This is a genomic window from Parerythrobacter jejuensis (genome assembly GCF_039536765.1).
Classification (GTDB): domain Bacteria; phylum Pseudomonadota; class Alphaproteobacteria; order Sphingomonadales; family Sphingomonadaceae; genus Parerythrobacter; species Parerythrobacter jejuensis.
Window position 1 is genome coordinate 965,340 of sequence record NZ_BAAAZF010000001.1, and the last position, 110,230, is coordinate 1,075,569.

At 61.0% G+C, this 110,230-nt stretch carries 119 protein-coding genes, 1 tRNA gene and 1 other RNA gene (2 of these 121 only partly in view); 63 read left to right on the forward strand and 58 right to left on the reverse strand.

The window, feature by feature from the left end; all coding sequences use genetic code 11:
- On the forward strand, positions 1 to 84 hold the 3' portion of the coding sequence (locus ABD653_RS04700) for an FMN-dependent NADH-azoreductase (protein WP_160780097.1). The gene continues 510 nt to the left of window position 1, outside the view; the window shows 84 of its 594 coding nt (coding positions 511-594); its start codon lies beyond the left edge, outside the window; it ends in the stop codon at positions 82 to 84.
- A 38-nt stretch (positions 85 to 122) separates the two neighbouring features.
- Entirely contained in the window at positions 123 to 509 is a 387-nt protein-coding gene (locus ABD653_RS04705) for a DoxX family protein (RefSeq protein WP_344705287.1), read from the forward strand.
- Positions 510 to 580: 71 nt separating this feature from the next.
- Here the strand turns inward: ABD653_RS04705 and ABD653_RS04710 are convergent, their stop codons facing one another.
- The 3 genes from ABD653_RS04710 to ABD653_RS04720 all read right to left on the reverse strand — a co-directional run bounded on the left by ABD653_RS04710 (position 581) and on the right by ABD653_RS04720 (position 4,430).
- Positions 581 to 988 (reverse strand): hypothetical protein, encoded by a 408-nt coding sequence (locus ABD653_RS04710; RefSeq protein WP_160780098.1) that lies wholly within the window; start codon positions 986 to 988, stop codon positions 581 to 583.
- Positions 989 to 1,069: 81 nt separating this feature from the next.
- Positions 1,070 to 3,127: an NAD(+) synthase gene (locus ABD653_RS04715; protein ID WP_160780495.1), complete on the reverse strand. Its 2,058-nt coding sequence runs from the start codon at positions 3,125 to 3,127 to the stop codon at positions 1,070 to 1,072.
- A 280-nt stretch (positions 3,128 to 3,407) separates the two neighbouring features.
- The gene (locus ABD653_RS04720) at positions 3,408 to 4,430 is read right to left on the reverse strand and encodes a DNA topoisomerase IB (RefSeq protein ID WP_160780099.1); all 1,023 of its coding nucleotides are present in this window, start codon (positions 4,428 to 4,430) and stop codon (positions 3,408 to 3,410) included.
- 174 nt (positions 4,431 to 4,604) lie between these two features.
- Between ABD653_RS04720 and yghU the strand changes: the two genes are divergently transcribed.
- The 3 genes from yghU to ABD653_RS04735 all read left to right on the forward strand — a co-directional run bounded on the left by yghU (position 4,605) and on the right by ABD653_RS04735 (position 7,028).
- Complete coding sequence (gene yghU, locus ABD653_RS04725; RefSeq protein ID WP_160780100.1) at positions 4,605 to 5,453, forward strand: glutathione-dependent disulfide-bond oxidoreductase; 849 nt, start codon at positions 4,605 to 4,607, stop codon at positions 5,451 to 5,453.
- A 69-nt stretch (positions 5,454 to 5,522) separates the two neighbouring features.
- The gene (locus ABD653_RS04730; protein ID WP_160780101.1) at positions 5,523 to 6,905 is read left to right on the forward strand and encodes an MFS transporter; all 1,383 of its coding nucleotides are present in this window, start codon (positions 5,523 to 5,525) and stop codon (positions 6,903 to 6,905) included.
- Positions 6,906 to 6,953: 48 nt separating this feature from the next.
- Positions 6,954 to 7,028, forward strand: a tRNA-Gln gene (locus tag ABD653_RS04735).
- 12 nt (positions 7,029 to 7,040) lie between these two features.
- Here ABD653_RS04735 and ABD653_RS04740 read toward each other — a convergent pair.
- The 7 genes from ABD653_RS04740 to ABD653_RS04770 form a co-directional block, all read right to left on the reverse strand.
- Positions 7,041 to 7,796, reverse strand: a complete 756-nt coding sequence (locus tag ABD653_RS04740) for a retropepsin-like aspartic protease family protein (protein ID WP_234032210.1) — start codon at positions 7,794 to 7,796, stop codon at positions 7,041 to 7,043.
- 10 nt (positions 7,797 to 7,806) lie between these two features.
- The gene (locus ABD653_RS04745; protein ID WP_160780102.1) at positions 7,807 to 8,739 is read right to left on the reverse strand and encodes an NAD(P)/FAD-dependent oxidoreductase; all 933 of its coding nucleotides are present in this window, start codon (positions 8,737 to 8,739) and stop codon (positions 7,807 to 7,809) included.
- A gap of 4 nt (positions 8,740 to 8,743) precedes the next feature.
- Complete coding sequence (locus ABD653_RS04750) at positions 8,744 to 9,682, reverse strand: DUF5996 family protein (RefSeq protein ID WP_160780103.1); 939 nt, start codon at positions 9,680 to 9,682, stop codon at positions 8,744 to 8,746.
- On the reverse strand, positions 9,679 to 10,665 hold the full coding sequence (egtD, locus tag ABD653_RS04755; RefSeq protein ID WP_160780104.1) for an L-histidine N(alpha)-methyltransferase: 987 nt from the start codon (positions 10,663 to 10,665) through the stop codon (positions 9,679 to 9,681). The genes ABD653_RS04750 and egtD overlap by 4 nt, the downstream gene beginning before the upstream one ends.
- Positions 10,665 to 11,921, reverse strand: a complete 1,257-nt coding sequence (gene egtB, locus ABD653_RS04760; protein WP_160780105.1) for an ergothioneine biosynthesis protein EgtB — start codon at positions 11,919 to 11,921, stop codon at positions 10,665 to 10,667. Before egtB ends, egtD begins: the two co-directional genes overlap by 1 nt.
- A gap of 120 nt (positions 11,922 to 12,041) precedes the next feature.
- On the reverse strand, positions 12,042 to 13,418 hold the full coding sequence (locus ABD653_RS04765) for a class II 3-deoxy-7-phosphoheptulonate synthase (protein WP_160780106.1): 1,377 nt from the start codon (positions 13,416 to 13,418) through the stop codon (positions 12,042 to 12,044).
- Between the two features lie 93 nt (positions 13,419 to 13,511).
- Positions 13,512 to 16,448, reverse strand: a complete 2,937-nt coding sequence (locus ABD653_RS04770; RefSeq protein WP_160780497.1) for a M16 family metallopeptidase — start codon at positions 16,446 to 16,448, stop codon at positions 13,512 to 13,514.
- Positions 16,449 to 16,528: 80 nt separating this feature from the next.
- Between ABD653_RS04770 and ABD653_RS04775 the strand changes: the two genes are divergently transcribed.
- From ABD653_RS04775 to ABD653_RS04830, 12 genes are all read left to right on the forward strand, one after another.
- A complete protein-coding gene (locus ABD653_RS04775; protein WP_160780107.1) occupies positions 16,529 to 17,107 on the forward strand; it encodes a NifU family protein in 579 nt (192 codons plus the stop codon).
- 26 nt (positions 17,108 to 17,133) lie between these two features.
- Positions 17,134 to 17,742, forward strand: coding sequence for a malonic semialdehyde reductase (locus ABD653_RS04780; protein ID WP_160780108.1), 609 nt, complete (start codon positions 17,134 to 17,136; stop codon positions 17,740 to 17,742).
- Positions 17,743 to 17,859: 117 nt separating this feature from the next.
- On the forward strand, positions 17,860 to 18,486 hold the full coding sequence (tsaB, locus tag ABD653_RS04785; protein WP_160780109.1) for a tRNA (adenosine(37)-N6)-threonylcarbamoyltransferase complex dimerization subunit type 1 TsaB: 627 nt from the start codon (positions 17,860 to 17,862) through the stop codon (positions 18,484 to 18,486).
- Complete coding sequence (locus tag ABD653_RS04790; RefSeq protein WP_160780110.1) at positions 18,483 to 18,938, forward strand: GNAT family N-acetyltransferase; 456 nt, start codon at positions 18,483 to 18,485, stop codon at positions 18,936 to 18,938. The genes tsaB and ABD653_RS04790 overlap by 4 nt, the downstream gene beginning before the upstream one ends.
- A gap of 148 nt (positions 18,939 to 19,086) precedes the next feature.
- Entirely contained in the window at positions 19,087 to 19,527 is a 441-nt protein-coding gene (locus tag ABD653_RS04795) for a Ros/MucR family transcriptional regulator (protein ID WP_160780498.1), read from the forward strand.
- Between the two features lie 120 nt (positions 19,528 to 19,647).
- On the forward strand, positions 19,648 to 20,070 hold the full coding sequence (locus ABD653_RS04800; RefSeq protein WP_160780499.1) for a Fur family transcriptional regulator: 423 nt from the start codon (positions 19,648 to 19,650) through the stop codon (positions 20,068 to 20,070).
- On the forward strand, positions 20,066 to 20,935 hold the full coding sequence (locus ABD653_RS04805) for a lysophospholipid acyltransferase family protein (RefSeq protein WP_325065429.1): 870 nt from the start codon (positions 20,066 to 20,068) through the stop codon (positions 20,933 to 20,935). The genes ABD653_RS04800 and ABD653_RS04805 overlap by 5 nt, the downstream gene beginning before the upstream one ends.
- A 64-nt stretch (positions 20,936 to 20,999) precedes the next feature.
- Positions 21,000 to 22,340, forward strand: coding sequence for a tRNA (N6-isopentenyl adenosine(37)-C2)-methylthiotransferase MiaB (gene miaB, locus ABD653_RS04810; RefSeq protein WP_160780111.1), 1,341 nt, complete (start codon positions 21,000 to 21,002; stop codon positions 22,338 to 22,340).
- Positions 22,341 to 22,435: 95 nt separating this feature from the next.
- Complete coding sequence (locus tag ABD653_RS04815) at positions 22,436 to 23,479, forward strand: PhoH family protein (protein WP_160780112.1); 1,044 nt, start codon at positions 22,436 to 22,438, stop codon at positions 23,477 to 23,479.
- Positions 23,480 to 23,516: 37 nt separating this feature from the next.
- Positions 23,517 to 24,005, forward strand: a complete 489-nt coding sequence (gene ybeY / locus ABD653_RS04820; RefSeq protein ID WP_160780113.1) for an rRNA maturation RNase YbeY — start codon at positions 23,517 to 23,519, stop codon at positions 24,003 to 24,005.
- Positions 24,006 to 24,023: 18 nt separating this feature from the next.
- Positions 24,024 to 24,956 (forward strand): hemolysin family protein, encoded by a 933-nt coding sequence (locus ABD653_RS04825; RefSeq protein ID WP_160780114.1) that lies wholly within the window; start codon positions 24,024 to 24,026, stop codon positions 24,954 to 24,956.
- A 64-nt stretch (positions 24,957 to 25,020) separates the two neighbouring features.
- Positions 25,021 to 25,905: a LysR substrate-binding domain-containing protein gene (locus ABD653_RS04830; protein WP_160780115.1), complete on the forward strand. Its 885-nt coding sequence runs from the start codon at positions 25,021 to 25,023 to the stop codon at positions 25,903 to 25,905.
- Here the strand turns inward: ABD653_RS04830 and ABD653_RS04835 are convergent.
- From ABD653_RS04835 to ABD653_RS04845, 3 genes are read right to left on the reverse strand one after another with little or no spacing between them, the layout of a single operon-like run.
- A complete protein-coding gene (locus ABD653_RS04835; protein ID WP_344705288.1) occupies positions 25,902 to 26,360 on the reverse strand; it encodes a hypothetical protein in 459 nt (152 codons plus the stop codon). The genes ABD653_RS04830 and ABD653_RS04835 overlap by 4 nt on opposite strands.
- On the reverse strand, positions 26,347 to 27,291 hold the full coding sequence (locus ABD653_RS04840; protein WP_160780117.1) for an alpha/beta hydrolase family protein: 945 nt from the start codon (positions 27,289 to 27,291) through the stop codon (positions 26,347 to 26,349). The genes ABD653_RS04835 and ABD653_RS04840 overlap by 14 nt, the downstream gene beginning before the upstream one ends.
- Before the next feature lie 22 nt (positions 27,292 to 27,313).
- A complete protein-coding gene (locus ABD653_RS04845) occupies positions 27,314 to 27,775 on the reverse strand; it encodes a peptidylprolyl isomerase (RefSeq protein ID WP_160780118.1) in 462 nt (153 codons plus the stop codon).
- 100 nt (positions 27,776 to 27,875) lie between these two features.
- Here ABD653_RS04845 and mgtE point away from each other — a divergent pair, with 100 nt between their 5' ends.
- Both mgtE and ABD653_RS04855 read left to right on the forward strand, forming a co-directional pair.
- Entirely contained in the window at positions 27,876 to 29,321 is a 1,446-nt protein-coding gene (gene mgtE / locus ABD653_RS04850; protein ID WP_160780119.1) for a magnesium transporter, read from the forward strand.
- A 43-nt stretch (positions 29,322 to 29,364) separates the two neighbouring features.
- Positions 29,365 to 29,757, forward strand: a complete 393-nt coding sequence (locus ABD653_RS04855; RefSeq protein WP_160780120.1) for a DUF1489 family protein — start codon at positions 29,365 to 29,367, stop codon at positions 29,755 to 29,757.
- Here the strand turns inward: ABD653_RS04855 and ABD653_RS04860 are convergent.
- From ABD653_RS04860 to ABD653_RS04875, 4 genes are read right to left on the reverse strand one after another with little or no spacing between them, the layout of a single operon-like run.
- Positions 29,754 to 30,563, reverse strand: a complete 810-nt coding sequence (locus ABD653_RS04860; RefSeq protein WP_160780121.1) for an SDR family NAD(P)-dependent oxidoreductase — start codon at positions 30,561 to 30,563, stop codon at positions 29,754 to 29,756. The genes ABD653_RS04855 and ABD653_RS04860 overlap by 4 nt on opposite strands.
- On the reverse strand, positions 30,560 to 31,246 hold the full coding sequence (locus ABD653_RS04865) for a DsbA family oxidoreductase (protein ID WP_160780122.1): 687 nt from the start codon (positions 31,244 to 31,246) through the stop codon (positions 30,560 to 30,562). Before ABD653_RS04865 ends, ABD653_RS04860 begins: the two co-directional genes overlap by 4 nt.
- Positions 31,243 to 32,127, reverse strand: a complete 885-nt coding sequence (gene nudC / locus ABD653_RS04870; RefSeq protein WP_160780123.1) for an NAD(+) diphosphatase — start codon at positions 32,125 to 32,127, stop codon at positions 31,243 to 31,245. The genes ABD653_RS04865 and nudC overlap by 4 nt, the downstream gene beginning before the upstream one ends.
- An 8-nt stretch (positions 32,128 to 32,135) precedes the next feature.
- Positions 32,136 to 33,446 carry a serine hydrolase domain-containing protein gene (locus tag ABD653_RS04875; protein ID WP_160780124.1) on the reverse strand — a complete coding sequence of 437 codons (1,311 nt, stop codon included), beginning with the start codon at positions 33,444 to 33,446 and terminating at the stop codon, positions 32,136 to 32,138.
- A 118-nt stretch (positions 33,447 to 33,564) separates the two neighbouring features.
- Between ABD653_RS04875 and ABD653_RS04880 the strand changes: the two genes are divergently transcribed.
- Positions 33,565 to 33,789, forward strand: a complete 225-nt coding sequence (locus tag ABD653_RS04880; RefSeq protein ID WP_160780125.1) for a hypothetical protein — start codon at positions 33,565 to 33,567, stop codon at positions 33,787 to 33,789.
- On the opposite strand, the gene mutY is transcribed toward ABD653_RS04880, so the two are convergent.
- Positions 33,786 to 34,814, reverse strand: coding sequence for an A/G-specific adenine glycosylase (gene mutY / locus ABD653_RS04885; protein WP_160780126.1), 1,029 nt, complete (start codon positions 34,812 to 34,814; stop codon positions 33,786 to 33,788). The two genes, ABD653_RS04880 and mutY, sit on opposite strands and share 4 nt — an antisense overlap.
- A 29-nt stretch (positions 34,815 to 34,843) precedes the next feature.
- Between mutY and ABD653_RS04890 the strand changes: the two genes are divergently transcribed.
- The 4 genes from ABD653_RS04890 (at position 34,844) to ABD653_RS04905 (ending at position 40,400) form a co-directional block, all read left to right on the forward strand.
- Positions 34,844 to 35,425, forward strand: a complete 582-nt coding sequence (locus tag ABD653_RS04890) for a DUF721 domain-containing protein (RefSeq protein ID WP_160780127.1) — start codon at positions 34,844 to 34,846, stop codon at positions 35,423 to 35,425.
- Complete coding sequence (locus ABD653_RS04895) at positions 35,422 to 36,099, forward strand: DsbA family protein (protein ID WP_160780128.1); 678 nt, start codon at positions 35,422 to 35,424, stop codon at positions 36,097 to 36,099. The genes ABD653_RS04890 and ABD653_RS04895 overlap by 4 nt, the downstream gene beginning before the upstream one ends.
- Positions 36,100 to 36,212: 113 nt before the next feature.
- A complete protein-coding gene (locus tag ABD653_RS04900; protein WP_160780129.1) occupies positions 36,213 to 36,968 on the forward strand; it encodes a thioredoxin domain-containing protein in 756 nt (251 codons plus the stop codon).
- A 9-nt stretch (positions 36,969 to 36,977) separates the two neighbouring features.
- Positions 36,978 to 40,400, forward strand: a complete 3,423-nt coding sequence (locus tag ABD653_RS04905) for an AAA family ATPase (protein ID WP_160780130.1) — start codon at positions 36,978 to 36,980, stop codon at positions 40,398 to 40,400.
- A 10-nt stretch (positions 40,401 to 40,410) separates the two neighbouring features.
- Here the strand turns inward: ABD653_RS04905 and ABD653_RS04910 are convergent, their stop codons facing one another.
- The 5 genes from ABD653_RS04910 to rpmF form a co-directional block, all read right to left on the reverse strand.
- Positions 40,411 to 40,863: a MerR family transcriptional regulator gene (locus tag ABD653_RS04910; RefSeq protein WP_160780131.1), complete on the reverse strand. Its 453-nt coding sequence runs from the start codon at positions 40,861 to 40,863 to the stop codon at positions 40,411 to 40,413.
- Position 40,864: 1 nt separating this feature from the next.
- On the reverse strand, positions 40,865 to 41,167 hold the full coding sequence (locus tag ABD653_RS04915; RefSeq protein WP_160780132.1) for an integration host factor subunit alpha: 303 nt from the start codon (positions 41,165 to 41,167) through the stop codon (positions 40,865 to 40,867).
- 138 nt (positions 41,168 to 41,305) lie between these two features.
- Positions 41,306 to 42,271, reverse strand: a complete 966-nt coding sequence (locus ABD653_RS04920; RefSeq protein ID WP_160780133.1) for a beta-ketoacyl-ACP synthase III — start codon at positions 42,269 to 42,271, stop codon at positions 41,306 to 41,308.
- Positions 42,268 to 43,347, reverse strand: a complete 1,080-nt coding sequence (gene plsX, locus ABD653_RS04925; RefSeq protein ID WP_160780134.1) for a phosphate acyltransferase PlsX — start codon at positions 43,345 to 43,347, stop codon at positions 42,268 to 42,270. Before plsX ends, ABD653_RS04920 begins: the two co-directional genes overlap by 4 nt.
- A 22-nt stretch (positions 43,348 to 43,369) precedes the next feature.
- On the reverse strand, positions 43,370 to 43,549 hold the full coding sequence (gene rpmF / locus ABD653_RS04930; protein ID WP_011414648.1) for a 50S ribosomal protein L32: 180 nt from the start codon (positions 43,547 to 43,549) through the stop codon (positions 43,370 to 43,372).
- Positions 43,550 to 43,747: 198 nt separating this feature from the next.
- Between rpmF and ABD653_RS04935 the strand changes: the two genes are divergently transcribed.
- Positions 43,748 to 44,140, forward strand: a complete 393-nt coding sequence (locus tag ABD653_RS04935) for an MAPEG family protein (protein ID WP_160780135.1) — start codon at positions 43,748 to 43,750, stop codon at positions 44,138 to 44,140.
- A gap of 6 nt (positions 44,141 to 44,146) precedes the next feature.
- Here ABD653_RS04935 and ABD653_RS04940 read toward each other — a convergent pair whose 3' ends face one another.
- Both ABD653_RS04940 and ABD653_RS04945 read right to left on the reverse strand, forming a co-directional pair.
- Positions 44,147 to 44,788 carry an MBL fold metallo-hydrolase gene (locus tag ABD653_RS04940; RefSeq protein ID WP_160780501.1) on the reverse strand — a complete coding sequence of 214 codons (642 nt, stop codon included), beginning with the start codon at positions 44,786 to 44,788 and terminating at the stop codon, positions 44,147 to 44,149.
- 76 nt (positions 44,789 to 44,864) lie between these two features.
- Entirely contained in the window at positions 44,865 to 45,560 is a 696-nt protein-coding gene (locus ABD653_RS04945) for a S24 family peptidase (RefSeq protein WP_160780136.1), read from the reverse strand.
- Positions 45,561 to 45,659: 99 nt separating this feature from the next.
- Here ABD653_RS04945 and ABD653_RS04950 point away from each other — a divergent pair, with 99 nt between their 5' ends.
- Together ABD653_RS04950 and ABD653_RS04955 are read left to right on the forward strand one after the other, a co-directional pair.
- Positions 45,660 to 45,848, forward strand: coding sequence for a hypothetical protein (locus tag ABD653_RS04950; protein ID WP_160780137.1), 189 nt, complete (start codon positions 45,660 to 45,662; stop codon positions 45,846 to 45,848).
- Entirely contained in the window at positions 45,838 to 46,194 is a 357-nt protein-coding gene (locus tag ABD653_RS04955) for a hypothetical protein (protein ID WP_160780138.1), read from the forward strand. The genes ABD653_RS04950 and ABD653_RS04955 overlap by 11 nt, the downstream gene beginning before the upstream one ends.
- Positions 46,195 to 46,209: 15 nt before the next feature.
- Here ABD653_RS04955 and ABD653_RS04960 read toward each other — a convergent pair whose 3' ends face one another.
- Complete coding sequence (locus tag ABD653_RS04960) at positions 46,210 to 47,148, reverse strand: D-2-hydroxyacid dehydrogenase (protein WP_160780139.1); 939 nt, start codon at positions 47,146 to 47,148, stop codon at positions 46,210 to 46,212.
- A gap of 66 nt (positions 47,149 to 47,214) precedes the next feature.
- Here ABD653_RS04960 and ABD653_RS04965 point away from each other — a divergent pair, with 66 nt between their 5' ends.
- Positions 47,215 to 47,826: a 2OG-Fe(II) oxygenase gene (locus ABD653_RS04965; RefSeq protein WP_160780140.1), complete on the forward strand. Its 612-nt coding sequence runs from the start codon at positions 47,215 to 47,217 to the stop codon at positions 47,824 to 47,826.
- On the opposite strand, the gene ABD653_RS04970 is transcribed toward ABD653_RS04965, so the two are convergent.
- From ABD653_RS04970 to ABD653_RS04980, 3 genes are all read right to left on the reverse strand, one after another.
- Complete coding sequence (locus ABD653_RS04970) at positions 47,823 to 48,257, reverse strand: RES family NAD+ phosphorylase (RefSeq protein WP_160780141.1); 435 nt, start codon at positions 48,255 to 48,257, stop codon at positions 47,823 to 47,825. The two genes, ABD653_RS04965 and ABD653_RS04970, sit on opposite strands and share 4 nt — an antisense overlap.
- Positions 48,254 to 49,708, reverse strand: coding sequence for a cysteine--tRNA ligase (gene cysS / locus ABD653_RS04975; protein ID WP_160780142.1), 1,455 nt, complete (start codon positions 49,706 to 49,708; stop codon positions 48,254 to 48,256). The genes ABD653_RS04970 and cysS overlap by 4 nt, the downstream gene beginning before the upstream one ends.
- 107 nt (positions 49,709 to 49,815) lie before the next feature.
- Positions 49,816 to 50,475 carry a nitroreductase gene (locus ABD653_RS04980; protein WP_160780143.1) on the reverse strand — a complete coding sequence of 220 codons (660 nt, stop codon included), beginning with the start codon at positions 50,473 to 50,475 and terminating at the stop codon, positions 49,816 to 49,818.
- A 94-nt stretch (positions 50,476 to 50,569) separates the two neighbouring features.
- On the opposite strand from ABD653_RS04980, the gene ABD653_RS04985 reads away from it, so the two are divergent.
- Positions 50,570 to 51,100 (forward strand): hypothetical protein, encoded by a 531-nt coding sequence (locus ABD653_RS04985; protein WP_160780144.1) that lies wholly within the window; start codon positions 50,570 to 50,572, stop codon positions 51,098 to 51,100.
- Between the two features lie 6 nt (positions 51,101 to 51,106).
- On the opposite strand, the gene cobT is transcribed toward ABD653_RS04985, so the two are convergent.
- The 3 genes from cobT to ABD653_RS05000 all read right to left on the reverse strand — a co-directional run bounded on the left by cobT (position 51,107) and on the right by ABD653_RS05000 (position 54,381).
- Positions 51,107 to 52,930 (reverse strand): cobaltochelatase subunit CobT, encoded by a 1,824-nt coding sequence (gene cobT, locus ABD653_RS04990; RefSeq protein WP_160780145.1) that lies wholly within the window; start codon positions 52,928 to 52,930, stop codon positions 51,107 to 51,109.
- A 12-nt stretch (positions 52,931 to 52,942) separates the two neighbouring features.
- Positions 52,943 to 53,596, reverse strand: coding sequence for a fructose-6-phosphate aldolase (gene fsa / locus ABD653_RS04995; protein ID WP_160780146.1), 654 nt, complete (start codon positions 53,594 to 53,596; stop codon positions 52,943 to 52,945).
- A gap of 101 nt (positions 53,597 to 53,697) precedes the next feature.
- On the reverse strand, positions 53,698 to 54,381 hold the full coding sequence (locus ABD653_RS05000) for a DUF4197 domain-containing protein (RefSeq protein WP_199801144.1): 684 nt from the start codon (positions 54,379 to 54,381) through the stop codon (positions 53,698 to 53,700).
- 55 nt (positions 54,382 to 54,436) lie between these two features.
- On the opposite strand from ABD653_RS05000, the gene ABD653_RS05005 reads away from it, so the two are divergent.
- The 4 genes from ABD653_RS05005 (at position 54,437) to ABD653_RS05020 (ending at position 60,539) form a co-directional block, all read left to right on the forward strand.
- Positions 54,437 to 56,602 carry a primosomal protein N' gene (locus tag ABD653_RS05005; RefSeq protein ID WP_160780148.1) on the forward strand — a complete coding sequence of 722 codons (2,166 nt, stop codon included), beginning with the start codon at positions 54,437 to 54,439 and terminating at the stop codon, positions 56,600 to 56,602.
- Between the two features lie 66 nt (positions 56,603 to 56,668).
- Positions 56,669 to 58,273: a tetratricopeptide repeat protein gene (locus ABD653_RS05010; RefSeq protein ID WP_160780149.1), complete on the forward strand. Its 1,605-nt coding sequence runs from the start codon at positions 56,669 to 56,671 to the stop codon at positions 58,271 to 58,273.
- Positions 58,274 to 58,307: 34 nt separating this feature from the next.
- Entirely contained in the window at positions 58,308 to 58,940 is a 633-nt protein-coding gene (locus ABD653_RS05015) for a glutathione S-transferase family protein (protein WP_160780150.1), read from the forward strand.
- 36 nt (positions 58,941 to 58,976) lie between these two features.
- Positions 58,977 to 60,539, forward strand: a complete 1,563-nt coding sequence (locus ABD653_RS05020; protein ID WP_160780151.1) for a cryptochrome/photolyase family protein — start codon at positions 58,977 to 58,979, stop codon at positions 60,537 to 60,539.
- On the opposite strand, the gene ABD653_RS05025 is transcribed toward ABD653_RS05020, so the two are convergent.
- The 7 genes from ABD653_RS05025 to ABD653_RS05055 all read right to left on the reverse strand — a co-directional run bounded on the left by ABD653_RS05025 (position 60,540) and on the right by ABD653_RS05055 (position 65,751).
- Complete coding sequence (locus tag ABD653_RS05025) at positions 60,540 to 60,911, reverse strand: nuclear transport factor 2 family protein (RefSeq protein WP_160780502.1); 372 nt, start codon at positions 60,909 to 60,911, stop codon at positions 60,540 to 60,542. It lies immediately after the preceding gene.
- A 20-nt stretch (positions 60,912 to 60,931) separates the two neighbouring features.
- On the reverse strand, positions 60,932 to 61,327 hold the full coding sequence (locus ABD653_RS05030) for a RidA family protein (RefSeq protein ID WP_160780152.1): 396 nt from the start codon (positions 61,325 to 61,327) through the stop codon (positions 60,932 to 60,934).
- Positions 61,328 to 61,357: 30 nt separating this feature from the next.
- Positions 61,358 to 62,779, reverse strand: a complete 1,422-nt coding sequence (locus ABD653_RS05035) for a S41 family peptidase (RefSeq protein WP_160780153.1) — start codon at positions 62,777 to 62,779, stop codon at positions 61,358 to 61,360.
- A gap of 41 nt (positions 62,780 to 62,820) precedes the next feature.
- Positions 62,821 to 63,567: an isocitrate lyase/PEP mutase family protein gene (locus ABD653_RS05040; RefSeq protein ID WP_160780154.1), complete on the reverse strand. Its 747-nt coding sequence runs from the start codon at positions 63,565 to 63,567 to the stop codon at positions 62,821 to 62,823.
- A 4-nt stretch (positions 63,568 to 63,571) separates the two neighbouring features.
- On the reverse strand, positions 63,572 to 64,609 hold the full coding sequence (locus tag ABD653_RS05045) for a bifunctional transcriptional activator/DNA repair enzyme AdaA (RefSeq protein WP_160780155.1): 1,038 nt from the start codon (positions 64,607 to 64,609) through the stop codon (positions 63,572 to 63,574).
- A complete protein-coding gene (locus ABD653_RS05050) occupies positions 64,606 to 65,007 on the reverse strand; it encodes an SRPBCC family protein (protein ID WP_160780156.1) in 402 nt (133 codons plus the stop codon). The genes ABD653_RS05045 and ABD653_RS05050 overlap by 4 nt, the downstream gene beginning before the upstream one ends.
- A gap of 69 nt (positions 65,008 to 65,076) precedes the next feature.
- Entirely contained in the window at positions 65,077 to 65,751 is a 675-nt protein-coding gene (locus ABD653_RS05055) for an SH3 domain-containing protein (protein ID WP_160780157.1), read from the reverse strand.
- A gap of 132 nt (positions 65,752 to 65,883) precedes the next feature.
- Between ABD653_RS05055 and ABD653_RS05060 the strand changes: the two genes are divergently transcribed.
- The gene (locus ABD653_RS05060) at positions 65,884 to 67,374 is read left to right on the forward strand and encodes a S1 family peptidase (protein ID WP_344705289.1); all 1,491 of its coding nucleotides are present in this window, start codon (positions 65,884 to 65,886) and stop codon (positions 67,372 to 67,374) included.
- Between the two features lie 119 nt (positions 67,375 to 67,493).
- Here ABD653_RS05060 and ABD653_RS05065 read toward each other — a convergent pair whose 3' ends face one another.
- Entirely contained in the window at positions 67,494 to 68,321 is an 828-nt protein-coding gene (locus tag ABD653_RS05065; RefSeq protein WP_234032211.1) for a TauD/TfdA dioxygenase family protein, read from the reverse strand.
- 221 nt (positions 68,322 to 68,542) lie between these two features.
- Here ABD653_RS05065 and ABD653_RS05070 point away from each other — a divergent pair, with 221 nt between their 5' ends.
- The 6 genes from ABD653_RS05070 to ABD653_RS05095 are packed head-to-tail and all read left to right on the forward strand — an operon-like array spanning position 68,543 to position 73,502.
- The gene (locus tag ABD653_RS05070; RefSeq protein ID WP_160780159.1) at positions 68,543 to 69,097 is read left to right on the forward strand and encodes a F0F1 ATP synthase subunit delta; all 555 of its coding nucleotides are present in this window, start codon (positions 68,543 to 68,545) and stop codon (positions 69,095 to 69,097) included.
- Positions 69,098 to 69,100: 3 nt separating this feature from the next.
- The gene (gene atpA, locus ABD653_RS05075; RefSeq protein WP_160780160.1) at positions 69,101 to 70,630 is read left to right on the forward strand and encodes a F0F1 ATP synthase subunit alpha; all 1,530 of its coding nucleotides are present in this window, start codon (positions 69,101 to 69,103) and stop codon (positions 70,628 to 70,630) included.
- 26 nt (positions 70,631 to 70,656) lie between these two features.
- Positions 70,657 to 71,526, forward strand: a complete 870-nt coding sequence (locus tag ABD653_RS05080; RefSeq protein ID WP_160780161.1) for a F0F1 ATP synthase subunit gamma — start codon at positions 70,657 to 70,659, stop codon at positions 71,524 to 71,526.
- Positions 71,523 to 71,741, forward strand: coding sequence for a hypothetical protein (locus tag ABD653_RS05085; protein WP_160780162.1), 219 nt, complete (start codon positions 71,523 to 71,525; stop codon positions 71,739 to 71,741). Before ABD653_RS05080 ends, ABD653_RS05085 begins: the two co-directional genes overlap by 4 nt.
- Before the next feature lie 40 nt (positions 71,742 to 71,781).
- Positions 71,782 to 73,239 carry a F0F1 ATP synthase subunit beta gene (gene atpD, locus ABD653_RS05090; RefSeq protein ID WP_160780163.1) on the forward strand — a complete coding sequence of 486 codons (1,458 nt, stop codon included), beginning with the start codon at positions 71,782 to 71,784 and terminating at the stop codon, positions 73,237 to 73,239.
- Between the two features lie 5 nt (positions 73,240 to 73,244).
- Entirely contained in the window at positions 73,245 to 73,502 is a 258-nt protein-coding gene (locus ABD653_RS05095) for an ATP synthase F1 subunit epsilon (RefSeq protein WP_160780164.1), read from the forward strand.
- Positions 73,503 to 73,572: 70 nt separating this feature from the next.
- Here the strand turns inward: ABD653_RS05095 and ABD653_RS05100 are convergent, their stop codons facing one another.
- On the reverse strand, positions 73,573 to 74,061 hold the full coding sequence (locus ABD653_RS05100; protein WP_160780165.1) for an RrF2 family transcriptional regulator: 489 nt from the start codon (positions 74,059 to 74,061) through the stop codon (positions 73,573 to 73,575).
- 61 nt (positions 74,062 to 74,122) lie between these two features.
- Between ABD653_RS05100 and ABD653_RS05105 the strand changes: the two genes are divergently transcribed.
- Positions 74,123 to 74,740, forward strand: coding sequence for a hypothetical protein (locus tag ABD653_RS05105; protein WP_160780166.1), 618 nt, complete (start codon positions 74,123 to 74,125; stop codon positions 74,738 to 74,740).
- 75 nt (positions 74,741 to 74,815) lie between these two features.
- Entirely contained in the window at positions 74,816 to 76,978 is a 2,163-nt protein-coding gene (locus ABD653_RS05110) for a prolyl oligopeptidase family serine peptidase (protein ID WP_234032212.1), read from the forward strand.
- Positions 76,979 to 77,032: 54 nt separating this feature from the next.
- On the opposite strand, the gene ABD653_RS05115 is transcribed toward ABD653_RS05110, so the two are convergent.
- Together ABD653_RS05115 and ABD653_RS05120 are read right to left on the reverse strand one after the other, a co-directional pair.
- On the reverse strand, positions 77,033 to 77,665 hold the full coding sequence (locus ABD653_RS05115; protein ID WP_160780167.1) for an SOUL family heme-binding protein: 633 nt from the start codon (positions 77,663 to 77,665) through the stop codon (positions 77,033 to 77,035).
- Positions 77,666 to 77,733: 68 nt separating this feature from the next.
- The gene (locus ABD653_RS05120; RefSeq protein WP_325065412.1) at positions 77,734 to 77,931 is read right to left on the reverse strand and encodes a hypothetical protein; all 198 of its coding nucleotides are present in this window, start codon (positions 77,929 to 77,931) and stop codon (positions 77,734 to 77,736) included.
- Between the two features lie 127 nt (positions 77,932 to 78,058).
- Here ABD653_RS05120 and ABD653_RS05125 point away from each other — a divergent pair, with 127 nt between their 5' ends.
- The gene (locus ABD653_RS05125; protein WP_160780169.1) at positions 78,059 to 78,778 is read left to right on the forward strand and encodes a glutathione S-transferase family protein; all 720 of its coding nucleotides are present in this window, start codon (positions 78,059 to 78,061) and stop codon (positions 78,776 to 78,778) included.
- 24 nt (positions 78,779 to 78,802) lie between these two features.
- On the opposite strand, the gene ABD653_RS05130 is transcribed toward ABD653_RS05125, so the two are convergent.
- Complete coding sequence (locus tag ABD653_RS05130; protein WP_160780170.1) at positions 78,803 to 79,315, reverse strand: hypothetical protein; 513 nt, start codon at positions 79,313 to 79,315, stop codon at positions 78,803 to 78,805.
- A complete protein-coding gene (gene glmU, locus ABD653_RS05135; protein WP_160780171.1) occupies positions 79,312 to 80,676 on the reverse strand; it encodes a bifunctional UDP-N-acetylglucosamine diphosphorylase/glucosamine-1-phosphate N-acetyltransferase GlmU in 1,365 nt (454 codons plus the stop codon). Before glmU ends, ABD653_RS05130 begins: the two co-directional genes overlap by 4 nt.
- A gap of 61 nt (positions 80,677 to 80,737) precedes the next feature.
- Here glmU and ABD653_RS05140 point away from each other — a divergent pair, with 61 nt between their 5' ends.
- From ABD653_RS05140 to ABD653_RS05150, 3 genes are all read left to right on the forward strand, one after another.
- Positions 80,738 to 81,418 carry an HAD hydrolase-like protein gene (locus ABD653_RS05140; RefSeq protein WP_160780172.1) on the forward strand — a complete coding sequence of 227 codons (681 nt, stop codon included), beginning with the start codon at positions 80,738 to 80,740 and terminating at the stop codon, positions 81,416 to 81,418.
- 161 nt (positions 81,419 to 81,579) lie between these two features.
- Positions 81,580 to 82,515 carry an SDR family NAD(P)-dependent oxidoreductase gene (locus ABD653_RS05145; protein WP_160780173.1) on the forward strand — a complete coding sequence of 312 codons (936 nt, stop codon included), beginning with the start codon at positions 81,580 to 81,582 and terminating at the stop codon, positions 82,513 to 82,515.
- A gap of 66 nt (positions 82,516 to 82,581) precedes the next feature.
- The gene (locus tag ABD653_RS05150) at positions 82,582 to 83,727 is read left to right on the forward strand and encodes a hypothetical protein (RefSeq protein WP_160780174.1); all 1,146 of its coding nucleotides are present in this window, start codon (positions 82,582 to 82,584) and stop codon (positions 83,725 to 83,727) included.
- A gap of 56 nt (positions 83,728 to 83,783) precedes the next feature.
- On the opposite strand, the gene ABD653_RS05155 is transcribed toward ABD653_RS05150, so the two are convergent.
- The 4 genes from ABD653_RS05155 to ABD653_RS05170 are packed head-to-tail and all read right to left on the reverse strand — an operon-like array spanning position 83,784 to position 86,783.
- Entirely contained in the window at positions 83,784 to 84,137 is a 354-nt protein-coding gene (locus ABD653_RS05155; protein ID WP_160780175.1) for a DUF2794 domain-containing protein, read from the reverse strand.
- Positions 84,137 to 84,844, reverse strand: coding sequence for a serine O-acetyltransferase EpsC (gene epsC, locus ABD653_RS05160; RefSeq protein ID WP_160780176.1), 708 nt, complete (start codon positions 84,842 to 84,844; stop codon positions 84,137 to 84,139). The genes ABD653_RS05155 and epsC overlap by 1 nt, the downstream gene beginning before the upstream one ends.
- A 27-nt stretch (positions 84,845 to 84,871) precedes the next feature.
- On the reverse strand, positions 84,872 to 85,483 hold the full coding sequence (locus ABD653_RS05165) for a P-loop NTPase family protein (RefSeq protein WP_160780177.1): 612 nt from the start codon (positions 85,481 to 85,483) through the stop codon (positions 84,872 to 84,874).
- Between the two features lie 10 nt (positions 85,484 to 85,493).
- Complete coding sequence (locus ABD653_RS05170; protein ID WP_234032213.1) at positions 85,494 to 86,783, reverse strand: heavy-metal-associated domain-containing protein; 1,290 nt, start codon at positions 86,781 to 86,783, stop codon at positions 85,494 to 85,496.
- Positions 86,784 to 86,852: 69 nt separating this feature from the next.
- Between ABD653_RS05170 and purM the strand changes: the two genes are divergently transcribed.
- The 5 genes from purM (at position 86,853) to ABD653_RS05195 (ending at position 91,238) form a co-directional block, all read left to right on the forward strand.
- Positions 86,853 to 87,959, forward strand: a complete 1,107-nt coding sequence (purM, locus tag ABD653_RS05175) for a phosphoribosylformylglycinamidine cyclo-ligase (protein ID WP_160780179.1) — start codon at positions 86,853 to 86,855, stop codon at positions 87,957 to 87,959.
- Positions 87,952 to 88,920, forward strand: a complete 969-nt coding sequence (gene purN, locus ABD653_RS05180) for a phosphoribosylglycinamide formyltransferase (protein WP_160780180.1) — start codon at positions 87,952 to 87,954, stop codon at positions 88,918 to 88,920. The genes purM and purN overlap by 8 nt, the downstream gene beginning before the upstream one ends.
- A gap of 107 nt (positions 88,921 to 89,027) precedes the next feature.
- On the forward strand, positions 89,028 to 90,035 hold the full coding sequence (locus ABD653_RS05185; RefSeq protein ID WP_160780181.1) for an NADP-dependent oxidoreductase: 1,008 nt from the start codon (positions 89,028 to 89,030) through the stop codon (positions 90,033 to 90,035).
- A 151-nt stretch (positions 90,036 to 90,186) separates the two neighbouring features.
- Positions 90,187 to 90,780 carry a TetR/AcrR family transcriptional regulator gene (locus ABD653_RS05190; RefSeq protein ID WP_160780182.1) on the forward strand — a complete coding sequence of 198 codons (594 nt, stop codon included), beginning with the start codon at positions 90,187 to 90,189 and terminating at the stop codon, positions 90,778 to 90,780.
- Positions 90,777 to 91,238: a hypothetical protein gene (locus ABD653_RS05195; RefSeq protein ID WP_160780183.1), complete on the forward strand. Its 462-nt coding sequence runs from the start codon at positions 90,777 to 90,779 to the stop codon at positions 91,236 to 91,238. Before ABD653_RS05190 ends, ABD653_RS05195 begins: the two co-directional genes overlap by 4 nt.
- Before the next feature lie 119 nt (positions 91,239 to 91,357).
- Here the strand turns inward: ABD653_RS05195 and ndk are convergent, their stop codons facing one another.
- The 5 genes from ndk to ABD653_RS05220 all read right to left on the reverse strand — a co-directional run bounded on the left by ndk (position 91,358) and on the right by ABD653_RS05220 (position 94,539).
- Entirely contained in the window at positions 91,358 to 91,780 is a 423-nt protein-coding gene (gene ndk / locus ABD653_RS05200; RefSeq protein WP_160780184.1) for a nucleoside-diphosphate kinase, read from the reverse strand.
- Between the two features lie 109 nt (positions 91,781 to 91,889).
- Positions 91,890 to 92,387: a hypothetical protein gene (locus ABD653_RS05205; protein ID WP_160780185.1), complete on the reverse strand. Its 498-nt coding sequence runs from the start codon at positions 92,385 to 92,387 to the stop codon at positions 91,890 to 91,892.
- Between the two features lie 95 nt (positions 92,388 to 92,482).
- A complete protein-coding gene (locus ABD653_RS05210; protein ID WP_160780186.1) occupies positions 92,483 to 92,917 on the reverse strand; it encodes a DNA polymerase III subunit chi in 435 nt (144 codons plus the stop codon).
- Positions 92,914 to 93,060, reverse strand: a complete 147-nt coding sequence (locus ABD653_RS05215; RefSeq protein WP_199801301.1) for a DUF2256 domain-containing protein — start codon at positions 93,058 to 93,060, stop codon at positions 92,914 to 92,916. Before ABD653_RS05215 ends, ABD653_RS05210 begins: the two co-directional genes overlap by 4 nt.
- A gap of 18 nt (positions 93,061 to 93,078) precedes the next feature.
- The gene (locus ABD653_RS05220) at positions 93,079 to 94,539 is read right to left on the reverse strand and encodes a leucyl aminopeptidase (protein WP_160780188.1); all 1,461 of its coding nucleotides are present in this window, start codon (positions 94,537 to 94,539) and stop codon (positions 93,079 to 93,081) included.
- Positions 94,540 to 94,652: 113 nt separating this feature from the next.
- Here ABD653_RS05220 and ABD653_RS05225 point away from each other — a divergent pair, with 113 nt between their 5' ends.
- From ABD653_RS05225 to rsmA, 4 genes are all read left to right on the forward strand, one after another.
- Positions 94,653 to 96,926: an LPS-assembly protein LptD gene (locus ABD653_RS05225; RefSeq protein WP_160780189.1), complete on the forward strand. Its 2,274-nt coding sequence runs from the start codon at positions 94,653 to 94,655 to the stop codon at positions 96,924 to 96,926.
- 145 nt (positions 96,927 to 97,071) lie between these two features.
- Positions 97,072 to 98,445 (forward strand): peptidylprolyl isomerase, encoded by a 1,374-nt coding sequence (locus ABD653_RS05230; RefSeq protein ID WP_407672780.1) that lies wholly within the window; start codon positions 97,072 to 97,074, stop codon positions 98,443 to 98,445.
- Positions 98,442 to 99,458: a 4-hydroxythreonine-4-phosphate dehydrogenase PdxA gene (gene pdxA / locus ABD653_RS05235; RefSeq protein WP_160780190.1), complete on the forward strand. Its 1,017-nt coding sequence runs from the start codon at positions 98,442 to 98,444 to the stop codon at positions 99,456 to 99,458. Before ABD653_RS05230 ends, pdxA begins: the two co-directional genes overlap by 4 nt.
- Positions 99,451 to 100,269, forward strand: coding sequence for a 16S rRNA (adenine(1518)-N(6)/adenine(1519)-N(6))-dimethyltransferase RsmA (gene rsmA / locus ABD653_RS05240; protein WP_160780191.1), 819 nt, complete (start codon positions 99,451 to 99,453; stop codon positions 100,267 to 100,269). The genes pdxA and rsmA overlap by 8 nt, the downstream gene beginning before the upstream one ends.
- On the opposite strand, the gene ABD653_RS05245 is transcribed toward rsmA, so the two are convergent.
- On the reverse strand, positions 100,262 to 102,370 hold the full coding sequence (locus ABD653_RS05245) for a malate synthase G (protein ID WP_160780192.1): 2,109 nt from the start codon (positions 102,368 to 102,370) through the stop codon (positions 100,262 to 100,264). The genes rsmA and ABD653_RS05245 overlap by 8 nt on opposite strands.
- Positions 102,371 to 102,522: 152 nt before the next feature.
- On the opposite strand from ABD653_RS05245, the gene ABD653_RS05250 reads away from it, so the two are divergent.
- The 4 genes from ABD653_RS05250 (at position 102,523) to ABD653_RS05265 (ending at position 106,356) form a co-directional block, all read left to right on the forward strand.
- Positions 102,523 to 103,722, forward strand: a complete 1,200-nt coding sequence (locus ABD653_RS05250) for a hydrolase (RefSeq protein ID WP_160780193.1) — start codon at positions 102,523 to 102,525, stop codon at positions 103,720 to 103,722.
- Entirely contained in the window at positions 103,719 to 104,735 is a 1,017-nt protein-coding gene (locus ABD653_RS05255) for an arginine N-succinyltransferase (RefSeq protein WP_160780194.1), read from the forward strand. Before ABD653_RS05250 ends, ABD653_RS05255 begins: the two co-directional genes overlap by 4 nt.
- Positions 104,732 to 105,982: an N-succinylarginine dihydrolase gene (locus ABD653_RS05260; protein WP_325065413.1), complete on the forward strand. Its 1,251-nt coding sequence runs from the start codon at positions 104,732 to 104,734 to the stop codon at positions 105,980 to 105,982. The genes ABD653_RS05255 and ABD653_RS05260 overlap by 4 nt, the downstream gene beginning before the upstream one ends.
- A gap of 128 nt (positions 105,983 to 106,110) precedes the next feature.
- Positions 106,111 to 106,356, forward strand: coding sequence for a hypothetical protein (locus ABD653_RS05265; RefSeq protein ID WP_160780195.1), 246 nt, complete (start codon positions 106,111 to 106,113; stop codon positions 106,354 to 106,356).
- A 20-nt stretch (positions 106,357 to 106,376) separates the two neighbouring features.
- Here the strand turns inward: ABD653_RS05265 and ABD653_RS05270 are convergent, their stop codons facing one another.
- From ABD653_RS05270 to mscL, 3 genes are all read right to left on the reverse strand, one after another.
- Entirely contained in the window at positions 106,377 to 106,844 is a 468-nt protein-coding gene (locus ABD653_RS05270; RefSeq protein ID WP_160780196.1) for a GNAT family N-acetyltransferase, read from the reverse strand.
- A gap of 172 nt (positions 106,845 to 107,016) precedes the next feature.
- Positions 107,017 to 107,362: a transfer-messenger RNA gene (gene ssrA / locus ABD653_RS05275) on the reverse strand.
- A 67-nt stretch (positions 107,363 to 107,429) separates the two neighbouring features.
- Complete coding sequence (gene mscL / locus ABD653_RS05280) at positions 107,430 to 107,852, reverse strand: large conductance mechanosensitive channel protein MscL (RefSeq protein ID WP_160780197.1); 423 nt, start codon at positions 107,850 to 107,852, stop codon at positions 107,430 to 107,432.
- Positions 107,853 to 107,984: 132 nt separating this feature from the next.
- Here mscL and ABD653_RS05285 point away from each other — a divergent pair, with 132 nt between their 5' ends.
- The 4 genes in view from ABD653_RS05285 to ABD653_RS05300 are tightly spaced (at most 56 nt apart) and all read left to right on the forward strand, a layout consistent with a single transcriptional unit that may run on beyond the window.
- The gene (locus ABD653_RS05285) at positions 107,985 to 108,590 is read left to right on the forward strand and encodes a LemA family protein (protein WP_160780198.1); all 606 of its coding nucleotides are present in this window, start codon (positions 107,985 to 107,987) and stop codon (positions 108,588 to 108,590) included.
- Between the two features lie 56 nt (positions 108,591 to 108,646).
- Positions 108,647 to 109,387: a TPM domain-containing protein gene (locus tag ABD653_RS05290; protein ID WP_344705295.1), complete on the forward strand. Its 741-nt coding sequence runs from the start codon at positions 108,647 to 108,649 to the stop codon at positions 109,385 to 109,387.
- Positions 109,387 to 110,172 (forward strand): TPM domain-containing protein, encoded by a 786-nt coding sequence (locus ABD653_RS05295; protein WP_160780508.1) that lies wholly within the window; start codon positions 109,387 to 109,389, stop codon positions 110,170 to 110,172. The genes ABD653_RS05290 and ABD653_RS05295 overlap by 1 nt, the downstream gene beginning before the upstream one ends.
- Positions 110,172 to 110,230 carry the 5' portion of a TPM domain-containing protein gene (locus ABD653_RS05300; RefSeq protein ID WP_199801145.1) on the forward strand. It continues 754 nt past the right edge of the window, so the window shows 59 of its 813 coding nt (coding positions 1-59); it begins with the start codon at positions 110,172 to 110,174; its stop codon lies beyond the right edge, outside the window. Before ABD653_RS05295 ends, ABD653_RS05300 begins: the two co-directional genes overlap by 1 nt.

Below are 110,230 nucleotides of genomic sequence, written 5' to 3' on the forward strand. Positions count from 1 at the left end.
GTCTATGCCGATGGCATCATGGGTGAAGGTGGCGAAGAGAAAATCGCTGCGGCCAAGGCCCAGGCAAAAGAAATGGCTGCATGATGCTTGCCGACGCAGATAACGAATTGGAGAGAAATACTATGACCTCGACCCAGCAAAACGCTCTGACTCTCGTCGCACGCCTGTTGCTTGCGCTGCTATTTATCCTGGCCGGCGTGAACAAAGTGGGCGCGATGGAAGGGACCGTGGGCTACATCACATCCAAAGGCCTGCCGCTACCCGAGGTTGCCTATTTCGGCACCGTGGCGCTGGAAATCGGAGCCGGGCTACTTCTCGCGATCGGGTTCAAGGCGCGCTATGCAGCTGGCGCGCTAGGTATCTTCTCGATCCTGACCGCGGTGTTTTTCCACAATGACTTCGCGCAGCAGAACGAGATTACGGCCTTTCTCAAGAACCTCGCCATTGCCGGCGGCATGTTCGCGATTGCGGCTCACGGGCCAGGGAAGTTTGCGCTCGATAAGGGCTGACCCCTGTTTGCCTCAGACAAATGCCGGGGAGCCCAGCTCTCCGGCATTTGCGTGTTCGGGTGGCAAAGCCCTCAGTCTGGCTTGTCGCGCTTTCTCGACTTCTTTTTCTTTGGTTCTTTGATGAAGCGGCGATTGTCGGCCTGTTGCTTGAGCACTTGTGCTCGAGTCTGAAGCTCGCGGCTCTCTTCCGGAGAAAGCCCGTCTTGGGCAAACCTGTCTGCCATGGCCCCGATTTGCCGCGCTTCACGCCGGAGCCCTCGAGCCTCGCGGCGAGACAATTGGCCCGCATCGCGGCCATCACGGATCGTCTCGTCTGCGCGTTCGAGAGCGCGCGCTGATTCCGCACCTTGCGAATTGATCGCGGTCGGCACGAACACAAGCTTGTAAGTGCCCGTCGATGGCAAGGATGAACTGCCGAACTGGGTGCACCCGGTCAGGGCGATCGACGCGCCGAGAATATACAGCAAAGCAGGTTTCAAAGCCTTGTCTCCCCTTCGCCCGGGAATGTGTGACCCCTGTGCTGAATTGCTTGTGAACTGGCCGATAGCGGCGCCGCACAGCTAGCTTTCCGGCACTTCGCGTTTCAATTCGTCCAGCCAAACCTTCGCCACCGCATCGCTCGGTGCGCGCCAATCGCCGCGCGGGCTCAGCGCGCCACCGCTGCTGACTTTCGGGCCATTGGGCAAGGCGCTGCGCTTGAATTGGCTGAACTGGAAGAAACGCCACAGGAATTTCTCGAGCCACTGGCGGATCGTGGCCAGATCATACTGGTTCTTGCGGTCCTCCGGGAAGCCGGCCGGCCATTGCCCTTCACCCGCTGCCTTCCACGCATGCCACGCCAGGAACGCCACTTTGCTCGGGCTCTGGCCGTAACGGATGATGTGGTGGAGGAAGAAGTCGTTCAGCTCATACGGCCCGATCTGGCTCTCGGTGCTCTGCATTGTGCCATCTTCGCCTGCAGGCACCAATTCGGGCGAGATTTCGGTGTCGAGAATGGCTTGCAATACGGCATCGCACTGGTCGCTGAATTGCCCGGTGCTGATCGTCCACCGGATCAGATACTGGATGAGCGTCTTGGGCACGCCGGAATTGACGCCGTAATGGCTCATCTGGTCGCCTACGCCATAGGTGCACCAGCCTAGCGCCAGCTCGCTCAGATCGCCCGTGCCGACGACAAAACCCTTGTGCTGGCCAGACAGGCGGAACAGGTAATCGGTCCGCAGGCCCGCCTGCACATTTTCGAAAGTCGTATCATATACCGGCTCGCCATTGGCGAAGGCGTGGCCGATATTTTCCAGCATCATTTGCGCGGTTGGCTTGATGTCGATTTCCTCGGCAGTGATCTCCATCACTTCCATCAGCTTCCAGGCGTTCGATTTGGTCCCGTCCGATGTGCCGAAGCCGGGCATGGTGTAGCCGCGAATGGTGCTGCGCGGCAGGCCCAACCGGTCACACGCTTTGGCCGCCACGATCAGTGCGTGGGTCGAATCGAGTCCGCCTGAAATGCCGATCACCAGCGATTGCGGATTGGTCGCGCCGATCCGCCGCATCAAGGCATCAACCTGGATGTTGAACGCCTCGTAGCAATCTTCGTCCAACGTGTGTTGGCTGCCCGGCACAAAGGGGAAACGCCGGATCGGGCGTTGCAAACCCTTGTCGCCTGCCACATGCGCATGGTCGAAACTGATCGTGCGATACCAGTCTTCGGGCCGCTTCTCATGCTCTGCTGCATCGGCAAACGTCTGGTTGCGCATCCGTTCGGCCAGGATGCGGCTGGTGTCGACATCGACCACGCACAGTTCCGGCTCGAGATCGAAACGGGTGCTTTCACCCATCAACTCGCCCATTTCGTAGATGACGCCCTGCCCGTCCCATGCAAGGTCGGTGGTACTTTCGCCGTGCCCGCTGGCGGAATACACATACGCGCAGATCGAGCGAGCTGAGCTGGAACGGCAATGCAGTTTGCGATCATCCGCACGGCCAATGGTAATCGGGCTGGCGGAAAGGTTGGTCAGGATCGTCGCGCCTGCCAATGCAGCCAGGGTGCCGGGCGGATTGGGGCTCCAGAAATCCTCGCAGATCTCGATCCCGAATGTGAAGCCGGGCACATTGCTTGCGGCAAAGATGACGTCGGTGCCGAAAGGCACGCTGTGTCCGGCCACGGTAATATCCAGCCCCTGGCAATTGCGGCCATGGGTGAACCAGCGCTTTTCATAAAACTCGCGGTAATTGGGCAGGAAGCTTTTCGGTACGACTCCCAGAAGTTGACCGTTTGCGATGGCCAGCGCGCAATTGTAAATCTTGCCGTTGCGGCGCAACGGCGCGCCGATCACCAGCACCGGCGTCAAACCCAGGCTCGCCTCGACAATCGCCCCCACCGCCTCCTCGCACGCGTCCAGCATGGCGGTTTGCAAATGCAGGTCATCGATCGCGTAGGAAGACACGCACAATTCGGGATAGACCACCAGGTCAACCTGCTGCTCATGCGCCTTCTTCGCCTCGGCAATGATCCCGTCGCGATTGAACGGCACATCGGCGGTACGCATACTGGGCGTGGCCGTGGCAACCCGCACGAAACCGTGGCGGTGCATGTCGAAGAAATTCTCTGGGCCGCTCATTGATGCGGTGCCTTTCGTTGGGGGAGACTTGCGTGTCGAGACAGGCTCGAGCCAATCGGCAGGCGCGCATATGTTCAGCTCTGCCAGGCGTTTCTGGACCGGTGGACGGGCAATCTTGCCCTTGACTTCCCAGCCATACACCGTGCGGCTGGCCCAAGCCTGCGGAGCACCGTACAGCGCGCCAAATTCCTGCGCCGAAAGCGGCGGATCGTGAGCTTCACGCCATTGCCTGATCTTTTGCCCGGCCAGATGCATTGCACGTCAGTATCCCAAGAGGATACTAAGCTGCAAGCAATTCCTGCGCCGGCGGGGCTTGTTGCAAAAGGGAGATCAGCCCGCGTTCGTGTCGGGTCAGATATTTGGTCGCACGGGGTAAGTCCAACGCTGCGCGCCATTCCTCCCAGCCGCCATCGCGTGACAGGATATCGATCACCGCCGGATGGATATAGCTGTTGCGGGCAACCGCCGGGGTGTTGCCTAGCTTGTCTGACACTTCTTCGAGCACAGCACTGATCGTAGGCCGGTCGGTCGAATCCGCGAGCATGGTGTAAGCCAAGACGGAGGCATGCCAGGTGCGGAAGTTCTTGGCTGAAAAATCTTCCCCCATAGCATCTCGCAGATAGCCGTTCACGTCGCTGCTATCGAGCCGCTGGCGCTGCCCACCGCCATCGTAGTATTGGAACAGATGCTTCCCGGGCACGTCGCGCGCGTCCTCGACAGCGCGAGCCAACTCCTCGTCGACCAGCGTTACCGAGCGGTCTTTCCCGCCCTTGCCGGTAAATTCGACCGTAACTGTGCTGCCATCGATTTCGGCGTGGCGATCGCGCAATGTCGAAGCACCATAGCTCTGGTTGCGTTTCTTGTAGGCTTCGTTCCCGATCCGCAGGTGCCCCATATCGAGCAGCCGCACCACGGCGGCCAGAATCCTAGAGCGGGTCGGTTCCTCGCCCACGATATCGCGTTCTACGCGTTGGCGTATCAAAGGCAGAAATTCCCCGAAAGCCAGGCATTGGTCGAACTTCTCGCCCTCTCTCATGGTGCGAAATTCAGGATGATACCGGTATTGCTTGCGGCCCTTGTCATCATAGCCGGTGGCAAGGATGTGGCCATTGGGCGCTGGGCAAAACCATGCATCGACATAAGCTGGGGGCAAGGCGATTGCATTCAGGCGGGCCTTCTCCTCCCGATCTTTGATCAAGCGCCCTGCCGGATCGTAATAGGCAAAACCGCGACCGGCGCCTTTGCGTGAAATGCCGGGAAGGTTGTCGTCGACAAATATGAGTTCTGATGATCCGCTTGCCATGGATAACAAACCGCAGCAGGCCCCAAGCGGTTCCGGCGGCTGGTCGCAAAGTCCGGGACACGATGCGAAGCTTGGGCACTAGGATTGAAAGCAAATCCTGCTGCTGCCGCACTTGTCACATCGTGCTGTCCGCCCAATTGAAAGCACACGTCACTAGCGACAGGAGATCAACCGATGGCCGACCCTACTTACACTCCGCCCGAAGTCTGGACCAATGACACCGAAAACGGCGGACGGTTCGCCAGCATTAATCGCCCTACAGCCGGTGCGCGCGAACAGAAGGATCTGCCAGTCGGTGAGCACCCCTACCAACTCTATTCCCTCGCCACCCCGAACGGGGTGAAAGCCAACATCATCCTCGAGGAGCTGATCGAGGCGGGGCATGACCTCGATTATGATGCCTGGGTCATCAACATCGGTGACGGCACCCAGTTCACCAGTGGCTTCGTCGATATCAATCCCAATTCCAAGATTCCGGCCCTGCTCGATCGCAGCGGCGATACGCCGGTGCGCGTGTTCGAAAGCGGCGCGATCCTGATGCATCTGGCAGAGAAATACGGCGCTTTTCTTGGCTCGGCCGAAATCCGCGCGGAGATGCTCAGCTGGCTGTTCTGGCAAGTTGGAAGCGCGCCCTTCATTGGCGGCGGCTTTGGCCATTTCTACGCCTATGCGCCCGAGAAATACGAATATCCGATCAACCGCTACGCGATGGAAACAAAGCGGCTGTTCGATGTCGCCGACAAGCGCCTGGCCGAAACGCAATTCCTTGCCGGTAACGAATATACGATTGCCGACATGGCCACCTATCCGTGGCTTGCCCCTTTCGTGTTCGGCGTGATCTATGAAGAGGCCAAGACGTTCCTCTCGATCAACGAATACGAGAATGTCGCGCGCTGGGTGCACGAGATCTCGGAACGCCCTGCGGTCAAGCGGGCACGGATGGTCAACAAGGTGTGGGGAGAGGAAAACACCCAGGTTCCCAATCGTCATTCCGCCGCTGATTTCGAAGGTAAGGATATTTAGCGCCGCACGAGCGTTATCCGCGCACATGTCGATCAATTGTGGTCGGCTGTGCGCACTTCGGAGAGCGTCTTGGCCCGGCAGTCGGACGAGAAAATCGGGTTACGCGAGAAGGTCGGATACGGCGTGGGCGACCTCGCTTCCGGGCTCTATCTCAACTTCTTCGGCGTTTTCCTGTTTTATTATTTCGTCGATCTGGGCAGCGTCGCGCCAGCGGCAATCGCGCTGATGCTGCTCCTGTCCAAGCTGGTCGACGCCTTCACCGATCCGATGATGGGTGCCATTGCCGATCGAACCCGCACGCGCTGGGGCCGTTATCGCCCCTATTTGCTATTCGGGGCCTTGCCCTTCGGCCTGTTCGGCGCGGCGGTTTTCCTGTTCCCTGACATGGCACCGGGGCCAATGCTGGTTTACGCCTATGTGACTTACGGGCTGGCGATGCTCGCTTACACCGCCGTGAATGTACCCTATGGCGGACTCTTGGGGACAATATCGCCGTCGGCAAGCGAACGTTCGAGCGTCACAGCCTATCGCATGTTCTTCTCTGCGCTGAGCGGAATCCTTCTCGGTCTTCTCGGCACCACGCTTATCCGCGAGCTGGGCGGAGGTGACGAGGCGCGCGGCATATTGCTCACCATGACCTGTATCGCGTTGTTCGGCACATTCTGCATCTGGATCAGCTTCGCCACGACCAAAGAACGGATCCCGCCAACCGAGAGCCACGGCAGCATCTGGGGCGATGTCCGGGTCTTGGTGCGCACAGGGCCCTGGCTGGCGGTTGCTGCTGCAGCGATCCTTGGCGTTCTTGCCATCGCTGCACGCTTCGCCAGCGCAAAGTTCTTCTTCAAGTATGTCGCAGGTGATGACGGGACGCCTGTGTTTGCTTTTCTCGATCGCCTTGGCCTGTTCCTGACCGCGCTTGCGATCGGACAGATAAGTGGAGTGGTCCTCGGCAATTATCTTCGTCATGGCCTCGAAAAACGAACGATCATCATCCTGGGCGGCGCCCTGAAGTGCTCCGGCATCCTGCTGTTCTACATTCTGCCGCTCGATGCCGTTTGGCCGCAGACGCTGATCCAGCTGTTAATCGGCGTCGGCTTTGGACTTTTGATGGTGATGAGTTTTTCCATGTTCACCGACATCGCCGAGTATGTTGACTGGAAGAGTGGGTTGCAGATGACGGGGCTGGTCGTCGCCGCTTCGGTGTTCGCGGTGAAAGTAGGTGTGGGCCTCGGTTCGGCCGTACCAGGCTTCGTTATGGAGTTGACCGGCTTTGATGCGAGTGCTCCGACGCAGAGCGAAAGCGCTTTGGTCGGTATCCAGCTGGCCTTCGCCTTGATACCCGCCGCCGCCCTTGCTCCGGCGATTGTCGCGATCAGCTTCTACAGGCTCGACCGGGCGCGAATTTCACAGGTTGAAGCAGAGCTTTCCAGCCGCCGTCTCGCAAACTCCTGAATCGCCCTTCCCTTATCGAAAGAACGCGTTATAGAGCGCGCCCAGTGCTGGGGTGTGGCCAAGTGGTAAGGCACCGGTTTTTGGTATCGGCATTCGCAGGTTCGATCCCTGCCACCCCAGCCACTTTTCCCGATCCTAATGCTCAGCCGAAACGTCCGGCCCGGACAGGTCCAGCGACGGTTCCGGATTGTTGGGGACCAGCACCAGCACCCCGTTTTGCACTTTCCATTCGGCCAGTCGGCTGAGCAGGTTCATGCCGATCACATTGGTTTCGCCCAAATTGGGCGCGATGACCGCATCGAGGCCACGCGCGGCGACATTGCCGAAGCGCATTTCATCGATCGTCGTCATGGCAACACGGATGGTGCCGTTGGCGGTGCTCATGCTGACCGGCAGCCTGTCCCGACGCGGCTCGATCCCCGCCTTCTGCGCGGTTTCAGAGGATAACGCAGTCAGTGTCGCGCCAGTATCGACCAGGAAATTTGCCCGGGTGCCGTTGATTTCCGCCTGCAGCCAATAGTGCCCATCCGCGGCCAGCGGCACGCGCGTCTCGCCGCCCTCGACCACTTGCTGGGGCAAACCGATTTCGGCCACTGCCAGATCAAAGCGCGGATCGAGCCGGGCAACCTGCAGCACCACGGTCAGCAACACACCGACCAGCACCAGCGTGCTCGCACCGCGCACCAGCCTGCCCAACGGGACACTGCGGCGGATCATCATCCCGCCGACCCAGCCCACCAGCATGGCGAGCAGCGCCAGCATCAGCAGGCCCGTTTGCGGGATTTCCGCAACCCGCTGGGCGACAGCATCGAAACCCGTCTTGATGATTTCCATATCGTTCTGGTTTGCGCTCACTCGATCCATATAGGCAGCGCTGCGTGGCAAATCCATGAACGGGCGCTCAACCGGGTATCAGGTCCGCCAGTTCGCGGCCCGAGATCCATGCATTCTCCACCCGTGGGCCGCCCAGCCAATCGCCGCAAACACCCAGCCCGGCGTCTGCATCCCACAGTGCAGCCGGGCCATCGGCTTTGCCCACCATAGCAAAGCGCCAGCGATGCGCTGCGCTATGAACCGGCTCTGTAGCCTCCGCTCCGGTCTCTTCGAAAAGCTGCGCCAAAAGCATCGGCGCAACATCCTGCGGAGCAAGCTCCAGATACGTGCGGGACCATTCGGGCGAGGCATGGACAACCCAGTTCTCCCCGTCACCACGCCCGGGCTTGGACGCGTTTCGTGCGGCCCAGCTGATGGCACTGCCCCGGAATATATCGGGCAGATCGAGCCGCCCGGCGAAGCGGAGCATCAGCGCCCAGCATGGTTGCGATTCCACGGCGGCAGCCTGTGCCGCAAATTCCGGAGCAACGGGTTGGAGCAACTGCGCGGCCTGCTCGGCAGGGATGGCGCACACGATCGTGTCGAAGCGGTGCAAGGTCTCGCCCGCGCGTACGACCCAACCGTCGCCATCGCGCGTGATGCTGTCGACGCGCGCGCCCCAATGCACCTCAAGACCGTCTGCCATATGCCGGATCGGGCCATTCATGCCTGGCGTGCCGACCACCGCGTCGTCTCCTGCGGCCGACCAGTCCGCCACTGCGCCCGCCTCCCGCCAGCCCCGCACTGCCGCGATAAAGCGCGGATCACGCACAGTGAAATACTGCGCGCCATGGTCGAACCGGATGGTTGCCCCATCCACTTCGGCACGGCGCGTCGCCATCCGCCCGCCCGGCCCGCGTCCTTTGTCGAACACGGTCACAGAAAGGCCGCGCGCCGCCAATGCGGTCGCACAAGAAAGGCCGGCCATACCGGCACCGACAATGGCGATAGAGGATGTCATTTGGTCAGCTTTCAAAATTCTGTGCGGGCTCGCCCACGCAGGCACGCGCCGTCACCAAATCGCTTGGCCAACCGGCAAGTCCTGCCGCAGCATCATAGGATGTTTCGAGAAAGCCGAGCAAGCATTCTTGGGGATCTGCGCTGCTTGCAACCGCGGCATAGGGAAGAACAAATTCACCCAAATCCTTGTGCCAATACGCATTGCGGGGAGTGACCGGGCTCGCTGCCAAATCCTCAGGGGAAGGATAGGCATAGGCATAAAAGGCTGCCTCATCCACGCCGCCTCCTCCGAGCCAGAAGCCCGCACTGATCACTTCATGGCTATACGCCTCGCGAGTTACGCGGTCAGGCAAATTCGGAAATCCGCCGGGATGTAATGGCGCTCGGCGGCCGGAGAAGCGCGTAACTGCGAGATCGAAACTGCCCCAGAACAGATGGCTGGGAGAGGATTTTCCGAGATAGGCAGCTCTGAAGCGGGTGAATACAGCATCGACAGACCGGAAAGCAGCGTGGGCGCGCCGGATTACATCGGGGTCCCATGACCGGTCCCGCATATCTTGCGAAAATGCGATCACTTCGGGCAATTCGTTAGGCGCACCGAAGAGGGGCGCAGGCAGCCCCATGTGATTCAGCCCGTCAGACAATTGCCCATGAAGTTCTGCGACACTCTGGCCAGTAAGAGCGATCGTGGTCGCCTCGCCGCTGTCGCAACCGATAACAATGCGCGAGCCATGGCAATCGAATTCCACGGCAAAACTCTTGCCGTTTGCCTCCATGGTCCGGGTCGCGAAACCGCGCGGCGTTACCCGAAGCGCTACATGCCATCCGTGATTGATCCAGGGATGCAAGCGCGTCGGGAGCTTGCCGATCAGCTGCAAATAGAGATGCGCAGATTCGTAGACCGGTTGCTCGGTAGAAAAATCGAGGTGCGGCCAAGCGCTCACGGCGCACTTCTTGGTATCGATGCTTCAGCAAGGATCAGGCTGAATTGCTCCCCGCTATCGAGCCAGCGCGCGACCGGAGTCCAGCCGCCCGCCAGCAACAGGGTGCTGGAACTGCGACGGGTGAATTTGTGGCTGTTCTCGGTATGGATGGTTTCGCCATGCGCCATCACAAAGGTTTGCCCGGCGACTTCGAAGCTTAGGGCTGACTGCGCGACGAGATGCATTTCGATCCGGGCGAAATCATCGTTCCAGCGGGCCTCGTGGCGCAGCTGGTCCACCGGAATAGAGCCCGCCAATTCACGGTTGATCCGGCGCGCGAGGTTGAGGTTGAATTCTGCCGTTACGCCCTTGGCATCATCATAGGCAGCCTCCAGCACGGTTGGCTCTTTCACCAGGTCCATCCCGATCAGCAATTTCGAACCTTCGCCAAGCGTCTCGCGCATGGTGCGCAGCAGATCTGTCGCCGTGCGCGGAACCATATTGCCGATTGTCGAGCCGGGGAAAAAGCCGAGATTGGGCATGCTTGCAATGGCGTCGGGCAATTCCACCCGGCGCATAAAATCAGCCTCCACCGGATGGACCGGTAGGCCTAGAAACTTAGCCGACAGATCGGCAGCGGCCGCACGCAGGAAATCGCCCGAAATATCGAGCGGCACGTAAGCTGCCGGATCGATTGCGGTCAGCAGGAGCGGCGTTTTGACCGAACTGCCACTGCCGAATTCCACCACCGCACGCCCGGGACCGATCGCCTCGGCAAAGGCGCTGCCCTGAGCGCGCAAGATTTCGGTCTCGGCACGGGTCGGATAATACTCCTCGACCTGGGTAATATCCTCGAACAGGCCGGATCCCGCATCGTCATACAGCCAGCGCGCAGGGATAGCCTTCTGGTCTTCTGACAAGCCCTGCAACACGTCGGACCGGAAGGCGCGATCGACGCCGTCATCATCGAGATCGACCAGCCGCAGGTCGTTATTGGAAGGCATCAGATATCCTTGGCGAGCCGCAGGCCAGTGAACTGCCAGCGCTGGTGAGGGTAAAAGAAGTTGCGATAGGACGCCCGCGAATGGCCGCGCGATGTCGCACAACTTGCGCCTTTGAGCACAAACTGTCCGCTCATGAATTTGCCGTTATATTCGCCGACTGCGCCGCTGGCGGGCTCAAATCGTGGATAGGGCAGATAGGCGGAGCGGGTGAATTGCCAGCAATCCCCGAACAGACTGGTACCGCCAGTGGGATGGACCGACCCCGCTGTGTCGATCTGATTGCCACCAGCCGGATCATGCGCGGGCGCATCGTCGGAATGCTGTCCACGGGCAATCGCTTCCCATTCGAATTCACTGGGCAGACGTGCTCCGGCCCAAGTCGCAATGGCATCTGCTTCGAAATAGGAAATATGCGTGGCGGGTGCATTCGGATCACGATCCTGCCAACCTTGCAAAGTGAAGTGCTGCCCTTCGCGCCAATAGCCTGGCGACCGGATGCTGTTTTCTTTCACCCAGGCCCAGCCATCCGACAGCCAGAGAGACGCGGTTTCGTAGCCACCATCAGCGATAAACGCATCCCATTCGCGATTGGTCACCAGCGTATCGGCAAGCGCGAAGGGTTCGAGCAGCACGCGGTGGCGCGGCCCTTCGCAATCGAAGGCAAAGCCCTCTCCGTCATGACCGATCAGGGCAATGCCGCCGGGATGTTCATGCCAGCTTCGCTCCGCCGCATGCGCCATGGCAGGCGCCCCGTCCCACATCGCAGGGCCGAGCGGGTTCTGGAACAGCCCATGCTTGATATCGGTCAGCAGCAGTTCCTGGTGCTGCTGTTCATGCGCGAGGCCCAGCTCGACCAGTGGCCGCAAGTCCGGATCTGCCAGCAGCGGCTGCATCGCCGCATCGACATGGGCACGCCATTCGAGGATCTGCGCCATTGTCGGCCGTGACAGCATCCCGCGCGAGAAGCGGGCAATGCGTGCGCCCTCTGCCTCGTAATAAGAATTGAACAGGAACGGCCACTGCTCGTCGAACAGCTGATATCCCGGCGCATGATCACGCAGCAGGAATGTTTCCCAGAACCACGTTACATGAGCCAGATGCCACTTGGCGGGAGAGGCATCTTCCATTGACTGGATGGTGGCGTCGCTCTCGCTCAGGGGCGCCGCCAACCCCTCGGTCAGCGCACGCGTCTGGCGGAAACTTCCAACAAGATCGGGCTCGCTCTGCGCCTGACTGCGCAGCTGTTCCTGAGCCATGGTAGGGTCTCCCTCGGCGACCGGTCCAAGGCCGCTATGAAGGAACACTGTGACAATTGAAAGGCTTAGGCGGAAATCACCTGCCTCGTGTTTGCAACGCTGCGTCGGAGAAAGGCCAGATCATGCCGCGTTCGCGGCGCGCTGATCCTTCGCGGCCAATTGCAGCATCTCTGCAATCAGGAACGCCAGCTCGATCGATTGCGCCGCGTTGAGCCGCGGATCACAATGCGTGTGATAGCGATCGTTCAGGCCTTCATCGGTAATCGCCACGGCTCCGCCGACGCATTCGGTCACATCCTGTCCGGTCATTTCCAGATGGACGCCGCCCGGATGGGTCCCTTCCGCCCGGTGGACCGCGAAGAAGCCACGCACCTCGGCAGTGATCCGGTCAAACGGGCGCGTCTTGTAGCCGCTATCTGCCTTGATCACATTGCCGTGCATGGGGTCACAGCTCCACACCACGGGATGCCCTTCCCGCTCCACTGCACGGACGAGGCGCGGCAGCCCGGCTTCGACCTTGTCATGGCCAAAACGGCTGATCAGTGTGATCCGGCCCGGTTCCCGCGCAGGGTTAAGCTCATCGAGCAATTTGACCAGCACATCCGGTTCCAGGCTCGGCCCGCATTTGATGCCGAGCGGATTGCCAATGCCGCGCGCAAACTCGATATGGGCGCTACCATCAAAGCGGGTGCGATCCCCGATCCAGACCATGTGTGCGCTGGTGTCATACCAGTCGCCGGTCAGCGAATCCTGCCGTGTCATCGCTTGCTCGTAAGGAAGCAGCAAAGCCTCGTGGCTGGTGTAGAAGCTGGTGCCCTGCAATTGCGGGACAGTGCCGGGATCAACCCCGCAGGCTTCCATGAAATCGAGCGCTTCACCGATCCGGTCGGCGGTCTCGGCAAACTTGTCGGCCCACGGGCTGCGGCCCATGAAATCCAGCGTCCACTGGTGCACCTGCCGCAAATTCGCATAGCCGCCACCGGCAAAGGCGCGCAGCAGGTTGAGCGTGGCCGCCGCTTGCGAATAGGCCTTCACCATGCGTTCGGGATCGTTGCGGCGCTGAACCGGATCGAATTCGATCCCGTTGACATTATCGCCAAAATAACTCGGCAAAGTGACCGAGCCCTGCGTTTCGGTGTCGGAGCTGCGCGGCTTGGCAAACTGCCCCGCCATCCGGCCCACTTTGACCACCGGCAGCTTGCCCGCGAACGTCATCACGACTGCCATTTGCAGGATCACGCGGAATGTATCGCGGATATTGTTGGGGTGAAATTCAGCAAAGCTCTCGGCGCAATCGCCGCCTTGCAACAGGAAGGCCCGCCCGCCGGCAACCTCGGCCAGATCGGCCTTCAGCGCGCGCGCTTCACCTGCAAACACCAGCGGCGGATAGGCAGCCAGCTTCTCCTCCGCCGCGACCAGCGCAGCAGGGTCCTCATAGCGCGGCAAATGCCTTGCTTCGTGCGCTTTCCAGCTATCGGGTTTCCAGTCGCGAGCCATAATACCTGTCTTTCAGCAATTCAGCAGGCGACAATACGGGGTCCTGTCCCTTGTTCGCAAGCGCAATAAAGCTTGGGCGTACCCAAGATCGGGTCAGCGCCCCACCGCCTGCGCCCGGAAAGTGCTCACTTTTGCAAGCTCCTGCCCCTCCGGAATGACAGCAAGGCGATATCCGGGCCGCGAGGCGAGATAGCGTCGCGCCAGCGCCTGCATCGCTTCGGGCGTGGTTTGCGAATAATCGTTGAGCAAGGAACGGATCACAGCCACACGACGGGAATCGTAGGTTGCCCCCTCGAGTTGGAACATCCAGAAACCGTTCCCGGTCGACGCGCGACTGATCAATTGGCGCAGCGGCTCGGTCACACGATTAAGTTCGTCCGCGCTCGGCGGATTGTTGGCAATGTCACTCGCAATCGATTCGGCCGCCGCGAAGAAGGTCGGCACATCCTCCGGCTTGAGCTGCGCAAAGGCGGTGATCGTGCCGCCCTCTTCCAGGTCAACCGGCCAGTCCGAACTCACTTGCGGAGCGTAACTTGCCCCCGCCCGTTCGCGCATTTCGTCCATCAGCCGGTTCATGAATAGCTGGGTGAGGATTTCGATCTGACGCGACTCGCGGATATTGGCGACCCCTCCGCCACTCGGCCACGAGATGACAGCGGCAGCCTGATTGGCATCACCCCGATGCTTCAGAACTGTGGTATCGCCTGCCGACGGAAAGCCCGGCGTGCGACTGGCGGCTTCGGCCGGGATTGGTGAGCGTTCCGGCAAGGCACCAAAGGTCTTGCGCAAGGCCTCCAGGGTCTCGTCACGATTGAACTCGCCAAAGATCATGACCTCGACCGGCCCTTGCGCCAGCAAAGGCTCCCACACTTCGCGGAAACCTTCGGGTGTGGTTTGGGCCATCATTTCGGGCGTCGGTGTGGCGAAGCGTGGATCGCGATCACGCAACAGATAATCCAGATCACGCGACAACAGGCCGCCCGGGCTGGTGGCATAGCTTTCATAGGCCAACCTTGACGCTGCCTGGGCGCGGATAATCGGGTTCGGATCCCAGCGCGGCATGCCAAGCTTTGCGGCAAACAGGTAAAGCTGGTCGGCAAGGTCGGATCCCCGGGTCTGCGCTTCGAACGTAAAGACGGCATCGTCGATCTTGAAATCGAAGCCGAGCTTGCGGCCCGTGGCAATACGGTCGAGCTCTTCCTGGCCGAGTTCCCCGACTCCCGAGCCGACCAGTGCCATTTCGCCCAGCAGGACATACGGCGCGTCCCGGTCGCCGAAGCCGCGATAACCACTACCGAAGCGGACTTTCACAGCGACCCGGCCTGGCTCTGCATCATTGGGCCACAGCATCGCGCGAACACCATTGGCAAATTGCACCTGCTCGATCCCGAGGATGCCCAGCGGCCCGCTCTGCGCGACTACGCCCGGTTCACCAATCGGCGGCAGGTCTTCAAACGAGATGTTGCTGGCGGCCAGACGTGCGCTGGAATCCGCAGTAACCGGCTCCAGCAGAGCGGTCCGCAAGTCGTCTTCGCCCGCTTCGCCAGTGGATGGCGTGACGTAGACCGAGCGAATAACATCGCCTTCAAACAGAGCGCGCGTGCGCGCCAGGATCGCGGCAGGGGTGACCCGTTCCTGCATATTGCGGAACACGTCCAGCACCGTTTCGGGCGCGGCGGTGGTTTCGCGAATATCGACGGCATCGACCAGATTGTCGGCCAGGCGTGCCCCGGGCGCAACCGGCGCTTCATCGACCGAGGCTTTGAATGCGACATCGAATTCGGCGACTTCGCGCGCGATTTCTTCAGCGGTCGGCGGGCTCGACAAGGCATCTGCGATCACACTGCGCACATCTTTCAAGGCGGCTTGCCAATCATCCGTCAGCGGAGCGAAATTGACGAAGGTCGCGTCGGCACTGCGGCTGACATCGTCTTGTTGAACCTGCGCGTAAAGGAAGCTGCCGCCGCCGCGTGCGCGCTTTTCCAGACGTCGGTTGATCAGCGCCTGTGACAGCGCATCCATCAACAGGCCTTCATTGTAGACGATCGTGTCTTGCACAGGCCGCCAGGGGCGCATGATGGCATAAGTATAGCTGCGCGGCAGATCGGGTTCGATCAGCACTGCTGTCTCGCCCACCGGATTGGCGGCGTCAGCGCCCGCTGGGGCAACCGGATCGCCAAAGTCAGGTGCTTCCGCGCCCTCGCCTTGCCCCTGCCAATCGTTGAAATATTCCTCGATCAGGCGCGCAAATTCGACCGGATCGGCGTCTCCGGCCACAACGATCACCGCGTTTTCAGGCCGGTACCAGCGTTTGTGGAAGGCATCGACCGCATCGGCCTTGGCCCCGCTCAACGTTTCGACCGTCCCAATCGGGGAGCGTTCCGCCAATCGCTGGCCTGCGAACAAGGTCGCGCGGCGCGCATCGCCGACCCGCTGGGCTGGCCCGCCCCGCTCGCGCTTCTCCGCCATCACGATCGGCACTTCGGCGGCCAGATTGGCGTCATTGATCACCGGTTCACGGACCATGCCCGAGAGCAGCTTGAAGCTCTCTTCCAGCTTGGCCGGGTTCGCTTCGGGCAGGTCCAGCTTGTACACCGTCTGGGTCGGGCTGGTCACTGCGTTTGTATCGCTGCCAAAAGTCGCGCCCAGCCGTTGCCAGGTTGGGATTGCCTGGGCCGGGCCGAGATATTTGCTTTCGCGGAACAACAGATGCTCCAGCAAATGGGCAAAGCCGCGTTCCTCATCCCGTTCGTGCAGCGAGCCCGCATCGATCCTGATGCGGATCGAGACCTGTTCCGGCGGCACCCCGTTGCGGCGCACAGCATAGCGCAGCCCATTGTCGAGCTCGCCAAACAGCCAGGCCCGGTCAACCGGGACATTGCTTCCCTCATAAAGCCACGGCGTTTCTTCCTCGCTTTGCAGCGAAGCTGGCCGTTCCTCGGCCACATCCTGCGCCGGAAGCGGATGGGCCAGCAGGGCAAGCGGAAGGAACAGCGCGAAGTGCCGGGCGGCACGCGGGAAAATGATCATGGCCACGACTATAGAGAGACTATCGGTGAAGGGACAGTGAATAGCTTGTCGCACCCGCAAACCCTCCCTACATCAAAGGCATGTTCATCGAGACCGAAACCACCCCGAACCCGTCGACCCTCAAATTCCTGCCGGGACAGCAGGTGATGCCGAGCGGATCGCGTGAATTCACCACGCCGGAGGATGCCGAGGCGAGCCCGCTGGGACAGGCGATTTTCGATACCGGCGAAGTCACCAATGTGTTTTTCGGGTCCGACTTTGTCTCGGTGTCAAAGGCGCCCGGTGTCGATTGGCCTGATCTAAAGCCGCAAGTGGTGTCGATCCTGCTCGATCATTTTGTCAGCCAGGCCCCCTTGTTTGCCGGTGGCGATGCGAGTGGGATTGCCGTGCCGGCAGAAGAAACCATGGTCGTCGAAGACGATCCAGCCAATGCCGAGATTGTCGAGCAGATTAACGAGCTGCTCGAGACCAGAGTTCGCCCGGCAGTGGCAGGCGACGGCGGCGATATTGCTTATCGCGGGTTCAAGGACGGGGTCGTCTACCTAACCCTGCAGGGCGCCTGCTCCGGATGTCCGTCTTCCACGGCAACGCTGAAGCATGGAATCGAAGGATTGTTGAAACATTATGTGCCCGAGGTCGTTGAAGTCCGCGCAGCCTGAATTTTGGCCCACGCGAGAGGGATTTCATGACCAAACAATATCACGACACCATCCTGAGCGACGCCGCGCTTGACCAACTCTACAATCACGCGCGCACTTATAATGGCTGGCTCGACAAAGATGTCAGCGAAGACCAGCTGCGCGCCATTTACGATCTGATGAAAATGGCGCCGACCTCTGCCAATATGCAGCCAGGCCGGTTTGTCTGGGTCCGCTCGCAAGAGGCCAAGGAGCGCCTGGCCGAATGTGCTTCGGAAGGCAACAAGGACAAGATTCGCGCTGCCCCGGTCACCGTCGTGATCGGATACGACATCGATTTCCACGAGCAATTGCCGTGGCTGTTTCCGCACACCGACGCCAAGAGTTGGTTCGAAGGCGATGAGGAAGGCCGGATCGAGGGAGCCAAGCGCAATTCCGCCCTCCAAGGCGCTTACATGATCTTGGCGGCACGCGCACAAGGACTGGATTGCGGCCCTATGTCGGGCGTCGATCTTGACCAGGTCACCGGCGCATTTTTTGCCGACCAGCCGCGCGTGAAGGCCGACTGGGTGTGTTCGATCGGTTATGGGGACCCGAACACAATCTTCGACCGCAGCCCAAGACCGGATTTCGAACGCTTTAATTCCATCGCCTGACCGGTTTTCGCTTCCGAGAGCGCAATTTGGTGTCCGCGCGTCAATTTTTGGCGCTTGCGCGACCGGTCCGATGCGTGGCATCGCCTGTTGCGGGACTGAAGGGCAAGAAATTCCATCATGAGAACACTGGCAATCGATTGCTCGACTGAAGCATGTTCGATTGCCTTGTTCGAAGATGATGCGCTGGTCGCAAACGACCATCGTGTTCTCGGTCGTGGTCACGCCGAGCACCTTGTCCCGATGATCGCACAACTGCCAGACAAGGGATGTGCCGACCGCATATTGGTCGCGCGCGGACCGGGCAGTTTCACAGGAGTGCGGATCGGTATTGCCACCGCCCGCGCGTTGGGCCTGGCATGGAAGGCCGATATTGCTGGCTACCCCACGCTGGGCCTTGTTGCTGCGATGGCACACGCCCAGCATCCCGGCGAATCGCTGGATGTCGCCATGACCGGGGGTCACGGTGATTGGTTTGTCCAGTCCTTCGATCCCTTCGGCGCCCCTGCATCGCCAAATCGATCTATGGCGCCAGACGCTGCGATCGCGGCGTACCGGGCAGAGATCGTCGCAGGCACGGAAGCAGAAGCCCTCGTGTCCCGGCGCGGATACGGAACGGCGCTCTCCCTCCACCCCGATGCTTCGTTTGCGCTTTCTATCCTCCCGGATTTGCTCGGCACAGATGTGAGCCCGATCTATGGCCGCGCACCCGATGCAAAACCTGCCAGGCCAAGGCCCAAGCCATGAAGGATGATCTCGACCGGATCATGCATGTGATGGATGCCGCCTTCGATCCGGCGTGGGGTGAGGCATGGAACCGCCGACAAGTCGAAGGATCCTTGGTGCTACCAACCACCTTCTATCGTCTCCTTAATAGCGAAGGGAACGAAGCGCTGCCGGGAGAAAAACCAGCCGCCTTCGCCATGGTCAGGGCCGCGCCCGGCGAAGAAGAGCTACTGCTGATCGCCGTGCACCCGACCTCGCGCCGTCGTGGCCTAGGCGGACTTCTGGTCGAGTTGCTGGCGACAGATGCCAAGGCGCGTGGGTCGGAACGGCTGTTTCTAGAGATGCGCGAAAACAACACGGCCCGGACCTTGTACGAAAGCCATGGTTTTATCCCGATCGGGCGCAGAAAAGATTATTACAAGGCGGCCGATGGCACCCGTTTGGACGCAATTACATACGCCAGAACACTGTAATTGCTCCGCTTCCGAAGTATTAGTGGTTAATCTCCAGCCACTTATCCCAACGGCGTGTTGAATTCACACTTCATTTGATCCATGGGCATCAATGGGACGCCCGGTAGCAATGCCGGTAAAATCGATCGCAAATGAAGTTGAGGACAATATGGAAGAATTTGAAACTGATATGGCGGAAACGCTTATCACGCTCACATCCGATATTGTTGCTGCACATGTCAGCAACAACGATGTCGACGTGGATGCCGTGCCGTCGCTGATCACCAATGTATATGGCGCTCTTGCGGGCTTGGGACAGGACGAAGAGCCTGCCGAAACCCGCCCGGATCCCGCTGTATCCATTCGTGCTTCGATCAAGCCGGACTATATCGTGTGCCTGGAAGACGGAAAGAAGCTGAAAATGCTCAAGCGTTATCTCCGCACCAATTACGATATGTCGCCGGAAGAGTATCGCGCGCGCTGGGAACTGCCCGCCGATTACCCGATGGTGGCACCGAACTATGCCGAGAAGCGGCGTGAGCTCGCCAAGAAAATCGGCCTGGGTCGCAAGCCCGGCCAGAAGCGTGGCCGCAAGAAGAAGGCCGGCTAGGAAACAGAACGAGAGCGGTGGTGCGCAATCGCGCGCACCCCGCTTGAGTGCGACGCCCCGTCCCTCTAAGGGTTCGGGGCGTCTTCTATTTCGGGAGACATGACTTTCTGGAGGTTGGGGTTGCCGCAACGGATCGATCTCGAACAGCTGTGTGCCGACAAGGGCTTGCGCATTACCGAACAGCGGCGGGTTATCGCCAAGGTGCTGTCAGACAGTGACGACCATCCCGATGTCGAGCTGCTGCATGAACGCGCCTCGTCGATCGACCCGAAGATCTCGATCGCTACGGTCTACCGTACCGTACGCCTGTTTGAAGAAGCCGGCATTCTCGATCGCCACGATTTCGGAGACGGTCGCGCCCGTTACGAGGCCGCGCCCGAGGCGCATCACGACCACCTGATCGATGTCGAAACCGGCAAGGTTGTCGAATTTGTCGATCCCGAGCTCGAGGCGCTGCAGAAACAGATTGCCGAAAAGCTCGGCTATCGCCTGGTCGACCATCGCATGGAACTTTACGGCGTGCGTCTCGATCGTGACGATTGATCCCGATTCCAGGGACTGGGCCCACCGCGCGGCGGCCGCGAAAGGTGTCCCGACCCCTCTGAATGCGATCCAGTGGATTCGCTTCACCGTGCGGCTGCTGATGATTGTGCTGGCGCTCTTCATCTTCGTACCGGCGCATTACGCCTATCGCATCTTTGCCTATGGGTCGCCCTTCCCCATGTGGTTTTTGGGACTGACTGCCCGCATTGTCGGTGCGAAAGTCGAAACCCGCGGCGTCCCGCTGCGCCGCGACGTGTTCTTTATCGCCAACCATGTCTCCTGGATCGACATTCTCTCGCTTGCCGGCGCGAGCGGCACGGCCTTCGTCGCCAAGCAGGAATTGGCGCAGGTGCCGGTGATCGGCTGGCTATGCCGGCTCAACCGCACGGTTTTCGTCAAGCGCGAAAACCGGTTGGGCGTCGCCGAGCAGATCAATGCCCTGCGCGAGGCGCTGATGGACAATTGGTCAGTCACAATTTTCCCTGAAGGTACGACGACCGATGGCCATTCGCTGTTGCCGTTCAAAAGCTCCATGATCAGTGTGCTGGAGCCTCCGCCGCCCGGTGTAATGGTGCAGCCGGTGGTGCTGGACTATGGCGAAGTCGCCGAGTGGATCGGCTGGATCGACAATGAAGGCGGGGTCAACAATTTCAAGCGGGTGCTGGCGCGCAAGGGCACTTTCACTCTCGTGCTGAACTATCTCGAGCCGTTCAGTCCGGAGGAGTATCATGGCCGCAAGGCGATATCCGCCAAGGCCCGCGAAATGATCGAAGAGCAACTGGAAGCGAGCCTGGGCCACCCGGTCCGCCCGTTCAAGTTCAACGTCGAACCGATCCGCTACAGCGCGCCGGAAATGATCGAATAGGCGTCGGGTCCTTGGAACTCGGCACTTGGATTGGCCTCCAGCTTAGCCTAAAGGCCCTCCCCTCATGAAACCGACGGAAACCCCCAAGACTTACCGAGTCAAAAGTTTCGGCTGCCAGATGAACGTTTATGATGGCGAGCGGATGGCGGAGATGCTGGCCGAAAAGGGTATTGCGCCTGCGCCGGAGGGGGAGGACGCCGACCTGGTGGTGCTCAACACTTGCCATATTCGCGAGCGCGCGGCGGAAAAGATCTATTCCGACATCGGGCGCCTGACCAAAGGCAAGACGCAGACCAAGCCGCCGATGATTGCGGTCGCCGGATGTGTAGCGCAGGCCGAGGGCGAAGAGATCATGAAACGCGCACCGGCCGTGTCGATGGTGGTCGGGCCGCAAGCCTATCACCGCCTGCCAGAGATGCTGGACAGGGCCGTGCAAGGCGAACGTGCGACCGACACAGACATGCCGCCGATCGCCAAATTCGATGCGCTGCCCCGTCGCCGCAAGAGTGCACCAACCGCCTTCCTGACGGTGCAGGAAGGGTGTGACAAATTCTGCACATATTGCGTGGTGCCCTATACCCGCGGCGCCGAGATTTCCCGCCCGTTCGTGGACCTGATCGCCGAAGCGCAAAGCCTGGTCGAGGCCGGTGCGCGCGAGATCACCTTGCTGGGCCAGAACGTCAACGCATGGAGCGGGGAGGACGACAAGGGCCGCGCCATCGGGCTTGCGGGCCTTATCCGCGCCCTCGCCCCCATCGATGGGCTGGAGCGGCTGCGCTACACCACCAGCCATCCCGCCGACATGGACGACGCGCTGATCGCGGCCCATGGCGAGATCGAAATTCTGATGCCCTACCTCCATTTGCCGGTGCAGAGCGGTAATGATCGAGTCTTGAGGGCAATGAACCGCAGCCACACCGCCGAAAGCTATCTCAAACTGCTCGAGCGTTTCCGCGCCGCGCGGCCCGACATTGCGTTGTCGGGAGACTTCATCGTTGGTTTTCCCGGAGAGACCGAGGCCGAGTTCAAGGACACATTGAGCATCGTGGACGAAGTCCGCTACGCTCAGGCCTACAGCTTCAAATACTCCCCTCGCCCGGGCACCCCGGCGGCGACGATGGAAGGCCAGATTGCGATGGAGGTAATGGATGAGCGCCTGCAGCGCCTTCAGGCCCGCCTCAACCGCGACCAGCATGCCTTCAACGCGGCCACCGAAGGCAAGACCTGCACCGTCCTCGTCGAACGCAAAGGGAAGCATCCCGGCCAGTGGCTAGGCAAGTCTCCATGGCTGCAATCCGTCTGGTTCGAAGGCGAAGCTGCGATCGGAGATCTGGTCGAAGTCGAAGTGGTCGAAGGCGGACCGAATTCTTTGGCCGGCAGGCTGTTGGTAGCCGCGCCTGCATGACACTTGCGTGACTTTCCCCAGCGACGTTGGACGGGGCAACTTGCACTACCACCACCGCAGCGTAAACTCGCGAACGACTCACTTGAAAGGAGCGCATGGGCCGTAGACCTACCCGCACCGCCGATCCGGCATTTTCGCCCGATCCCCGATCAACCGGCGGGCCAAACCGTGAAACCCGCCGTGCCAAGGTGGACATGGAATTCGACAACCAGTCTTTACTGGTGCCGCTGTTCGGACAATTCGATGCCAATCTGGTCCAGGTCGAAAACCGGCTCGGCGTGTTCATCTCGGCGCGCGGTGACCATGTCCAGATCGAGGGGCCCGAGGATAGCGTTGCCCGGGCGCGCGACGTCTTGCAGACCATGTATGACCGGCTCGCGCTGGGGCAGGATCTGGATGCGGGCGCGATTGAAGCGCTGATCGGCATGTCGAATGAACCGACGCTGGACGGCATTGTAAACGCCGATGCCCAGACGCCACCGATCATGATCCGCACCCGGCGCAAGACGATTGTGCCGCGCAGCGCGACCCAGATCAGCTATATGCGTTCACTCAGCCGGGATGATATTATCTTCGCGCTAGGCCCGGCCGGAACAGGCAAGACCTATCTCGCCGTGGCGCAAGCCGTTAGCCAGCTGATCACCGGCAGCGTACAGCGCCTGATCCTGAGCCGCCCGGCGGTGGAGGCAGGCGAGAAGCTGGGCTTCCTGCCCGGCGACATGAAAGACAAGGTCGATCCCTATCTGCGCCCGCTCTATGATGCGCTGTATGATTGCATGCCGCCCGAGCAGGTGGAGCGGCGAATCGAAAGCGGCGAGATCGAAATTGCCCCTATCGCCTTCATGCGCGGACGTACTCTGGCGGACAGTTTCATCATCCTCGACGAGGCCCAGAACACCACCCGCGAGCAGATGAAGATGTTCCTCACCCGCTTCGGCCAGAACAGCCGGATGGTGATTTGCGGCGATCCCAAGCAAGTCGACATCCCCGGCGGCGACCGGATGAGCGGATTGGCTGATGCGGTCGACAAGCTTGAAGATGTAGACGGATTTGGCACGATCCGCTTCAGCGCAGCCGACGTTGTGCGCCACCCGATCGTGGGGCGGATTGTCGAGGCGTATGAAGGGCCTGTGGAGTGACTGAATTTTTCCCCCTCTTCTTTAGAGGAGGGGCTTTTTGACGATCGAAATTGAAGTCGAAGATTGGCCGGATGGCGATTGGTCAGCGCTCGCCGAGCGCGCTGGAGACGCTGCGTCTCATGTCGAACCTGTGCTAGCCAACGCCCGCCTCGAAACCAGCGTCCTGTTCACTTCTGACGCACAGGTCCATCAGCTCAATCGCGAATGGCGCGATCGTGATAAACCCACCAATGTCCTGTCTTTCCCAATGCTTGAGCGTGACAGCTTGCTGGCGCTCGAGACAGACGGACCACCCGAAATGCTGGGCGATATTGCGCTGGCATATGAGACTTGCGCGCGCGAGGCAGACGAAAAAAGTATTTCACTGGAAGATCACACCGCCCATCTGATCATCCATGGGCTGCTCCATCTGGCAGGGCATGACCATGTCACATCCGACACACAGGCCGAGGCGATGGAAGCGATGGAAATCGCGGCTCTTGCAAAAATGGGCATTGCGGACCCATATGGGGATCGCAACGTATGAGGAGTGCACTGCAGGGCCATGCCCGACACCGATAGTGACAGAAGCTCTAACGCCGGAGAGGCGGAGAGTAGAGGCGGGCTGTGGCTCGCAATCCGAAAATTCTTTGGCAGCGATGACGGCGATCGTTCCCTTCGGGCCCAGCTCGAAGAGAAGATCGACGAGCACGAGGAAGATGAATCGTCCGGCCAGGAAGAGCCGACCGAAGGCGACCTGTCGCCGGTCGAGCGGCAGATGCTGCGCAACCTACTCCATTTCAGCGAGCATGATGCCGATGATGTCGCCGTCCCGCGGGGCGAGATTGTAGCGGTCGATGCAAAATCGAGCTGGGACGAACTGCTCGCCGTATTCTCGGACAACAGCCATTCGCGCCTGCCCGTCTATCGTGATCAGCTCGACCAGGTCATCGGGATGATCCACATCAAGGATGTGTTCCCCTATCTGATCGACGGCAAGACTCCGCCTGCCGACTGGACCACGTTGATGCGCCAGCCACTTTATGTGCCGCAGGCCCGCAATGCGCTGGACGTGCTGGCCGACATGCGTACGCGGCGGACTCATCTGGCTATTGTGCTCGACGAATTCTCGGGCACGGATGGCTTGATCACGATTGAAGATCTGGTCGAGGAAATCGTCGGCGAGATCGAGGACGAGCATGACGATGCGCCCGACATCAGGATCGCGCCGATCGGTGACGGGATGTGGGATTGCGATGCGCGCGCCGAATTGGATGACGTGGCCGAAATGATCGACCCGCAACTCGCCGAAGTCGAGGAATCCGTCGACACGCTGGGCGGCCTGACCTTCGTGCTGGCCGAGCGCGTCCCGCCCGTGGGCGAGATCGTGGAACATCCCAGCGGCTGGCATATCGAAGTGATCGATGGCGATGAAACGCACGTGACTAGGCTGCGCTTGCACGCACCGGAAACGAAGCCGGAGAAAACGCCAGCCTAGACCTTAGGCACTACGGCCCAAATCCCTTCTCGACATTGCGTTTTTTGCACTCCACATGGAGCGCATGCCGACACGTCGCCTCCCCCCGCTCCGCGCCCTCGAAGCCTTCATGCGCACCGTGCGCCTGGGTTCTGCACGCGCTGCAGCCGATGAATTGAACCTCAGCCCCAGCGCGCTGAGCCGCCGGATTGCCAATCTGGAGGAGTTTGTCGGCAAGAAGCTGTTCACCCGCGCACGCCAGGCAATGACGATGACCGACGAAGGCCACCAGTTCTACGAGGCGGTCAGCCCCCATTTCGAGGCATTGGCCCGCGCTGTCGAGGGGCAGTCTGACAATCTCTCGCTGTTGCGCCTGCGGCTGGGCGTGTTGCCGCTGTTCGGAAGCCAGCGCCTGTTCCCGCGCATGGCGGAATTGCGCAAGCGCCATCCGCTACTGCATATCGACACCGATACCGGCCCCCATCTGGAAGATCGGGTCGGCGATACGCTCGATGCTGCAATCATACTCAGCCGCGGGCCGGACCGGCGATTGCACGCGGTTCGCCTGGACGAAAACAAGGTGCACGCGATCTGCAGCAAGGATGTTGCCGCCAAGCTGGGCGACAGTCCGGACCTGGAGCGCCTGACCTCGCAGACTTTCCTGATCCACACCGAATTGCCTGAAAGTTTCGAGGCGTGGAAAGCGGAGCTGGGGCTGCGCGATCTCGATCCGTCAGCCATCGATCACTACGATTCCGGCCAGCTGATGCTGGAGGCGGCGGCTCAAGGCCTGGGCATCGCCATCATGCATGACGATCACTTGCGCCGCGCCGACGATGATCGCCTGACCGAGCTTTACGATGCCGAAGTCGAAAGCCCGTATAGCTACTGGTTCGTCTGCAAACCAACCGCCCTGGAAGAACGGCCCGTGCGGCTGTTTCATGACTGGCTGGTCGGCGCGGGGCTCTAGTCCAGCAACCGGAGTGCACCAAGCCGCGCGGCGTCCTTGGGTCGGTCAAACAATCGTAACATGCCCTCCAATTCAGGGCGCGTTGGGACGTAAACCAGCACCGTACCCGCTGTGACAGGCGTGCGGGTGTGAAGTTGCAAGTCCTGCATCCTGCTATCCCTCATTACGCGCAGTCCGGCCATGAATTCGACGCTGATCGGCGGGTCGTTCCATATGCCGAAGACTGTCGATGCAAATTGGTGATGGGCGCCTCCAGGCGCGATCGGAATTCCAAGCTGCGGGAACAGTTGGGAGGCATCGCGTTCGCTTAGCAAAATATCAATATCGGCCACTGGGCCCGGATCTGCCCCGTGCAACGCAACGGCCGCGCTGCCGATGATCCACCATTCGTCCTGCATTTCTCCCATCACGCGCGTGACCATCACGAGCGAGGCGATCAAGTCAGGACTCATCATCTTCCGGCGGGCGCGGCTGGTGGATGCAGGGCTCTTTTTGCCAGTAATTGTCCCCCGGATGCACTTTGTCGGCCGGTCCACATTCCACCGGCGGTTTGGAAATATCGTTGGGGCCCAGCAGCGATCCGGCATAGGCGTCGCGATAGGCAGCAATCCAGGTCAGGCAGTCGCCCAGCGGACGAATGCCATGCTTTTCCCCCGCGCTGCGGTTGGGCGCGCAATTGATGACCAGCATCTGTGCCGCTGGCGGAGAGCGATAGCGGCGCAGCACCCGCAGGAACTCGCCGCGTTCGGAAATGGCGACCCGATCCTTGTCGTTGGTGGCCGAATCTCCGCGATAGAAGGGGGAGACGTTGAACACGTAAGCCCGCACGCCGGGATTCTCGATCGAGATCTGGGTCGACAATGCGCCTCCCAGCGAATGGCCGGTCAGCACGATAGGAAGATCAGGATAATCCGCTGCGAAACGGTCCCGCTCCGCAGCGTAAACGGCGCGCGCGGCCACGATCTGGTTTTCCCTCAACGATCCGTAGATAATGTCGGTCGGGCTTGAAAATTCGGTCCCGCGAAAGGCCAAAATCCGGGCGATCCGGGGGCCACGCGCGAAACCTTCGGGCGTCTTGCGAACCTCAAACTCATCATACAGCGCGTAGTCGAGTCCGTCGCGCATATCCTGTTCTTCGTCGGTGACAGGAATGATCCCGACCTCTTCGAAGCGCACGCCCAGTTCGGTGTAAGTATCCTCGTCATCATACGCATTGCTGGACAGCATGGCATAGCCGTAGCTGTCTGCCGCCGCTTCACGCGTGAAATCACACCACCCGCCCGGATCGTTCCGGCACGGGCTGCGACTTTGGGTGATGTCAGGAAACGACGTGATGCAGCCGCCCAGAACCAGCGGCGCAAGCATGGCCAGGATCGGGCGCTGCATCACATCATTTCACCTGTCCTGCTCAGGCAACCGTAGCCTTCACGATCTTGCCCGGCTCGGCGGGTGGCTCACCCTGGGGCAAGGCATCGATGTGGTCCATGCCGTCGGTGACCTGACCCCAGACCGTGTATTGGCCATCGAGGAAATGGGCATCGTCGAAGCAGATGAAGAACTGGCTGTTAGCGCTGTCAGGCACCTGGGTCCGTGCCATCGAGCAAGTTCCGCGGGTGTGCGGCTCAGCGTTGAATTCCGCCTTCAGATCGGGCTTGTCGCTACCGCTCATGCCGGTGCCGGTCGGATCACCGCCCTGCGCCATAAAGCCGGGGATCACGCGGTGGAACACCACGCCATCATAGAAGCCTTCACCGGCGAGTTCGGTAATCCGCTCGACATGGCCGGGGGCGAGATCGGGGCGCAGTTTGATGACCACGTCGCCCCCTTCGCCATTGCCGGTGTCGAGCGTGAGGGTGAGAGTATCGGCCATAGTCTAATCTCCTGTGGAATCTTGCGCCCCGATATAGAGATGCATGGCCCGATGTCACCCCGTGCCTTGCAATCATCGACCAGCCGCTTAGACGGGCGACATGGGGATCGATGAGCGCCAGGACGAAGACGTGATGCTCGCCGAAATGGCGGAGGATGGCGCGCGCCCCGATGACCGGATCGATGACGAACGGCTCGACGAAGAAAACACGCTCAAACCCGAATATGTCCGCGCGGTTCGCGATGCCCTCGATGCAGGCGAAAACACGACCGTCTATGATCTGGTCGAGCCACTGCACCCTGCTGACATCGCCGACTTGCTCGAGCTGTTTGACAAGGACGACCGGGCCCAGCTGACGGCTGCTATCAGTGACTTGATGAGTTCGGACGTGGTGGCCGAGCTCAACGATTATGTCCGCGAGGACATGATGGAGGCGCTGCCTGCCGATGCCGTGGCGCAGATCGCCGAACAGCTCGAGACCGATGATGCTGTCCAGCTGATCGAGGATCTCGACGCGCCCGACCAGGCCGCCATCCTGGCCGAGATGGAACCGGAAGACCGGGCCGCGATCGAAAGCGCGCTTGCCTATCCGGAAGAAACGGCCGGCCGCCTGATGAGCCGTGGCTTTGTCGCGGTGCCGGAAAGCATGACCGTTGGCGACCTGATCGACTACCTGCGCAGGGAAGGTGATCTGGCGGTCGAGTTCTTCGAAGTCTTCGTTGTCGATGCCTCGCACCATCCGGTCGGCACCTGTGCTCTCAGCTGGATCCTTACGACCCCGCGCCAAATCGCTCTCACCGATGTGATGAAGCGCGACCAGACGCTGATCCCCGTTACGCTCGACCAGGAAGAGGTCGCGCTGATGTTCCAGAAATACGGCCTGATCTCGGCCGCTGTGGTCGATGAAGACGGGCGGCTGGTCGGACAAATGACGGTCGATGACGTCGTCCACATTGTCTCCGAAGAAGCAGGCGAGGATACGCTGCTCCTGTCGGGCGCAGGCGACGGCGACATTAACGAGCCGATCCGTGATGCCTATTCCTCGCGCGTGCGCTGGCTGGTCGCCAATCTCGGCACCGCGTTGGTGGCTAGCTCTATCATCTGGTTCTTCGGCGCCGCGATCGAAAAGCTGGTCGCGCTCGCCGTGTTGATGCCGATCGTTGCCAGCATCGGCGGCAATGCGGGCACCCAAACCATGGCGGTCACCGTGCGCGCAATCGCGATGAACCAGCTGACACGGTCCAACACCGGACGGATATTGTGGCGCGAAACGCGCGTCGCGCTGCTTAACGGGGTTACCATTGCGGTGCTGATCGGCATCGGCACAGCGGCGATTTTCACGCCGATGCTGGGCATCGTGATCGCGGCAGCGATGGTGGTGAACATCATCGTCTCGGGCCTTGCCGGGGTGCTGGTCCCGGTCGCGTTCGAACGGCTCGACCAAGACCCTGCCGTCGCCTCCAGCGTGTTTGTGACCATGATCACGGACTCGATGGGCTTCTTCGCTTTCCTCGGCCTCGCTGTCGCCAGCGGGCTGGTGGGCTAAGGGCGGTCTTGAGCCTGATGCCCCAAGCTATATTGCGCTAGCCATGCCCCTCAACATGACCAAGATCGCCTTTGGCGCGAAGAGCTGGGATGACCTGGCTGGTTGGTATGTCGACCGCAGCGAGATCAAGCTGACGACGCGCTACCTGCCCAAGCGGCACGAGGAAATGGAGGGCGGATCTCTCTACTGGATCCTCAACCATTCACTGGTGGCACGGTCCGAGATCCTCGGCTTCAGCCAGACGCCGGAAGGGCGGTGGTTCATCGAATTGGAACCCAAACTGGTGCGGGTCGATCCGCTCCCCAAACGGGCCCATCAGGGTTGGCGCTACCTGACCGAAGACAAGGCTCCGCGCGATTTGAAAGAGGGTGAGGATGTGGGCGATGCCCTGCCCGGCAAGCTCCAGCTCAAATTGAAGAAGCTGGGCCTGGTCTAGCTGCGTTTCTGCGTCAGTGCCGCCAGCACTGTGCGTACGTCATGCGCTTCGTCGCCATCCTGTCGCGAGGCATATTGTTCGTATGCTGCATTCAGTGCATCGATCCGCTCGTTCACGCGGACGGTGTTGTAGGAGTGGCTGACCACGAAGCGCTCGTTGGCTAGCAGTTGCGGGACGACGATCTCGGCATAGTCGGCCACATCCATCCCGAATTTCATGAAGCGTTCTTCACCCAGCGGGGTGAACACCCAGCCCGGGATGATCAAGCCGGCATGGACATGCTCGGGCAAGTCTTCGCGGAAACTCTCGGTCATGCCCAGCACGGCATGTTTAGCAGCGATATAAGCGGCGGTTTGCGGCACGGCACAAAAGAAGCTGTTCTCGCTGCCGGTGTTGTAGATCGCACTGCTATGCTCTTGCGCGATCATGCGCGGGGCAAAGGTGCGACACCCGTTCCAGACACCCCAGAAATTGACATCGAAATGCGCCCGCGCCGCTTCGGGATCGACTTCCCACAGTTTGCCGCGCACTCCGCCCACACCGGCATTGTTGAGGAGCAGGTCAACCCGGCCTTGCCAGCCAAATGCTGCTTCGGCAAAGGCTTCGACAGATGCCAGATCAGACGTGTCGCAGCGTACCGTAAGGGCATTCCCTCCCAATTCAGTTGCGGCATTTTCGAGCTTCTCGTCGTCAATATCGCCAAGCACGACCGAACCGCCCAGGGCGACGAGCTTGCGCGCGATAGCCAGCCCGATCCCGCTGGCACCGCCAGTGATCGCTGCAACCTTGCCGGAAAATTCCGTCACGCGATTTTCTCGGCCACCCGGCGCAGGGCGTTGATGTAGGATTCAGGCGGCTGCGCCCCGGGGATCATGAACTTGCCTTGGATCACCATCGCCGGAACCCCGGTAATGTTGAGATCCCAGGCCTGTTTCTCTTCAGCACGCACTTTCGCAGCCAGGGTCTCGTCGTTCAAAGCTGCAAGAGCGCCTTCACGATCGAGCCCTACCGAAACCGCCACATCCAGCAACACATCACGCGCCGACACATTGCGACGCTGGTTGAAATGGGCGCGGAACAGGGCAAGCTTCAACTCGGTCTGCTTCGCCGCACCGGCACTTTCCAGCGCCCAGGCCAGCAGCCGGTGCGCGGCGAAGGTGTTCCACATCATGGCCGGGGGAGCCTCACCCTCACCTTCATAGGCAAGTGACACGCCTGCGCTGTCAGCAATTGTCTTCATTTGCCCGCGTACGGCTGCACCCTCTTCGGCGGAACGACCATATTTGCGCTGCAAATGCGCTGACTGATCCTCGCCCGCCTCTGCCATATCAGGATTGAGCTCGAACGCATGCCAGCGAATGTCGGCCTCAATCTCGCCCTCCAATTGCTCAAGCGCCTTGGTCAGTTGGCCGTAACCGATGGCGCACCACGGGCACATCACATCGGACCAGATGTCGATTGTCATGCGGCGCGGTGCGGTATCGGTCATGTGTTGAGCCACCATTGCATCAGATTGTGGGCGATTGCGTGTTTTGGCGGCGCGCGGAACGGCCCCGATCCTTCCAGCGAAGCGACCACTTCCTCACGCGTGAAGAAGCGAACCTCTGCCATTTCGGTTTCGTCGATCACCAATTCATCGTTGTCGGCGTGGCTGTGGCACCCGATCATCAGCTGGCTTGGGAACGGCCAGGGCTGGCTGGCAACGTAGGACACATCGCGCACCCTGACACCGGCCTCTTCATAGACTTCGCGCTGGACCGCTTCCTCGATCGTTTCGCCCGGTTCTACAAATCCGGCCAACGCCGAAAACGCGCCTTCGGGCCAGCCTTTGCCCCGTCCGAGCATCAACCGCCCTTCATGCTCTGCCAGCATGATGGTGACCGGATCGGTACGCGGAAAATGCTGCGCCTTGCAACTGTCGCAGCCGCGCTGCCAGCCGCCCTTGGCGATCTTGGTAGAGGCACCGCATTGGGCGCAAAACCGATGGCGTGCGTGCCAATCGATCAAGCTGCGCGCGCCGCCATAGGTTGCCAAATCGCCCGGATCGAGCGTCGCCATCAGAGACCAGAGCTGCGGGTTGGCCATGCGCGGGCTGGCATCGCCTTGCGCAGGCACTGCCGCAAAGCAGGCTTTCTCACCGCCATCGGTGCGGTCGATCCCAAGGAAGACCAGCTCAGCATCGTCGGCTGCATCGGCCAGCGAACCCCATGCTAACCGCCCGTTGTCGTCAAGCGACGGCATTAACCCGTCAAGCGCCAGGAACCTGGCCTTCCAGTTCATGTATCCGGCCAGCCGCTCCGGATCGGCGCGAACGTGGTCGGCCCGGTCAATTGGCGAACCGGAAAATGCGATAGCCCCCTGCGCGGTCATCAGCTGGCTCAGCCGCCCTGCATCGCGGCCAAGTCCTTGGCCACCAATTCAGGGAACTGGTTCTGGATCGGATAGGTGTCGCTCGGCATATACTGGGTGAACAGCGCAGCACGCAGATTGGCGCCGTAATGCACGAAGGCCGCTGTGCCCGCAGCGCCGCCCCAGCCATAGGCGCCATCACTTACGCGGCCACCGGCGCCAAAGCCCTGGCCCGCCATCCATGTGCCTTCGGTATCAACGCCCTTGGGCAAAATGTTCGACGTACCCACGCGCACGGCCAATTCGCCCATCACGCGGGTGCCATCAATCATGCCATACCCCAGCAGCATGCGCAGGAACCGGTCATAATCGCGCGGCGAGCACACCAGCCCGGCACCGCCGAACGGAAATGCGGGCTCATCCAGATAGATCGAACTGTCTGCCGGATCGATCGGGAACGGGGTCCCTGCCACGATGCCGTAATTGGTGGTGTAGCGACCGATCTCGCTCTCCGGCACGGTGAAATAGGTGCTGGTCATGCCAGCCGGATCGAACAGGCGCTCCTTCAGGACCTGGTCGAACGGCTTCTTCTCCACCACTTCGATGACACGGCCTAGCAAGTCGAGACTGACCGAATAGCTCCACTTGGTCCCCGGTTGCAGCACCAGCGGCATTTCGGCGAGCCCGTCGGCGAATGCTTCCAGGCTGCCGACCGGCTTGCCACGGCCAAGGCCCGGCAGCGGCAGGCGTGTAACCTGGCCCGGGATCAGGCCCTTTTCTTCATAGGCCTTCTGGATCGGACCTTTCTGGATGATGCCATAGCCCAGCCCAGCAGTGTGGGTCAGCAAATGGCGGATCGTGATCGGCCGTGCAGCCGGTTCCAGATTGTCCTCGGTGATCGCGCCGTCATATTCCTTCTGCACCATCATTTCGCCATAGGCGGGCAGTATTTCCGCAATCGGCTGGTCGAGGCGCATCAGGCCATCATCGATCAGCATCATAGCGGCCATGCCGGTGATCGGCTTGGTCATCGAATAGATGCGATAGAGGCTGTCCATATCGACCGCAGTCGACCCATCGACAGCCAACGTGCCCTTGGCGATGGCAGAGGGTTCTGCCTGGCCCCACCCGAAGCTGGCGAGCATGTTGGCGACCTTGCCATTGCTGACATAGTCTTCGACCGCGGCCGCGACATTTTCCCATGGGCCAGGCTTGACCTGGGCCAAGGCGGCCCGGCCAAATGGCACACTTGCCAACGTCGCCGCTCCGCCAAGATAGGCGCCTCCGCGCAGCAGAGAGCGACGGGAAAGCTGGGCGTCCTGGAAATCTTTATAGGCCATTGGGGGTCAGGTCCTCTTTCGAAACTTTGTATTTGGATGAGTGTGTGAGGGATCAACAAGGTGGCGTCAATTGCCGATCCCCCTTGAAATTGCTAACTGTGCTACCCATATAACACACATGCTTAATCTCCTCTCGATCCTGACTGGGATCATATCCCTCATCATCGTCATCCCTGCGACCATTCCCTTGCTGGGATGGGCCAACTGGCTTGCCCTGCCCCTGATCGTGATCGGCGTGGTGCTCGGCCAATTATCCTCGTCAGGACGCGGCGGGCGCAATTTCTGTCTGATCGTAGGCCTGATTGCAGTCGTACGCCTCAGCCTTGGTGGCGGCATTTTCTAACCGGCCAGAACGCGCCTTGCCGCCTTGGCAAACAAGGTCGGCAAGCCCGCCTGCTCCAGCCGGTCGAGCGGCCACCACTCGCCCTTGATGGCGGGCTCCTGCTCGGTCCGCGTAACCATGACTGACAAGTCCAGCGAGAAATGCGTGAAGCTGTGCGACACGCTGCCAGCCTCGGCCCATTCACCGTCAAACGGCGGGATAGAAGAGCCATCGCCTTTGGCTGACCAGCCATCATCCGGCAGTGCGCGCATCCCGCCCAGCATACCCGTGCCCTCTCGCGTGACCAACCACACGGATTGTTCGCGCTCGATCCAATAGGCTTGCCCCGCCCGGATGGGCTTTTCCTTCTTTGGTGCCTTGAACGGAAAGTGCTCCGGCTCTGCCATCCGCGCCTCGCAATGCCGTGAGAGCGGGCACAACAGGCACTGCGGAGAGCGAGAGGTGCACACCGAAGAACCAAGATCCATCATCGCCTGTGCGAAATCGCCCGCACGACACTCCGGCGTAATGGCGTCGGTATGCGTGCGGATGACCTTCCGCGATTTGGGAAGGGGCTCCTCGATCGCAAACAGGCGCGATACGACCCGCTCGACATTGGCATCGACCACCACGGCCCGTTCGCCGAAGGCAATCGCGGCGATCGCCGCGGCTGTATAATCGCCAACACCGGGCAGTTTCCGCAGCTCCGCCTCGGTTTCGGGGAAGGCTCCTAGTTCTGCAACCACGCGCGCGGCCTTGGCGAGGTTGCGGGCCCGGGAATAATAGCCCAGCCCTGCCCACGCCGCCATGATCTGATCATCGGGAGCCGCTGCCAGCGCTTCGACCGTGGGCCAGATGTGCAAGAACTTCGCGAAATACGGTTTTACCGCCGCCACAGTCGTTTGCTGAAGCATGATTTCGCTTAGCCAGACGCGATACGGATCAGGTGCAGGCTGCCCCGGCGCGGCCCGCCACGGCAAATCGCGGGCATGGCGATCGTACCAGTCCAAAAGTTCGGTAGAAATGGCGTTGTCGCTGGCAGTCACGCTGCGCCTATGCCATGGCCTGTTGCGCAATGGAACGGGACAACGACACTCCTGAAAAGAAGGGCGGCCCTGCCGACAAAAGGGGCCCGGCCAAGAAGAGCGTGCGCAAATCTGCCAAGCCGTATGAACGGCCACGCGGGCGTGGAGCGAAGGCGGTGGGTGACCTGATGCCGCAGATCGGCCGGACCGCATTCCGCCGCTTCGGTTTCGTGCAAAGCTCCGTTGTCACCCGTTGGCCCGAAATTGTCGGGCACCACCATGCCAAGGTCTGTTCGCCCGAGGCGATCCGCTTCCCGCCCGGCGAAAAGTCGGAAGGCATCCTGCAGCTGGTCGTCCTTCCCGCCCATGCGCCGCTGATCCAGCATGTCATCCCCGAAATCATCGAGCGGGTAAACCGCTTCTTCGGCTATGCCGCAGTCTCGCGGGTGAAGATCCGGCAAGGCGCGGTTAAGGCACCGCGTGCTGAAGAAAAACCCAAGGCGCCGCCGTCGCTCAAGCCGATCCCGATGGAATTGGGAGACAGCTTGCGCGATATCGGTGATCCGGAGATGCGCGCTGTGCTGGAGGGGCTGGCACGCAGTCTTGGTGGGCAAGAGGACACGGAACAATGATCGCATCACGCCGGCTCAGCGCCAGCGTTCTCGCACTGGCCGCATTTGCGGTGATGGGGGCGGGCAAGAACTGGGTCACCGAAGTGGAGCGGACGGACGTATCGCACATTATCGGCAATCCCGAAGCCGAACTGCAGCTGACCGAATTCATCAGCTATACCTGCCCCGCTTGCGGCGCGTTTTCGCGCCAGGGCGAGGAGATCGTCAAGCTTGCTTATGTCGGCCCCGGCAAGGCGAAGCTGGAAATCCGCCATGTCCAGCGCAACGTCGTCGATATCACGGCCACCATGCTCGCCTGGTGCGGGCCGAAAGAGAAATTCCTACGAAACCATGTCGCGCTGATGTTCGCGCAGGACAAATGGCTGGCGAAACTGGACAAGGTGTCCGACGGCCAGAGACGCCGGTGGTTCAGCGGCCCCGAGGCACAACGCCGCAAGGCCGTCGCCAGCGATCTGGGTTTCTACGATATTTTCGAACAGCGCGGTTATGGCCGGGTCGCGATCGACCGGTGCCTGTCAGATCAGGCCATGGCCGAACGCCAGGCCCGTGCCACGGCGGACGATGCGACGACGTATTTCGTCACCTCAACACCCGCCTTTGCCATCGACGGCGTCAAACTGACCGGTACTTCCAGCTGGGAAATGCTGGAGCCGCAATTGAACGCCCGTTTCTGACCCTGCCGGCGTGTTGCCCTGTTGGCGTTCCTGTGGATACTAACTACACCCCGTTTCACCCTGCAGGCCGTTCGGTCTAGCCTCTCCCCCGTTCCGACGAAGGACTCCATGACATGACGATCTCTCGCCGTATGAAAATTGCCGCACTCCTTGCTCCACTGGCCCTGGCGATTTCCGCCTGCGATTCCGCCGGTAGCGAAGGCGAAGATGCGATTGCCGGTGAACCTGTGGCCGCGGTGCCTGCGCCCGAAGGCCAGGAATGGGCCGAAGTCACCACAGTGACCGAGCAGCAGGGCCACCAGATCGGCAATCCAGATGCAGCGATCAAGCTGGTCGAATATGCCTCGCTCACCTGCCCCACCTGCGCCAGTTTCTCGCAAGCGGGTTTCGAGACCCTGCGCGACGAGTATGTGAATTCGGGCCGGGTCAGTTTCGAACTGAGGCCGCTGGTCCTCAATGGCTATGACCTCGTCCTGTCGCGCCTTGCTCGGTGCAGCACCGATGAAGCTGTGGTTCCATTGTCCGAACAGGTCTGGACCAATTTCGCCGAAGTGATGGGCAACGCGCAACAGAACGGCGCGGCTATGGAACAGGCGATGAGCCTTCCGGAAGACCAGCGCTTCGTCGGGGTCGCAGAGGCGACCGGCCTGTTCGAATTCTTCGCTGCTCGCGGGCTGAGCCGTGACCAGGCGCGCAGCTGCCTGGCCGATGTCGATTCCGTCAAAGGCCTGGCCGATCGGTCCAGCCAACAAGGTGAGGAATTCGGCGTGACGGGCACCCCGACCTTCTTCGTCAACGGCCAGAAGGTCGAAGGCGTGGTCAACTGGGAAGGCGTCGAGCCGATCCTCCAGCGCGCCGGAGCCCGCTAAGGACCCGGCATGCAGATACGGCGGCTCAAACTCAGCGGATTCAAGAGTTTTGTCGAGCCTGCCGAACTGCGTGTCGAACCCGGATTGACCGGGGTTGTCGGACCCAACGGGTGCGGCAAATCCAACCTTCTCGAAGCCATCCGCTGGGTCATGGGCGAGAATTCGCCCAAGAGCATGCGCTCTGGCGGGATGGAAGATGTCATCTTCGCGGGTACCGAAACCCGTCCGCAACGCGATTTCGCCGAAGTCGTGCTGCAGGCTGTCGACGATCATGGCGAGGAGCTGGATGTCACTCGCCGGATCGAACGCGGGGCCGGTAGCGCCTATCGCGTGAACGGCCGCGATGTGCGGGCCAAGGATGTCGCGCTGACGTTTGCCGATGCCGCCACTGGCGCGCATTCGCCCGCTCTCGTCAGCCAAGGCAAGATTGCGCAGGTCATCGCCGCCAAGCCTGCAGAACGGCGCCAGATGCTGGAAGAGGCCGCCGGGATCGCAGGCTTGCATGTCCGGCGCAAGGATGCCGAGAGCAAATTGCGCTCGACCGAAAAGAACCTCGAACGGCTCGAGGACCTAATGGCAGGGCTCGACAGCCAGATTGCTTCGCTACGCCGTCAGGCCAAGCAGGCAGAGCGGTACACCAAACTGTCGGACCAGATCGCCACAGCCGAAGCCCGACTGCTGTTCGCACGCTGGCGCAATGCAGCCGAAGCCGCCGAAGCTGCACGGGCCGAGGCCAAGACCTCAGAGGAGAAAGTCGCCGCCGCACAGGCAGCTTCGGTCGACGCCCAGAAAGCGCAGCGGGCAGCCGCCGAGGCCTTGGCCGAAGCGCGTGAGGAACAGGCTGACCGCCGCGACGATGCCTCTGCCCATGGGCACAGGATGGCAGCGCTGACCAGCCAGTTGGAAGCTGCCGAGCAGAGACTTGCCGATCTCGACCGCCAGAAAGCACGGCTGGAAGAAGATCGCGGTGAAGCTGACCGGCTGACCCGCGATGCAGCTGAAGCACTGGCGCGGCTGGAGAAAGATCTGGCGGCGAACGAGAAAGCCCTCGAAGCGGACGAAGCACGCCGCCCTGCCCTTGCGGACAAGCTGGACGACAGCGAGCGGGCCGGACGCGCTGCCGAACTGGCGCTGGCGAAATCGACCGCTGATCATGCCGGGGTCGAGGCTGAATGGCGTGTCGCCGGTGCCGAGATCGAACAGGCCGAGGCACGGCTGGCGCGGCTGGTGCGTGAGAGCGAGCGACAGGTTGAATTGCGCGCCTCTCTGTCAGATGACGGCGATCCCGATCAGGCCGTCGACGCAGCCAAATCTGCCGCCGCCGCTGCCACCGGCTCGCTGGAGACTTTGCGCCAAACGCTCGAAATGCAGCGTGCGCGCAAGGAAGAGCTGCAACAAGCCCGTGACGATGCGGCCAGTTTGCTTTCCCAAGCCCAAGCCGAACTGTCGGGTATCGAACGTGAATATCAGGCGCTTGAACGCGACCGCGTTGCCCGCGAGAAACAGGCCGCTGGCCGCCAAGGCCTGCCCGCCGCGCTCGACACAATTCGGGCCGAGCCGGGCTATGAGCGCGCGCTCGCCGCGGTTCTGGGGCGCGATGCCAAGGCCCCTCTTGGCCGACCGGCAGGCGATCCCGAGGGTCGTTTCTGGACCGGTCGTGCGGCGCCTTCACCTGTCGCGGACAGCTTGGCCGCGCATGTGACCAATTGTCCCGACCAGCTCGCTGCCCGGCTGGCGCTGGTCCATGTTGCCGACACGGATGACGCACGCGAACTGGCCCCTGGCGAGTGGATCGTAACCCGCGACGGCGCATTGCGTCGGTGGGATGGACTGGTCGCGCGCGGACAAGGTTCTGCCGAAGCCGCACGGCTGGAAGCTGCCAACCGGCTGGCCCAGCTGGAACAGGAATTGCCCGGCAAGCGCGCAGCGAAGGAACAGGCGCTGTCGGCGCAGACGTCGGCGCAAGACGAACTGTCCGAGCTTCAGCGAGATCTCGTCGGCGCAGAACGCGCAGTGGGCGAAGCGAGCGAAGCCGAACGTCAGGCCTTGCGGGCGCTGGATCAGGCCGAGGCTGCGCGCGAGCGGATTGCCACTCGTCTGGAAGAACTCGAAACCGCCAAAGGCGAGCTGGCCGAACAGCGCAGCCAGGCTGAAGCCGAGTTGAAGGCCGCGCAAGACAAGCGCGCCGCTCTGCCCGATCCCGAATCGGGTCGCGCGCAATTGGAAGCAGCGCAAGCGAAGAACGATGCTGCGCGCTCCGCCATGCAGGCCGCCACGGCCGAGCTGGCCGCGCATGACCAGGGACTGGCCGTCGCACGCGAACGCGCAGCGGCGCAACGGTCTGACAAGGCGAATTGGGAAGCCCGCTCAGGCGAGGCGGCGCAACGGCTTTCGGGCATGGAGCAGCGCTTCGAAGAAATCGCCGAGGAACGCGCGGTAATCGCCGCCAAGCCCGAAGGGCTGATGCGCGAGATCGAGCAAGGCGATGTGGTGCGTGCCCGCTTGGGTGAAGATCTCGCCAAGGCCGAAGCCGCCGTCACCGCCGCGCAAGACACCGCGAGCCAGGCCGAGCAGGTCATGGCCGCCGCTACCGAAGCGCTGGCTCTCGCTCGCGAGTCGCGTGCCGGGCTTGCCGCACGTGCCGAAAATGAAGAGGCACGGCGCAGCGAAATGGCGCGGATTTCGGGCGAGCGGTTCCAGTGTCCGCCCCCATTGCTGGCCGACAAGTTCGATTTCGAGGCCGAGAATATCCAGTCCAAGGAGGCCGAATCCGAGGAAATGGATCGCCTCGTTGCCAGTCGGGAACGGATCGGCCCGGTCAATCTGGTGGCCGCCGAAGAGTTGGCGCGGATCGAGGACGAGCACGGCGCAAGTGCGGCGGAGCAGGCTGAGCTGGCCGAGGCGGTTTCGCGTCTGCGTGGCTCGATCGGCAATCTCAATCGCGAAGGGCGTGAGCGGCTACGCACCGCCTTCGAGCAGGTCGATACCCATTTTCGCCGCCTTTTCACCAAGCTGTTCGATGGGGGTCAGGCTCATCTGGCCCTGATCGATAGCGACGATCCGCTGGAGGCAGGGCTGGAGATTTACGCCCAGCCGCCCGGCAAGAAACTGCAATCTCTCACCCTGCTTTCCGGCGGCGAACAAGCGCTTACGGCCATCGCGCTGATCTTCGCCTTGTTCCTGACCAATCCGGCGCCGATCTGCGTGCTCGACGAAGTCGACGCCCCGCTCGATGATGCCAATATCGATCGTTTTTGCGACTTGCTCGATGCGATGACGCGCGAGACCGATACGCGCTACCTGATCGTCACCCACAACGCCGTGACCATGAGCCGGATGCATCGCCTGTTCGGCGTCACCATGGTCGAACAGGGGATTAGCCGCCTGGTCAGCGTCAATCTGGGTGAAGCAGAATTGATGGCGGCGGAGTAAGCTGCGCGCTCTAGGCGCCGACAGCTTGCGCCAGTTTGTCCCTGATATCCTTAAGCTCGGCCACAATCTCAGGTGCGGTGTGCCCTACACCCGTCACAGCCGGGGCGAAGGCCTCTGGCAGACGGGCTTCATCATCGGATGCAGGTGAGGCCGCAGGAGCTGGTGTGGAGCTGGGCTTGGCATCGGGTTGCTCACCCAAAGCCACGCGGCCTTCCTCGATCGCCTGACGAGCCCCTTTGAGCGTATAGCCTTCGTGATTGACGAGACGGTCGATCGCTTCGACCAGGGCCACGTCTTCAGGCCGGTAATAGCGCCGGTTCCCACTGCGCTTGAGCGGTTCGAGCGTCGGGAATTGTTCTTCCCAATAGCGCAAAACGTGAGGTTTGAGGCCCAGAGCCTTGCCCAATTCTCCGATGGTGCGCAATGCGCCGTCGTCTTTCCCATCGTCGAATGTGGCAGTCACGTCAGCCTCCCTTTGCTATCCGTTCCCGTAATAGCTGGCTGGCCCGGAATGTCATGACCCGGCGCGGAGTTATCGGCACTTCAACACCCGTCTTGGGGTTGCGACCGACGCGCTCCTTCTTGTCGCGCAGGACAAAGCTACCAAATCCGGAAATCTTGACGTTCTCGCCCTTCTTCAGCGCACCGCACATATGCTCGAGAATGGACTCGACCATGTCGAGCGACTCGGCCCGGCTGAAGCCCATCTTTCGGTTAATGGTCTCTGCCAGATCCGCTCGTGTCAGTGTACCCACCGATCGCGACATTGGCATCCCTCCCTCATCAGTGCGACCCGACGAACCAGATTGTTGAAAGCAAACTAGCGAAACATTGGATTTCGCGCAACGCAGGCAGTGGAAAATCGTTATCTAAGGCTAGTTTAGTGGCCGGAGCGAGATTGCATCTTAGATGCGGACCAGGCTCGCACCCCATGTGAAGCCGCCGCCCATAGCCTCGAACATCACCAGATCACCCTGCTTGATGCGGCCATCGCGGATCGCCGTATCGAAGGCCAATGGCACCGATGCGGCAGAGGTATTGGCGTGCTGATCAACTGTCACCACCACTTTTTCCATCGGCAGGCCGAGCTTGCGCGCCGTCGCGTCAAGGATCCGGGCATTGGCCTGATGCGGCACAACCCAGTCGATATCTTCTGCCGATATCCCTGCATCTTCAATCACTTCGTTGAGTACGGAAGCGAGATTGACCACGGCATGGCGGAAGACTTCGCGCCCTCTCATACGCAAGTGGCCGACAGTCTGTGTGGTTGAAGGCCCGCCATCGACATAGAGCAGATCGTGTTGGGCACCGTCGGCATGGAGGCGGCTGGCAAGGACGCCCGGCCCGTCTGCCTGGCCGTCGCTGGCTTCGAGCACAACAGCTCCTGCCCCGTCGCCGAACAACACACAGGTGGTACGGTCTTCCCAATCGAGGATCCGGCTAAACGTTTCCGCACCGATCACCAGCGCCCGGCTGGCCGAACCCGTCCGCAACAGCGAATCGGCAGTCGTCAGAGCGTAGAGGAAGCCCGAGCATACCGCTTGGACATCAAAGGCAATTCCGCCGCCGCAGCCCAGCGCATGCTGGACCTTGGTCGCCGTGGCTGGAAACGTATTGTCCGGTGTCGCGGTTGCCAACACGATCAAATCGATTTGCGAGGCGTCGATACCTGCCGCGTCGAGCGCCTTGCGCGAGGCTTCGATCGCCAGGCTCGATGTCGTCTCGTCAGGCTCGGCGATATAGCGTTGGCGAATGCCCGTTCGTTCGACGATCCATTCGTCACTCGTGTCTACCCGGGCGGCCAGTTCAGCATTGCTCACGGCATTGCGTGGCAGGGCCGAGCCGCTGCCCCGAATGACGGAGCGGATCATTTGGGACCGGCCCCGCTCTTGCCATTGCCGTTTGCGCCGCCGGTCGAATCCCACATCCGCTCACCCAGTTCGGAAAGGTCGGATGCGATGCGTTCGGTCAGTTTGTTCTCAAGCAAACTGGCAGCGACCGCCACGGCATTGGCTACGCCACCGGCCGTCGCGCTGCCATGGCTCTTCACGACTACGCCATTGAGACCGAGGAATACTGCGCCGTTGTGGTTGTTCGGGTCGAGATGGTGCCGCAGCAATTCGGTCGCCGGACGCGAGACCAGAAATCCGACTTTCGAACGGATCGAGCTGGTGAACGCATTGCGGAGCAAATCGGTGACGAAGCGCGCTGCGCCTTCGATCGCTTTGAGCGCAATATTGCCGGAAAACCCGTCTGTGACGACCACATCGACTTCGCCGCGATTGATTTTGTCGCTTTCGACAAAACCGTCGAACCGCATGGCAAGGCCGGTGGCTTCCTGCAGCTGGGTCGCAGCATCGCGCAGTGAATCGGTGCCCTTGATTTCCTCCGTGCCGATATTGAGTAGCCGCACACGCGGTTCCTCGCGGCCGGTCAGGATGCGCGAATAGGCTGCGCCCATGATTGCGAACTGCACCAGATTGCGGGCATCCGCCTCAGTATTGGCACCAAGGTCGAGCATCACAACGTCGTCTTCTTCGAGGGTGGGCATTACGCCCGCCAGAGCCGGCCGATCGATGCCAGGCATGGTGCGCAGGGCAAGCTTGCTCATCGCCATCAGCGCGCCGGTATTGCCCGCGCTGACTGCGGCGCCGGCATCGCCTTGTTTTACGGCATTGACCGCTAGGCCCATGCTGGTGGTCTTGGCGCGGCGCAGGGCTTGGGTCGGCTTCTCATCGCCTCCCACCACATCGTCACAATGCAGGATTTCGGAGGCACCGCGCATATTCGGGTGCGAATCCAGCGCGGCCTTGATGCGGGCCTCGTCGCCCACCAGCAGGAACTGGAACTGGTCGTGGCGGCGCCGCGCTTCCGCGGCACCGTCAATCATCACGCGCACGCCAATATCGCCTCCCATCGCATCGATAGCGATACGGGGCAGGCTCATGGCGTTCTCCAACTAGTGGAAATTAGAGGCTCGGGGCGAGAACTTCGCGACCGTTATAAAAGCCGCAGTGCGAGCACATGTTGTGCGGACGCTTCAACTCGCCGCAATTGTTGCATTCGTGGAAGGCTTCGACCTTCAGCGAATCATGAGCGCGACGGTTGCCACGGCGATGCGGCGATACTTTTCTCTTAGGGACAGCCATGGCGGCACCTGTTCCTTAAATACAATCTGTTGCGAGCCGCACTAGGCGAAGGGCGTATAACACACAACCCGAAAGGGCGCGCGGCACAAGACCCGTCAGTCGGCGGCGAAGGCGCGGCATATAACGGCTTTGCGCGCGGTTGCAACTGATTCCCGACCCACCTAGCGTCGCGCCACATCTGGAGAGGGAAACCCGACAATGATTCTTCCTGTCACACTCACCGCCGCGGCAGCAGCTGCGCTGATCAATTTCTGGCTTGCATTGAGGATCGGGCAATTGCGCCTGAAGCAAAAAGTCGTCCACGGCGACGATGCCGGCGGCCCTCTTACCCGCCGCATGCGCGCCCAGCTCAATTTCGTCGAGAACACGCCCTTCGTACTGGTCCTGATTGCGGCCATCGAACTGACGGGCAAAGGTTCACCCTGGCTCGCCTATGTCGCAGGAATCTACATGCTGGGCCGGATTGCCCACGGGATCGGAATGGACGGCGAAACGGGCACGAAGCCGCGCCAGATTGGCGTTATTGTGACAATGCTGACCCTGCTCGGCCTGTCCATTGCGGCGGTGTTGATCGCTGCTGGCGTACTCTAGGCCCGCCTAGCTCAGCGCATAATCGCTGACGAAGGCGTTGGTCTTGCGCTCCTGGCCAAAAGTGCTGGTCGGGCCGTGGCCGGGAATGAACGTGATGTCATCGCCCAGCGGCCATAGCTTCTGGGTGATGGCGTCGATCAAATCCTGGTGATTGCCCATTGGGAAATCGGTTCGGCCGATGCTGCCCTGGAACAACACATCGCCAACGACAGCGAATTTGGCGTCGGCATTGTAAAACACGACGTGCCCAGGTGTGTGGCCGGGGCAATGGATCACATCCAGCTCCAGCTCACCGACAGTGACCTTATCCCCATCGTCGAGCCAACGGTCCGGTTCGAACACCTGGCCATTGATACCGTATTTCTTGCCGTCATCATCCAGCCGCGAAATCCAGAACCGGTCCGCTTCATGCGGTCCCTCGATCGGCACGCCCAGCTCTTGCGCCAGCACGCCCGCTTCGCCGCAATGGTCGATATGACCGTGGGTGATGAGGATCTTCTCCAGCTCGACGCCGGTCTTGGCCAGACCTTCCTTCAGTTTGTCGAGATCCCCCCCCGGATCAATCAACGCAGCCTTATTGGTCTTGGTGCACCAGATCAGCGAGCAATTCTGCTGCAGGGGCGTTACCGGAATAATGCCGGCCTTCATCGGGGATTGTGTCGCTTCAGTCATACGCCGTGATGTGGCGTCACACGTCGCGTTGCGCAAGCCTTTCGCCCCCGATCTACAGCCGCCCGCTTTTCCAGACGACGCGGCCGATCACCTCGATATCCTCCATCGCGACGTCGAGCGGCGGATAAGCGAGGTTCTGGCTCAATAGCGAAACCCGTTCCTGCCCTGCCCGCGCCAATCGCTTTACCATCAGGGCCTCGCCCATGCGGACGACATGAATCCCGTCGCGCAACGTCCCGGGCGACCGATCGACCAGAATCTCGTCTCCGTGGCGCAGGAGCGGCTCCATACTGTCACCCTCTACCGTGACAGAAGACAGCATCTTGGGATCGAAACCGTTATCCCGCAGCCATCGCCCAGAGAAACCGAAATTATCAAACGGCGATTCGTCACCTGCAAACTGCCCCGGCCCGGCCGCCACCGCGATAGTCAGACGCGGGATGGCGACGAAATCCTCGTCCCTCAGTGTAGCAGACAAGCCTGTGTAGGATTTTTCTTCCGAACCACCCAAATCTGCTTCGGGAACACCGAAGAATTCCGCCAAAACTCTCCTGTCACCTTCTTCGAGTTTCTTCGGACTTCCCTTGCGGATGAACTGTTGCAAATAGCTGGAATTGCGTCCGATTAACGCTGAAAGTCTTGAAAGACTTGTGCCTTTCTCTTGCGCTAGCGCCAGCAGTCGCGACTGCGCTGAGTCCGGAATTTGCCCGTTGACGCTTGATCGGCCCGTTTTCCCATCGTCTTTCATGTTTCCTTCCTACATGAAAGATTTTTCCTAGACAAGTAGGATTTCAACCGCGACGACTCGGTTCACAGGACAGCGAATCAGCTTGAGATTGAGGGTTGAATGCTCATCAGACGTATCGAAAAATTCCTCCGGGAAACCGACATGCCGGCCACCAAATTCGGGCGCCTTGCCACGCATGATCCGCGGTTTGTACTCGACCTGCGTAATGGCCGAATGCCGCGCACCGGCACAGAACAGCGGGTCGACGGCTTCATGACCACCTATCGGGAGGCACAGCATGCGCGCTGACATTCTCCCCACGCGCACCCACCGTAGATCACGCCGTTCAACCGGTGATCGTTTGCGCGATGCGGTGCTCACCCTGTGTGCAGGTCATGGTCAGGTCCAGCACCATACCGAGAAAGCCTGGGCCAGCATCACATTCGCTGGCACGCGCCATTGCCTGCGGATCGTTTTTGAAGGAGGGGATGCCGTGCAGGCCGGGGAAGACCTTGTCGCCACCCTGCCCGATCACGAATTTGCCATCCCGCGCCAACTGGTCGCCGATGCGACGATCACCGCTGTCGAGAGCGAACTGCTACCGGTGCCGCGCATGCTGGTCGAATGTGAGCTGCTCTTGCTCGAAGATGCATGACGCGAAGGAGCGCGCTTAATACCCCAGGGTCAGGTCAAACTGCGGTGCAAGCTCCTCGCCCTCCAAGAAGCGATGGCAGTTTTCGATGAAGCGCTGCGCAGAGCGCTGGAACATCTTGGTCTGCGCCCGGCCCGATAAGTGCATGGTGATGTGCGCATTGTCGAGCGACCACAGCGCGTGATCGGCTGGCAGGGGTTCCGGCGTCGTCACGTCCAGGAAAGCGCCGCCAATGGACTTGCTTTCCAGCGCGGCGACCAGCGCATCCTGCTGCACCACGCTGCCCCGGGCGATGTTCACTAGCACCGCATCCGGTTTCATGGCCGCGAGTTCGTTTGGCCCGATCATGCCGTCTGTTTCAGGTGTTGAAGGCACAGCCAGGATGACCCAGTCAAAGTCCCCAAGTTGCGCGCGCCATTGATCGGGTGTCAGCACGCCGTCGCCGCCCGAGCGGCGCACCACCGTGACATCGACATCGAAGGCTTCCAGCCGCGGTTTGATCAGCTTGCCGATCGCGCCATAGCCCAGCAATAACGCTCGGGACTCCGCCAGCTCGATCTTGCCCGGTGAATCCTGCAGCCATTCGTGCCGTTCCTGCGCGCGGACGACGTCGCGATATCCCTTGGCGTGTACCAGCATGCCCATCACGACATATTCGGCGATGGTGATGGCATTGATGCCGACCCCATTGGTTACGGTAACGCCGCGATCAATCATCAATTGGTGCGGCAGGAAATCGAGGCCGGCATAAATGGAATTGAACCACGTCATCTTCTCGGCCCGCGTCACCGCGTCCACCATCACGTCCTGCTTGTCGAGATCGAACCAGCCGATATCCGCTTGCGGCGCGAGCTCGAGCAATTCCTCGACAGAACCGAAGAACTTCGCTTCAATGCCTTCGGGCAATTGCGGCTCCACCAGAGGGCGAACGAGAGCGGACAGGACGGCTACGGGCATGCGGCACCTCTTGCATCTTCAGATGGGCCTGTCCCCTAGCGGGATTGGCAGGGCGAAAGCTAGCCAATGAATTCGCCGCTGGTCCCCAACCACATCGTGATCGACGAATTCCTGGCCATCCAGGATGCCGCCAACCTGCTGGACTTTGCCATTGCCAGCCAAAGCCGGTTCAAATCGGCCAGCGTTCGGGCGGCCAACGGTCAAGAGGCCGTGACCGCACAGCGCGACGCCATGAAACTGGCCGATCTTGGCCCGTTCCGCCGGCTGTTTCGCGAAGCGGTGAAGGCGGAGTTCGCCAATCTGTGCGACGGAACGGGCGTGCAGGCTTTCGATATCGCTGCATGGGATATCGAGCTCGCCGTGCATCGCGATGGCGGCCATTTCCGCAAACATGTCGACACGCTGACCGCAGCTGGACGACTGGACCAGCCGGGCGATCGCATGATCAGCCTAGTCTATTATCTCCAACGCGAACCCGCACGCTTTTCAGGAGGAGCACTGGTGATCAGCCCCTTCGCCGGTGACAGCGAGCCCATCCGCATCGCACCGCGTCACAACCGGCTGGTCGCCTTCCCCTCGATCGCCTGGCACGAAGTCGAAGACGTGGCAGTGCCCGGCAATGCATGGGACGCGGCCCGTTTCTCGGTCAATTGCTGGCTGCTGCGTGCGCGGGACTAGTCTGGTAGGCTGAGGCACTGGGCAAAGTCGAACAGGCGCGTCGTCAGCGGGCGAACATAGCGCGCATCGGGATGTGCAGGGTTCATCATCACGATCTGCGCTTCGGGCAAAACCGCCGATTGCACCGCCGCCAGCAGCGAGCGGCCGGAGCCTAGCCATTCGTCCCCGATGCGGCGCTTCTCCGCCTGATCCTCGACAAAGGGCAGGCTCTCCGGCTCGGCATTGATATCGGTGAAACCAAGGACATAATCGTCATCGATCCCGACGAGATCACGGGGCAGATATCGCTGCACGACCAATACGGCCAGACCCGGTTCAGAGGCGAAATTGACCACCGGGCGACCCGGCGAAACCCAGCGCGCGCCCCATGCCTCCGGCCCTTTCCCGTCCAGCGCCACGAAGGGCAAGCGGGTGAGCCGCCACAACTTCAAGAGAGTTTCCACTCCCAGCCGAGCGGATCACCATCCATCACCTCGACACCCTTGGCGGCGAGATCGTCTCGGATAGCATCGGAGCGGGCGAAGTCTTTTGCGGCGCGGGCTTCTTTGCGTTCGGAGAGCGCAGCTTCGATTTCGGCTTCGATGATTTCGGCGGTGGCGGGGCGGATGCGGAGGTCGGCGCGGGTGAGTGTCGCCAAACCAAAGCCCAACACCCGGTCCATCTTCAGCAAGACCGGCGCTTTCTCGTGCGCCTTCCAATGCTTCGAGGTCAGAAGCTCCTCGAAGGCAGTCAGTGCTTTCGGTGTCGCAAGATCATCGGAGATGGCGCTGGTGAAAACCGAGTATTCTGATTCGAAGATCTTGCCGAGAGACGTTTCCTGAAAGTCCTTAGGCACGTCAGCACTTCGTATTTTCGAGTAGGCACCTACAATCCGCTTCAACCGAGTCAGCGCCGCTTCCAGCCCTTCCCACGTAAACTCCAGCTCACTGCGGTAATGCGCTTGCAAGCACAGCAGACGATAGGCGAGCGGGTGGAAGCCACGATCCACGAGCGCTTGCAGCGTCAGAAATTCGCCAGATGATTTCGACATCTTGCCGCGACGGTCGATCAGGAAGTTGTTGTGCATCCAGATCCTGGCGCCGCTGTCGGATGAGCAATTATGGGCTTGGTTCTGCGCGATTTCATTGGGATGATGGATCTCGCGGTGATCGATCCCGCCGGTATGGATATCGAAGGGGTGACCAAGCAGTTCGGCGCTCATTACCGAGCATTCCAGATGCCAGCCCGGTGCGCCCTTGCCCCACGGGCTGTCCCATTCCATCTGCCGCGTCTCACCCGGCGGCGTCTTGCGCCAGATCGCGAAATCGGCGGCGTTGTGCTTGCCCTCTACCTCATCGATCCGGCCTTCGCCTGCGTCTTCTATCGCGTCGGTGACGGCACGCGCCAGCCGGCCATATTCGGGCACGGTCGCTACATCGAAATAGAGGCCGCTATCCAGTTCGTAGCAGTGCTTGACCTCGATACTCCTGGCCCAGGCAATCATGCTCTCGACATAATCGGTCGCGCGCGGATGCTGGGGTTTCCGGATGTTGAGCCGGTCCAGATCGGCCTCGAACACCTGTTGGTAGTAGCGCGCAATATCCCACGCGCTCTTGCCTTCGCGCGCCGCGGCCTTTTCCATTTTGTCATCGCCCGCATCGGCGTCAGATGTCAGGTGGCCGACATCGGTGATGTTGATGACATGCTTGAGCGCGTAACCCTTCCAGCTCAGCGTGCGGCCCAGCGTATCGGCGAACACATAAGCGCGCATATTGCCGATATGCTGGTAATTGTAGACCGTCGGCCCGCAGGTATAGACGCGCGCCTCGCCCGGGTGGATCGGCTCGAACGGCTCCAGCGAGCGGGTGAGCGAGTTGAACAGTTTGAGAGGCGCGTCGGTCATGGAGGGCCTGATACAGTCACGTCATTCCAGCGCAAGCTGGGATCTCTTCCAAACCCGTCGCGCTGGTCTAGGCAGACCCCAGCTTGTACTGGGATGGCGGCCTGAGATCAGAATCCGACAAACTTCACCGTATCGTCCAGCGGCTCCCGCTCGCGCTCGAAATTGTTGAGCGGCGCGTCCGGGTCGCGATAGCCGATCGCCATGCCGCAGAAGAGCATGTAGCGATCATGATCGAGCCCGAGAAAATCGCGGATGACATTGGCATAGAGCGCCATGAATTCCTGGAAACAGCTATCGAGGCCTTCCTCGCGCAGCAGCAGTGCAACGGTTTGCAGCCACATGCCCGTGTCGGACCATTGCGCCTCCTTCATCAGGCGCGGAAAATAGCAGAACAGCACCGCAGGCGCATCGAACGAGGTGGCGTTGCGCGCCATCGCCTTCATCCGGCCCTCACCATCGTCACGGGCAATCCCCATCGAGCCGAACATGCCCTTTGAAACCGCGTTAAGCCGTCCCTTATAAGCATCCTCTTGCCCCGGGGCGGTCCAGTCATACTCCGCCTCTTGCGGCGGTGTCGTCGTGATCTTGGCCTGCAAATCCTTGAGCGGCTGGCCCGTCACGATAGTCGCTTCCCAGGGCTGGTAATTGCACCCCGACGCAGCCCAGCGCGCTGTGTCCATGACCCGGCGAATGGTTTCAAGATCGACCGGCTTGTCGAGAAATTCCCGCACGGAGCGGCGCGATGTTACAGCTTCGGTGACGTTCATGCTGAGGCGCCTAACGGACCTCGCTCCGTCGTGCAAGCAAAGTGTATTGCTATAATAAGACACTCAACCTATTGTTGCACTGGAGGAAAGTACGATGTCAGATCTGTGCCTGTTACTTCAAATTCATATCGTGGCGGCCGTGGTGGCAATCGTGGTCGGAGCGATTGTTTTCGCATTGCCCAAGGGAGGACGGTCGCATCGTCGCTTTGCCAGCGTCTATGTCGTTGCAATGCTAGTGACGACGGTGGTCGTCGCCTTTGTACCCGCGACCGTGCTCGAGTTTGGCAATTCAGGCTTCGGATTTTTTCATCTGTTCATCATCGTAGGCGGCGCAAGTTCCCTTGTCGGAGCCTTCGCCCTGTGGCGTTGGCGCGAGACTCGCGATGTCGAATGGCTCCGCAACCATCAGGTGCGCTTTGCCTTCAGTTATGCCGGACTGCTGATGGCTGGCTTCAGCCAGGTGCTGACCAATCCGCGTTTCGGCCTTGTGGAGGTCATGCCGATTTCGTCTTTCTGGATCGTGTTCGCAGGCGTCAACATCGCGATCCTCGGCATCGCCATGGCGATCGTGCAGAGGTTCATCATGCAGGGAGACCCGCGCAGACGATACGCGCTCAAGCCGTGATCCCCATCACTTCTCGATTTCGAACAAATCGGCCAGCTGCTCGATAATCGTACCGCCCAATTGCTCGACATCCATGATCGTCACCGCGCGCTTGTAATAGCGCGTCACATCATGGCCGATGCCCACCGCCACCAGTTGTACAGGTGAGGCTTTCTCGATCCAGTCGATCACCTTGCGCAGATGCGCCTCGAGATATCCGGCATTGTTGACACTTAGTGTGCTGTCATCGACCGGAGCACCGTCGCTGATGACCATCAGGATGCGGCGGTCTTCGGGCCGCGCAATCAGACGGTTATGCGCCCATAGCAGCGCCTCGCCGTCTATGTTTTCCTTCAGCAACCCTTCGCGCATCATCAAACCGAGATTGCGGCGCGCACGGCGCCATGGCTCGTCGGCTTTCTTGTAGAGAATGTGGCGCAAATCATTGAGGCGGCCAGGGGTCTGCGGTTTGCCGTCTGCGAGCCAGCTCTCGCGGCTCTGCCCGCCCTTCCAGGCACGGGTGGTAAAGCCGAGAATTTCGGTCTTCACGCCGCAGCGTTCCAGTGTGCGGGCCATGATATCGGCGCTGATCGCGGCGATGCTGATCGGCCGCCCGCGCATGGAACCGGAATTGTCGATCAGCAGCGTGACAATCGTATCCTTGAACTCTGTATCGCGCTCCCATTTGTAGCTGAGCGAATGGCCCGGACTGATGACCACGCGCGCCAGGCGGGCGGCATCCAGCAGGCCCTCTTCTTGGTCAAAATCCCAGCTCCGGTTCTGCTGCGCCATCAGGCGGCGTTGCAGCCGGTTGGCCAGCCGGGTCACGACGCCCTGCAGGCCAGTCAGCTGGCTGTCGAGATAGGCGCGCAGGCGATCGAGCTCTTCAGTGTCGCACAGCTCCTGTGCCTCGACCACTTCGTCGAATTTCTCGGTATAGGCAGCATAATCGAAATCGAGCGGCAGGTCGGTCCATGGCCGGTTGGGGCGGACCGGCATCATGCCTTCCTCGCCTTCGTCGCCCAGCTCGCCGTCGCTCATTTCGTCTTGTGAAAGCTCCGCTTCGCTTTCGCCGTCGGACTCGCCCTCTTCCGTTTCCCCGGCCATGTCGGCCGGTTGGGGCTGCTGGTCACCGCCGGTCTCGTCGTCGGAATCGTCGTCCTGCTGGTCTTCGCCCTCGTCCTCGTCGCCATCCTCGTCACCGGAATTATCGGGCGCGTCGGACGGGCTGGTCAGCTCGAGATGTTCAAGCATGTCGAGCGCCAGCGACTGGAAGGATTTCTGGTCGTCGAGTGACAGGGCAAGGCCTTCGAAATCACCCCCGGCCTTGTCTTCGATAAACTCACGGACCAGCTCGACCCCGGCCCGCGCGCTATCGGGGATGGCCCGGCCAGTCAGCTCCTCGCGCAGCATCAGGCCCAGCGCAGTTTGCAGCGGGACCTCGGCATCGTTCTGCGCCCGGGCAATCGGATCGCTGGCGGTGCGCAGTTCTATCGCCGCGTCGAGGTTTTCCGCCATGCCATTGAAATTGTTGGCACCCAGCGCCTCGTAGCGGACCTGCTCGACCGCATCATAGACGGCCCGCGCAACCGGCTCCGAAGGGGCGTTGGCATCGTGCAGGCCGGTGTTGTGATGGCGCAGTTTGAGGGCGAAACTGTCGGCAAAGCCGCGCGCTTCACTCGCCTGTTCCGGCGGCAAGTTGCGGCCCGGCAGGGGCACGCGAAAATGGGTCCCGCTGGATGCAGGCGCATCGGCGCTCCACGCGACTTCCACTTCCGGCTCACGCGAGACGGCCCGCGCCGTTCCGGTCAGCGCACGCTTGAAGCTGTCGAGAGGAGTTTCATCTGCCACGGTCTGCGCGTCTTACAGGATCGACTGTCCGGTCTTTTCCCAATCGGCGAGGAAGCCTTCGATACCCTTGTCAGTCAGCACATGGTTGAACAGCGCCTTGATCACCTTGGGCGGCGCCGTCATCACGTCGGCCCCGATCAGCGCGCTTTCCAGCACATGCGTGACATGGCGCACGCTGGCGACCAGGATCTCGGTGTCATAAGCGTAATTGTCGTAAATCACGCGGATATCGCGGATCAGGTCCATCCCGTTGGTGCCATTGTCATCATGGCGCCCGACAAAGGGGGATACGAACGTCGCGCCGGCCTTTGCCGCCAGCAATGCCTGGTTGGCGGAGAAGCACAGCGTGACATTCACCATCGTGCCATCATCGGTCAGCGCCTTGCACGTTTTCAGCCCGTCAATGGTCAGCGGCACCTTGATGCAGACATTGTCGGCAATCGCGCGCAGCTTGTCGGCCTCTTTCATCATGGTCGGGTGATCCAGCGCCACGACTTCGGCGCTGACCGGGCCATCGGTGATTCCGCAGATTTCCTTCGTCACTTCCATGAAATCACGGCCGGATTTGGCGATCAGGCTGGGGTTGGTGGTTACCCCGTCGAGCAGGCCGGTGGCGGCCAGTTCCTTGATATCGTCAATTTCGGCGGTGTCGGCGAAGAATTTCATGTGCGCTAGGCTCCGGCATAGGTGATTCCCGTGACGCTCTAACCGAGCGTGTGGCCACGGGCTAGCCCCGCCCTAGGGCTGTGCCCCCAAACCCGCAGTTTTCATAGGCGCGAGCCAAGCCCGAACACGCCGATCAGCAGAGGATCGTTGGTCGATTGGGGATTGGCCCGGATGGCGGATTCTTCACGCCCCATCTCAGCCCAGATCGCATCGTTAACGCGGGTGCCCACACGGTTGGCAATCCCTCCCACATCGACCCCGGCCAGCGCGTTGATGGCTTGCCCCACCAGCGGGTCTTCGGCGATCCGGATCACCCGGCCCAGCTCCGGCACCATCGCGTCGAGCAAGCCGCTGCCGAGGTCTGCGCGCAGGAAATCGGTCGCGGCACTTGGGCCGCCGCGCACCAGCTCGACGGCACTTTGAAGGCCGATCACACGCACAGCATCGACAACAATCGGTGCAGCACGCTCGCTTGCTTCTACCGCGAAACCGGCAAATTCACGCTCCAGCCGGGTTTTGAACAATTGCGAGGTCAGAATGCTAGACAGCACATTGCCGCGCGTGCCGAGCAGATTGCCAAGCCCGATCTGAGCCACTTGGTCGTCCCAATATCCGCCCGGTGCCGTCAAGCGGGCGAAGGCACGCTCGCTGGAAAGGAGCAACAATCGCCGCACTGCATCGGTAAAGCTGAAGCCGCCCAATCCGCCCGCGCAACCCGGCAGCAGCAAGAGTGAACTGGCGCCAACGCCTGCGAGCATAGTCCTTCGATTGAGAATCTCGGTCATTTCAGCACATCCTTCCCTTGCCGCGCGTACATCGCGGCTCCCATATGGCAATAGCATGAACCGCGCCCGTATCCTCACTTTTAACGCTGCCCTGCCCGTGCTCGATTACCGGGTACCCGAAGGGACCAATGTAGTGCCGGGCAGCGTCGTCGTGGCGCCGCTGGGTCCGCGCGAGATTTTGGGGATCGTGTGGGAGGAGGACCGGCTGCCCGCACAATCGGTCCCCGATGCCAAATTGCGCCCTTTCCGTGAGGTGCTGCCGGTCCCACCCTTGCGTCCTGAATTGCGGCGACTGATCGAGTGGACAGCAGACTATTACTGCGCCCCGATGAATTCGGTTGCCCGCATGGTGCTGTCCAGTGGCGGCGCGATGCGCGGCCCCTCTACAACCACAGAATATCGCCTGTCTGGCGGCATGCCGGAACGCATGACGCCCAAGCGCGAGGCGGCCATTGCGGCGCTGGAGGGCGAACAAGCCACCATTCGCGAACTGGCCGAGCTGGCCGGGGTTTCGGATGGCGTACTGCGTGGTCTCGTCAACCAGGGCGTGCTGGAGCCGGTGGTGGTCGATATCGACCGACCCTACCCCCGCGCCCATGCCGATCATGCCGAACCAATCCTTTCTGCCGGGCAAAAGCCGGTGGCCGATGAACTGGTGACTGCGGTGGAGGCAGAAGAATTTGCGCCCATCCTGCTCGACGGGGTGACCGGATCAGGCAAGACCGAAACCTATTTCGAGCCGGTCGCAGCCGCTCTGCGCAAGGATCGGCAAGTGCTGGTCCTCCTGCCTGAAATCGCCTTGACCGAGAACTTCCTGCGCCGGTTCGAAGACCGGTTCGGTGCGGCGCCGATTGTCTGGCATTCAAGCCTCAAATCGACCGAGCGGCGCCGGGCATGGCGGGCGATCAGCACGGGCGAAGCGCAAGTTGTGGTCGGGGCCCGCTCGGCCTTGTTCCTGCCCTATGCCAATCTCGGCTTGATCGTGGTCGACGAGGCGCATGAGGTCAGCTTCAAACAGGATGACGGCGTTCGCTATAATGCGCGCGATGTGGCGGTGATGCGGGGGCGGTTCGAAAAGATTCCAGTCGTCCTTGCCAGTGCCACACCCGCGCTCGAAAGCCTGCAAATGGCTGAGAGCGGGATTTATCGGAAGCTCGACCTACCCAGCCGTTATGGCGGGGCCGAATTGCCCACGATCAAGCTGATCAACCTGACCGAGGAAAAACCAGATCGGGGCCGCTGGCTCGCACCCAGCCTGGCCCGTGAATTGTTCGTACGGCTGGAAAAGGGTGAGCAATCGCTGCTTTTCCTCAACCGACGCGGCTACGCCCCGCTGACCCTGTGCCGCAATTGCGGCCATCGTTTTCAATGCGCGAATTGCAGCGCATGGCTGGTCGAGCATCGTTTCTCCCGCAAGCTCGCCTGCCACCATTGCGGGCATGAAGAACCCCCGCCGCCCGCCTGCCCCGAATGCGGCGAAGTCGATTGCCTGGTCCCGTGCGGCCCCGGGGTGGAGCGAATTGCCGATGAAGTGGCCGAAATTCTGCCCGGTGCGCGTGTGGCGGTGGTCACGTCAGACACGCTCAATTCCCCGGAGAAGGCAGCCGAGTTCGTGGCCCAGGCCGAAGCCAAGGCAATCGATGTGATTGTCGGCACGCAGCTGGTCACCAAGGGATTCCACTTCCCCGAACTGACTTTGGTCGGCGTGGTCGATGCTGATCTAGGGCTGGAAGGCGGCGACCTGCGTGCGGCCGAGCGGACTTACCAGCAAGTCGCACAGGTGGCCGGGCGGGCCGGGCGCGGTGCCAAGCCGGGCGAAGTCCATATCCAGACCCGCCATCCCGATGCTCCGGTGATCGAAGCCCTTGCAGCGGGAGACCGCGACGCCTTTTACGAGGCCGAGACCGAGGCCAGGCGCCATGCCGGTGCCCCGCCTTTTGGGCGCTGGGCCGCGATCATCGTCTCGAGCGAGGATGAGGCCGAGGCACGCGATGCCGCCCGCGTGATCGGAGGCACCCAGCCGAGGTTAGACGACATCATGATCCTGGGCCCTGCCCCGGCGCCGATGGCCTTGTTACGGGGGCGCTTTCGCTATCGCCTGCTGATCAACGCCCGCCGGTCTGCCCGCGTGCAGGATGCCATTCGCCAGTGGCTAGACCCGCTCGATTTCCCGCGCGGCGTACGCATCGCCATCGATATCGACCCCTATAGTTTCGTTTAAAAAGAGGGGCTTGAAAGGCAGGTCGAATTTATGTGACCTTGGACTTTCGAATCAGGGGGTCTGCACATGAATTTGGTTTCGCGTTTCTTTGCGTTTGTCGCCGCCATACTTTGCGTTTCCGCGCCAGCAAGCGCCGAAACCTGGTTGCGCGCCGATACCGATAACTTCATCCTCTACAGCACGGGTGGCGAAGAAAACCTGCGCGAATGGGCGCTCAAATTCGAGCGCTTCGATACTTTGATGCGCAAGCGTTACCGGATCCCCATGGACCCGTCGCCCAACCGGCTAACGATCTACCTTCTCGATGACAGCCAGGCGGTCATGCAGTCGCTGGCCGGACGCAACCGGGGTGGCGTGGCCGGCTACTATTCCAGCCAGCTTGATGGTTCGTATGCGGTTACCCAGCGAACCATCGCCCGCAAAGGCGATCTAAGCGGGCAGGAAGTGATGTTCCATGAATATGGCCACCACTTCATGTTCCGCTATTTTCCCTTCGCCTATCCGGGCTGGTATCGCGAAGGCTTCGCTGAGTATTACGCGACCGCCGAGTTCGATGAGGAAGGCAATTGGACCTATGGCAAGCCACCGCTTTATCGCGGCGCCACGCTTACCGGGACCCGCCGACAAATCAGCGCGAAGAAGATGCTGACCACCGCGCAGAAAGACCTGACCGATTTTGAATCGTATCAAGTCTACACGCGCGGCTGGCTGTTGGTGCACATGATGCACAGCGATCCGGCCAAGAACCGGCAACTCAACGATTTCCTCCTCCGCGTCGGGCGCGGCGAAGATCGCAAGAGCGCAGCCGAAGCGGCCTTTGGCGATCTCAACCAGGTCGAGCGTGATATGAAGCGCTATATGGGCAAGAGCCCGACCTATATTCGTGGCCGCCAGCCGATCACCTATGAAGGGCGCCTCGATATTGTCACGCTCGACGATATCGATTCGAAGTTCGAAGCTCTTCGGCTGGCCAATCGTCGCAATGCGAAGCGCGAACAGACCCGTGACGCGCTGGAAAAACTGGCCGAGCAAGCGCCCGAGCGCGTGTATATCCTGAACGAACTGGCCGATGCCCAGCATATGATCGCCCATAGCGAGGCATGGAAAGCGGCCAAGAAGGCGGCCGGGCGCAAGGTCAAGGATGAGGACATTGAGGCTGGTGCCGCCGACATGGGGTGGGCCCTTGCGACCATAGAAAAAGCGCTCGCTATCGATCCGGACAATGGCCGGGCCAATGCGCTGAAGGCCGAATTCCTGATGGATATGGCCCGCGATGAGGAAAAGGACGAGTATTGGCCCACTGCCCGCCAACATGCGATCAAGGCCAATCGGGCTAACCCTGACGATCCATTTCCTCTGTGGCTCTATTACAAAAGCTTTGTTGAGGCCGGTGATACGGTCGATCCTGGCGCCCGCGCCGCGCTCGTCCGGGCGTTTGAACTCGCGCCTGAGTCAGATGATCTGCGTGTGGATTACGCGCTCGACCTGGCATTGCAGGGCGATTTCGGACTGGCGCAGGAAGTGGTCGAATTCCTTGTTGCCTCGCCTCACTCGGAAAAACGCGGAAAACTGGCGATCAAGCAAATCGAAGCGCTCGAAGCAGGTGCGTCTTACCTTGAAGTTTCGGACATGAAGCTGAAAGAGGAAGATGAAGAAGGGGAGACAGCCTGATCTCCCCATCACATCGATGTAAGGAATCCCCACCATGCTGACCGTCCACCACCTGCGTATCTCGCAATCCGAACGGATCGTCTGGCTGTGTGAGGAGCTGGGGCTGGAGTATGACCTCAAGCTCTACAATCGCGATCCCGAGACCCGGCTCGCCCCGCCCGAGCTGAAAGCGCTCCACCCGATGGAGATCGCACCGCTGATTGAGGATGATGACACGTTGCTGGGCGAAAGCGGTGCCATCGTCGAGTATATCCTCGGAAAATATGCACCAGACACCGATCTGGTGCCCGGTCCCGATCATCCCGATTTTGCCGATCATCTTTACTGGTTCCACTTCGCCAATGCGACTTTCATGACCAATGGCATGATGCAGATCGCGGTCGGAGCTGTCGGCGCGGAAATGCCGGAATCGCTCGGCAAGCGGGTGACCAATGCCTGGGCACAGGTCGAACGGCGCCTGGGCGAGGCGGACTATTTCGGCGGATCGCAATTGACCACGGCGGACATCATGATGGTGTTCCAGCTGACCACCAGCCGCGCGTTCAGCGATATGAGCATCGATCATTTGCCCAACCTTCAAGCCTATCTGAAGCGGATTGGTGCGCGCGACGCTTACCAGCGCGCGATGGCCAAGGCGGAGCCGGGATTCCCGCCCAAACTGGACTGATATGCAACCGCCCTTCGCTTTGTGCGTTGGGCCAGCATGAGTACAGACCAACCGATCCTCGTCCCCATTCTGGGCGACCAGCTGACCCGTGACCTTGCCAGCCTGCGGGGCCGGACCAAGGAGGATACCGTCATCCTGATGATGGAGGTGTGGGACGAGGCAACCTACGTCAAACATCACAAACAGAAGATCGCACTGATCTTCTCCGCCATGCGACATTTTGCAGCAGAGCTGGAAGATGCGGGTTGGACTGTCGACTACGTCACGCTGACCGATAGCGACAATTCGGGCAGTTTCACCGGCGAAGCGGCGCGCGCAATCGAGAGGCACAATCCACGCGCAGTGCATGTTGTCGAAGCGGGCGAATGGCGGGTCCAGCAGACGCTGGAAGAATGGCCCGACAAATTCGATTGCGAGGTGGAAATCCTGCCCGACGATCGTTTCGTCTGCTCAATCCCGGAATTCAACGACTGGGCCGAAGGGCGCAAGCAATTGCGGATGGAATTCTTCTATCGCGAAATGCGCAAGAAAACCGGCCTGCTGATCGATGGTGACGGCAAGCCCGAAGGCGGCGAATGGAATTACGACAGCGAGAACCGCAAGCCGCCCAAGGAAGGATTGGAGGCCCCGCAACGCCCGCTCTTCGAGCCGGACGAGACCACGCGCGACGTGATCGCTTTGGTCGAAGAGCAGTTCGGCGATCATGTCGGTTCGCTCGAAAGCTTCCATTGGCCTGTCACGCGCGAGGAAGCGGAGGAAACGGTGGCTGCCTTCTTCACCGAGCGCCTGCCCAAATTCGGCGATTATCAGGATGCGATGGTGTTCGGGCAGGATGATCTGTTCCACTCGATGCTATCGACCAGCATCAATCTCGGTCTGCTCGATCCGCTCGATCTGTGCCAGCGCGCAGAACAGGCCTACACGCAAGGCAACGCGCCGCTCAACGCGGTCGAAGGCTTCATCCGCCAGATCATCGGATGGCGCGAATATGTGCGCGGGTTTTACTGGCGCTTCATGCCGGGGCTGGAAAGCGACAATGCACTGAACGCCCAGCGCGCGCTGCCCGAATTCTATTGGACCGGCGACACCGATATGCGGTGCCTTGCAGACTCGATCCGGTCCACGCTCGACAACGCCCATGCGCATCATATCCAGCGGCTGATGGTGCTCGGCAATTTCGCCCTGATCGCCGGGATCAGCCCACGCGATGTGCAGGACTGGTATCTCGCCGTATACGCCGATGCCTATGAGTGGGTGGAACTGCCCAACGTGGCCGCGATGGTGCTCTATACCGATGGCGGCAAGCTGGCGAGCAAGCCCTATGCCGCGAGCGGGAATTACATCAACAAGATGAGCAATTACTGCGCGGACTGCAAATACTCCGTCAGCAAGAAAACAGGCGAAGGGGCCTGCCCATTCAACGCGCTCTACTGGCGCTTCATGGACCGTCACCGCGAGCGGCTGGAGCAAAACCCGCGCATCGGCCGCATCTATTTGAATTGGGACCGCATGGGCGAAGACCGACAGGCCGAATATCTCGAGAGTGCCGAGGCGTTTCTGGATACGCTCGAACCCGCAAAGGATGGTTGGGCGCGGTAGCTAGGCGCTGAGCGCCTTCGCCACGCCTGCCGCCTTTGGAGTATCGAGATATTCGCGCACGGCGGTGATCTTTCCGTCCGTCACCTCGGCCACAACGCAGGCCGCGAAGCGCAGCTCCGACCCGTCCGGCAAGGTGCCACAGACCTCGTGTTCGCGCACAAAGCCGCTGTCCGTGGTGGAGAATTGCGGTTTCTCGTAGCGATAGCCGGAAACGACTGAACGGAATGCACGCGCGAATGTGATCAGCGTTTCGCGATCCATAGGACGACCGCCATTCTGGACCAGCGCGAAGTCGTCTGCCAGGCAGGCCCGCGCGCCCTCCGCATCCCCCGCTTCAAATGCGCGGAAGAGCGTGTCGGCGAGGTCTTGCATGGACGGCACCTTATCGTCCGTCACGCCACGGCCGTTGCTTCGATTTCGACCATGATGTCCGGGTGATAAAGCTCCTTCACGCCCAGCAGCGTGCTGGTGATCTGGGCACCGGCGGCACCATGAATCGGCATAATTTCCTCGGCTCCTGCCATGAAAGCCGGCACGTCGGTGACGTAGAAATTGAGACGCACCAGGTTGGTGGCATCCATCCCCGCCTCGCCCAGCGCATCCAGCACACACTGCCACGCGACCTTGTATTGTGCCACGATATCGCCGGGATGCATCGGCGACCCGTCTGGCGCCGACGCCGTCTGGCCCGACAGATAGACTGTGCGACTTGCACCCGAAACCTCGACCGCGTGGTTCAGGCCGAAACCTTGCAGCCACGGGGTGGGATTGTGTGTGGTTGTTTTCATCTCATTTCTCCTAATTGCGCAAACCTAGTCCTATTGTTCCCGCGCCAACACCCAGTCCAGCACGGGGTCATCCCCGGCGGCATATTGCGCATAGGTCGGCATCACTTGCTCGTCCAAGGCCAGAGTGCCGATATCGGCGGCATCGCGTTCGCTGGGCGGGAAGCAATAGGGTGTGCTGTAATCGCAACCTTTCTCCCAATCGTGATAGCCGGTTGCGTAAGAGATGTTGTAGCCCGCATTGGGCAGCACGAAGCTGGTCCCGCGCTCGGCCCAGAATTGCGGCCGGTCACCCATCGGCTCCCCGATAATCAGGGTTCGGCCGGGCACATGCTGCTTCATCAGGGCGGCCGCGACGATAGCAGCCGAGAAGGTCTGCGGGCTTACTATGACATAGGCTTTCCCGTCCTGTGCCAGCGCCTCGCCCGCCTTCTTGGCAAAGGGAATGGCGTTGGACAGATCGCCGCCAGGATTCCAGCGCAGATCGAGCACGATGAAGGCGAAACCACCCTCCGGCGCGCCATCGAGAGTGGCCGGTAGCTCCTTTGCAACGGGGTTCCATTCGGCGTCCGCCAGGTAGTTGGAGCGGACATAAACACCTTCACCCAACCGGGTTGAGGACGTGGCAGTATCCGATCCTGCATGGGTCAGCGGCAAGCTCACTCCTTCCGCATCCCCGTCCAATGTCCGCACCCATTCACCCGCCTCGTCAGACAGCGGCCAAGGGGAAAGCGTCGTAAATGGATGACGATAGGAAAACTCGGTTTCCGCAGCATCGGACAGAGCCGTCAGTTCCACCGTCTGCGCCGCGCCCTCGCTGTTTGCCAGAGTGACAGTCAGCACGTCGGGCGATGCGGCAAGTCCGGCGGCATGAAGGAGCGCGGGGGAGCGGAGGAAATAGAGCGAAATCAAATCACGCCGGGCCTTGGGGCCGCCGCTATAGATCTCAAGCGCGGCGAGCACGTCTTCAACCGGCCTCCCTTCAATCGATACCAGCTGCTTGCCCACATGGTCGGCCAGCGCCTGCTGGGCCCGCACCACGAAATATCCATCGGCAAAACGGTAGACATCAAGGCCCGAGCGGTTGAATTGGCGGAAGGCAGTGACCGGATCGCTCGATGTGTGCGCATTATCGGCCAGCGCCATCAACGCCTGCGTTTCCAGATAGAATTCGGCTTTGCTCAGTTCCGTGTTGGCTGCGATCAGCTTGTCGATCCTCGTGCCGAACTCTTCTCGCGCTTGCGGCGCAAAACTCCGGTCATAGTCCAGCACGGTGGCGAGATATTGCAGGTCTTGCTGCTGGGCTTCCAGCGCATTTGCAGGTTCACCGAAATCAGCTTCGCTAACCCAGGGATTGAAATGATAGACCTGCGAAATGAGCGGCCCATACCAGATTGCCAATGCAATGGTGACCACACCCCAGATGCCGAAGGCCCATTTCAAGAACCGCTTCATGCGCACCCTCCCCTTGAGGTGTGCAGCCTAGCGGCTTGAATTCAATTGCCAAGCGCCTCCTTCGCCGCGTCTGCCAGTTGGGCCATCGCATGGCGCCAAGGGCCAGGACCATAGCTGATGCGCGCGACGCCCAGTGCGCCCATCGCTGCGTTGGACGGCATGCCATCGAGACGCATCACATTCACCGGCAGGTCCACGGCTCCACACAGCTGCGCGATCAAGTCCGGATCGCTCAGGCCCGGCACGAAGAAACAGCCTGCGCCCGCCTGACGATACGCCGCCGCACGTGCGATGGCTTGCTCTACCAGTGCAGGTTGGTTGGGATTTTCACCAGCCATCAACGGACCGAGAAACGCGTCGGTCCGCGCATTGACGAACAACCCGGCGGCGGCAACGGCAGCGATCCGCTCGCACTGCTCTGCAACACCGCGCAAGCCACCCTGGCCGATCAGCCGGTCTTCCAGATTGCAACCAATCGCACCCGCCTCGTGCAAGGCGCGCGCATTTGTCGCAAGCACTTCGAGATCTGACGCAAAGCCAGTTTCGAAGTCGACGGTCAGCGGCAGGTCGCTGGCACCGGCGATCTGGCGCACGGTTGCGAGCAATGCCTCGAACGGCATGGCTTCGCCATCGTCAAATCCTTGCGCGCCAGCGAGCGACAAACTGCCGGTTGCGATCGCCTTCGCGCCCGCTTCGGCGACTACGCTGGCGCTGCCGGCATCCCAGATGTTGAACAGCACCAGAGGTTCGCCGCTCTGGTGGAGCGCCGCAAATGCATCTTTCGTCATGTCACTATTGTCCTTCGCGTTTCAGCAATTCGGCTTTGATGTCGGTGCCATAGGCATAGCCGCCCAGCCCGCCATCTGCCGCGATAACGCGGTGGCACGGGATCAACACAGCGATATTGTTGGCACCATTCGCGCCGCCCACCGCACGGCTGGCCTTCGGGTTACCGAGCGTGGCGGCCAATTCGCCATAGGAGCGGGTTTGCCCGGCGGGAATTTCGCGCAAGGCCTGCCATACGCGCTGCTGGAAGGCGGTGCCCTTCACATCAAGCGGGATGTCTCCGATTGTGGCGCTAGCTGGCTGCTCGACAACCTTGGTCACTTGATCGAACAGCGCGCGGAAATCAGCGCCGCCCTCTACCAGCTCCGCGTTGGGGAAACGCGCCCGCAATTCTTCCTCCCCTTCGTTGAAGGCCAGGCAGCAAACGCCCTTGTCGGTCGCGGCCACCAGCATCTGGCCAAGTGAAGTTTCCACCAACGCGTAATGGACTTCGCGACCGGCGCCCCCGTTTTTCCAGTCGCTTGCGGTCATTCCCATCTTGCCCTCCATGGCCTCGTAAAACCGGCTCGGCGCTTCGTAGCCCGCATCGTAAATCGCATCTGTCACGCGCTCGGCGCGGCCAAGCGCGTCCTTGGCCCGTTCCTCGCGCAGCGCCCGCGCATAGGCCGCCGGGGAAAGCCCGGTTGCCCGCTTGAACACGCGCTGGAAATGGCCTGAGGAATAGCCTGTCAGCGCGGCAAGTTCATCCAGGGTCGGTCGACCTTCACTGGACTTGATCTCGTCAATCGCAGCGAGAACCGCCGCCTCGTCCCGCGCAATATCATCGGGGCGACAGCGCATACATGCCCGGTAACCAGCCTCGCGCGCTGCTCGCGCATCAACGAAAAATTCCACATTCTTGCGCAAGGGATGGCGCACCGGGCAGCTCGGCTTGCAATAAATGCTGGTCGTGCGGACTGCACCCACAAACTTGCCGTCAAAGGAGCGATCGCGGCGCAAGAAGGCCGCCCAGGCCAGGTCAGCGTCGGGTCGCGAGACGCTCAATTGCCCTTCTCCAGTGTCTCCTTCAGAGCGGCAAGACCAGCCTGGATAATGCCAGTGATCGTCGGGCCCTGGTCATTCGGCAAGACATCTGCAGTCCAGCAGACATTGCTGGTGCCATCGTCGTTCGCGCTGACATGCATGGAGGCATTGTGGTGATGCCATTCGCCGCCTTGAGCAGTCCAAACCAGCGTCATCGAATCGTCGTCGCGTGCAACGATGGGTTCAACCAGCGTCTGGCCATTCACGAAAGTCACGGTGCGCGTTGCGGTTGCTTCGTCATAAGCACATCGGGTCACGAGTTGCGGGACCGACCGTTCGAGCCCACCGATATCGCCGACAGCACCCCAAGCGGTGTCCGCATTGCAATTGATCGTCACTGTTTCCACTATTCGGGCCATAGCCTGCTCCTTTTCATCCCCAGATAAGCCGGGCGCAATCCGGGCACGTCCCGAAGCTTGCGATCAAAGCTACATTTCGCAGCCTCGATCATTGTAATATCCATCCCGGCCGTCGCGAGTGCACAGAAGGCCGCCCGCGATATAGCCCACTCCGCCACCTGCGAAGCGAACTTTGAACCACGGATACTCACGGAGCCAGGTCTGGTCGGTGCGCGCGATCACCGTCACATTGCGCCCCATCATCACGCTGCCGACGCTCGGAAAGTCTTTGCCTGGTCCGGACCGGATCATCCCGCCCCAGGTTATTGCGGCACCGGTCTCTGGCCGCTCGCGCCAGCTTTTTTTGTTGCGCTTCACAGATATCCAGCCGCCTTCCCACCCATCGGCAACGGCTTGCGAGCGCGATGCAAAGCAATCGCTGGTGCCGAAAGCGCCATAGATTTTTGCCGAGTCGCCCGCGATCACCAGCGTCATATCGGCATTCTCATAGACCGTGCGCCATCCCGCGTATTTCTGGGCGAAGCTGAGTTCGCGCGGGCTTGTGTCCTGTTCGGCATAATCGCCAGCCAGTGTCATCTGGCCACTGAAGACGCTGCCATCCTCGTTGGCATAGATCAGCGCCTCCGCATCGCCGATGCTGCAGGAAAACGGGCCGGGCAAATCACCCTGCGCCAAGGCCGGGCTCGCCATCGCCAATGTCATTGCAACTGTCGCAGCGGGGACCACTCTTCGAAGGATATGCATGGGGTGTTCTTCGCTCCTGATCAAAGGCTCTAGCCGCCAGTGGCATGACTATCCTATGCATGGCTCATGCTGTCGAGATGTCTTCGCGCCTGTGTCGCAATCCTTGCCCTGTTTGCCGTGTCCCTGCCAAGCGTGGCGACCGCTGATCCTGCTGATATTCAGGCCGCGGCGCGGGGGGTTGTCCGTGTGGTGATCATCGGATCGGACGGGCAGGAGGTCTATCCGCTCAGCCATGGCACCGGATTTGCGATCACGCCCCGCCAGATTGCCACCAATGCCCATGTCGTGCGCGAGGCGGCGCAGGATGATTCGCTGCGGATCGGCATTGTCCCCTCTGACGGAGACGACGCCAGCTATGCGAAAATCCTCCGCATCGCTCCGTCCAAGGATTTGGCCCTGCTGGAAATCACGGGCGATCTGCGCCTGCCACCACTCACCATTGCGGGCATTCGCGAAAGCGACGGGGCCGAAGTCACATCGGTCGGCTACCCGATGAATGTCGATCGTGCCCAGGGCCTCGAGATCGACGATATTTTCCAGCCGCAGCCAACAGTGAACAGTCGCGGCTTCATTTCCGGCCAACGCCCCAGCCGCCAGTTCGATACTATTCTGCATACCGCCCCCATCGCACGCGGCAATTCGGGCGGACCTCTACTGGACAGGTGCGGCCGGGTGCTGGGTGTGAACAGTTTCGGGGCCGATGGCGAAGGGGCCGATGCCGAATTCTACTTCGCCGTGTCGAACCGGGAATTGCTGCCTTTCCTGCGCGCCAGCAATGTCGCCCCTCGCACCAACGCCCAGCCGTGCCGAACTCTGGCCGATCTGGACGAGGCCGAGCAGGATCGGGTCGAGCGCGAGCAATTGCAGGCGCGCCAGGAACTCGCCGCCCGCAGCGCCGCAGAACGAGACCGGCGCGACCGGATCCAGTTGGAGGCAGAGCAAGATGTGCAGGCCTCGCGTGAGAACCAGATGGCTTTGGCACTGATTGCGCTTCTGATCGGCTCGGCTGCAGGCTTCGCCGCTTTTCAGGCCTGGGGCCGTCAAGATGGCGAGCGGCAGCGCATGATTGCAGGCACCATCGCCGCCGTCGGCCTGGTGGCGGCGTTGGCCCTGTGGTTCACACGCCCCGGTCTCGACGCCATCGATCGCAAGATTGCTGCTGCGATGAGCAATGGCTCTGGCGCAGGCGGGCCGGCAGCCGGTGCAGGTCCCGCCCCCGGCGATGCTGCGCTTGTATGCACATTGTTGCCGGAGCGCAGCCGGATCACCGGCGATCCTGCCGAAAGCGTGGAATTTGACTGGGCCGAGGATGGCTGCGTCAATGGCCGGACCCAGTACGGGTTCCAGTCCGGCGAATGGAGCCGCGTGTTCGTGCCCAATGAAGAAGCGGCGGTAGCGATCAATCGCTACGACCCGGACACCCGCACCTATCGCACTGATCGCTATTTGCTGTCAGCCACCGCGATGCGCGCCGCCCGCGAGGCACGCGGAGCCTACACACCGCCCAAATGTGAGGTAGACGGCGCGGCGGGCAAGCTGGGCGATTTGCAAAGTGCCGTGACCAGCCAACTGCCCGAACGGCCCAACGAGCGGCTGGTCTATCGCTGTGATGTAAAAGGGTGACCTATGACAAGGGGCACAGCCGGTCTACGCATTGCTCGCTGCGCTGAGCAGAATCACTTATTCGCGCGGGCTTGCCAGCATGGACGACGGAGAAACTACGGTTGACGCGTTCCTGCCGATTACGCCGCCAGTGCCTCACCACTTAGCGTGATGCGGTGCATTTCGCGGCGGTGGCCGGCATAATCATTGATCGCATTGTGCCAGCTGGTCCGGTTGTCCCAGATCGCGACTGTGCCCGGCTTCCATTGCAGGCGGCAGGTATTGTCGGCCTCCAGCGCGGCATCGAGTAGCTTTTGCAGCAGCGGCAGGCTTTGCTCGCGGGTCTGACCGACGAAGTGGATCGTGAAACCGCCATTCACATAGAGCAGCTTGCGCCCGGTATGTGGGTGACGGATCACGACCGGGTGGATCGCGCCGGTTTTCAGATCCTGGCCGCGCAAATTCTTGCCCATGTCGGTCTGCGCATACAGGCCGTCGGCCTTGTAGACATGATCGGCAGTATGGAATGCTTCCAGCCCTTCGATCTCGGCTTTGAGCTCGTCAGACAGTGCATCATAGGCCGCGCCCATGTGGGCCCATTCGGTATCGCCGCCGCTGGGCGGCAGATCGCGCGCCACGAGAACCGAGCCCATGGCCGGGATTTGGTCATAGGAATGGTCGGTATGCCACGCCCCGCCAATGTTGGTCGATTCGTCGGCCTCTTTCTTGACCAGGGCAATCTCGGGAAAGTCCTTGTTGAGCGGGAAATAGTTGTTCACATCGATGCCGCCCCAGCGATGGCCGAACTCGATATGATCCTGCGGAGAGAAATCCTGGTCACGGAATACCGCAACGCCGTGTTCGTAGATGAGATTGCGAATGGCATCCATGGATTCGCCCTTGGCGTCGCGCAGCTGGATGCCGGAAACTTCTACCCCGCATTTGGGGCCCATGGGTGTCGTTTGCATAATGTCTCTCCTCTTGCGGCGAATTATGCTCGAAACCCCTCACGGCGCAAGCAGATAAGGCGCTTTGTCGTAACTATACAAACAGAGTCTCGCTTCTCCGTCTTGCATCGCACCATAGGCGATGCTAGGCGCGCGCCAACCTTGCGAGGGGCGATTCAGATTGCTCTGCCAAGCAAGACCAATGCATCGTTTTTTCCGGACCCGAAGAGGACCTTAAGCGCGTGGAGAATTCCGCCGGTATTCAGGCTAGCCTGGCAGGGCGTTACGCCTCTGCCTTATTCGATCTGGCCGCCGAAGAAGGTGTCGTCACCGCAGTCGAGTCCGATCTCGAAAAACTGCGTGCTGCACTGACCGAATCGACCGATCTGGCAGCCGTCACCACCAACCCGCAATTGAGCCGCGCCGAACAGGCCAGCGCCATTGCCAGCGTTGGTGAAGTCCTCGACCTGTCTGGTCTGACATCGAAATTCCTGGGCGTTTTGGCCGGCAATCGTCGCCTGGCCGCCCTGCCCGACATGATCCGGGCCTTTAACATGATCGCCGCTGCCCAGCGCGGCGAAGTGACGGCCGAAGTCACCAGCGCCCATGCGCTCAGCGAAGCGCAGCTTGATACGCTCAGGACCAAGCTGACCGCGCGTGAAGGCCGCACTGTCAAAGTTACCTCGTCTGTCGATCCGGACCTGCTTGGTGGCCTCGTCGTCACCATCGGTTCCAAGCGGATCGACGGATCGATCCGAACCCGTTTGAATTCCCTCGCGCACGCGATGAAAGGCTAAGTAATGGATATCCGCGCCGCAGAAATCTCCAAGGTCATCAAGGACCAGATCGCCAATTTCGGCACCGAAGCCGAAGTCAGCGAAGTCGGCACCGTTCTCTCGGTGGGTGACGGCATTGCCCGCATCCACGGCCTCGACAAAGTTCAGGCCGGTGAGATGGTCGAATTTGCCAATGGCGTGCAGGGCATGGCCCTGAACCTGGAAGCCGACAATGTCGGCGCCGTGATTTTCGGCTCTGACGCCGAGATCAAGGAAGGTGACAGCGTCAAGCGGACCGAAACCATTGTGGACGTTCCCGTCGGCAAGGGCTTGCTGGGCCGCGTAGTAGACGCACTCGGCAACCCGATCGACGGCAAGGGACCGATCACCGATGTGACGCGTGAGCGTGTCGAGGCCAAGGCCCCCGGCATTATCCCGCGCAAGTCGGTGGACGAGCCGGTGCAGTCCGGCCTCAAGGCTATTGACGCCCTGGTCCCGGTTGGCCGCGGCCAGCGCGAACTGATCATCGGTGACCGCCAGACCGGTAAGTCGGCTGTCGCCATCGACACCTTCATCAACCAGCGCGAAGTCAACAAGAGCGATGACGAGAGCAAGAAGCTCTACTGCATCTATGTCGCGGTTGGCCAGAAGCGTTCCACGGTCGCCCAGATCGTGAAGCAGCTCGAGGAAAACGGCGCGATGGAATATTCCATCGTTGTCGCCGCGACCGCTTCGGAGCCCGCTCCGCTGCAATATCTGGCACCGTACACCGGCGCTGCGATGGGTGAATTCTTCCGCGACAACGGCATGCACGCCGTGATCGTGTATGACGACCTTTCCAAGCAGGCTGTGGCCTACCGCCAGATGTCGCTGCTGCTGCGTCGTCCTCCAGGCCGTGAAGCCTATCCGGGCGATGTGTTCTATCTCCACTCACGTCTCCTCGAGCGTGCGGCGAAGATGAATGACGATAATGGCGGCGGTTCGCTGACTGCATTGCCGATCATCGAAACGCAGGCCGGTGACGTATCGGCCTATATCCCGACCAACGTGATTTCGATCACTGACGGCCAAATCTTCCTTGAAACCGACCTGTTCTACCAGGGCATCCGTCCTGCGATTAACGTCGGCCTGTCTGTCAGCCGTGTGGGCGGTGCCGCTCAGACGAAGGCGATGAAGAAGGTCTCTGGCTCGATCAAGCTGGAGCTGGCGCAGTATCGCGAGATGGCGGCTTTCGCCCAGTTCGGTTCGGACCTCGACGCTTCCACGCAGAAGCTGCTCAATCGCGGTGCACGCCTGACCGAGTTGCTCAAGCAGGCCCAGTTCAGCCCGATGCCGTTTGAAGAGCAGACCGTATCGATCTTCGCGGGTACCAATGGCTATCTCGACGATGTCGCGGTGGATCGTGTGACCGAATATGAAGCAGCGATGCTCAGCTTCATGCGGACCGAGCACGCGGATGTTCTGGAGACGATCCGGACCAGTACCAAGTTCGAAGACGACACCAAAGCTGCAACCGTGAAAGCGCTCGACGCATTCGCCAAGCAGTTCGCCTGAGCCTGAAGAGAAACTAGGGAGCCGAAATGGCAAGCCTTAAGGAACTCAAGGATCGGATCGGGTCGGTGAAGTCGACTCAGAAGATCACCAAGGCCAAGCAGATGGTCGCCGCTGCCAAGCTCCGCAAGGCGCAGGCTGCTGCCGAAGCTGCACGCCCTTATGCCGAGCGTCTGGGTGACGTCATGGCGTCGCTTGCCGGCAAGGTGAGCGGCGACGGCGCGCCCAAGTTGCTGGCAGGAACCGGTTCGGACAAGCGCCACCTGCTGGTGGTCGTGAACACCGACAAGGGTCTGTGTGGCGGCCTCAACTCGAACATCGTCAAGGAAGCCAAGCTTCAGGCGCGCAAACTGATTGCCGAGGGCAAGGACGTGCAGTTCTACCTCGTCGGCAAAAAGGGGCGCGCACCGATCAAGCGCGACTACGAGAAACAGATCGCCAAGCATTTCGACACCAGCGAAGTGCGCAATCCGGGCTTTGAAGAAGCCGGCGCGATTGCGGATGAACTGGTCGCGATGTTTGACGAGGGCGCATTTGATGTGGCGCACCTGATCTACCCGACCTTCAAGTCGGCGCTGGCGCAGGATCCGACCACGACGCAGCTGATCCCCGTTCCTGCCCCCGAAACTGCCGATGATGGCGGCGCCGTGGTGGAATATGAGCCGGGCGAAGAGGAAATCCTCGAAGAGCTGCTGCCGCGCTACGTGAAAACGCAGCTGTTCGGCTCGCTGCTGGAGCGTGAAGCATCCGAGCAAGGCGCCTCGATGACCGCGATGGACAACGCCACGCGCAATGCAGGCGACCTGATCGACAAGCTGACGATCCAGTATAACCGCAGCCGCCAGGCTGCGATTACGACGGAGCTGATCGAGATTATCGCTGGGGCAGAGGCACTATGAGGCTGACACTCGCGATCATCCCGGCACTGGCTCTCGCGGCTTGCGGCGAAGCCGACATGACCGCTGAAGAAACGCAGGAAAGCGTCGCTGCAGAGCAAAGCGAAGACATGATGTCTCCGGACGACATGCCCAAGCTGGATATGCCTGAAGAGGGCGACGCAGCCCCCACCGATACTGAAACACCCGAACCCGAACAGGAAGTGCCCGCCGAATAGGCGCGGCGCACACAGAGTTAGACAAGGCAAGGAAGAACCCATGGCCACCGCACCCGCCCTTAACCAGACCACCAACGGCACCATTGCCCAGGTCATCGGCGCTGTCGTCGACGTTCAGTTCGAAGGCGAACTGCCCGCGATTTTGACCGCGCTCGAAACCAAGAACGGCGACAACACGCTGGTTCTCGAAGTTGCCCAGCACCTGGGTGAAAACACGGTTCGCACCATCGCCATGGACGCGACCGAAGGCCTGACCCGTGGTCAGGAAGTCACCAGCACCGGCAAGCAGATTTCTGTGCCGGTTGGTCCGAAGACACTTGGCCGTATCATGAATGTCGTCGGTGAGCCGATCGATATGCGCGGCCCTGTCGGCGCTGACAAAGCCAACCCGATCCACGCAGAGGCTCCGGCCTTTATCGACCAGTCGACGGATGCAGCCATCCTGGTCACCGGCATCAAGGTGATCGACCTGCTCGCGCCTTACGCCAAGGGCGGCAAGATCGGCCTGTTCGGCGGCGCTGGCGTGGGCAAAACGGTTCTGATCCAGGAACTGATCAACAACATTGCAAAGGGTCACGGCGGCGTGTCCGTCTTCGCCGGCGTGGGTGAGCGTACCCGCGAAGGTAACGACCTTTATCACGAGTTCCTCGACGCAGGCGTTATCGCCAAGAATGAAGCTGGCGAAGCCATCTCCGAAGGCTCCAAGGTTGCCCTCGTCTTCGGCCAGATGAACGAGCCTCCCGGCGCACGTGCCCGTGTGGCGCTGTCCGGCCTGACCATGGCGGAATACTTCCGCGATGAAGAAGGCCAGGACGTGTTGTTTTTCGTCGACAACATCTTCCGCTTCACCCAGGCCGGTTCGGAAGTGTCCGCTTTGCTCGGCCGTATTCCTTCGGCAGTGGGCTATCAGCCGACCCTGTCGACCGACATGGGTAACCTGCAGGAGCGGATTACCTCCACCACCAAGGGTTCGATCACTTCGGTCCAGGCCATCTACGTGCCTGCCGATGACCTTACCGACCCTGCCCCGGCCACCTCGTTCGCCCACTTGGACGCAACGACCACGCTGAACCGCGCCATTTCGGAACTGGGCATTTACCCGGCAGTTGACCCGCTCGATTCCACCAGCCGCGTGCTCGAGCCGCGCGTTGTCGGCAACGAGCACTATGAAACGGCCCGTAAGGTCCAGGAAACACTGCAGAAGTACAAGTCGCTGCAGGATATCATCGCCATTCTCGGCATGGACGAGCTGTCGGAAGAAGATAAGCTGACCGTGGCCCGTGCGCGCAAGATCCAGAAGTTCCTGAGCCAGCCATTCCACGTGGCCGAGGTCTTCACCTCGATCCCGGGCAAGTTCGTCCAGCTCGAAGACACGGTTGCTTCGTTCAAGGCGGTTGTCGAAGGCGAGTATGACCATCTTCCGGAAAACGCCTTCTACATGGTCGGCGGCATCGAAGACGCGGTCGAAAAGGCCAAGAAGATGGCCGAGGAAGCCTAAGCATTATGGCGCTCCACTTTGAACTCGTAACGCCGGCCAAGCTGGTCCGCTCGGAAGATGTCCACATGGTGGTCGTCCCCGGTGCGGAAGGCGAGTTCGGCGTGCTGGAGGGCCATGCGCCCTTCATGTCCACCATCCGCGACGGTGTGGTCCAGATCTTCAAGACCGAAGGCGCGAGCCCGGAAGAGATCAAGATCGAAGGCGGCTTCGCCGAAGTCGGCGATGCTGGCCTGACTGTGCTGGCGGAGAAGGTCGAAGGCTAGGCTCCGGCGTCACTCACGACATTCGAAGGGCGGCCCTGACGGGTCGCCCTTTTTCATATCGCTGGCAATCTCAGGCGATTTGCGCCTGCACCCAGTTTGCAATCTCGATCATGTGTTCCGGCGTGGAGTTCGCGGCGGCCTCCTGCATGATGTTTGCCAGCGACTTTGCCGCTAAAGCCTGATGATAGACATCCTCAGCAGCGGCAAAGGCTGAGGCAATTTCACAGGGGCGTTTGCAGTCGCTGCGTTTCAACGCGCATGGCCCGTTCTGACGGATTTCGGTGCACCGGAAGGCAGGACCCCTTCCCTCGATCGCCTGGACAATGTCGAGCAGCGTGATCGTGTCGACCGGCCTTGCCAGCCGGTATCCCCCGCTTTTGCCCCGCACGGACGCGGCGATGCCCGCCCGACGCAGCAGTTGCATCTGCTTCGACAAATAGCCTGAGGGTAACTCGAAGAACTCGGCCAGCGCGTCCACGCTCAACCCTTTCCCCTCCGGCAGTACGGCCAGAATGGTGCAGATATGGGTCGTCCATTCGATACCCTTGGCCAGCTGCACTCTTGACTCCTTAATCGGATATATTTTATCCGGATACAGAATATCCACTTAAGGAGCTGCCATGAATATCAGGGCGAAGCAAGCACACCGTACTCTGGCAGGTTTCATCGGTCTGTTCCTGGCTGTCCATTTCGCCACGCATCTGGCCGCCTTGTTGGGCATCGCGGCACAAGACAGCGCGTTGCAAGCCGGCAGGCTGGCTTACCAGTTTCCGTTGATCGAGATCGCTTTGGTAGCAGCGCTGATGGCGCAGATTGGACTGGGGCTTCGGCTCCTCGGACAGATCAGGAAGCGGCCGCGCAAGGGATTCTGGCACGCGGTCCAGTTCGCCAGCGCCTGTTACCTCGGGCTTTTCATAGTCTTGCACACAACGGCGGCTGTCATGACGCGGCTGGTGATCGGCCTCGACACCAATTTCTATTGGGCGGCTGGCACGCTGGTACTGGCACCGCTGAAATATGGATTCGCCCCGTATTACCTCATCGCAGTGACCGCGCTGGTCAGCCACATTATCGCCGCTCTCCATTTTCGCGGGAGCCGGCCCTGGCACAAACCCGCTTTGTTGATTGGCCCGCTGCTCGGGTCGCTGATCGTAATGGCTTATGCCGGGGCCTTTTACGCCGTCGATCTGCCGACCGCCTATCGCGACTATTTCGGTGCGTTTCCCGGCGTGGGCTAATCGCACCGAATTACCCCTTTCCTTTGTCCGAATTTGCGGCAATCGTGCACGCCATAGCTCCCAAGGAGAGGACTCTTGAAACTTGTTTCTACACTCGCACTCACTGCCGCGCTTGCCATGACAGTCGCAACGCCAGCCGCAGCCGATGACGACAATGCCAAGACCCCGGCGACAGCGACCGATGATGGTGTCCCCGGTCCGGAGCAGGATCCTTTTATCTGGCTGGAAGAAGCCCGCAGCGAGGAAGCGCTGGCCTGGGTCCGCAAGGAAAACGAGCGGACCAATGCCGCGCTGACCACTGATCCGCGTTTCGAGAAGCTGAAGGCCGATGCGCTGGCCATCCTCGACAGCGAAGACCGTGTGCCGTTTGTCGGCTTTTCCAAATTCGGGCTGGTCAATTTCTGGCAGGACAAGGACAATCCCAAGGGCCTGCTGCGCCGGACCACGCGCGAAAGCTACAAGACCGACAATCCCGAGTGGGAGACCATTCTCGACATCGACGCACTGGCCAAGGCTGAGGGGCGCGAGTGGGTTTACAAAGGCTCATCCTGCCTGCCGCCCGATGGCCGTATGTGCATGATCGCCCTGTCGGATGGCGGCAAGGACGCGACCGAGCTGCGCGAATTCAATATGGAAACCGGTGAATTCGTGGAGGGCGGCTTCGCCCTGCCCGAAAGCCAGGGCGGCGCCAGCTGGATCGACGAAGACACGCTGCTGGTCGGGCGCGACTTTGGCGACGGAACCGTCACCGAAAGCCTCTATCCCTTCACCGCACGAATCTGGCAACGCGGCACGGCGATCGAAGATGCGCAGGAAATCTATCGCGGCGACCCCAAGGATGTGTCCGCCGGGGCCTATCTGCTGCGCGATGCCGCCAGCACCGTGCATGCGCGCATGGCCTATCGCGGGCTGAGCTTCCATGAGCGCGCCTATTACGTCTGGAAAGACGATGCCTGGCTCCAGCTCGATATGCCCAAGAAGGCCAATCCCTACGGCATCGTTGACGGACAAATCCTGTTCAGCACCGATGTTGACTGGACTGTGGGCGAGCAGACCTTCCCTGCCGACGCCCTGATCGCGGCTGATCTGGAGGAATGGAAAGCCGACCCCAATGGCGCGGCGAAAACGCTGGTCTGGGCTCCGGCAGAGCGCCAGACCAAGCGCGGCGGCGCAATCACGGCCAACAGCCTCTATGTCGGCTTGCTAGATAATGTGCGCGGGCAGGTGATGAAGTTCGACTATGCCGATGGCGCATGGACATCGAGCAAGGTCGATCTGCCGGATAACGCCACGGTGAGCATCGGCGCATCGTCCAACGAAACCGACGAGATCATGTTTACTGTCACGGATTTCCTGACGCCGACGACGCTCTATTATTCAGACGGTGGCACCCCCGAAGTGCTCAAGACCAGCCCGAGCCGCTTCGATGCGAGCGGGATGGAAATCGAGCAGTTCGAAGCACCTTCGGCCGACGGTACCCAGATCCCCTATTTCATCGTCAAACCCAAAGGCATGCAACTGGGCGCGAACACGCCAACTCTGCTGACTGGGTATGGCGGCTTCCAGGTCTCACGCCTGCCTGGATATCTGGGCTCTGCGGGTAAGCTGTGGGTCGAGAATGGCGGCGCCTATGTGCTCGCCAATCTGCGTGGTGGCGGCGAATTCGGGCCGGAATGGCACCAGTCCGCCATTCGCGAAAACAAGCAGCGCACCTGGGACGATTTCATCGCCGTGGCCGACGATCTGCAGAAACGCGATCTGACGGCAGCGGAGAATCTCGGCATTCAAGGCGGTTCGCAAGGCGGCCTGCTCGTCGGCACCGCCTTCACCCAGCGGCCTGACCTGTTTGGCGCAGCGATTGTGGCGATCCCGCTGTTCGACATGTTGCGCTATCACGAGATCGGTCGCGGTGCGTCGTGGATCGGCGAATATGGCGATCCGCGCATTCCGGAACAGCGTGCCTGGATCGAGGGATATTCGCCCTATCAGAAGCTGGTTGAGGGCAAGGACTTCCCTTCTCCGTTCTTCTGGGCCTCGACCGCCGATGACAGGACCCATCCCGCCCATGCCCGCAAGGGCGCGGCACGGATGAAGGAGCTGGGCCAGCCATATTACTATTATGAGGATATGACCGGCGGCCATTCGGGCGGTGTCGACAATGAACAGCGCGCGACGCTTTCGGCGCTGCAATATGTCTATCTGATGCAGCGCCTGATGGGTGACGCTCCGGAACAATAACTCGGTAAGGGCGGCCTGCTGGTCGCCCTTTGCCTTTCACGATGGCTCAGTGACTTACTCTGCGTCGACCGGGATCATCACTTCATTGCGGCGCAACGGTGCCGGTACCATTGGTGCGTCATAAAACGCATACTCAGCCGGACCGGAAGCGCTCAAGTCCTGGGTTGCCATCCACTCACGCAACCGAACTTCCTGCGCCTGCAGATCAGCCGTACCCGGCGCGCCCGCAAACTTCACCGCGACCATCCGGCGACCTGGGATCTCTTCCAGCGCGATATCCTCGGGCGGCTGCGGCAGGGTGTCGAGGGTGTATTTGGACGGCATTACAAAACGTGTGCGCCATGCGCCGCCATCATCCCCATCCTGGATTACAGGTGCAGTCATCGCGATTTTCTCGGGCGGGTCCTGGATAACCGGCGATGTCATTGCAATGGCTTCGCCAGGCCGGTCCTCAGCGAAGATATAGGCTGCAAGACGGCGAAAACCGGCATTGAGAGCGCGTTCGCGGCTGCCGGAATGGGTCACTTCGGCAACCACCATCGGCGCGTATTGGCGCAGTTCGAAATCGCCATCTGCTGTCACGACAGTATGGGCAGGTTTCTCGATCGAGCGATATTGCGCCAGGCCTGCAACCCCGCCGATCGCGGCAAGGCCGATACCAGCTGCTATCAAAAGTCTCTTACGCATGTGACGCTCCGCTTGTGTTTCAGCGATACAAGCTCTTGCGGGCACTCCTTGTTCCCGATCCCGGGCGGCTAGCGCACAGGGGAATGGAAATCGGGCGGCTTCTTTTTGACCCAGCGAACGAACTTGCTCACGGCCTCGTGCGCCAGGATCGCGTCGATATCCTCGCCACAGCGGGCAAGCTCGGCATTGGTGAAATGGGCATGGATCGTCTTGTGGCAAACCGGATGAACCGGGACAGTCGCCCTGCCCTTTTTCGACTTTGGCACCGTGTGATGCCACTGTATCCGCGTTTGAAATCCGCGCCCGCACAGCCAGCAAGTGAGGCCTTGCGTCTCGTCCGCCCCCTTCCCAGAACCGCTGTGCCCGCTAGAAGTCATGGCGAGGGAGTTAGCAATGTCCGAGTTGAAAGCCTATCACCTGCCTGGCCGCTGGGGTCTCGTGACGGTCAGTCCATTCTGCCTGAAGCTTGATGCGTTCATGCGGATGACCAATCTCCCGCATGAATCGCTCACGGCAGCTACGCCGTTTGGCGGCCCCAAGAAGAAGGCGCCTTGGATCACTCACAAAGGCCGCAAGATCGGCGATTCCGCGATCATTATCGATTATCTGAAGGAAACTTTCGGAGTCGATCCCGATGCCCATCTGGATGCAAGCCAACGCGGCATTGCCCGGGCGATCCAGCGGCTGGTCGAAGAAAACCTGTATTGGGCGATGGTGTATGATCGCTGGCAGCGCCCCTCAAACTGGCCGATCCTGACCGGGTCGGTGCTGGGCGATATTCCCCTGCCGATACGCATGGTGCTGGCCCCGATCGCGCGGCGCGGTGTGGCCAAACAATTGGCGGGCCATGGAATGGGTCTGCATGCAGAGCACGAGATCGAAGATATTGCCCGCGGCGATATCGATGCGCTGGCAGGCATACTGGGCGATCAGGAGTGGTTTCTGGGCAACCAGCCAAGCATGGCGGACGCGACCGTCTATTCGCTGCTCGCCAACATCATCTATGTGCCCTTTGCCAGCCCGATGAATGCGATGATCGAGGGCCATCGAAACTTACGCGCGTTCCTCGACCGGTTCCGCGCGCGGTTCTATCCGGAGGAAGTCTCGGACTGACAGCCCGACCTGAGGCCGCCGCTCCTAGTCGAGGAACAGCTTGCCTTCATCACGCATGGCGGCTTTCGCGGCACCATATTGCACCGGCAGCAGATCCTCGGCATCGTCGCATATATCGACTCCGACGGTCCCTTCGCTGTCGATGATCACCAGTCCGTCACTGATCGCGGGATTGTTGGGCTCCCCCGGCGTGAAATTTGTGCGGACCATCCGGCTGTAGACGATATAGCGCTTGGTCCCGTCGCGGAACTGGATTTGTGCTTCTCCACCACCCGAATAGGGAACGCTGGCCCAGCGGCCACCCGTCACGTCCACCTGTACGCCTTCGGTGCCGCTTCGAAAGTGCACATCACCCGGCCCGGCCGCACAGACCGCAACCTGCTTACCCATCGCAGTCGTGCATTGGAAAACCGGGGTCTCGGCCTCGCGACACCCGACTTTCTCGAACGGAGCACTCGCCGCTTGTGGGCCGGCTCTGTCCGATGGAGCGCAGGCGAACGCCACGATGGCGAGAGTCGCCATCGCGAGACGCTTCACTTTTTCGCCTCGGCCTTCTTCTTTTTCATCGTGTCATGGAAACGGTCGGCCCAGCCTGGCTTCACCGATTGCTCGGCGCGCTCCATCCGCAATTCGCCATCGGCCACATCGCGGGTCACCGTGCTGCCCGCAGCGACAATCGCATCCGCGCCGATCTTCACCGGGGCCACCAACGCGCTGTTCGAACCGATAAAGGCCCTCTCCCCGATCACGGTCTGGTATTTGAAATAGCCATCATAATTGCAAGTGATTGTACCCGCTCCGATATTGGCGCCCGCGCCGACCGTCGTATCACCCAGATAGGTCAGATGGCTGGCCTTGGCCCCTTCACCCAGTGTCGCTTTCTTCATCTCCACGAAGTTGCCGATAAAGGCGTGATCTTCCAGCACGGCTCCAGGCCGCAGGCGAGCATAAGGGCCGACCGAGCAATTCCGGGCCAGCGTTGCGCCTTCCAGATGGCTGAACGCCTTGATGATGCTGCCATCACCAACCTTCACCCCTGGGCCGAAAACGACATTAGGTTCGACCACCACGTCGCGGCCCAGCTCCGTATCATAGCTGAAGAAGACTGTTTCAGGTGCCCGCAGGGTGACGCCAGCCGTCATGGCTTCTTCGCGCTTCAGCTGCTGCCACTGTGCCTCGGCCTGAGCCAGTTCGGCGCGGCTGTTGATACCCGCCACTTCACCCGGGTCATCCGTGACGACAACCGCGCTGTGGCGGCCATCGTCACGGGCTATATTGACGATATCGACGAGGTAATATTCGCCTTGGGAATTGTTGTTGTCGACCCGGCGCAGCAGGTCGAACAGGTCCGCACCTTTCACCGCCATCAGGCCCGAATTGCACAAGGTGCAGGCGCGCTCGTCATCGCTCGCATCCTTAAACTCGACCATCTTGGAAATGTGGCCGGCCTCGTCGGCGATCACCCGTCCGTACTGCAGCGCATCATCAGGTTCGAAAGCGAGGACGACCACCGCTGGAGCATCATCCTGATGCAGGCGATCGAGCATCATATCCATGGTCGAACTGCGCACGAAGGGCACATCGCCGTAAAGGATCAGCACATCGCCGGAATAGTCTTTCAGGTCCTCTTCCGCCATCTGGACGGCGTGGCCGGTTCCATGCTGCGGCTCTTGCAGGCAGGTCTTCGCCCGGCCTTCAACGGCCCCCTCGATCTGTTCGCGGCCTGCGCCGACGACCACGACCTTTTCCGATGGCGACAGGGCATCCACCTGCGCCATCAGGTGGTCGAGCATCGCCCGCCCAGCAATCGGGTGCAGGACCTTGTGCAGGTCGGACTTCATGCGGGTGCCCTTGCCCGCGGCAAGGATGACAGCGGCAAATTCTCGTGTGGTGCTCATAGCCACAGCCTGTGGCACCAAATTGTTGCAGTTTCCAGAGCTTGCAGGCATCGCCCCTCCCATGGCTGACTTTCCCTTTGATGCAGTCGGGTTCGATCTCGACGGCACTCTGCTCGACACATTTCGCGATCTCGGCGCGGCGGTAAACCATGCCCTCGACCTGGGCGGATTCAAACCTGTTCCGGTCGGGAGCAGCAAGGATCTGATCGGCGGCGGTGCCAAGATCATGCTGGCTCGCGCGGTAGAGCAGCAAGGCGGAATGCCGGAGGATGATTTCCACGCGCTCTACAAGCAGATGCTGCGCTATTATTCAGAGAACAACGCGGTCCATTCGCGCCCCTATCCCGGCGTCGTCGAGGCTCTGGACGCGCTGGCATCGCGCAATGTGCAGATGGCAGTGGTGACCAACAAGTTCGAAGAATTCGCGACCAGCATCCTGACCACGCTGGGGCTGGCCGATCGCTTCGTCACGATCATCGGCGGCGATACGATGGGCAAAGGCAATGCCAAGCCCAAGCCCGACGCCGTGATCGAGGCCCGCAAACGCTGCGGCGCGGATGGACCGGCTGGCTCCTTCGCTTTTGTTGGCGACAGCACGTATGACGTGGCCGCCGCCAAGGGCGCAGGCGTGCCGGTGATTGTCGCGGCCTATGGCTATTGCGACAAGCCTCCGCACGAACTCGGCGGCGATGCGGTGATCGAACGATTCGACCAATTGTTGCCCGCGCTTGAACGATTGTAACAGCGTCTGAGGAGCCTGCCCTTACGGCATCGCGACTCCCTCTTTTCAATGTTGCAACGCAGCAGGGAACCTGTCACCCAGCCGCCACGTTGACGGGCGCGTAAGCCCGCATAAGACAACATAACCTATTCGCAGACAGACCCTTCCTGGAGGACAATTCCATGACCATTTCGTTCAAAGACAAAGTCGCCATCGTCACCGGCGCAGGCGGCGGCCTGGGCCGTGAATATGCGCTCGAACTGGCCCGCCGCGGTGCCAAGGTTGTGGTCAACGATCTGGGCGGTTCGCGTGACGGCACAGGGTCTTCGGATGCCGCTGCCGAAGTGGTCGCGGAAATCAAGGCCGCTGGCGGCGAAGCCATGGCCAATGGCGGCTCGGTCACCGAATACGAGCAGATGGAAAAGATGGTTGCCGACGCCAAGCAGAAATGGGGCGGCGTGCACATCCTGATCAACAATGCTGGTGTCCTGCGCGACAAGAGCTTCGCCAAGATGACGCCTGACGACTTCGAATTCGTGGTCAAGGTGCACCTGACCGGTTCGGCCTTCGCGACCAAGGCATGCTGGGAAACTTTCCGCGAGCAGGCCTATGGCCGCATCTTGATGACGGCGAGCTCTACCGGCCTGTTCGGCAATTTCGGCCAGGCCAATTACGGTGCGGCGAAGCTCGGCCTCGCCGGTCTGACCAAGACGCTCCAGCTCGAAGGCGCGAAATACAACATCAAGGTCAATTCGCTCAGCCCGGTCGCCGGCACGCGCATGACCGAAGACCTGTTCCCCGAAGAAGCCTTCAAGCTGTTCTCACCCGAAAATGTGGCGCCTGCTGCGCTTTACCTCGTCAGCGAAGATGCTCCGTCGAACCAGATCGTCGGCGCGGGCGCCGGTGGTTTCCACTCCGCATGGGTGATGATGAACGATGCCGTGTGGCTGCCGGAAGGCCAGCGCACGGTCGAAGGGTTCGCCGATGCGTGGGACGAGATCAACGCGATGACCAACCTCAAGGCACCGCAATCCGGTTCCGAACAGTCAGGCGCGATTTTGGCTGCCATGCAGAAGGTCCTCGGTGCCGACGCAGGCCCTTCCAGCACCCGCGGGTAACACCGCGCACTGTGTTGACTGAATAACACACCAGGCCTATCCCGCTCACACGAGGGGGTAGGCCTGATGTATTCACAGGAAGAGATAAACTCCGCGGTCGCCGCAGGTGCGATCAGCGAAGACGCGGCCAACGGGCTACGCACGCATGTCGCCAAACTGCGTGCCATGCCGATTGCCAATGAAGAGCAATTCCGGCTGATCACCAGCTTCAACGATATTTTCGTGACTATCGGCGTGATCATCATGTTGATCGCGGTTGGTTCGATCGGTGGTGCGGTGATCGGCGGGATCGAGCCCGACAATGTCTGGCAACTTGCCTTGATGGGTGCCCTTCCCTCCGCATTGGTCGCTGCAACGGCATGGGGCCTCGCTGAAATCTTCACCCGCAAACGCCGGATGGCGCTGCCCAGCATAATCTTGTTGCTGGCTTTCGTCGGGGCGTCTTTTGCCCTGGTGCTGAGCGTGCTTGTGCTGCCGTTCGGGCTGATCTTCGGCCCGGGAAGCTTCGCTGCGGCAGAAGCCGCCGGGTGGGAGCCTGACGAGACACTGGGCGCAATTGTTGTTGCAGCCATGCTGACATTGACCGGCGCTGCCACAACCTGGCTGACGTGGCAGCATTGGAAACGCTTTATGGTCCCGGTGACCGTGGCAGCGGGCACAACTGCCGTGGTGGGAACCTTTGTCGCGATCGTCCAGATCACCAGCGCGATCATCACTGACGGAAATTCGTTCCCGGCTCTGATGCCAGTGTTGTTCCTGGCCGGGATCGGCGTGTTCGCCTTTGCCATGTGGTGGGACATGAGCGATCGCTCGCGCACCACGAGGCGCAGTGATGTCGCCTTCTGGCTGCATATGCTCTCGGCCCCGATCATCGCGCATACCGTGTTCAGCAGTATCGGCCTGACAGGCAGCGGAGTGACCGGGGTTGGCGGAGCCGTTGCGGTCCTGCTGGTCTATATCATCTTCGGCGTGGTCGCCCTGATTATCGACCGCAGGGCCTTGCTTGTTTCGGCGTTGGTCTACGTGTTGTTTGCGCTGACATTCCTGTTCAGCCGGTTTGGCGCGGTGGAGCTCAATTTTGCACTCACAGCCTTTGTGATCGGTTCGGCACTGCTGAGCCTGTCAGTTTTCTGGACACCGATCCGGCAGAAGCTCGTGGCTATGCTCCCCGATGAAATGCAGGGCAGGTTGCCAAGTATTGCGAGCACTTGATCCACAAACCATTGCGCTACTGTCTTAGAACGATTGGTAAGTTGCTCGGTGGAGCCCTAACCCTCGATCGTCTTGAGCAGCCGCCGCTCGACCGGGGCCAGCACGCCGGCGAGTTCGTGCCCGCGTTTCAGGATTTGGCCGTGCTCGCCGAACAGTGTCCACATGCCTTGCTTGTTACGTAGCGATGGACGCTTCTCCACCCGCGCTTGCGGGCGTTCTGCGGCGCGACGGAAAGCTGCGAAAATGGCGGCTTCCTTGGTGAATTCCATCGCGTAATCGCGCCACTCGCCCGCGGCGACCATGCGACCATACAAATCGAGGATGCGCTGCAATTCCTCCCGCTCGAACGGCACTTGGCTGGGTTTGCGACCGGGAAATGCAACGACGGTACCGCCAAGGGGCGAATTCATCAGCTATCGGTCCCGCTGCGGCGTGCCGTTTCGGGCGCTGGCGCAGATTTCAATTGTTCGATCTGCGCCTTGAGCAGCTCAAGATCCGCTTCGAGCGACTCAATCCTTTTGGCGCCTTCCGCAACCTGATCCTCGCACGGCTCATCGCAAGGGGTGCCATAGGGAATGAACTCCTTGATCCATTCTTCTGCCGGAACCAGGGTCGAACGGGCTTTCATGCCGATCATGGTTGCGCCCTCGGCCACATCATCCGTCACTACCGCATTGGCACCGATTCGCGCACGCGTGCCCACCGTGATGGGGCCAATCACCTGCGCGCCGGATCCGATAATGACATTGTCACCAATGGTCGGGTGCCGCTTGCCGCCCTTGCCATTGGTCGGGTTGGTCCCGCCAAGCGTCACACACTGGTAGATTGTGACATTGTCGCCAATCTCGGCGGTCTCGCCGATCACGGTAAATCCATGGTCGATGAAAAAATGTTTGCCGATCCTGGCCCCGGGGTGGATGTCGATGGCGGTCAGGAAGCGCCCGAAATGGTTCACAAGCCGGGCAAGGAAATAGAGCTTGGCCTCGAACAGCCAATGCGCTGCGCGATGGAACCCCAGCGCCCAGACGCCCGGATAGAGGAGGATTTCCCAACGGGAACGCGGTGCGGGATCGCGCCGGTGGACCGAGTCCAGATAGTCGATCAGACCCTTCAGCATTGGCGGGATTCTCCCACTTTTCCGACCTTATAGCAAGCGTGCCTGCTCCGGCCCTTGTACCGCTTCTAGCGCATCGCGCCAAATTCCCTGGGTCGGAGCCGCTTTGCGCTCGAGGGTCAGGCGGTCAATCATGGCCACCAGTTTCTCGATATCGGCGAAGCTGCGCGTCGCCCGAGGGACAAGATAGGTAAGTGCCCCCTCGCCAAGTGCAAGTCCACGGCGAGTCGCATGGCTCTGGATTAGGTCCGCCAGCATCGCATCGTCGGGGGTGCCGATTTCCAGATGCAGCGCGGCGCCGAGGCGGGATTTGAGGTCCGGCAAGGTAATGTCCCATCGATCCCCGTCAGCGACCAGCAGCAGCGCTTCGTCCTGTTCGCGTGCGCGGTTCCAGCGGTGGAACAGCTCGGTTTCGTCCCAGTTGTCAGCGCCATCGATAGCACTGCCCTTGCCTGCGCCCTCGAACCAACGCGCCAACAGCGATTTTCCCGCCCGGGCCGGCCCCATCAGAATGGCTGTACCAAAAGGCCAGTTCGACGGATCTGCCAGTGCCTCAGCCACATGGGCATTGGCGTTACCGACCACGATACTGGCGGGATCGGCGGGCAAACCCTGCGCCAGTGGCAATGCGATTTGCGACATGGCCGCGGGCCTATCGGCTGATGGCGAGCGCGTTGCTGCCCTGGTTTACGCTAAACCCGCGCGAGCGTAGCGCTGCGGCGAGATCGCCGAGGCTGCCGCCATAAGTAACCCGCATGACCGAAGTTCCGCCAATGGCGAGCGAACTGGTTGCAGCCCCACGCACACCGGGCGTCGCATTGACGGCGGCCAGAGTGGCATCGACCGCACCAGCGCTTGGCGTCGCAAACTGGACAACATAGGTGTTGAGCGTGGCCGCTGTCGGGCTTGGCGTTGGCGTTGGCGCGGTCTCGTTGCCTTCAGCGCTCTCGCCTGCTTCGGCAGCGGCTTCTGCGGCAGCGGCAGCGCGTTCTTGCGCTACGGCAGCACGACCGGCCTCGATCAGGCGCTGCAGCACAGGATCGGCATCGATCCCGCGTTGGCTCAAAGTCGGATCGGGCCGCAACTTTCCGTCGGCCAAGGCCTTGGAAAAGATCTCATCAAACTGGCTGACCGCCTGCACCATCATCGCCGGGACTTCATCTGGCGAATCTGCTGTCAGGGTGAAACTGTCGAGATAGCGGTTGTCCGGGCCGTATCGCGCCGTGAAGGCACCTTCGACAGGGCCGCCAGGATATTGGTATTGCAGCCGCACGATCGGCACCAGCACATCGGCGGCGCCAAACTGGTCCAGGATCGTATTCCACCACGCCCGGCTGCGTCGGCTGGTCTGGCCATAGGTGAGCAGCAGCGAATCGCCGCCCGCGCCAGACGGCCGGACATAATCGATGCGGCTGGTACCTGCTTGATACTCCGCCCACGCTCGCTGCCACGGATTGCGCTGTTCGTAGACCAGTTCTGTCCCGCCGGAGATCGTTACCGGAATCAGCAGCATCGGGGCGGATCGCCGCGCCTGGGCTGTTCCGCCAAGATAGCGCCCGGCCCGTTGCCGGTCGAATATCACGCCGAGTGTCGCGATGTAACGCTTGCTGCCTACCCGCTCTCGCTCGATTACGACGGCAGAAACCAGCGACTGAAGCTGGCCGTCGGACAATGTCGGCCCGCCCAGCTTGGCCCATGCTTCACGCTGGGCACGGCGCCAGCCCTTCTGCCGCGCATCGTCCGCGTCGTCGCCGGTCACGTCGACTTCGATCCCGCCGACATCGATATCGCTGCTGGCCGTGACCACCGCGATCCCGCGGTCACCATCCACTTGCGCAGTTGCGACCGCCAGGCCGATACCCAGCGCCGCCAGCAGGCCAAGGCCAGCCAGGATAATGCCGGGTGCGATCGGGCGTTCGTGAAGGGTCAATGTCAGTGCCATGGGGAAAACCGAGAGCCTTTTGCCGAAAGGGCCGTGCGATTCCAAGCGCGAATGACTAAAGGCGTGGGTATGGCTGCGGATAGTTCACAGAAAACCGGTTACACCTATGCCGATGCAGGCGTCTCGATCGATGCCGGAAATGCCCTCGTCAAGGCGATCGGGCCGCTCGTCAAAGCGACTGCCCGCCCCGGTGCAGACGCCGAATTGGGCGGTTTCGGCGGCTTTTTCGATCCCAAGGCGGCAGGCTATGCAGACCCATTGCTGGTCGCTGCGAATGATGGGGTCGGCACCAAGCTGAAACTGGCCATCGATCATGACCGGCACGACGCTGTTGGCATCGATCTGGTCGCAATGTGCGTGAATGACCTGATCGTGCAGGGTGCAGAGCCGCTTTTCTTCCTCGACTACTTCGCCACAGGCAAGCTGGAGAACGGCGTTGCCGAGCGAGTCGTGGCCGGCATCGCCGAAGGCTGCAAGCAGGCAGGCTGCGCCCTGATCGGCGGCGAGACCGCTGAAATGCCGGGCATGTATGCCGAAGGCGACTACGACCTTGCCGGTTTTTGTGTTGGCGCTGTCGAGCGCGGCGAACAATTGACCGGCGACAAGGTCGCGCCCGGGCATGTCTTGCTGGGCCTTGCCAGCTCAGGCGTGCACTCCAACGGCTATTCCCTCGTCAGGCGGCTAGCCGCCGACAAAGGCTGGAAGCTCGACCGCCCGGCCCTGTTCGACAATGACAAGCTGCTGATCGACCATTTGCTGGAACCAACCCGCATCTATGTCGCCAGCCTGCTGCCCGCCATCCGCACCGGTGCAATCGACGCTTTGGCTCACATCACCGGTGGCGGCTTGCTGGAAAATATTCCGCGCGTGCTGCCCGACGGCGCGCATGCTGTGGTTGATGCCGATGCCTGGGAGCAGCCTCGCCTGATGGCTTTCCTGCAAGCGCAAGGCGGCATCGAATCTGCCGAAATGGCGCGTACATTCAATTGCGGGGTAGGCATGGTGCTGGCAGTGGAGCCCGGCAAAGTCGAAACGGTCATGGGTCAACTGCGCGAGGCAGGCGAAACAGTCCACCGGATCGGCATGGTCGAAGCTGGAGACAAAGGCTGCACCGTGCGGGGTTCCGCAGGCACATGGTCGGCCACTGCCGACTGGGAAGTGCGGCACCTTGGCTGATGCGCCTCTCGCCAGGGTCGCGGTGCTGATTTCGGGCAGCGGCACCAATATGGCGGCGCTTCTTTATGCCAGTCGCCTGCCCAATTCCCCGTTCGAAATCGTCCTCGTTGCCAGCAATGATCCCCATGCGGGCGGCCTATCGATCGCCGAGGCTGAAGGCATCCCGACCTTCGCACTCAGCCATAAAGGGATGGAACGCGCCGATCACGATCTTCTGATGGACGAGGCGATCCGCGAACATGGCGCCCAATTCGTGGCACTGGCCGGGTATATGCGGATCCTGTCGGACGAAATGGTGGCGCGATGGGAAGGCAAAATGCTCAATATCCACCCCTCCCTGCTGCCGAAATACAAGGGGCTCGACCCGCATGCCCGTGCGCTCGATGCGGGGGATGAATATGCCGGTTGCTCGGTCCACCTGGTCACCGGAGAGCTCGATGGCGGGCAGGTTCTGGGCCAGTCCGAGGTCGCCATTCTCGCCGGGGATACGCCCGAGACGCTGGCCTATCGGGTCAAGCTGGCAGAGCACCAGCTCTATCCGCGCGCGCTGTCCGACTTCGTGTCGCAGCCGTTTGATTCCGCGTGGTTGCTGGAGCGGGTGCGATCACTCGCCTTGGCCCTGCCCGAAGCAGAGGAGCGCCCCAGCCATGGCTCCCCCGGATGGCGCACAGGCGGGAAAAGCGGCAAGTACTTCGCCTATTTCAGTGACCAGCATCACGGGGCCGAGCACATCGCCCTGCTCGCCAAGACCAGTGGGCAAGACGAACTGGCTGCCTTGATCGATGGCGATCCCCAAGCCTTCTACAAACCCGCCTTTTACGGCGCGAGCGGCTGGGTAGGCCTGATCCTGAACCGCCCCGATTGCGATTGGGAACAGGTCGAATACTGGCTAGGCCGCAGCTGGCAGGCCGTGGCCCCCAAACGCCTGACCAAGCTGATGGATGCTGCGGACGAATTTTAGGCTGCGCCGCGGGCATCACCAGCGGGTTCCCTAGTCAATTGGCCACTTGAGACAGCGGCAACCGTGGATCAGGCACAGCGGATCACACCGCTGCACAGGCCACAACCATGTTCGAAAACCGCCGCGTATTCCTCAAAGAATTTGCCGTGGATTTACCCACGTTGGACAATTTCGGGGTGGAGGATGTTGCCATCACCGAAGTGCCCGAGGGGCAAATCGTGGTGAAGTCACACACGCTCTCTGTAGACGCGTGGATCCGCACCACCCTGAGCGATGCCGGAATGCACGCACGCTCCAATCTCGGCCAGACCATCAGGGCTTTCGGAGTCGGCGAAGTGGTCGCCAGCACCCATCCTGACTGGCAGGTGGGCGATTGGGCCTACGGTTTGCTGTGCGCCCAGACACACGCCCTGCTCGAGCCCGATGGCCTGCAAAAGGTGACTCTGGAGGAGGGGATTGATCCGGCCGCCATCGTCGGTCCGCTGGGCATCACGACTGGGCTCACCGCATGGGTCGGCCTGATCGCAGTGGGCGAAATGAAAGCGGGCGAGACTGTGCTCGTGTCAGGCGCAGCAGGCGCAGTTGGCTCCTGCGTGGTGCAACTGGCAAAGAGCCGCGGGGCCCATGTCATCGGGATCGCGGGCGGCGCGGAAAAATGCGCCTATCTCACCAGCGAGGTCGGTGCGGATGCCGCGATCGACTACAAGCAGGGCAATGTGACCGAGCAAATCGCAGCGACCGCGCCAGACGGGATCGAGGTGTTCTTTGACAATGTCGGCGGCGATATTCTCGATAGCGCACTCGACAATCTGCGTCCCACCGGCGGCGCCCGCATTGCGATTTGCGGTGCCATCTCGCAGTATGAGAACCTCGACGATGTGCAGGGCCCGAAGCTCTATCTCCGGCTCGCCGAACGCAACGCCTCTATGCGCGGCTTCGTCGTCAGCCATCACGCCGCCCGCTTCCCCGAGGCCGTAGAAGAAATTTCTGCCCTGCTCCGCTCAGGCAACCTGGCACTACACGAGCACGCCGTGGAGGGGGTCGAGAATTTTCCGGAGGCGTTGCTGATGCTTTATGCAGGCAAACACTTTGGAAATCTGGTGGTGCGGGCCTGAGGTTGTCTCTCACGGTTTAGACAGAGCCAGCCATTCCGCTGGCGACCTGATTGCAGACACTCGATCGGCGATCCATCGCTCATCCGGGCCGATATTGGGCTTCCGGCAAATGCGCATTGAAACAGAATGATCGTTCTGTTATTCATCGCGAATGCCCCGCAAGCCCGTCAAATCCGAACCCGAGATCCTCGATGCAGCAATGCGCCATTTCTGGCAGCGCGGCTATAATGCGACGTCGATGGACGAGCTCGTAGATAGGATTGGTGTCAGCAGGCACGCCATTTACTCGCACTTCGGTAGCAAGCACGAATTGTATCTGCGCTGCTTCGACGCTTACCAAAGCGCAATCGTCGATCCTGCGTTTGAGCCCGTCGAGACTGCGACGGGCGGAATCGCCACGATAGAAGACTATTTCGAGACACAAATCTCCCTTGCCGAAAAGATCGGGCTACCGGGACCGGGGTGTTTTGTCGCCAATGCCGCGACCGAAACGGCGCCCCATGACCAACTTGCATCCGACAAGGTTGACCAACATCATCGGCGTCTTCGCGTCGGTTTTGCCAGAGCGCTGAGCTTGGTTGAGCCACAGGAGGATGCGAACGAGGTCGCTGCATTGGCAGAGCTGCTCGTCACCTGTGCTCAAGGACTATGGTCAATGTCTCGCACCGCAACTTCGGCCAAGCCACTGCGACGGCAGGCGAGAACAATCGTTTCTCTCATCAAATCAAGGGACGCTCATCAATGATCGAAAAGACGGCCAGCGCTAACTCGGGTCGTACATTTGCCGTTCCGCGCGCTTTCCTGATCGCGCTTGCGATCAACTTCGTATGGATCAACGCATCAGAGGTGTGGCGCTATCTCTATGTCATCAAGCCCATGCTTCACGAGGCTTTTCCTGGCGAAGCGAGAATAGCTCCGTTCGACCTCGCGACGTTCGCGATATGGTCATTGTGGGACTTGATTCTGGTAGCCGCCGCCACGGGATTTTACTGGCTGTTTTTGAAAACGGCAGGACCTTCTTTCTGGCAAGCGATTACCGCTTCAATATTGTTCACTTTGACGGTCTTCGGCCTTCTGTGGTTGGGCGTCTATAATATGGGCTTGGTTCCAGCGCGCTTTATATGGGTCGCACTCCCGCTTGCTTGGGCTGAGCAGGCAATTGCCGCATTCATAGTGTGGCAAATGCTCCTTAGACCGAAATAGCCGCACCGCATTCTCATCAGCGACTGTCGACCCTTTCAGGCGTCCGCTCTCCACCCTATCCCCCAAAAAAAGGGCCGCCCAATCAGGCGGCCCTCTTCGAATTCGGTGATATCAGGCGATTAGCCGACGATTTCGCTCGCATCGAAGAAGAAGTCGATCTCGATCTTGGCGTTCTCGTCGCTGTCCGAACCGTGGACGGTGTTTTCACCGATCGACAGGGCGTGGGTTTTGCGAATGGTGCCTTCGGCAGCTTCGGCCGGGTTGGTGGCGCCCATGATGTCGCGGTTGCGGGTCACGGCGTCTTCGCCTTCTAGGACCTGCACGACAACCGGCTCGCTCATCATGAACTCGACCAGTTCGCCGAAGAAAGGACGCTCGCTGTGCACGGCGTAGAAACCTTCGGCCTGTTCGCGGCTCATGTGGATACGCTTGGACGCAACGACGCGCAGGCCGGCTTCTTCCAGCATCTGGGTCACAGCACCGGTCAGGTTGCGGCGGGTGGCGTCAGGCTTGATGATCGAAAAGGTGCGGGTAACCGCCATGGGGAATTCCTTGATGTCATTGGGAGAGATTGCGCGCGCCTTTAGAGCGCGGCGTCACAGCCCGCAAGCCCTGCGATACAAGCCTGCGTCCACCAACCCCGAAATCGGGTCAGTTACCCAGCCCCTCGCTGACCATCAACTGCGCTTGCGTGGTCCCTTCGGACGGTGTGGCATTGAGCGAAAAGCTCATGCCGTTTTCGCCCGTCCCGCCGATCATTTTTCCGTCATTCACAGTCAGGTCCATCTCGATCGAGATACCGGCAGCCTCGGCTTCCTTACGGTAATGATCGGCGATTTTCTGCGGGCTGTCGGTGCTTTCCAGCATGACCAGTGATCCCTTGTCGCCATCCTGCGCAACATTGGTGACGCTCTGGATCGTCGCGCCGGGATAGACGGAGAAACCGTTGGGCAAGTCCGCCTTCACGTTCTCGCCGGTCTGCATGGTCGCCGTGCCGTCCTCTGTTTCGATAGACGCGGTGACGCCGCCGGAGGAATCATCGATGGTGTATTCGGCGGTTTCGCCGTCTTCGGTTTCGATCGTGCCGGATTTCTCCGATCCGCAGGCGGCAAGCGCCAGCGCCATGGTGGAAGCCAGAATGATACGCATTGATTCCCTCCCTCAGTAAGCCGCAATCATCCCAAACCCGCGCGGCAGACGCAATCCCCTGCGCCATCAGGATCAGTCCGGAACCACAAGAGAGATTAGGCGACCTTGGTCCACTTGCCGTTGTCCTGGCGGAAGAAGGCCCGCTCGAGATCTTTGGCGCCGTCGAGGGAGCGCCAGGTAGCACGAGCCTGATCCAGCGTTGCTTCGCTAAACAGCAGGAATGCGCGGGCAAAGCCTTCTGGCTCCCGCCATGCCCCGTCGGCAAAGATGACATGGCTTGCGCCATTGGTTGCCTTGCACTCTGCCGAGAGCAGCACGGGCTGGCGTTCCGCACCGACGGAATCGGCCTCGCCATTGGCCAGGAAGTTCTCCGGGTTGGTATCCCACAATGCCTTGCTGATCGCCGCCCGCTGCGCTGCGTCTTCGGAAACGACTAGCAGGCGCTCCGCCTCGCCCAGCACACGCCCGGCAATCATTGCGACGACCTTCTCTGCGGGATCGGAGGAGAGTTGCCAGAAATCGGCCTTCATGCCGTGTTGCTCTTGCTATCGCGCCGGCAGCGGTCAGAACAATACTTCACGTTGTCCCAATCCCGCTCCCATTTCTTGCGCCATGCAAACGGGAGGCCGCAAGACGCACATATTTTGGACGGAAGGTCCGCTTTCTTGCGCATCTTGGACACGTGTCAGAATTACCCTTCCAGCACGTCGCGGACATACTGGTCGATTATCCGCACACCATAACCGGTGGCGCCCTTGTCCCACGTTTGGCCAGGCTTGTCCGCCCACACCATGCCGGCAATATCGCAGTGCGCCCACGGGCGATCTTTATCGATAAAGCGCTGGAGGAACTGCGCTGCGGTAATCGAGCCAGCTCCGCGCGGGCCGACATTCTTCATATCCGCAATCGGGCTGTTGATCAGCTTGTCATAGGCCGGGGAGACCGGGAGGCGCCACAGCTTGTCACCGGTGCTCTCGCCTGCCGCAAGGAGCTTGTCGGCCAGATCATCATCATTGGCGAACACGCCACCATGTTCGCTGCCGAGTGCGATAATCATGGCTCCGGTCAAGGTCGCAAAGTCGACTACCGCAACCGGATCATATTCTTTCTGGGTCCACCACAATGCGTCGCACAGCACCAGCCGCCCTTCGGCATCGGTGTTGATGACTTCGATCGTCTGGCCGTTCGCGCTGGTGACGACATCGCCCGGGCGCTGCGCCTTGCCGTCGGGCATATTCTCGACCAGGCCGACCACGCCCACGACATTGGCTTTCGCCTTGCGCTTGGCCAGGGCGACCATGCCGCCAGCGACAGCGCCGGCGCCGCCCATGTCCCATTTCATGTCTTCCATGCCGGCACCCGGTTTGAGCGAGATGCCGCCGGTATCGAAAGTCACACCTTTGCCGACAAATGCCATCGGGCGTTGGCCCGGCTCGCCGCCGTTCCACTTCATCGCCAGGATACGCGACGGGCGTTCCGATCCTAGCCCCACGCCGAGCAACGCGCCCATGCCCAGCTTTTCCATATCATCATCGGTCAGCACAGTGATTTCGATGCCCGTACCCTGCAGGGCATCGCGACATTTGGACACGAAGCTTTCCGGATAAACCTTGTTGGCCGGTTCAGCGACCAAATGGCGCGTGAACTCGATCCCTTCGCACAGGGCAGCTTCGGTTTCCCAGGCAGCTGGAGCAGTCTTGGTGGCGCCGACCACGATCGCATGTGCGAGCGTTTTCTTCTGCTCTTCCTTCAAAGTGGTGCGATAGGCATCATGGCGCCACGTCCGCAGGCGCAGGCCGGTCAGGACCGATGCGGTTTCGGCAGCTGACAGACCGGCTGCGGAAAGATCCAGCACAATCGTCGTCTCGCCCGAAGTCAGGAACTTGGCAGCCAATGCCGCCCCGGCCTTCTCGCAATTGAGGGCCCTGGCACTGGCATCCTTTTCGCCTGCCCCTGCAAGCGCGACCCGCACCACGTTTCCGTCACGCTCGACAAAACCGTCAAACAGCTGGCCTGCGCCACCCTTGAACCGTGCCGCCTTGGCACCGTCTGCCAGCGCGCGCTCCAGCTCTTTGGGGATCTTTCCATGGTCTACGACATGCGCGACCAAGGTTGTGTCGGCGGTGATGCTATCGGCGAATGTGATCTTCATGGGATCTCCGGCAGGGGTCTGTTTTCATTATCCAACGCGGCACACGGCGCACAGTTTCGTGGGTGTGACGAAGTGCGATTGCGATTAGGCGGGGCAAGTGCAATAGGCAAGCCATGCGCCCGCCCAACGCTTCTGCATTGCCTGCCCTGTTGCGCCGCATGCCTGCGCCGGGCGTTGCATTGGCGCTGGCTGCGCTGTGCGGGGTCGCGACACCGGCGCTGGCACAACAACAAGGCGTGCCGACCCCCGTTCCCGACCAGACAATCGCCGCGGTGGAAGAACCACGCCAAATCGATTTCGAATCCGATGCGCTGGATTACGATTCAGAATCGGATGTCGTCACGGCCCGCGGCAATGTAATTTTGCGCAGCGAAGACCAATCGGTTCGCGCCGACGAAGTGCGTTGGGACAGGAAATCGGGCGTTATCCTCGCCAGCGGCAATGTCCGCCTGGTCGATGCCGACGGAAACCAGCTATATTCGAGCAGCGTCGAACTGACCGACAAGTTCGAAACGGGCGCGATGGAGGATTTGTTGCTCGCCCTGCGCGAAGGGGGGCGGTTGGCCGCAGAATCGGGCGAACGCGGGGATGACGGGACGATCATCCTCAACCGCGCGGCTTACAGCGCCTGCGCTGTCTCCGATCCTGACGGTTGCGACAAGAAGCCCAGCTGGCGGATCACGGCCGAGCGCGTGGTCTACAGCCCGGAAGATCGCCGGGTGCGCTTTCGCGGTGCGTATCTCGAATTGTTCGGCAAGCGCCTGCTGCCGATGCCAGGCCTGTCGATTCGCACCGATGGCGGGGCGGTTTCGGGTTTCCTGATCCCCGATATCCGGATCTCTGAATCCAACGGGCTGGAGCTGACCGGGCAATACTATCATCGATTGTCCGACAATAAGGACCTGACCCTGGGGGCCTATGTCTACACTTCGGCACCACCGATGGTTTCGGGCCAGTATCGCCAGCTGGGAGACAAGGGCGCTTTCCAGATCACAGGCTATGGCACCTATAGCCGTCGCATCTCCGACTTTACCGGCGTGCCGACCAGCGAACAGGATTTTCGCGGCTACCTGTTCGCGAACGGCAAGTTCCAGTTTGACGAGAACTGGAGCCTGACCAGCTCAATCCGCGTTGCCAGCGACCGGACCTTCCTGCGCCGGTACGATATCAGCCGTGATGACCGCCTGCGTTCTATCGTCGAGCTGGAGCGGATCGATCGCAACAGCTATCTCCAGATTGCCGGCTATGCCACGCAGACATTGCGGCTTAACCAGCCGCAAGGGCAGGTCCCGATTGCATTGCCAGTGATCGATTATCGTCGCCGCCTGGCCGACCCGGTTCTGGGCGGCACGATCGAATTGCAGGCCAACAGTCTCGCGATTGTCCGCGATGTCGGGCAGGATACCCAGCGTGCCTTTGCAGGGGCCCGTTGGGACCTGCGCAAGGTGACGCCGCTGGGCCAGGTGGTGCAATTTACCGCACTGGCCCGGGGCGACGTGTATCATTCCGACGAGAACGGCCTGACCGCGACTGCAATCTATCGCGGAAATCCCGGCTGGCAGGGGCGCGCGATCGGCCTGATCGCGGCCGATATGCAATGGCCGCTGGCTGGCGAAGCCTTTGGCGGAACGCAAGTCTTCACGCCGCGCGTGCAGATCGTTGCCACCCCGCCGATCCGCAACTTGGCGGTGCCCAACGAAGATGCGCGCGCCATCGATCTGGAGGATTCCAACCTCTTCGCGCTCAACCGCTTCCCTGGATATGACCGGGTCGAAGACGGAGCGCGGATCACCTACGGATTCGACTGGGAACTGACCCGCCCGGGCTTGCGGGTAAAGACCACGCTGGGCCAGTCTTACCGGCTCGACAAGGATCGGGACATTCTGGTCGACGGTACCGGCCTGTCCGAACGCGTTTCCGATTTCGTCGGCAGGACGGAGGTGCGCTACAAGGATTTTCTCTCACTCACGCACCGGTACCGGCTCGACAAAGACAGTTTCGCGCTGCGCCGGAACGAATTTGACGCCACTATCGGTAGCCGGCGGACCTATCTCGAAGTCGGCTATCTGCGCCTTGATCGCGATATCGCCCAGGGAATCGAGGATTTGCAGGATCGCGAAGAAGTGCGCGTTGCCACGCGCGTCGCATTTGCGCGCTATTGGTCGTTGTTTGGCGCAGGTGTTTTCAACCTGACCGACCGCAACGAAGATCCAACCCTGACATCAGACGGTTTCCAGCCCATCCGTACCCGGCTGGGCGTCGCCTACCAGGACGATTGCCTGGAATTCGGGCTGACCTGGCGGCGCGACTATGTCGACCAGGGGGATGCCCAACGCGGCGACACATTCCAGATCTATTTCTCCTTGCGAAATCTCGGTTTCCGCTAACTTTCCACCGCCACGACACAGGTCCATTGGCACACCCCGACAAACAGGCTAAATCGCGCCCACTCAGCTTTGGTTAAGCCGCATATTGCGATGTGACAGCCAACACAGACCGCCCTGGGACAGGGGCGCCAGACAGGTATCTTTCGTGATCAAGACTACAGTTTCTTCACTGCTCTCCACCCTTGCAGTAACCGGCGCCACGCTTGGCTTGGTGACCGCACCCTTGCCCGCGCTCGCACAAAACGCTGCGCAGCCCGCACCAGCGCCCACAGTGTCCAATCCGCTGGGCATTCCCGACAACATCACCATGCTGGGTGAAACCGATCCCAATATGCGCCGGGCCACGGCGGTTGTGAACGGCACCGTGATTACCGGCACCGATGTCGATCACCGCGTCGCATTGGTCTCCGCCGCCTCGCAAAACGCGATCAGCGACGAAGAAATGGTTCGGCTGCGCATGCAGGTTTTGCGCAATCTGATCGACGAGACATTGCAGATCCAGGCCGCTGCCTTGCAGGAAATCACCATTGGCGCGCCCGAGGTCAACCAGTCCTACCAGCGGCTGGCGGCCCAAAATTTCGGGCAGAACACCGAAGCGATGGACGCCTATCTGCTATCGATTGGGTCCTCCCCCGCTTCGCTCAAGCGCCAGATCCAGGGTGAACTTGCGTGGCAGCGACTGCTGCGTCGAAACATTGCCCCCTTCGTCAATGTGTCGGAGGAAGAGGTCAACGATATCATGAAGCGGCTGGAGGAATCGCGCGGCCAGGACGAATATCGCATTGGCGAAATTTACCTGTCGGCCACCGCTGAAACCGACGCTGCTGTGCAGCAGAATGCAGCACGGATCATGCAACAGTTGCGCGAGGGTGGCAGCTTTGTCGCCTATGCCCGCCAGTTCTCCGAAGCATCGACTGCTGCGGTAGGCGGCGATCTCGGCTTTGTCCGCCTCGCCACCCTGCCGCCCGAAATGGCGACAGCAGCCCAATCGATGCAGGCTGGCCAATTGACCGGCCCGATCAAGATCCCCGGCGGTTACACGATCATGTATCTGATCGACAAACGCCAGGTCCTGACCGCCGATCCGCGTGATGCCGTGCTCAGCCTGAAGCAGATTTCGATCAGTTTCCCTGAAGGCGTAACCGAGGAAGCCGCCGGCCAGCAGGTCGAAGCATTTACCCAGGCTGTCGGCACGATCCGCGGTTGCGGTGATGCCGAGCGTGCTGCGCAAACCGTGGGCGCGGAAGTAGTCACCAACGACCAGCTGCGGATCCGCTCGCTGCCGGAACAGTTGCAGGCAACTTTGCTGCAATTGCAGGTCGGCCAGTCGACCCCGCCTTTCGGCTCCATTGCCGAAGGGGTGCGCGTCTTGCTGCTGTGTGGCCGTGATGATCCCGAAGCCAATGACGGCCCATCTTTCGACCAGTTGATGAGCCGGATGGAAGACGAGCGGATCAACAAGCGCGCCCAGCGTTACCTGCGCGACCTGCGCAACGACGCCTATATCGAGTACAATTGAGCCAGCGCCCGCTCGCAATATCCCTGGGTGATCCGGCCGGAATCGGGCCGGAAATCATCATTGCTGCGTGGCTTGCGCGCCAGGATCGGGATATTCCCGCCTTCGTTGTGGCGGGCGGCGCGAATGCGCTGCGCAAGGCCGCGCGAGCATTTTCCCTCGATTGCCCGATAGAGGAAGTCACCGAACCCGCCGCCGCATCGGGCGTCTTCGGACGCGCCTTGCCCGTATTGAGAGGTTTCGATGGCGACTATGCCCCCAGCGCACCCGATCCGGCGGGGGCAAAACTGGCGCTGCAATCGCTCGAACGCGCGACGCAGCTGGCAACTGACGGTGACGCCTCCGCCGTCGTCACCGCCCCGATTGCCAAGGGCCTGCTCGAGCAAGTCGGCTTCACACACCCGGGACAGACAGAATTCCTCGCCGCGGCCTGCGGGCTGCCAGACGACGCTTCGGTCATGATGCTGGCGGGCCCCACTTTGCGGGCCGTCCCGCTGACTGTGCATTGCCCTTTGGCACAGGTCGCTCAGTTGCTTTCGACTGAGCTGATCGTGGAGCGTGGGCGGACCACGGCCAACGCACTCACCCGTGATTTCGGTATCGCCCGCCCCCGCCTCGCAGTGACAGGCCTCAACCCGCATGCCGGGGAATATGGTAAGTTTGGCCACGAGGAAGCCGACGTCATCGCGCCCGCGATTGCCGCTTTGAAGAAAGAGGGTATCGATGCGTCAGGCCCGTATCCCGCCGATGCCCTGTTCAGTCCGCACAGCCGGGCGGGCTTCGACGTTGCCTTGTGCATGTATCATGACCAAGCCCTGATCCCGGTCAAGGCGCTGGATTTTGACCAAGGCGTCAATGTCACACTCGGCTTGCCCATCATCCGCACCAGCCCGGACCACGGTACGGCCTTCGATATCGCCGGTCATGGACTGGCCAATCCGGGCGCCATGATTGCGGCGCTGACAATGGCTGGCGAATGCGCGGCACGCCGATCACTGGCGCACGGCAATGGTTGATCTTCCTCCTTTGCGCGACGTCATCGCGCGCCATGGCCTGTCCGCGTCCAAGGCCCTAGGCCAGAATTTCCTGTTCGACGCTCAATTGCTGGACCGGATCGCGGCCATACCCGGTGATTTGCAAGACCAGGCCGTCCTGGAGATTGGCCCCGGGCCCGGTGGCCTGACCCGCGCCTTGTTGAAGGCCGGAGCGCGGGTAACCGCGATCGAGATGGACAAACGCTGCCTGCCTGCTCTTGCGGAACTGGCCGAGGCCTATCCCGGAAAGCTGCGCGTAATCGAAGGCGACGCGATGAAAGTCGACCATGCCGAATTAATGGGCGAAACTTTCGCTGTGGTTGCCAACCTGCCCTACAATGTCGGAACGGCCCTGCTCGTGCGCTGGCTGGGAGGCGAAAGCTGGCCGCCGCAATGGACTTCGCTCACCCTGATGTTCCAGCAAGAGGTCGCGCAGCGGATTGTCGCGAAAGAAGGCGGCTCTGCCTATGGGCGTCTGGCCGTATTGGCGCAGTGGCGCGGCAACGCGAACCTGGCGATGAAAGTCCACCGCAGCGCCTTCACTCCGCCACCCAAGGTTATGAGCGCGATCGTCCATGTGACACCGCAGGACATGACGGATGGCGTCAGCGCCAGAACGCTTGAGCGCCTGACCGAAGCCGCCTTCGGCCAGCGCCGCAAGATGCTGCGCCAGAGCCTGAAAGGCATGCCAGGCGCAGTTGACGCGCTGGCCCAAGTCGGGATCGCAGATACGCGGCGTGCCGAGACACTTTCAGTCGACGAATTCGTCGCGCTGGCGCGGGCCCTCAGTTAGCTTTCCTCACCAGCCGCCATTGGTGGAGCAGGGGTTCGGTGTAACCGCTGGGTTGCTCGACACCCTTGAAAACCAGGTCGCAGGCAGCTTTGAAGGCCACGCCGTCCCAGTTGCCTGTCATCGGTTCGTAGGTCGGATCACCCGCATTTTGCGCGTCCACTTTGGCAGCCATGCGCTTGAGGCTATCCATCACCTGATCGCGTGAGCACACGCCGTGGAGCAACCAGTTGGCCATGTGCTGGGAGGAAATGCGCAAGGTCGCGCGGTCTTCCATCAGACCGACATCGTTGATGTCCGGCACCTTGGAACAGCCGACCCCGGCATCGATCCAGCGCACGACATAGCCAAGCAGGCCCTGCGCGTTGTTGTCCAGTTCCTCGCGCACCTCGGCTTCGGACCAATTGGTCCCTTCGGCCAAGGGGATGGTGAGCAGATCGGACAGGCTCGCAATGTCGCCCAGGCCTTGCTGGATTTCGAACACATCCTCGCGGTGATAGTGGATCGCATGGAGTGTTGCCGCGGTCGGACTAGGCACCCAGGCGGTGTTCGCGCCAGCACGCAGATGGCCGATTTTCTCAACCATCATTTGCCCCATCAGATCAGGCGCAGCCCACATGCCCTTGCCGATCTGGGCCCGGCCCGACAGGCCATGTTTGAGCCCGATACCGACATTGCGTGCTTCATACGCTTTGAGCCAAGCGCTGCCCTTCATAGCGCCTTTGCGTATCATGGGGCCGGCCTGCATCGAGGTGTGGATTTCATCGCCTGTGCGATCAAGGAACCCCGTGTTGATGAACACGATCCGGTCGCGCACGGCATGGATGCAGGCGGCGAGATTGGCGGAAGTGCGGCGCTCCTCGTCCATCACGCCAACCTTGATTGTGTGGCGCGGGAGCTCCAGCAAATCCTCAACCGCGTTGAACAAGTCGTTGGTAAAGGAGCATTCTTCTGGCCCGTGCATCTTGGGCTTCACGATATAGATGCTGCCGACGCGGCTGTTGCCGTAGGTGCCGAGGCCTTTGACATCCTGCGCGCTGATGGCGCTGGTGAAGACAGCGTCCATGATGCCTTCGGGAATCTCGCTGCCATCTTCCAGCAGGATGGCAGGATTGGTCATCAGGTGGCCGACATTACGCACAAAGAGCAGGCTGCGACCTGGCAATGACTGCGCCGCGCCATTGGTGTCCGTGTATGTCTTGTCGCCCTTGAGCGCGCGCGTGAGTGTCTTGCCGCCCTTGTCGAAGCTCTCCTGCAAATCGCCGCGGATCACGCCGAGCCAATTGGTGTATGCCAGCAGCTTGTCCTCTGCATCGACAGCGGCCACCGAATCTTCGCAATCGGCAATCGTGGTCAGCGCGCTTTCGATCACGACATCGCTGATGCCCGCCCTGTCAGTTTTGCCGACGGCACTGTCCGGATCCCACTGAACTTCGATATGCAGGCCATTATTGACGAACAGACGCCCCTGTTCGGTCTGCCCGACATACTGGCTTTCATCCTTGATCGGGATGCCGCCCGTCGTGACGCCATCACGCGTCAGGTCGGCCCAGCTCCCGCTCTTGAGCGGCAGCGCCTCATCCAGAAACGCGCGCGCCTGCGCAATCACCGCAGCGCCGCGATCCTCGTCATAGCCACCCGGACGTGCTGGCGGCGCATCCAGCACATCGGTGCCATAGAACGCATCATACAGGCTGCCCCAGCGCGCATTGGCGGCATTGAGCAGGAAGCGCGCATTGAGGATCGGGACCACCAATTGCGGCCCGGCCATAGTTGCAATTTCTGGGTCGACATTCTGGGTGCCGATGGTGAAGTCGCCCGGTTCGGGCACGAGATAGCCGATCTCGGTCAGGAAGGCGGCATAGCCTTCCGCATCATGCGGCTGTCCGCGGCGTTCGGTATGCCAGGCATCGATCTGTGATTGCAGCTTTTCTCGCTTGGCTAACAGGTCGTGGTTGCGCGGGGCATACGCGTGGACAAGATCGGAAAACCCCTGCCAGAAACGGGCCGGATCATGGCCGAGGGGCGCCAGAACGCGATCCTCCAGAAAAGCCGCCAAAGCGGGATCGACCTGCAAATTGCCACGGGAAATATAGTCGCTCATCATGTCCTCATAGTCAGCACCGCGCCGCTGCAACAGCGGGCGGGAATCATTGTCAAATTCTGTCTGGGGAGGACGCAGCTGCCTATGGCCAAAGCGCGCGGCGAATGCAACGGGTTGGAACCGGCGAAACTCACGGCTAGGAACAGTTGCAGATGAAACCTTCCGATCCCATTCTCGCCGATATCGATCAAGCCGCCATGTGCGAGCAAACGCTAGCCTGGAGCAGTATCAATTCCGGCACCGCCAATCTCGACGGGCTGGCGACAATGGCCGCGCGTTTACAAGAAGCCTTTGGTGCCCTGCCGGGCGAGGTCGAGCTGGTCGATCCCACACCCGTCACCGCGATATCTGCCGACGGTAACGAGTTTGCGAAGCCGCACGGGCAACATCTGGTGGTGCGGGTGCGCCCCGAGGCGCCGCGCCGGATATTGCTGACCGGCCATATGGACACGGTGTTTCCGGTCGATCACCCGTTTCAGGACAATGTCTGGCTGGATGACGAAGTGGTCAATGGCCCCGGCACTGCCGACATGAAAGCGGGTATCGCCGTAATGCTGCATGCGCTGATGGCGCTGGAACGGAGCAAGCACGCAATCGGCCTGGGCTATGATGTGATGATCAATTCAGACGAGGAAACAGGATCGCTTTCCTCTGCCCGATTGATCGATGATCTGGCCAGCGGGAAATATGCCGCCCTGACTTACGAACCTGCCGCGACCCCGCAAGGCACGCTGGCCCATGCACGCGGCGGGACCGGCAATTATTCACTGATCGTGAAGGGTCGATCCGCCCATGCCGGGCGCAATCCGCAAGACGGGCGCAATGCGCTGGTCGCTGCTGCAGCGCTTGCAGTGGGCTTGAAGGACCTTCAGACCGACGATTGCCCGGTCAACCCGGCGAAGATCGAAGGCGGAGCGGCAAACAATGTGGTGCCGGACAATGCCGTGCTGCGGTTCAATATCAGGCCCAAGGAACCCAGTGCCGGTGAAGTTTTCGAGGCTGGCCTCCAGTCGCTGATGGCACAGGTGCGGCAGACGCATGAAGTTTCGGTCGAGCTGCATGGCGGCGTCACTCGTCCGCCCAAGCCGGTCGACCGGCGCGCGCAGAAACTGTTCGATCTGGTCCGCAGCTGCGGGGCCGAACTGGGCCAGGACATCGACTGGCAATCGACCGGCGGCGTGTGCGATGGCAACAATATCGCGGCCTGTGGGGTCCCTGTGGTGGACACGATGGGTGTGCGCGGGGGCAAGATCCATTCGCCTGACGAATTCATGATAGTGTCCAGCCTGTCGGAACGTGCAGCCCTGTCTGCCCTCGTCCTCCAACGGCTGGCCATGGGAGAAGAGCTTTGAGTTTCCGCCTGCGCGCCGCGCGCTCCGAAGATATCGAGCCACTCTACGAGATGGCCAAGCTGACCGGAGGCGGATTTACCAACCTGCCCGCAGATCGCGATGCGCTGGGGGCGAAACTAACCACTTCGGTCGCCGCGTTCGAGAACACCGTAGACGAACTGGCCGACGAGCAATTCGTCCTGGTGCTGGAGAATGCCGAAACCGGCGCTGTGCGCGGCACCTGCCAATTGATGAGCCAGGTCGGACAGCAATGGCCGTTCTATTCCTATCGGCTCACCACCCTGACCCAGTACTCTCAAGAACTCGACCGCACGGTGCGCGCGGAATTGCTCAGCCTGGTGACCGATCTGGAAGGATCGAGCGAAGTGGGCGGCTTGTTCCTCCACCCGAATGAGCGCGCCGGGGGCCTGGGCCTGCTGCTTGCCCGCAGCCGCTATCTGTTTATCGCCATGCACCGCAAACGCTTTGCCGACCGGATCTTGGCAGAACTGCGCGGGATCATTGACGAACGCGGCGGATCACCCTTCTGGGATGGTGTGGCCGGGCGGTTCTTCGGCATGGGGTTCCAGGAAGCGGACTATTTCAACGCCATCAATGGCAATCAGTTCATCGCCGACCTGATGCCCAAACATCCGGTCTATGTCGCAATGCTGGACGAGGAAGCGAAGAAGGTGATTGGCCTGCCCCACCCCACCGGGCGCGCGGCAATGCGGATGCTAGAGCAGGAGAATTTCCGCTACGAAGGCTATGTCGACATTTTCGACGGTGGCCCGAGCATGATCACCCGCACCGATGATGTGAAGAGCATCGCACAATCGCATAATGGCCCTGTCTCCAGCATCGAGCTGGAAAAGGGCGAGAAAGCGTTGCTCGCTACCGGTCGCTTGACCGATTTCCGCAGCTGCTACGGCGCCCGCGAAATCCGCGCAGATGGCAGCTTGGCAATCGATGCACAGGCCGCCGACCTGCTAGGCATCACCGAGGGCGATACGGTGTGGAGCGTGGCGCGGTGAGCAAGCTGGTCGAAATCAATTTCGACGGCATCGTCGGCCCGAGCCACAATTACGCCGGCCTCAGCCTTGGCAATATTGCCAGCGCCAGCCACAAGGGCGATCCCAGCTATCCACGCGCAGCGGCCCTTCAGGGCGTTGCCAAGATGCGCAGCAATATGGAGCGCGGCCTGGCCCAAGGCTATCTGTTGCCCCTGCCCCGGCCCAATGACGGCTTGCTGCATCGGATCGGTGCCAATGCCGATACACCTGCCCAATTGCGCGCCGCCGCATGGTCTGCCTCCAGCATGTGGACTGCCAATGCGGCCACGGTCAGCCCGGCACCCGATACCGCCGACGGCACCTGCCATCTGACCCCTGCCAACCTGGTCACCATGCTGCATCGCGGCCAGGAATGGCGCGATACCAAGGCACAGTTGGACATCGCCTTCGCCGATACATCCCACTTCACCATCCATGACGCGGTTCCGCCCAGCTTTGGCGATGAAGGCGCGGCCAATCACATGCGCTTTTGCGAGGAACATGCAGGCGCGGGGGTGGAAGTGTTCGTCTATGGCAGGCCGGGCGGAAGATTTCCTGCCCGCCAGCACGAGCAAGCCAGCCGGGCTGTCGCCCGCCTGCACGGACTCGATCCAGACCGATGCGTGTTCATCGAACAGAACCCGGTGGCGATCGAGGCCGGCGCGTTTCACAACGATGTTGTATCGGTGGCCAACGAACGGGTGCTGTTCACGCATGAGGAAGCCTTTGCCGACCAGGCAGGCGCTTACGACGCGATCCGTGCGGCGTTCCCGGAATTGGAAGTGGTCGAGGTACCTTCCAGCGCCGTCAGCCTTGCCGATGCGATCAAGACGTATCTGTTCAACGCGCAATTGCTGACCCAGCCCAATGGCAGCATGGCCCTGATCGTACCGGAGGAATGCCGCGAGAACGCGAGCGTGTGGAAATGGTGCGAGGGTATGATGGCTAGCAATGGCCCGATCCGCCAAATCATCCCGGTCGATGTGCGCCAGTCCATGGCCAATGGCGGCGGCCCCGCCTGCCTGCGGTTACGCGTCGTAGCCGATCCCGCGACGGTCGATCCGCGCTTCCTGCTCAGCGAAAGCCGCGCCGACCAATTGGAGCAGATCATCGCGTCTTACTGGCCCGATCAGATCGACCCAAGCGATATTGGCAGCAGCAGTCTGGCAGGTTCCGTCCGCACTGCGCGCGGCAAGTTGCTGGAAATGCTGGACCTCGGACAACTCTAGTTAACGACCTTGCCGCATCGTCGGCAGCCTTTACACTCGGTCCCCTATTAACCACTGCAACCCGCAGGCGGCTGCCGCTGGCACGCTGCTTGCACTGCAAAAGGTTAAAATGGGAAGGGTTTGCGGGAATGCTGAGAAAACTGGGCCGGCTGTTTGTGATCAAGAATCGCGGCGAGGCGTTCCTGATCATCTTTGCCCTGGCCCTGGGCGCCATGGATCGTGGCAGTCACTATGTTGAGCAGTTGCCGGGCACGATGGGTTGGGTGCTGTTCTGGGCCTGCGGCGGCGCTGTGATGCTGGCCGGCGCAAAGATCCTCGATTGCCTGCGATACGAACGGGAACGGGTGGCGGTCGTAAAGACGGGCCAGACCTGACGGCCTGACCCGCCCCTGGATTAACTCAAAGCTTTGCGGAAAACGATTTTGTCATCTCCTTCGGCATAATAGTCCCTGATGCACGCCTCCCGGTTGTACTGGAGCATCTCGTAAAACCCGCGTGTTCTCGCGAAATCCGGTGTTCCGGAAGTTTCGACCAAAAGGACACGCACATTTTCCGATGCGAGCTCCTCTTCGACATGCTCCATCAGCTTACGTCCGATGCCTTCACCATGGCGGACCGGGTCGACCGCAATCAGCAGAAGATTCCAGGTGCCATCCGTGAGAGGTTCGGGGACGTAATAGGCCACGCCGTCTGCACCGGACCGATCGAACACGAGCCATCGCTGAATGTCCCGTTGACCCGAGAAGTAGGGTGAAGTCATCTCATCAAGCATTTCTGGTGGAAACATGTCGTTGCTCTCGACGAGATACCGGACACGGTCGAGATCGCCGCGCTCGAGAGCGCGAATATAAGTATTTGTCATTGGATTACCTTTGGAAATTGAATGCAGAAACCCACTCCCGCGCAATCACACGGCGGAAGGGAGTTTGATCAAAAACTCTGATCACAAAGGGATCAGAGGATGGTAGCAATCGTAGGCAAAAAATCTCCAAATCAAGGTGGGGGTTTCTGTTGCTAGCTACCCCCGGAGCCCCGGAATCCGCTTCTGTTGCCCGGTGGGTCCAACCGCGCTTTAGCTTTGTAAATTCAGGCCGCTAGGCCGTCACATTACGCAGCGATTGCGAGTGCTTCGTTATCGTTGGCACTTGTGTGTTGTGAAAAGTTTTGCGGGATTCTCAGCCCGGGTGAAAACAATGCCTTTCAACACACGTCGATCCTAGTTCGGCCCCATCAGGAAACATTTGAAATCAAATGCCTTTTGGTGGAGCCGCCGGGTACTGCCCCCGGGTCCGTTGTGTCTATTACACACCGCCATTTATCACCATAGCCCGCCGAAACGGGCAGGATCTATATAGGCGCATTCAGCTTAATGGGAAGTGAGTGGATGCGAAAATGGCCGCTCCCACCATTGGCAGGAGCGGCCACTTCTTACGCCTGTGCGCAGTTTTTACTTCTTAAGCGCGTCGCGGATTTCGGTCAGCAGCTCGATTTCGGTCGGGCCAGCGGCCTCTTCCTCTTCGGCCGGACCTTCCATGTTGGCTTTCACCTTGTTGGCATAACGGACCAGCAGGAAGATGATGAAGGCCAGGATCAAGAAGTTGATCACGGCGGTGACGAATGCGCCCCATGCCAGGACATTGGCGCCAGCCTCGCGTGCGGCTTCCAACGTGGTGCCCGGCTCGACTTCGCCGCTGAGGACGATGTATTTGCTGCTGAAGTCGACATCGCCGAAGATCATGCCCACAATCGGCATAATCACATCTGCGGTCAGCGACGAAACAATTACGGCAAAGCCTCCCGCGATAATCACCGCGACGGCCAGTTCCATCACATTGCCCTTGGCAATAAAGTCCTTGAATTCAGTAAGCATGCAGCCCTCCTCTTTGTTCTGGTGATGAATGTGTCACGCCAATCCGCTCTTGCCAAGTGGGCCCGCACAGGCTTGAACAAGCAAGTAACTGTCCTATATAGGCAATACAGCCAAATTTTCGGGGAGATTTTGATGACACTTCGCAATGCCGTCCGTTCGACGCTGCTGATGCTCGGAGCGGTTTCGCTCGCATCCTGCGGTATCAATTCCGTTCCAGCCGCAGAAGAAAACGCTAAGGCCAAGTGGGCCGATGTCGAGGCGCAATTCCAGCGCCGCGCCAACCTGATCCCCAATCTCGCCGAAGTGGCGCAGGGTGCCGCCGAAAACGAGCGTGCGATCCTGACCGAAGTGACCGAAGCACGCGCCAGGGCGACGAGCGTCCAGGTCAGTGCCGACGATCTCGGTGATGCTGCAAAGATGGAAGAGTTCGCAGCCGCGCAGGCCCAGATGGGCCAGGGTATCGGCCGCCTGCTCGCCAGCTTCGAAGCCTACCCCCAGATCACGTCAACCCAGGGCTTCATCACGCTGCAAAGCCAGCTTGAAGGTACGGAAAATCGCATTGCAGTCGCCCTACGCGATTATAACGAAGCGGTGCGCCAGTATAATACGACCATCCGCACATTCCCCGATACGATCGGTGCCAATATCATCCATGGTGCGGAACCGCTGGCCCCCTACGCCGCCACGACCGCAGGCGCAGAGGAAGCTCCGGAGCTCGACCTGACCCCCAATAATTGAGGGGCTCGTTGAGCCTGGTCCGGTCCGTTTTTCTGGCCATCGCCGCGCTTGTGGCGATGGCCACCGGACCTCTTGCTGCCCAAGACTTTCCCGAACTGACCGGCCAGGTGGTCGACGCCGCAGATATCCTGTCTGCCAGCGAGGAAGCCGCGCTCTCCACAAAGCTGGAAACAGTCGAGACGGAAACGCAGCGGCAACTGGTGATCGCGACAATCCCTGATTTGCAGGGGTATGACATTGCCGACTTCGGATACCAGCTAGGTCGCGAATGGGGTATCGGCGATGCAGAGCGCAATGACGGTGCGCTGCTGATTGTGGCGCCTAACGAGCGCAAGGTCCGGATCGAGGTCGGCTACGGGCTGGAGGGCATCCTTACTGATGCGGCCAGCAGCAACATCATCCAGCGCAGCATACTGCCATTGTTCAAGGCCGGCGACATGCCCGGCGGCATTGCTGCCGGGACCGACGCTATGATTGCGCAATTGTCGCTGACCGAAGATCAGGTCCGGGCCCAGGCTGCAAGCCGGGCGGAAGACGAAGAATGGAGCACCCGCGTCAGAATTATCGTCGCTATAGTCATCATGATGTTGCCCACCTTTATCGTGACAATACCGCTCATCTATCTCGCGAAGAAGGCCACGCGAAACCGCCGGAAATGGAAGAGCGATGGCAAAGGTGGAAAGATCTACACCAGCAGCTCGCGTTCCTATGGCGGATATTCGGGAAGCAGCAGCAGTAGCAGCTTCTCCGGCGGCGGTGGATCGTTCGGTGGCGGCGGATCGAGCGGCAGTTGGTGATGCGCCCTGTCGCCTTGTTCCTCTCACTGGCCCTCTTGCTTCTGGGCGGGCCCGTGATGGCGCAGACCTTTCCCGAGCTGAGCGGGCGTGTGGTCGATCAGGCCGGGATCATACCGTCCGATGTGGAAGCCGAGCTGACAGCGGAGCTGGCCTCTCTGGAGGAGCAGACATCACGCCAGCTTGTGATCGGCACGATCGCCGATCTGGAGGGCTATGACATTGCCGACTATGGCTTCAGGCTCGGGCGCGAATGGGGCATTGGCGATGCCGAGCGCAATGATGGCGTGCTGCTGATCGTCGCTCCGAACGAGCGTAAGGTCAGGATCGAGGTCGGCTATGGCCTCGAGGGTATAGTAACCGATGCCTTTGCCTCGATGGTGATCCAGCAGCAGATCCTGCCGCGTTTTCGTGACGACGATATGCCCGGCGGGATCACGGCGGGCACCGCAACTCTGACCAATCTGCTGGCCTTGCCCGAAGCAGAAGCGATGCAGTTGGTGGCAGAGCGCAAGGAGAAGGATCACGGCCCGGTATGGCTCCTTCCGCTGTTGCTTTCGATCCCGCTGATAGCCATCGGCTCATTCCTGGCCATGGCTGCCTTGTTCATGGATCGAATGAAGAAATGGAGCGGCGGCGGCGCGGGCGGTGTAAGAGTGTATTCTCCGGGATCCACCCGGTCATCCTGGAGCAGCGGCAGCAGCTTTTCGAGCAGCAGGTCTTCAAGTAGCAGTTTTTCCGGTGGCGGCGGTTCGTTCGGCGGCGGTGGATCAAGCGGGAGTTGGTAATGCAATTGGTTTCACGGGTCCTGGTCATACTGGCATTGCTATTCAGCGTGCCGGCCAT

Bases quoted from the DNA above. Each gene is read 5' to 3' on its own strand.
- ABD653_RS04705 (WP_344705287.1), top strand. From the start codon at position 123: ATGACCTCGACCCAGCAAAACGCTCTGACTCTCGTCGCACGCCTGTTG.
- ABD653_RS04715 (WP_160780495.1), bottom strand. From the start codon at position 3,127: ATGAGCGGCCCAGAGAATTTCTTCGACATGCACCGCCACGGTTTCGTG.
- ABD653_RS04720 (WP_160780099.1), bottom strand. From the start codon at position 4,430: ATGGCAAGCGGATCATCAGAACTCATATTTGTCGACGACAACCTTCCC.
- yghU (WP_160780100.1), top strand. From the start codon at position 4,605: ATGGCCGACCCTACTTACACTCCGCCCGAAGTCTGGACCAATGACACC.
- ABD653_RS04740 (WP_234032210.1), bottom strand. From the start codon at position 7,796: ATGGATTTGCCACGCAGCGCTGCCTATATGGATCGAGTGAGCGCAAAC.
- ABD653_RS04745 (WP_160780102.1), bottom strand. From the start codon at position 8,739: ATGACATCCTCTATCGCCATTGTCGGTGCCGGTATGGCCGGCCTTTCT.
- egtD (WP_160780104.1), bottom strand. From the start codon at position 10,665: ATGCCTTCCAATAACGACCTGCGGCTGGTCGATCTCGATGATGACGGC.
- egtB (WP_160780105.1), bottom strand. From the start codon at position 11,921: ATGGCTCAGGAACAGCTGCGCAGTCAGGCGCAGAGCGAGCCCGATCTT.
- ABD653_RS04765 (WP_160780106.1), bottom strand. From the start codon at position 13,418: ATGGCTCGCGACTGGAAACCCGATAGCTGGAAAGCGCACGAAGCAAGG.
- ABD653_RS04770 (WP_160780497.1), bottom strand. From the start codon at position 16,448: ATGATCATTTTCCCGCGTGCCGCCCGGCACTTCGCGCTGTTCCTTCCG.
- ABD653_RS04775 (WP_160780107.1), top strand. From the start codon at position 16,529: ATGTTCATCGAGACCGAAACCACCCCGAACCCGTCGACCCTCAAATTC.
- ABD653_RS04780 (WP_160780108.1), top strand. From the start codon at position 17,134: ATGACCAAACAATATCACGACACCATCCTGAGCGACGCCGCGCTTGAC.
- tsaB (WP_160780109.1), top strand. From the start codon at position 17,860: ATGAGAACACTGGCAATCGATTGCTCGACTGAAGCATGTTCGATTGCC.
- ABD653_RS04790 (WP_160780110.1), top strand. From the start codon at position 18,483: ATGAAGGATGATCTCGACCGGATCATGCATGTGATGGATGCCGCCTTC.
- ABD653_RS04795 (WP_160780498.1), top strand. From the start codon at position 19,087: ATGGAAGAATTTGAAACTGATATGGCGGAAACGCTTATCACGCTCACA.
- miaB (WP_160780111.1), top strand. From the start codon at position 21,000: ATGAAACCGACGGAAACCCCCAAGACTTACCGAGTCAAAAGTTTCGGC.
- ABD653_RS04815 (WP_160780112.1), top strand. From the start codon at position 22,436: ATGGGCCGTAGACCTACCCGCACCGCCGATCCGGCATTTTCGCCCGAT.
- ABD653_RS04825 (WP_160780114.1), top strand. From the start codon at position 24,024: ATGCCCGACACCGATAGTGACAGAAGCTCTAACGCCGGAGAGGCGGAG.
- ABD653_RS04830 (WP_160780115.1), top strand. From the start codon at position 25,021: ATGCCGACACGTCGCCTCCCCCCGCTCCGCGCCCTCGAAGCCTTCATG.
- ABD653_RS04835 (WP_344705288.1), bottom strand. From the start codon at position 26,360: ATGATGAGTCCTGACTTGATCGCCTCGCTCGTGATGGTCACGCGCGTG.
- ABD653_RS04840 (WP_160780117.1), bottom strand. From the start codon at position 27,291: ATGCAGCGCCCGATCCTGGCCATGCTTGCGCCGCTGGTTCTGGGCGGC.
- ABD653_RS04845 (WP_160780118.1), bottom strand. From the start codon at position 27,775: ATGGCCGATACTCTCACCCTCACGCTCGACACCGGCAATGGCGAAGGG.
- mgtE (WP_160780119.1), top strand. From the start codon at position 27,876: ATGGGGATCGATGAGCGCCAGGACGAAGACGTGATGCTCGCCGAAATG.
- ABD653_RS04855 (WP_160780120.1), top strand. From the start codon at position 29,365: ATGCCCCTCAACATGACCAAGATCGCCTTTGGCGCGAAGAGCTGGGAT.
- ABD653_RS04865 (WP_160780122.1), bottom strand. From the start codon at position 31,246: ATGACCGATACCGCACCGCGCCGCATGACAATCGACATCTGGTCCGAT.
- nudC (WP_160780123.1), bottom strand. From the start codon at position 32,127: ATGACCGCGCAGGGGGCTATCGCATTTTCCGGTTCGCCAATTGACCGG.
- ABD653_RS04875 (WP_160780124.1), bottom strand. From the start codon at position 33,446: ATGGCCTATAAAGATTTCCAGGACGCCCAGCTTTCCCGTCGCTCTCTG.
- ABD653_RS04880 (WP_160780125.1), top strand. From the start codon at position 33,565: ATGCTTAATCTCCTCTCGATCCTGACTGGGATCATATCCCTCATCATC.
- ABD653_RS04890 (WP_160780127.1), top strand. From the start codon at position 34,844: ATGGAACGGGACAACGACACTCCTGAAAAGAAGGGCGGCCCTGCCGAC.
- ABD653_RS04895 (WP_160780128.1), top strand. From the start codon at position 35,422: ATGATCGCATCACGCCGGCTCAGCGCCAGCGTTCTCGCACTGGCCGCA.
- ABD653_RS04900 (WP_160780129.1), top strand. From the start codon at position 36,213: ATGACGATCTCTCGCCGTATGAAAATTGCCGCACTCCTTGCTCCACTG.
- ABD653_RS04905 (WP_160780130.1), top strand. From the start codon at position 36,978: ATGCAGATACGGCGGCTCAAACTCAGCGGATTCAAGAGTTTTGTCGAG.
- ABD653_RS04915 (WP_160780132.1), bottom strand. From the start codon at position 41,167: ATGTCGCGATCGGTGGGTACACTGACACGAGCGGATCTGGCAGAGACC.
- ABD653_RS04920 (WP_160780133.1), bottom strand. From the start codon at position 42,271: ATGATCCGCTCCGTCATTCGGGGCAGCGGCTCGGCCCTGCCACGCAAT.
- plsX (WP_160780134.1), bottom strand. From the start codon at position 43,347: ATGAGCCTGCCCCGTATCGCTATCGATGCGATGGGAGGCGATATTGGC.
- rpmF (WP_011414648.1), bottom strand. From the start codon at position 43,549: ATGGCTGTCCCTAAGAGAAAAGTATCGCCGCATCGCCGTGGCAACCGT.
- ABD653_RS04935 (WP_160780135.1), top strand. From the start codon at position 43,748: ATGATTCTTCCTGTCACACTCACCGCCGCGGCAGCAGCTGCGCTGATC.
- ABD653_RS04940 (WP_160780501.1), bottom strand. From the start codon at position 44,788: ATGAAGGCCGGCATTATTCCGGTAACGCCCCTGCAGCAGAATTGCTCG.
- ABD653_RS04945 (WP_160780136.1), bottom strand. From the start codon at position 45,560: ATGAAAGACGATGGGAAAACGGGCCGATCAAGCGTCAACGGGCAAATT.
- ABD653_RS04950 (WP_160780137.1), top strand. From the start codon at position 45,660: ATGCTCATCAGACGTATCGAAAAATTCCTCCGGGAAACCGACATGCCG.
- ABD653_RS04955 (WP_160780138.1), top strand. From the start codon at position 45,838: ATGCGCGCTGACATTCTCCCCACGCGCACCCACCGTAGATCACGCCGT.
- ABD653_RS04960 (WP_160780139.1), bottom strand. From the start codon at position 47,148: ATGCCCGTAGCCGTCCTGTCCGCTCTCGTTCGCCCTCTGGTGGAGCCG.
- ABD653_RS04965 (WP_160780140.1), top strand. From the start codon at position 47,215: ATGAATTCGCCGCTGGTCCCCAACCACATCGTGATCGACGAATTCCTG.
- cysS (WP_160780142.1), bottom strand. From the start codon at position 49,708: ATGACCGACGCGCCTCTCAAACTGTTCAACTCGCTCACCCGCTCGCTG.
- ABD653_RS04980 (WP_160780143.1), bottom strand. From the start codon at position 50,475: ATGAACGTCACCGAAGCTGTAACATCGCGCCGCTCCGTGCGGGAATTT.
- ABD653_RS04985 (WP_160780144.1), top strand. From the start codon at position 50,570: ATGTCAGATCTGTGCCTGTTACTTCAAATTCATATCGTGGCGGCCGTG.
- fsa (WP_160780146.1), bottom strand. From the start codon at position 53,596: ATGAAATTCTTCGCCGACACCGCCGAAATTGACGATATCAAGGAACTG.
- ABD653_RS05000 (WP_199801144.1), bottom strand. From the start codon at position 54,381: ATGACCGAGATTCTCAATCGAAGGACTATGCTCGCAGGCGTTGGCGCC.
- ABD653_RS05005 (WP_160780148.1), top strand. From the start codon at position 54,437: ATGAACCGCGCCCGTATCCTCACTTTTAACGCTGCCCTGCCCGTGCTC.
- ABD653_RS05010 (WP_160780149.1), top strand. From the start codon at position 56,669: ATGAATTTGGTTTCGCGTTTCTTTGCGTTTGTCGCCGCCATACTTTGC.
- ABD653_RS05015 (WP_160780150.1), top strand. From the start codon at position 58,308: ATGCTGACCGTCCACCACCTGCGTATCTCGCAATCCGAACGGATCGTC.
- ABD653_RS05020 (WP_160780151.1), top strand. From the start codon at position 58,977: ATGAGTACAGACCAACCGATCCTCGTCCCCATTCTGGGCGACCAGCTG.
- ABD653_RS05025 (WP_160780502.1), bottom strand. From the start codon at position 60,911: ATGCAAGACCTCGCCGACACGCTCTTCCGCGCATTTGAAGCGGGGGAT.
- ABD653_RS05030 (WP_160780152.1), bottom strand. From the start codon at position 61,327: ATGAAAACAACCACACACAATCCCACCCCGTGGCTGCAAGGTTTCGGC.
- ABD653_RS05035 (WP_160780153.1), bottom strand. From the start codon at position 62,779: ATGAAGCGGTTCTTGAAATGGGCCTTCGGCATCTGGGGTGTGGTCACC.
- ABD653_RS05040 (WP_160780154.1), bottom strand. From the start codon at position 63,567: ATGACGAAAGATGCATTTGCGGCGCTCCACCAGAGCGGCGAACCTCTG.
- ABD653_RS05050 (WP_160780156.1), bottom strand. From the start codon at position 65,007: ATGGCCCGAATAGTGGAAACAGTGACGATCAATTGCAATGCGGACACC.
- ABD653_RS05055 (WP_160780157.1), bottom strand. From the start codon at position 65,751: ATGCATATCCTTCGAAGAGTGGTCCCCGCTGCGACAGTTGCAATGACA.
- ABD653_RS05065 (WP_234032211.1), bottom strand. From the start codon at position 68,321: ATGCAAACGACACCCATGGGCCCCAAATGCGGGGTAGAAGTTTCCGGC.
- atpA (WP_160780160.1), top strand. From the start codon at position 69,101: ATGGATATCCGCGCCGCAGAAATCTCCAAGGTCATCAAGGACCAGATC.
- ABD653_RS05080 (WP_160780161.1), top strand. From the start codon at position 70,657: ATGGCAAGCCTTAAGGAACTCAAGGATCGGATCGGGTCGGTGAAGTCG.
- ABD653_RS05085 (WP_160780162.1), top strand. From the start codon at position 71,523: ATGAGGCTGACACTCGCGATCATCCCGGCACTGGCTCTCGCGGCTTGC.
- atpD (WP_160780163.1), top strand. From the start codon at position 71,782: ATGGCCACCGCACCCGCCCTTAACCAGACCACCAACGGCACCATTGCC.
- ABD653_RS05095 (WP_160780164.1), top strand. From the start codon at position 73,245: ATGGCGCTCCACTTTGAACTCGTAACGCCGGCCAAGCTGGTCCGCTCG.
- ABD653_RS05105 (WP_160780166.1), top strand. From the start codon at position 74,123: ATGAATATCAGGGCGAAGCAAGCACACCGTACTCTGGCAGGTTTCATC.
- ABD653_RS05115 (WP_160780167.1), bottom strand. From the start codon at position 77,665: ATGCGTAAGAGACTTTTGATAGCAGCTGGTATCGGCCTTGCCGCGATC.
- ABD653_RS05125 (WP_160780169.1), top strand. From the start codon at position 78,059: ATGTCCGAGTTGAAAGCCTATCACCTGCCTGGCCGCTGGGGTCTCGTG.
- glmU (WP_160780171.1), bottom strand. From the start codon at position 80,676: ATGAGCACCACACGAGAATTTGCCGCTGTCATCCTTGCCGCGGGCAAG.
- ABD653_RS05140 (WP_160780172.1), top strand. From the start codon at position 80,738: ATGGCTGACTTTCCCTTTGATGCAGTCGGGTTCGATCTCGACGGCACT.
- ABD653_RS05145 (WP_160780173.1), top strand. From the start codon at position 81,580: ATGACCATTTCGTTCAAAGACAAAGTCGCCATCGTCACCGGCGCAGGC.
- ABD653_RS05150 (WP_160780174.1), top strand. From the start codon at position 82,582: ATGTATTCACAGGAAGAGATAAACTCCGCGGTCGCCGCAGGTGCGATC.
- ABD653_RS05155 (WP_160780175.1), bottom strand. From the start codon at position 84,137: ATGAATTCGCCCCTTGGCGGTACCGTCGTTGCATTTCCCGGTCGCAAA.
- epsC (WP_160780176.1), bottom strand. From the start codon at position 84,844: ATGCTGAAGGGTCTGATCGACTATCTGGACTCGGTCCACCGGCGCGAT.
- ABD653_RS05165 (WP_160780177.1), bottom strand. From the start codon at position 85,483: ATGTCGCAAATCGCATTGCCACTGGCGCAGGGTTTGCCCGCCGATCCC.
- ABD653_RS05170 (WP_234032213.1), bottom strand. From the start codon at position 86,783: ATGGCACTGACATTGACCCTTCACGAACGCCCGATCGCACCCGGCATT.
- purM (WP_160780179.1), top strand. From the start codon at position 86,853: ATGGCTGCGGATAGTTCACAGAAAACCGGTTACACCTATGCCGATGCA.
- ABD653_RS05185 (WP_160780181.1), top strand. From the start codon at position 89,028: ATGTTCGAAAACCGCCGCGTATTCCTCAAAGAATTTGCCGTGGATTTA.
- ABD653_RS05190 (WP_160780182.1), top strand. From the start codon at position 90,187: ATGCCCCGCAAGCCCGTCAAATCCGAACCCGAGATCCTCGATGCAGCA.
- ABD653_RS05195 (WP_160780183.1), top strand. From the start codon at position 90,777: ATGATCGAAAAGACGGCCAGCGCTAACTCGGGTCGTACATTTGCCGTT.
- ndk (WP_160780184.1), bottom strand. From the start codon at position 91,780: ATGGCGGTTACCCGCACCTTTTCGATCATCAAGCCTGACGCCACCCGC.
- ABD653_RS05205 (WP_160780185.1), bottom strand. From the start codon at position 92,387: ATGCGTATCATTCTGGCTTCCACCATGGCGCTGGCGCTTGCCGCCTGC.
- ABD653_RS05210 (WP_160780186.1), bottom strand. From the start codon at position 92,917: ATGAAGGCCGATTTCTGGCAACTCTCCTCCGATCCCGCAGAGAAGGTC.
- ABD653_RS05215 (WP_199801301.1), bottom strand. From the start codon at position 93,060: ATGCGCAAGAAAGCGGACCTTCCGTCCAAAATATGTGCGTCTTGCGGC.
- ABD653_RS05220 (WP_160780188.1), bottom strand. From the start codon at position 94,539: ATGAAGATCACATTCGCCGATAGCATCACCGCCGACACAACCTTGGTC.
- ABD653_RS05225 (WP_160780189.1), top strand. From the start codon at position 94,653: ATGCGCCCGCCCAACGCTTCTGCATTGCCTGCCCTGTTGCGCCGCATG.
- rsmA (WP_160780191.1), top strand. From the start codon at position 99,451: ATGGTTGATCTTCCTCCTTTGCGCGACGTCATCGCGCGCCATGGCCTG.
- ABD653_RS05245 (WP_160780192.1), bottom strand. From the start codon at position 102,370: ATGAGCGACTATATTTCCCGTGGCAATTTGCAGGTCGATCCCGCTTTG.
- ABD653_RS05250 (WP_160780193.1), top strand. From the start codon at position 102,523: ATGAAACCTTCCGATCCCATTCTCGCCGATATCGATCAAGCCGCCATG.
- ABD653_RS05265 (WP_160780195.1), top strand. From the start codon at position 106,111: ATGCTGAGAAAACTGGGCCGGCTGTTTGTGATCAAGAATCGCGGCGAG.
- ABD653_RS05270 (WP_160780196.1), bottom strand. From the start codon at position 106,844: ATGACAAATACTTATATTCGCGCTCTCGAGCGCGGCGATCTCGACCGT.
- mscL (WP_160780197.1), bottom strand. From the start codon at position 107,852: ATGCTTACTGAATTCAAGGACTTTATTGCCAAGGGCAATGTGATGGAA.
- ABD653_RS05285 (WP_160780198.1), top strand. From the start codon at position 107,985: ATGACACTTCGCAATGCCGTCCGTTCGACGCTGCTGATGCTCGGAGCG.
- ABD653_RS05290 (WP_344705295.1), top strand. From the start codon at position 108,647: ATGGCCACCGGACCTCTTGCTGCCCAAGACTTTCCCGAACTGACCGGC.
- ABD653_RS05295 (WP_160780508.1), top strand. From the start codon at position 109,387: ATGCGCCCTGTCGCCTTGTTCCTCTCACTGGCCCTCTTGCTTCTGGGC.